General features: G+C 38.6%; 115 protein-coding genes and 2 pseudogenes (1 of these 117 running past the window's edge). 10 read left to right on the forward strand and 107 right to left on the reverse strand.

Annotated features, from left to right (window positions below):
* Positions 1-1,054, forward strand: a 1,054-nt coding sequence (gene istA / locus B9P78_RS00005) for an IS21 family transposase (RefSeq protein WP_094517554.1), incomplete at its 5' end; no start/stop codon positions are given.
* Entirely contained in the window at positions 1,044-1,781 is a 738-nt protein-coding gene (istB, locus tag B9P78_RS00010) for an IS21-like element helper ATPase IstB (RefSeq protein ID WP_003141336.1), read from the forward strand. The genes istA and istB, both read left to right, overlap by 11 nt.
* 45 nt (positions 1,782-1,826) lie before the next feature.
* Here the strand turns inward: istB and B9P78_RS00015 are convergent, their stop codons facing one another.
* The 16 genes and pseudogenes from B9P78_RS00015 to B9P78_RS00085 all read right to left on the reverse strand — a co-directional run bounded on the left by B9P78_RS00015 (position 1,827) and on the right by B9P78_RS00085 (position 21,509).
* Complete coding sequence (locus B9P78_RS00015; RefSeq protein WP_233487619.1) at positions 1,827-2,639, reverse strand: DUF262 domain-containing protein; 813 nt, start codon at positions 2,637-2,639, stop codon at positions 1,827-1,829.
* A gap of 751 nt (positions 2,640-3,390) precedes the next feature.
* Positions 3,391-4,254, reverse strand: a complete 864-nt coding sequence (locus B9P78_RS00020) for a pyridoxamine kinase (RefSeq protein ID WP_094517555.1) — start codon at positions 4,252-4,254, stop codon at positions 3,391-3,393.
* 65 nt (positions 4,255-4,319) lie between these two features.
* Positions 4,320-6,736: pseudogene (gene leuS / locus B9P78_RS00025) on the reverse strand (leucine--tRNA ligase).
* A 327-nt stretch (positions 6,737-7,063) separates the two neighbouring features.
* Positions 7,064-7,957 (reverse strand): shikimate dehydrogenase, encoded by an 894-nt coding sequence (locus B9P78_RS00030; protein WP_094517556.1) that lies wholly within the window; start codon positions 7,955-7,957, stop codon positions 7,064-7,066.
* Complete coding sequence (gene aroB, locus B9P78_RS00035) at positions 7,958-9,097, reverse strand: 3-dehydroquinate synthase (RefSeq protein ID WP_094517557.1); 1,140 nt, start codon at positions 9,095-9,097, stop codon at positions 7,958-7,960. It abuts the gene before it with no gap.
* Positions 9,098-9,152: 55 nt separating this feature from the next.
* The gene (aroF, locus tag B9P78_RS00040; RefSeq protein WP_094517558.1) at positions 9,153-10,058 is read right to left on the reverse strand and encodes a 3-deoxy-7-phosphoheptulonate synthase; all 906 of its coding nucleotides are present in this window, start codon (positions 10,056-10,058) and stop codon (positions 9,153-9,155) included.
* 180 nt (positions 10,059-10,238) lie between these two features.
* Positions 10,239-10,397 carry a hypothetical protein gene (locus tag B9P78_RS09765; protein ID WP_158520559.1) on the reverse strand — a complete coding sequence of 53 codons (159 nt, stop codon included), beginning with the start codon at positions 10,395-10,397 and terminating at the stop codon, positions 10,239-10,241.
* A gap of 42 nt (positions 10,398-10,439) precedes the next feature.
* The gene (locus tag B9P78_RS00045) at positions 10,440-11,132 is read right to left on the reverse strand and encodes a phosphoribosylaminoimidazolesuccinocarboxamide synthase (RefSeq protein ID WP_094517559.1); all 693 of its coding nucleotides are present in this window, start codon (positions 11,130-11,132) and stop codon (positions 10,440-10,442) included.
* Between the two features lie 18 nt (positions 11,133-11,150).
* A complete protein-coding gene (gene purK / locus B9P78_RS00050) occupies positions 11,151-12,293 on the reverse strand; it encodes a 5-(carboxyamino)imidazole ribonucleotide synthase (RefSeq protein ID WP_094517560.1) in 1,143 nt (380 codons plus the stop codon).
* A complete protein-coding gene (purE, locus tag B9P78_RS00055; protein WP_094517561.1) occupies positions 12,286-12,774 on the reverse strand; it encodes a 5-(carboxyamino)imidazole ribonucleotide mutase in 489 nt (162 codons plus the stop codon). The genes purK and purE overlap by 8 nt, the downstream gene beginning before the upstream one ends.
* Positions 12,774-14,057, reverse strand: coding sequence for a phosphoribosylamine--glycine ligase (purD, locus tag B9P78_RS00060; protein WP_094517562.1), 1,284 nt, complete (start codon positions 14,055-14,057; stop codon positions 12,774-12,776). The genes purE and purD overlap by 1 nt, the downstream gene beginning before the upstream one ends.
* 22 nt (positions 14,058-14,079) lie before the next feature.
* Positions 14,080-15,666 (reverse strand): bifunctional phosphoribosylaminoimidazolecarboxamide formyltransferase/IMP cyclohydrolase, encoded by a 1,587-nt coding sequence (gene purH, locus B9P78_RS00065; protein WP_094517563.1) that lies wholly within the window; start codon positions 15,664-15,666, stop codon positions 14,080-14,082.
* Between the two features lie 22 nt (positions 15,667-15,688).
* Positions 15,689-16,255: a phosphoribosylglycinamide formyltransferase gene (purN, locus tag B9P78_RS00070; RefSeq protein WP_094517564.1), complete on the reverse strand. Its 567-nt coding sequence runs from the start codon at positions 16,253-16,255 to the stop codon at positions 15,689-15,691.
* Entirely contained in the window at positions 16,255-17,292 is a 1,038-nt protein-coding gene (purM, locus tag B9P78_RS00075; RefSeq protein ID WP_094517565.1) for a phosphoribosylformylglycinamidine cyclo-ligase, read from the reverse strand. The genes purN and purM overlap by 1 nt, the downstream gene beginning before the upstream one ends.
* Positions 17,285-18,784 carry an amidophosphoribosyltransferase gene (gene purF / locus B9P78_RS00080; protein ID WP_094517669.1) on the reverse strand — a complete coding sequence of 500 codons (1,500 nt, stop codon included), beginning with the start codon at positions 18,782-18,784 and terminating at the stop codon, positions 17,285-17,287. The genes purM and purF overlap by 8 nt, the downstream gene beginning before the upstream one ends.
* A gap of 421 nt (positions 18,785-19,205) precedes the next feature.
* Entirely contained in the window at positions 19,206-21,509 is a 2,304-nt protein-coding gene (locus B9P78_RS00085) for a LysM peptidoglycan-binding domain-containing protein (RefSeq protein ID WP_094517566.1), read from the reverse strand.
* A gap of 193 nt (positions 21,510-21,702) precedes the next feature.
* On the opposite strand from B9P78_RS00085, the gene B9P78_RS00090 reads away from it, so the two are divergent.
* Together B9P78_RS00090 and B9P78_RS00095 are read left to right on the forward strand one after the other, a co-directional pair.
* Positions 21,703-22,266, forward strand: coding sequence for a class I SAM-dependent methyltransferase (locus B9P78_RS00090; RefSeq protein ID WP_094517567.1), 564 nt, complete (start codon positions 21,703-21,705; stop codon positions 22,264-22,266).
* A 3-nt stretch (positions 22,267-22,269) separates the two neighbouring features.
* The gene (locus B9P78_RS00095) at positions 22,270-22,998 is read left to right on the forward strand and encodes a hypothetical protein (RefSeq protein WP_094517568.1); all 729 of its coding nucleotides are present in this window, start codon (positions 22,270-22,272) and stop codon (positions 22,996-22,998) included.
* 697 nt (positions 22,999-23,695) lie between these two features.
* On the opposite strand, the gene cspD is transcribed toward B9P78_RS00095, so the two are convergent.
* The 59 genes and pseudogenes from cspD to B9P78_RS00390 all read right to left on the reverse strand — a co-directional run bounded on the left by cspD (position 23,696) and on the right by B9P78_RS00390 (position 69,147).
* On the reverse strand, positions 23,696-23,896 hold the full coding sequence (cspD, locus tag B9P78_RS00100) for a cold-shock protein CspD (RefSeq protein ID WP_094517569.1): 201 nt from the start codon (positions 23,894-23,896) through the stop codon (positions 23,696-23,698).
* A gap of 190 nt (positions 23,897-24,086) precedes the next feature.
* The gene (gene radC / locus B9P78_RS00105; protein ID WP_094517570.1) at positions 24,087-24,788 is read right to left on the reverse strand and encodes a DNA repair protein RadC; all 702 of its coding nucleotides are present in this window, start codon (positions 24,786-24,788) and stop codon (positions 24,087-24,089) included.
* A 116-nt stretch (positions 24,789-24,904) separates the two neighbouring features.
* Positions 24,905-26,581, reverse strand: coding sequence for a formate--tetrahydrofolate ligase (locus tag B9P78_RS00110; protein WP_094517571.1), 1,677 nt, complete (start codon positions 26,579-26,581; stop codon positions 24,905-24,907).
* Positions 26,582-26,805: 224 nt separating this feature from the next.
* Positions 26,806-27,450, reverse strand: coding sequence for an HAD family phosphatase (locus tag B9P78_RS00115; RefSeq protein ID WP_094517572.1), 645 nt, complete (start codon positions 27,448-27,450; stop codon positions 26,806-26,808).
* Positions 27,428-28,666 (reverse strand): folylpolyglutamate synthase/dihydrofolate synthase family protein, encoded by a 1,239-nt coding sequence (locus B9P78_RS00120; RefSeq protein WP_094517573.1) that lies wholly within the window; start codon positions 28,664-28,666, stop codon positions 27,428-27,430. The genes B9P78_RS00115 and B9P78_RS00120 overlap by 23 nt, the downstream gene beginning before the upstream one ends.
* A gap of 241 nt (positions 28,667-28,907) precedes the next feature.
* On the reverse strand, positions 28,908-31,547 hold the full coding sequence (locus B9P78_RS00125; protein WP_094517574.1) for a valine--tRNA ligase: 2,640 nt from the start codon (positions 31,545-31,547) through the stop codon (positions 28,908-28,910).
* Between the two features lie 801 nt (positions 31,548-32,348).
* The gene (locus B9P78_RS00130) at positions 32,349-32,747 is read right to left on the reverse strand and encodes a rhodanese-like domain-containing protein (protein ID WP_094517575.1); all 399 of its coding nucleotides are present in this window, start codon (positions 32,745-32,747) and stop codon (positions 32,349-32,351) included.
* 36 nt (positions 32,748-32,783) lie between these two features.
* Complete coding sequence (locus B9P78_RS00135) at positions 32,784-33,752, reverse strand: ROK family glucokinase (RefSeq protein ID WP_094517576.1); 969 nt, start codon at positions 33,750-33,752, stop codon at positions 32,784-32,786.
* Between the two features lie 97 nt (positions 33,753-33,849).
* A complete protein-coding gene (locus tag B9P78_RS00140) occupies positions 33,850-34,425 on the reverse strand; it encodes a 5-formyltetrahydrofolate cyclo-ligase (RefSeq protein ID WP_094517577.1) in 576 nt (191 codons plus the stop codon).
* A gap of 16 nt (positions 34,426-34,441) precedes the next feature.
* Positions 34,442-35,110, reverse strand: coding sequence for a rhomboid family intramembrane serine protease (locus tag B9P78_RS00145; RefSeq protein ID WP_094517578.1), 669 nt, complete (start codon positions 35,108-35,110; stop codon positions 34,442-34,444).
* 427 nt (positions 35,111-35,537) lie between these two features.
* Positions 35,538-36,416 carry an N-acetylmuramoyl-L-alanine amidase gene (locus B9P78_RS00150; protein WP_094517579.1) on the reverse strand — a complete coding sequence of 293 codons (879 nt, stop codon included), beginning with the start codon at positions 36,414-36,416 and terminating at the stop codon, positions 35,538-35,540.
* 240 nt (positions 36,417-36,656) lie between these two features.
* Positions 36,657-37,040 (reverse strand): hypothetical protein, encoded by a 384-nt coding sequence (locus B9P78_RS00155; RefSeq protein ID WP_094517580.1) that lies wholly within the window; start codon positions 37,038-37,040, stop codon positions 36,657-36,659.
* A gap of 60 nt (positions 37,041-37,100) precedes the next feature.
* The gene (locus tag B9P78_RS00160) at positions 37,101-37,412 is read right to left on the reverse strand and encodes a hypothetical protein (protein WP_094517581.1); all 312 of its coding nucleotides are present in this window, start codon (positions 37,410-37,412) and stop codon (positions 37,101-37,103) included.
* 134 nt (positions 37,413-37,546) lie between these two features.
* Entirely contained in the window at positions 37,547-39,517 is a 1,971-nt protein-coding gene (locus B9P78_RS00165; protein ID WP_094517582.1) for a hypothetical protein, read from the reverse strand.
* A 75-nt stretch (positions 39,518-39,592) separates the two neighbouring features.
* Positions 39,593-39,808 carry a hypothetical protein gene (locus B9P78_RS00170; RefSeq protein ID WP_094517583.1) on the reverse strand — a complete coding sequence of 72 codons (216 nt, stop codon included), beginning with the start codon at positions 39,806-39,808 and terminating at the stop codon, positions 39,593-39,595.
* 21 nt (positions 39,809-39,829) lie between these two features.
* Positions 39,830-41,689, reverse strand: a complete 1,860-nt coding sequence (locus B9P78_RS00175) for a phage tail spike protein (RefSeq protein WP_094517584.1) — start codon at positions 41,687-41,689, stop codon at positions 39,830-39,832.
* A complete protein-coding gene (locus tag B9P78_RS00180; RefSeq protein ID WP_094517585.1) occupies positions 41,690-42,658 on the reverse strand; it encodes a hypothetical protein in 969 nt (322 codons plus the stop codon).
* Complete coding sequence (locus B9P78_RS00185) at positions 42,658-44,928, reverse strand: hypothetical protein (RefSeq protein ID WP_094517586.1); 2,271 nt, start codon at positions 44,926-44,928, stop codon at positions 42,658-42,660. The genes B9P78_RS00180 and B9P78_RS00185 overlap by 1 nt, the downstream gene beginning before the upstream one ends.
* Positions 44,929-44,930: 2 nt before the next feature.
* Positions 44,931-45,239 (reverse strand): DUF5361 domain-containing protein, encoded by a 309-nt coding sequence (locus B9P78_RS00190; RefSeq protein ID WP_094517587.1) that lies wholly within the window; start codon positions 45,237-45,239, stop codon positions 44,931-44,933.
* 80 nt (positions 45,240-45,319) lie between these two features.
* Positions 45,320-45,580 (reverse strand): hypothetical protein, encoded by a 261-nt coding sequence (locus B9P78_RS00195; protein ID WP_094517588.1) that lies wholly within the window; start codon positions 45,578-45,580, stop codon positions 45,320-45,322.
* Between the two features lie 2 nt (positions 45,581-45,582).
* Positions 45,583-46,140, reverse strand: a complete 558-nt coding sequence (locus tag B9P78_RS00200; RefSeq protein WP_094517589.1) for a phage tail protein — start codon at positions 46,138-46,140, stop codon at positions 45,583-45,585.
* 16 nt (positions 46,141-46,156) lie between these two features.
* Positions 46,157-46,495: a hypothetical protein gene (locus B9P78_RS00205; protein WP_094517590.1), complete on the reverse strand. Its 339-nt coding sequence runs from the start codon at positions 46,493-46,495 to the stop codon at positions 46,157-46,159.
* Positions 46,496-46,723 (reverse strand): hypothetical protein, encoded by a 228-nt coding sequence (locus tag B9P78_RS00210; protein ID WP_369824283.1) that lies wholly within the window; start codon positions 46,721-46,723, stop codon positions 46,496-46,498. It lies immediately after the preceding gene.
* A gap of 1 nt (position 46,724) precedes the next feature.
* Positions 46,725-47,063 carry a hypothetical protein gene (locus B9P78_RS00215; RefSeq protein ID WP_094517592.1) on the reverse strand — a complete coding sequence of 113 codons (339 nt, stop codon included), beginning with the start codon at positions 47,061-47,063 and terminating at the stop codon, positions 46,725-46,727.
* Positions 47,005-47,445: a phage Gp19/Gp15/Gp42 family protein gene (locus B9P78_RS00220; RefSeq protein WP_094517593.1), complete on the reverse strand. Its 441-nt coding sequence runs from the start codon at positions 47,443-47,445 to the stop codon at positions 47,005-47,007. The genes B9P78_RS00215 and B9P78_RS00220 overlap by 59 nt, the downstream gene beginning before the upstream one ends.
* A gap of 8 nt (positions 47,446-47,453) precedes the next feature.
* Positions 47,454-47,741, reverse strand: coding sequence for a Rho termination factor N-terminal domain-containing protein (locus B9P78_RS00225; protein WP_094517594.1), 288 nt, complete (start codon positions 47,739-47,741; stop codon positions 47,454-47,456).
* Positions 47,741-48,625, reverse strand: a complete 885-nt coding sequence (locus B9P78_RS00230) for a phage major capsid protein (RefSeq protein ID WP_094517595.1) — start codon at positions 48,623-48,625, stop codon at positions 47,741-47,743. The genes B9P78_RS00225 and B9P78_RS00230 overlap by 1 nt, the downstream gene beginning before the upstream one ends.
* Positions 48,626-48,630: 5 nt before the next feature.
* Complete coding sequence (locus B9P78_RS00235) at positions 48,631-49,098, reverse strand: hypothetical protein (protein ID WP_094517596.1); 468 nt, start codon at positions 49,096-49,098, stop codon at positions 48,631-48,633.
* 132 nt (positions 49,099-49,230) lie between these two features.
* A pseudogene (locus B9P78_RS00240) lies at positions 49,231-50,639 on the reverse strand (terminase).
* 62 nt (positions 50,640-50,701) lie between these two features.
* Positions 50,702-51,397 (reverse strand): hypothetical protein, encoded by a 696-nt coding sequence (locus tag B9P78_RS09830; RefSeq protein ID WP_094517597.1) that lies wholly within the window; start codon positions 51,395-51,397, stop codon positions 50,702-50,704.
* Positions 51,303-52,619: a phage portal protein gene (locus B9P78_RS00250; RefSeq protein ID WP_094517598.1), complete on the reverse strand. Its 1,317-nt coding sequence runs from the start codon at positions 52,617-52,619 to the stop codon at positions 51,303-51,305. The genes B9P78_RS09830 and B9P78_RS00250 overlap by 95 nt, the downstream gene beginning before the upstream one ends.
* Before the next feature lie 102 nt (positions 52,620-52,721).
* Entirely contained in the window at positions 52,722-53,057 is a 336-nt protein-coding gene (locus tag B9P78_RS00255) for an HNH endonuclease (protein ID WP_094517599.1), read from the reverse strand.
* Positions 53,058-53,713: 656 nt separating this feature from the next.
* Entirely contained in the window at positions 53,714-54,124 is a 411-nt protein-coding gene (locus B9P78_RS00260) for a DUF722 domain-containing protein (protein ID WP_094517600.1), read from the reverse strand.
* An 11-nt stretch (positions 54,125-54,135) separates the two neighbouring features.
* Positions 54,136-54,351 (reverse strand): hypothetical protein, encoded by a 216-nt coding sequence (locus tag B9P78_RS00265; protein ID WP_094517601.1) that lies wholly within the window; start codon positions 54,349-54,351, stop codon positions 54,136-54,138.
* A 123-nt stretch (positions 54,352-54,474) separates the two neighbouring features.
* Positions 54,475-54,705, reverse strand: a complete 231-nt coding sequence (gene nrdH / locus B9P78_RS00270) for a glutaredoxin-like protein NrdH (protein WP_094517602.1) — start codon at positions 54,703-54,705, stop codon at positions 54,475-54,477.
* Between the two features lie 81 nt (positions 54,706-54,786).
* On the reverse strand, positions 54,787-55,245 hold the full coding sequence (locus B9P78_RS00275; RefSeq protein WP_094517603.1) for a DUF1642 domain-containing protein: 459 nt from the start codon (positions 55,243-55,245) through the stop codon (positions 54,787-54,789).
* Positions 55,246-55,256: 11 nt separating this feature from the next.
* The gene (locus B9P78_RS09835) at positions 55,257-55,787 is read right to left on the reverse strand and encodes a hypothetical protein (protein ID WP_199445708.1); all 531 of its coding nucleotides are present in this window, start codon (positions 55,785-55,787) and stop codon (positions 55,257-55,259) included.
* The gene (locus B9P78_RS00285; protein ID WP_094517604.1) at positions 55,784-56,722 is read right to left on the reverse strand and encodes a DNA cytosine methyltransferase; all 939 of its coding nucleotides are present in this window, start codon (positions 56,720-56,722) and stop codon (positions 55,784-55,786) included. Before B9P78_RS00285 ends, B9P78_RS09835 begins: the two co-directional genes overlap by 4 nt.
* Complete coding sequence (locus tag B9P78_RS00290; protein ID WP_094517605.1) at positions 56,719-57,060, reverse strand: hypothetical protein; 342 nt, start codon at positions 57,058-57,060, stop codon at positions 56,719-56,721. The genes B9P78_RS00285 and B9P78_RS00290 overlap by 4 nt, the downstream gene beginning before the upstream one ends.
* On the reverse strand, positions 57,061-57,264 hold the full coding sequence (locus B9P78_RS00295) for a hypothetical protein (protein WP_094517606.1): 204 nt from the start codon (positions 57,262-57,264) through the stop codon (positions 57,061-57,063).
* A gap of 141 nt (positions 57,265-57,405) precedes the next feature.
* Entirely contained in the window at positions 57,406-57,609 is a 204-nt protein-coding gene (locus tag B9P78_RS00300) for a hypothetical protein (protein WP_094517607.1), read from the reverse strand.
* 77 nt (positions 57,610-57,686) lie between these two features.
* Positions 57,687-58,184: a hypothetical protein gene (locus B9P78_RS00305; protein ID WP_094517608.1), complete on the reverse strand. Its 498-nt coding sequence runs from the start codon at positions 58,182-58,184 to the stop codon at positions 57,687-57,689.
* A 2-nt stretch (positions 58,185-58,186) separates the two neighbouring features.
* Complete coding sequence (locus tag B9P78_RS00310) at positions 58,187-58,660, reverse strand: hypothetical protein (protein WP_094517609.1); 474 nt, start codon at positions 58,658-58,660, stop codon at positions 58,187-58,189.
* Between the two features lie 2 nt (positions 58,661-58,662).
* A complete protein-coding gene (locus B9P78_RS00315) occupies positions 58,663-59,118 on the reverse strand; it encodes a hypothetical protein (protein ID WP_094517610.1) in 456 nt (151 codons plus the stop codon).
* A 2-nt stretch (positions 59,119-59,120) separates the two neighbouring features.
* A complete protein-coding gene (locus B9P78_RS00320) occupies positions 59,121-59,729 on the reverse strand; it encodes a DUF1642 domain-containing protein (RefSeq protein ID WP_094517611.1) in 609 nt (202 codons plus the stop codon).
* 397 nt (positions 59,730-60,126) lie between these two features.
* Positions 60,127-62,199, reverse strand: a complete 2,073-nt coding sequence (locus B9P78_RS00325) for a phage/plasmid primase, P4 family (protein WP_094517612.1) — start codon at positions 62,197-62,199, stop codon at positions 60,127-60,129.
* A 25-nt stretch (positions 62,200-62,224) separates the two neighbouring features.
* Positions 62,225-62,785 (reverse strand): hypothetical protein, encoded by a 561-nt coding sequence (locus tag B9P78_RS00330; protein ID WP_094517613.1) that lies wholly within the window; start codon positions 62,783-62,785, stop codon positions 62,225-62,227.
* Between the two features lie 20 nt (positions 62,786-62,805).
* Positions 62,806-63,681 carry an AAA family ATPase gene (locus B9P78_RS00335; protein ID WP_094517614.1) on the reverse strand — a complete coding sequence of 292 codons (876 nt, stop codon included), beginning with the start codon at positions 63,679-63,681 and terminating at the stop codon, positions 62,806-62,808.
* 16 nt (positions 63,682-63,697) lie between these two features.
* The gene (locus tag B9P78_RS00340) at positions 63,698-63,910 is read right to left on the reverse strand and encodes a hypothetical protein (protein ID WP_094517615.1); all 213 of its coding nucleotides are present in this window, start codon (positions 63,908-63,910) and stop codon (positions 63,698-63,700) included.
* A complete protein-coding gene (locus B9P78_RS00345; protein WP_094517616.1) occupies positions 63,910-64,839 on the reverse strand; it encodes a YqaJ viral recombinase family protein in 930 nt (309 codons plus the stop codon). The genes B9P78_RS00340 and B9P78_RS00345 overlap by 1 nt, the downstream gene beginning before the upstream one ends.
* Complete coding sequence (locus B9P78_RS00350) at positions 64,839-66,035, reverse strand: DEAD/DEAH box helicase (RefSeq protein ID WP_094517617.1); 1,197 nt, start codon at positions 66,033-66,035, stop codon at positions 64,839-64,841. The genes B9P78_RS00345 and B9P78_RS00350 overlap by 1 nt, the downstream gene beginning before the upstream one ends.
* Positions 66,025-66,312, reverse strand: coding sequence for a VRR-NUC domain-containing protein (locus tag B9P78_RS00355; RefSeq protein ID WP_369824285.1), 288 nt, complete (start codon positions 66,310-66,312; stop codon positions 66,025-66,027). Before B9P78_RS00355 ends, B9P78_RS00350 begins: the two co-directional genes overlap by 11 nt.
* Positions 66,313-66,333: 21 nt before the next feature.
* The gene (locus B9P78_RS00360; RefSeq protein ID WP_094517619.1) at positions 66,334-66,546 is read right to left on the reverse strand and encodes a hypothetical protein; all 213 of its coding nucleotides are present in this window, start codon (positions 66,544-66,546) and stop codon (positions 66,334-66,336) included.
* A complete protein-coding gene (locus B9P78_RS00365; RefSeq protein WP_158520561.1) occupies positions 66,506-66,955 on the reverse strand; it encodes a helix-turn-helix transcriptional regulator in 450 nt (149 codons plus the stop codon). Before B9P78_RS00365 ends, B9P78_RS00360 begins: the two co-directional genes overlap by 41 nt.
* Complete coding sequence (locus B9P78_RS00370) at positions 66,936-67,130, reverse strand: hypothetical protein (protein ID WP_094517621.1); 195 nt, start codon at positions 67,128-67,130, stop codon at positions 66,936-66,938. The genes B9P78_RS00365 and B9P78_RS00370 overlap by 20 nt, the downstream gene beginning before the upstream one ends.
* A 1-nt stretch (position 67,131) precedes the next feature.
* A complete protein-coding gene (locus B9P78_RS00375) occupies positions 67,132-67,701 on the reverse strand; it encodes an NUMOD4 domain-containing protein (protein WP_094517622.1) in 570 nt (189 codons plus the stop codon).
* A 170-nt stretch (positions 67,702-67,871) separates the two neighbouring features.
* Complete coding sequence (locus tag B9P78_RS09775) at positions 67,872-68,048, reverse strand: hypothetical protein (protein WP_158520562.1); 177 nt, start codon at positions 68,046-68,048, stop codon at positions 67,872-67,874.
* Between the two features lie 283 nt (positions 68,049-68,331).
* The gene (locus B9P78_RS00385) at positions 68,332-68,871 is read right to left on the reverse strand and encodes an HNH endonuclease signature motif containing protein (protein WP_094517624.1); all 540 of its coding nucleotides are present in this window, start codon (positions 68,869-68,871) and stop codon (positions 68,332-68,334) included.
* A gap of 3 nt (positions 68,872-68,874) precedes the next feature.
* Positions 68,875-69,147, reverse strand: coding sequence for a helix-turn-helix transcriptional regulator (locus B9P78_RS00390; protein WP_199445709.1), 273 nt, complete (start codon positions 69,145-69,147; stop codon positions 68,875-68,877).
* A 155-nt stretch (positions 69,148-69,302) separates the two neighbouring features.
* Between B9P78_RS00390 and B9P78_RS00395 the strand changes: the two genes are divergently transcribed.
* The 3 genes from B9P78_RS00395 (at position 69,303) to B9P78_RS00405 (ending at position 71,912) form a co-directional block, all read left to right on the forward strand.
* Positions 69,303-69,908: a LexA family transcriptional regulator gene (locus B9P78_RS00395; protein WP_094517625.1), complete on the forward strand. Its 606-nt coding sequence runs from the start codon at positions 69,303-69,305 to the stop codon at positions 69,906-69,908.
* Positions 69,909-69,988: 80 nt separating this feature from the next.
* On the forward strand, positions 69,989-70,642 hold the full coding sequence (locus B9P78_RS00400; protein WP_094517626.1) for a DUF4352 domain-containing protein: 654 nt from the start codon (positions 69,989-69,991) through the stop codon (positions 70,640-70,642).
* A 124-nt stretch (positions 70,643-70,766) separates the two neighbouring features.
* Positions 70,767-71,912, forward strand: coding sequence for a site-specific integrase (locus B9P78_RS00405; protein ID WP_094517627.1), 1,146 nt, complete (start codon positions 70,767-70,769; stop codon positions 71,910-71,912).
* Between the two features lie 83 nt (positions 71,913-71,995).
* Here B9P78_RS00405 and rpmG read toward each other — a convergent pair whose 3' ends face one another.
* Both rpmG and B9P78_RS00415 read right to left on the reverse strand, forming a co-directional pair.
* A complete protein-coding gene (gene rpmG / locus B9P78_RS00410; RefSeq protein ID WP_094517628.1) occupies positions 71,996-72,148 on the reverse strand; it encodes a 50S ribosomal protein L33 in 153 nt (50 codons plus the stop codon).
* A 161-nt stretch (positions 72,149-72,309) separates the two neighbouring features.
* Positions 72,310-74,511 carry a penicillin-binding protein 2 gene (locus B9P78_RS00415; RefSeq protein WP_233487620.1) on the reverse strand — a complete coding sequence of 734 codons (2,202 nt, stop codon included), beginning with the start codon at positions 74,509-74,511 and terminating at the stop codon, positions 72,310-72,312.
* Positions 74,512-74,659: 148 nt separating this feature from the next.
* Here B9P78_RS00415 and B9P78_RS00420 point away from each other — a divergent pair, with 148 nt between their 5' ends.
* The gene (locus tag B9P78_RS00420) at positions 74,660-77,422 is read left to right on the forward strand and encodes a YfhO family protein (protein WP_094517629.1); all 2,763 of its coding nucleotides are present in this window, start codon (positions 74,660-74,662) and stop codon (positions 77,420-77,422) included.
* Positions 77,423-77,969: 547 nt separating this feature from the next.
* Here the strand turns inward: B9P78_RS00420 and B9P78_RS00425 are convergent.
* Positions 77,970-78,575: a superoxide dismutase gene (locus B9P78_RS00425; RefSeq protein WP_094517630.1), complete on the reverse strand. Its 606-nt coding sequence runs from the start codon at positions 78,573-78,575 to the stop codon at positions 77,970-77,972.
* 231 nt (positions 78,576-78,806) lie between these two features.
* Here B9P78_RS00425 and B9P78_RS00430 point away from each other — a divergent pair, with 231 nt between their 5' ends.
* On the forward strand, positions 78,807-79,595 hold the full coding sequence (locus B9P78_RS00430) for a DUF1189 family protein (protein ID WP_094517631.1): 789 nt from the start codon (positions 78,807-78,809) through the stop codon (positions 79,593-79,595).
* A 683-nt stretch (positions 79,596-80,278) separates the two neighbouring features.
* On the opposite strand, the gene B9P78_RS00435 is transcribed toward B9P78_RS00430, so the two are convergent.
* Positions 80,279-81,631 carry a DEAD/DEAH box helicase gene (locus B9P78_RS00435; protein WP_094517632.1) on the reverse strand — a complete coding sequence of 451 codons (1,353 nt, stop codon included), beginning with the start codon at positions 81,629-81,631 and terminating at the stop codon, positions 80,279-80,281.
* Positions 81,632-81,826: 195 nt separating this feature from the next.
* Between B9P78_RS00435 and zwf the strand changes: the two genes are divergently transcribed.
* A complete protein-coding gene (gene zwf / locus B9P78_RS00440) occupies positions 81,827-83,293 on the forward strand; it encodes a glucose-6-phosphate dehydrogenase (RefSeq protein WP_233487621.1) in 1,467 nt (488 codons plus the stop codon).
* 237 nt (positions 83,294-83,530) lie between these two features.
* Here zwf and B9P78_RS00445 read toward each other — a convergent pair whose 3' ends face one another.
* The 28 genes from B9P78_RS00445 to B9P78_RS00585 all read right to left on the reverse strand — a co-directional run.
* On the reverse strand, positions 83,531-84,493 hold the full coding sequence (locus tag B9P78_RS00445; protein ID WP_094517634.1) for a bifunctional oligoribonuclease/PAP phosphatase NrnA: 963 nt from the start codon (positions 84,491-84,493) through the stop codon (positions 83,531-83,533).
* Positions 84,494-84,551: 58 nt separating this feature from the next.
* Positions 84,552-85,871: a DRTGG domain-containing protein gene (locus B9P78_RS00450; RefSeq protein WP_094517635.1), complete on the reverse strand. Its 1,320-nt coding sequence runs from the start codon at positions 85,869-85,871 to the stop codon at positions 84,552-84,554.
* A gap of 36 nt (positions 85,872-85,907) precedes the next feature.
* A complete protein-coding gene (gene dinB / locus B9P78_RS00455) occupies positions 85,908-87,122 on the reverse strand; it encodes a DNA polymerase IV (protein WP_199445710.1) in 1,215 nt (404 codons plus the stop codon).
* 44 nt (positions 87,123-87,166) lie between these two features.
* Positions 87,167-87,814, reverse strand: coding sequence for a metal-dependent transcriptional regulator (locus B9P78_RS00460; protein ID WP_094517637.1), 648 nt, complete (start codon positions 87,812-87,814; stop codon positions 87,167-87,169).
* 420 nt (positions 87,815-88,234) lie between these two features.
* Positions 88,235-89,836 carry a hypothetical protein gene (locus tag B9P78_RS00470; protein ID WP_199445711.1) on the reverse strand — a complete coding sequence of 534 codons (1,602 nt, stop codon included), beginning with the start codon at positions 89,834-89,836 and terminating at the stop codon, positions 88,235-88,237.
* Between the two features lie 172 nt (positions 89,837-90,008).
* Entirely contained in the window at positions 90,009-91,544 is a 1,536-nt protein-coding gene (locus B9P78_RS00475) for a hypothetical protein (RefSeq protein WP_094517640.1), read from the reverse strand.
* A 480-nt stretch (positions 91,545-92,024) separates the two neighbouring features.
* Positions 92,025-92,303, reverse strand: a complete 279-nt coding sequence (locus tag B9P78_RS00480; RefSeq protein WP_233487622.1) for a post-transcriptional regulator — start codon at positions 92,301-92,303, stop codon at positions 92,025-92,027.
* A 60-nt stretch (positions 92,304-92,363) separates the two neighbouring features.
* Positions 92,364-92,759, reverse strand: coding sequence for a preprotein translocase subunit YajC (gene yajC / locus B9P78_RS00485; protein ID WP_094517642.1), 396 nt, complete (start codon positions 92,757-92,759; stop codon positions 92,364-92,366).
* 172 nt (positions 92,760-92,931) lie between these two features.
* A complete protein-coding gene (gene tgt, locus B9P78_RS00490; protein WP_094517643.1) occupies positions 92,932-94,074 on the reverse strand; it encodes a tRNA guanosine(34) transglycosylase Tgt in 1,143 nt (380 codons plus the stop codon).
* Between the two features lie 265 nt (positions 94,075-94,339).
* Positions 94,340-95,089, reverse strand: a complete 750-nt coding sequence (locus tag B9P78_RS00495; RefSeq protein WP_233487623.1) for a sugar phosphate isomerase/epimerase — start codon at positions 95,087-95,089, stop codon at positions 94,340-94,342.
* A 106-nt stretch (positions 95,090-95,195) separates the two neighbouring features.
* A complete protein-coding gene (locus B9P78_RS00500; protein ID WP_094517644.1) occupies positions 95,196-95,900 on the reverse strand; it encodes a hypothetical protein in 705 nt (234 codons plus the stop codon).
* Positions 95,900-96,898, reverse strand: a complete 999-nt coding sequence (floA, locus tag B9P78_RS00505) for a flotillin-like protein FloA (protein ID WP_094517645.1) — start codon at positions 96,896-96,898, stop codon at positions 95,900-95,902. Before floA ends, B9P78_RS00500 begins: the two co-directional genes overlap by 1 nt.
* Positions 96,888-97,502: an NfeD family protein gene (locus B9P78_RS00510; protein ID WP_094517646.1), complete on the reverse strand. Its 615-nt coding sequence runs from the start codon at positions 97,500-97,502 to the stop codon at positions 96,888-96,890. Before B9P78_RS00510 ends, floA begins: the two co-directional genes overlap by 11 nt.
* Positions 97,503-97,968: 466 nt before the next feature.
* Positions 97,969-100,590: an ATP-dependent chaperone ClpB gene (clpB, locus tag B9P78_RS00515; RefSeq protein WP_094517647.1), complete on the reverse strand. Its 2,622-nt coding sequence runs from the start codon at positions 100,588-100,590 to the stop codon at positions 97,969-97,971.
* 147 nt (positions 100,591-100,737) lie between these two features.
* Complete coding sequence (locus tag B9P78_RS00520; RefSeq protein ID WP_094517648.1) at positions 100,738-101,208, reverse strand: hypothetical protein; 471 nt, start codon at positions 101,206-101,208, stop codon at positions 100,738-100,740.
* Positions 101,201-102,562, reverse strand: coding sequence for a Y-family DNA polymerase (locus B9P78_RS00525; RefSeq protein WP_094517649.1), 1,362 nt, complete (start codon positions 102,560-102,562; stop codon positions 101,201-101,203). The genes B9P78_RS00520 and B9P78_RS00525 overlap by 8 nt, the downstream gene beginning before the upstream one ends.
* 529 nt (positions 102,563-103,091) lie before the next feature.
* A complete protein-coding gene (locus tag B9P78_RS00530; RefSeq protein WP_199445712.1) occupies positions 103,092-104,855 on the reverse strand; it encodes an ABC transporter ATP-binding protein in 1,764 nt (587 codons plus the stop codon).
* Entirely contained in the window at positions 104,848-106,620 is a 1,773-nt protein-coding gene (locus B9P78_RS00535; protein ID WP_094517650.1) for an ABC transporter ATP-binding protein, read from the reverse strand. The genes B9P78_RS00530 and B9P78_RS00535 overlap by 8 nt, the downstream gene beginning before the upstream one ends.
* Positions 106,621-106,643: 23 nt before the next feature.
* On the reverse strand, positions 106,644-107,093 hold the full coding sequence (locus B9P78_RS00540; RefSeq protein ID WP_094517651.1) for a MarR family winged helix-turn-helix transcriptional regulator: 450 nt from the start codon (positions 107,091-107,093) through the stop codon (positions 106,644-106,646).
* Between the two features lie 343 nt (positions 107,094-107,436).
* Positions 107,437-107,910, reverse strand: coding sequence for a hypothetical protein (locus B9P78_RS00545; protein WP_094517652.1), 474 nt, complete (start codon positions 107,908-107,910; stop codon positions 107,437-107,439).
* Positions 107,911-107,972: 62 nt separating this feature from the next.
* On the reverse strand, positions 107,973-108,980 hold the full coding sequence (locus B9P78_RS00550; protein WP_094517653.1) for an alpha/beta hydrolase: 1,008 nt from the start codon (positions 108,978-108,980) through the stop codon (positions 107,973-107,975).
* Positions 108,981-109,088: 108 nt separating this feature from the next.
* Positions 109,089-110,090, reverse strand: a complete 1,002-nt coding sequence (locus tag B9P78_RS00555) for a Gfo/Idh/MocA family protein (protein ID WP_094517654.1) — start codon at positions 110,088-110,090, stop codon at positions 109,089-109,091.
* A gap of 218 nt (positions 110,091-110,308) precedes the next feature.
* Entirely contained in the window at positions 110,309-110,710 is a 402-nt protein-coding gene (locus B9P78_RS00560; protein WP_094517655.1) for a MerR family transcriptional regulator, read from the reverse strand.
* A gap of 584 nt (positions 110,711-111,294) precedes the next feature.
* Positions 111,295-112,209 (reverse strand): ROK family protein, encoded by a 915-nt coding sequence (locus B9P78_RS00565; RefSeq protein ID WP_094517656.1) that lies wholly within the window; start codon positions 112,207-112,209, stop codon positions 111,295-111,297.
* Positions 112,210-112,519: 310 nt separating this feature from the next.
* On the reverse strand, positions 112,520-113,365 hold the full coding sequence (locus B9P78_RS00570; RefSeq protein WP_094517657.1) for a class C sortase: 846 nt from the start codon (positions 113,363-113,365) through the stop codon (positions 112,520-112,522).
* A 3-nt stretch (positions 113,366-113,368) separates the two neighbouring features.
* Entirely contained in the window at positions 113,369-114,250 is an 882-nt protein-coding gene (locus tag B9P78_RS00575) for a class C sortase (RefSeq protein WP_094517658.1), read from the reverse strand.
* A complete protein-coding gene (locus B9P78_RS00580) occupies positions 114,240-115,106 on the reverse strand; it encodes a class C sortase (protein ID WP_158520563.1) in 867 nt (288 codons plus the stop codon). Before B9P78_RS00580 ends, B9P78_RS00575 begins: the two co-directional genes overlap by 11 nt.
* A gap of 102 nt (positions 115,107-115,208) precedes the next feature.
* Positions 115,209-115,343, reverse strand: the end of a protein-coding gene (locus tag B9P78_RS00585; protein ID WP_158520564.1) for a SpaH/EbpB family LPXTG-anchored major pilin. 1,296 nt of this gene lie beyond the right edge of the window; the window shows 135 of its 1,431 coding nt (coding positions 1,297-1,431); its start codon lies beyond the right edge, outside the window; the stop codon is at positions 115,209-115,211.

The following is a 115,343-nucleotide window of genomic DNA, read 5'->3' on the forward strand; positions in this document are numbered from 1 at the left end:
ACAAATCATAGATATTAAGTTAGAAGATCAATGTACCGCTAAAAGTATCTTCAAATTCATACAAAAGAAAGGGTTCGATGGGAGTTACAGTCTTGTTAGAGACTATTGCCGTGGAGTGAAAAAAGAACGGATACAGAAAGCAACGGTACGCGTCGAATATACGCCTGGTCTTTCAGCACAAATCGATTGGAAAGAAGAAATGCGACTGATAAGCAGTCAGGGAGAAGTCTTCCGCTTTAATATTTTCCTTTATATATTGCCCTACTCAAAGAAGAAATTTATTACGCTTACCTTTGATCGTAAACAAGATACATTGTTTGAGTGCATGAATGATGCCTTTTATAACACCGGTGGTGTTCCAGAAGAAATATGGTTCGATAATATGAAAACTGTCGTCGACCGGTCACGAACTCAATTCTCTCAGGTTCATTTAAACGATCGCTTCTATTCTTTTAGTAAAGATGCAGGGTTCAGAACAATGGTCTGTCGTCCTTTTCGCCCCCAAACAAAAGGCAGCGTAGAAGCTCTCGCCAGAACAATGGACCGGTTACGGGTTTACAATCATGAATTTTATGATTCGACAGACCTCATTCGAATCGTTGACGAACTTTGTGATGAATTAAATTCGGAAGTGTCTCAAGCAACGGACGAGATTCCTGATATACTTTGGAAAATTAATGAAAAAGAGCACCTCCATAAGCTAAAAGATGACTTGTTAAATCCTTATTTTGAAGACTCTATTCGCCGTAAAGTCACAAAGGAAGCAATGGTCATTTTCCGCAAATGTAGGTACTCTGTAGACCCTCGTTATATCGGAAAAGAAGTTGACTTGGATCTTTCCGAAAACGAAGAGTACGTGCACATTTATTATAACGGAGAACAGATTCGTTCGCACCCACTTACCACAAAAAGATTGAACTATAACCAAGAAGATTTGGTTCAGATACTTAAATCAGATGTCATGAGCCACAAAGAAGAAGATGACATCCAAGAACATATTAAACGAAGTTTAAAGCAATATGATTTACTGGAGGTGCCTTCGAATGAGCAGTAACTATCAAAAACTATTAAATAATCTAGAGGCCTTGAATTTAAAACATATGAGAGAATATGTGCCAAACTATATTGAAATTGCCAATCGAGATGAGCTTTCTGTAACAGAAGCTCTTCTAGAATTAACTAATCAAGAATTAGACTTTCAAACGAATCAGACTGTGGAACGTGTCATCCAGCGCGCACACTTTCCCAAACGGACATCACTTGAAGAATTTGATTTCAACTTTCAACCAAGCGTTAACAAAAAAGAGATTCTAGACTTGAAACATATGGCTTTTATGGAGAAAAAAGAAAACTTAGTTTTCATTGGAAACCCTGGTGTAGGGAAAACACACCTTGTCATTGCATTAGGCATTGAAGCATGTCATCAAGGCTACCGTACGCTGTTTATCAGTTGTCATGAATTACTTTTACGTCTTCGTTCTGCCTTTGAAAAAGGGACCGTCGATCGTGTTCTGAAACGATATGCCAAATATGATCTTTTGATCATTGATGAAATAGGTTATTTACCAATTCAAAAAGTTGAAGCTAACCTCTTCTTTCAACTATTAACGATGCGTTACGAAAAAAAATCAACAATGATTACGACAAATATTATCTTATCTCGATGGGGGGAGCTATTTCAGAATTCTGAAATAGCCGCCGCCATTCTTGATCGTCTGGTTCACCATGTTAAAGTCTTCAAGATTACTGGAAAATCATATCGTATGAAAGGGAAAATATAAATGGACTTCTAAATTAGACTGTCAAAAACCTACATTTTTATTCTGTCATAAACCTACAATTTTATACTGTCCTTGACAATAAATAAGATTTTTAGGTGCAAAATCGCCCGATAACGATGCTAAATAATACCTGAAGAAATCCTCCATGTCTTTTGAATCTGGAAATACTTGCTCAAGTATTTTCCAATAGTTATTGTATAAATGAGTTTGTTCTTTATTAGATTTGTCCATCATAATAAAATTACGAATAAGATCTGAAGCTGTTAATCTTTCACCAGTTGAGTTAATACTTTCAAATATTTGTTGAGCATTGTCACGTTCATCCAACTTTATATAAACGATAGAAAATCTTTTTATGGCATAAAGCACCCTATCAAAGCCAAACTCTTTTACAAACTTATCTAACTCTCTTTGTAAAAATAAAAAATTTTGAACTATATTACTATGACTTGCTTTATCAAGTTGCTCGTATTTACCATCCGCAATAAGCAAATATTCGTCACCATCAGAAACTGAAGGATATAAACGTTGTCTATATCTTGTTCCTTCTGGTTCACCGTAATTTTGTAAATAAGTATCATCAATTTCTCGTTTTCTAATATCATTCTCAGCTAAGGATTTCATTGCGTGAGCCATCAAAAACATGGTTACCAATCGCTGTTGACCATCAACTATGGATCGCTCAGTTTTATAATTTACGATATTTTCAAAATAAACGATAGTCCCTAAAAAATGTTGTTTTTGTAATGATTCATCCTTAACTAAAAGGTGTAAATCTTTCATGAGCTGCAACAATTGATTTTTAACTGTCCACGTATATTTACGTTGATATACAGGTATCACAAATTGCTTACCCATTGCTTACCCATTGCTTCCGGAATAAATTCATCTAATAATTTTCTTGGATTAGCTTCCATTGTTTTATCTCCTATTACTGAAAATATGTATTTTTATTATTATAACAGGATATTTGATCTTTAAGATTTTAATATATCAAAATCTATAGTCAAAACAAAAATAAAATTAATTAACTTGTCTACTCATGAGAAAGTAAACTAATGTAACCTTGTATTCTAATATTCACATAAAAATAGATAATTATTCCGCGGCCTAAGTTTTTTTGAATTAAGAGAACTGGAAGTGTACGTCCTTAGCGGTGAACAAGGATGAAATCGAGCCTTTGTCTCGATTTCAAAGCATAGAGACCTTGCCTCTCCTTGGTACCACGGTTTTAAGGTACGTACACTGTAAGGACAAAACACCATTTTTTGATATCTTATGTCCTTTGTATAAGAAACAAAAAAAGAGGCTGGACAAAGGCCTCTAAAAAGCGTACACAATTCTTAATAAGAGTTGTGTACGCCTTTTACTTTGAAAAAAATTTTATAAATTTTGATTGAAATATATCATTGGAACAGGTTAAAGGACTGAAAGTGTAGTTCCTTAGCCGTGAAAGAGGATGAAATCGAGACCTTGGCTCGATTTCAAATTGAAAGACCTTGGCTTTCAATGGTCCCACGGCTCACAAGGAACGTACACTGTAAGGACGAAAAATCTATGATTTTAATCTTTTGTCCCAGCCTCTTACATATTTAACTTAGTTGACTCATTAATTTTGATTTTGTTTCAACATACGTACATAGTTTGCTAGGTCGCCAATGAATAATTCAAATTGTAGACCATTTTGCATCACGTTTGGATCATCAAGCGATTTTTCAATGATACGAGGGATATAATCTACTGCTAATTGCGTAGCTTCTTGTACGCTCGCACCGTTTGCTTGCGCTCCAACAAAAATTGATCCGAAAATATCGCCTGTACCATGGAATTTACCGCCAATAAAAGCTGCTGATGCTAATCCTTGTTCACCCGTTTTGGCGTCAAAGTAGTAAGCACCCGTTTGACTTTCACCATCAAAACCTGCACCAGTTAAGACAACTGATGCATTAGTTTGTTGACGAACGATGCGTAAGAACTCATCGATTTTTTCTTGTGGCCATACACCTTCAGTATATTCTACGCCATACAAGAAGCTCGCTTCTGTTTGGTTTGGCATAATCACATCAGCCATGGCACAAAGTTTTGCCATTTCATCAGCGTAATCCTGGTCGAATCCGTAATAGAATTCGCCATTGTCTGCCATTACAGGGTCTAGATAGAACACTGCATCATCTTTTAATAATTTTGGTAATTCTTTTTCTAGGAATTTAATTTGACGGATTGATCCCAAGTATCCAACATAGGCAGCGTCAAATTGTAGGCCAAATGAATGCCAATGTCTCACGATTTTTTCCATTTCATCAGTTAGGTCTAGGAACGTGAAACCTTCAAAACCAGGGCCTGTATGTGTTGATAATAAAGCCGTTGGTAGAATTGTTCCCTGAAGTGCCATACCTGATAAAATTGGCAATGCAACGGTTGTTGAACATTTCCCGAAACCAGATGCATCGTGAATGATTAAGATATTTTTCATTTAAAGCCATCTCCCCTTAATTAAAATCTAATGATAATTATAAGTGTTTTTCCAAACGATGTCTATTAATTTGCCACAATGTTGACTAATTTGTCGACAACAGCGATTTCCTTTCGTACAGTTTTGCCTGCAATAGCTTCTTTTACTTTATCATTTGCATGTGCAAGTGCGATTAAATCTTCTTTAGATGCGCCGCGTGCAATGTTTGCTTTGGCTTTAATTTTACCATTAACTTGGATAACGATTTCTATTTCGTCATCTACCGTTTTTTCTGGGTCAAATGTTGGCCATGCAACGTAAGAAATACCTGGTTCATTACCCACGATTACCCACATTTCTTCAGCAATATGTGGCGCAATTGGTGCTAATAATTGGATGAAACCTTTCACGTATTCATAGTATAAGCTGTCTGCTTTATTGGCTTCATTTACGAATACCATCATTTGAGAGATTGCTGTATTAAAGTGTAAGTTATCAAAGTCTTCGGTAACTTTTTTCACTGTTTGGTGGTAAACCTTGTCTAATTCACCTGAGTTAAGTGTTGTGACACGGTCACGCATCTTACCGTTTTCATCTACAAATAGGCGCCATACGCGTTCTAGGAAGCGACGAGAACCTTCAAGGCCGTTTTCAGACCAAGCGATAGATGCATCTAATGGTCCCATAAACATTTCGTATAGGCGTAATGTATCAGCACCATATTGGTTAACAACATCATCCGGATTCACAACGTTTCCTTTAGATTTAGACATTTTTTCGTTACCTTCGCCTAAAATCATACCTTGGTTGTATAATTTTTGGAATGGTTCTTCATTAGGTACGATACCCAAGTCATATAGGAACATGTTCCAGAAACGAGCATACAATAAGTGAAGTACAGCATGTTCTGCCCCACCAATGTATAGATCAACATTATACCAGTAGTCTACTAGTTCTTTAGATGCGATTTCTTTGGTGTTCTTAGGATCGATATAACGTAAGAAGTACCAAGATGAACCAGCCCATTGTGGCATGGTGTTGGTTTCACGACGACCTTTCATACCGGTTTCAGGATCTGTTACGTATAACCAATCTTCAATGTTGGCTAATGGCGATTCACCAGTACCAGATGGTTTAATATTGTTTGTTTTTGGCAAACGTAATGGCAATTCTTCTTCAGGAACTGTTGTTGTAGTACCATCTTCCCAATGAATAATTGGAATTGGTTCACCCCAGTAACGTTGACGAGAGAATACCCAGTCACGTAACGGTAAGAAGTTGTACGTTCACCTTTACCTGTTTCCGTTAGAATAGCAATCGCTTTTTCAATGGCTTCTTCTTTGTCTAGACCATTTAGGTCACCAGAGTTGATGTGTGGACCGTCACCTGTGAAAGCTTCTACCGTTACATCGCCACCTTCAATAACAGGTTTAATGTCTAAACCAAATTGTTGTGCGAATTCATAGTCTCGTGTGTCATGAGCTGGAACAGCCATAACAGCACCGGTACCGTATGATGCTAATACATAGTCAGCAACCCAAATTGGGAATGCTTCCCCTGTTAATGGGTGGATACCGTAAGCACCAGTGAAGACACCTGTTTTTTCTTTTGCTAAATCTGTACGATCTAGGTCAGATTTACGAGATGCAGCTTCAATATAAGCTTCTACTTCTGCACGTTGTTCGTCAGTGACGATTTGTTTCACTAAATCATGTTCTGGGGCAAGTACAGCAAAAGTTAAGCCATAAATTGTGTCAGGACGCGTTGTGAAAGCCGCAAAAGATAAACCTTCGTGATCTTTCACATCAAAATTGATTTCAGCACCTTGTGAACGACCAATCCAGTTACGTTGCATTTCTACTACTGAGTTTGGCCAGTCTACGTTATCTAAACCATCTAGTAAACGGTCAGCATATGCCGTAATACGTAATACCCATTGTTTCATTGGTTTGCGGACTACTGGATAGCCACCACGTTCCGTCTTACCATCGATAATTTCTTCGTTCGCTAATACGGTACCTAAATCTTCAGACCAGTTTACTAGGATTTCATCTTCATAGGCTAAGCCTTTTTCATATAATTTAGTGAAGATCCATTGTGTCCATTTATAGAATTTTGGATCAGTAGTATTAATTTCACGGTCCCAATCATATGAGAAACCTAATGATTTAATTTGGCGTTTGAATGTAGCAATATTTTTTGCCGTAAATTCTGCCGGATCATTCCCTGTATCCAAAGCATATTGTTCTGCAGGTAAACCAAAGGCATCCCAGCCCATTGGATGTAACACGTTATAACCTTGTGCACGTTTGTAACGAGACATAATATCTGTCGCTGTATATCCTTCAGGGTGACCTACGTGTAAACCAGCACCTGATGGGTAAGGGAACATATCCATTGCGAAATATTTAGGTTTCGAAAAATCCTCAGAAGTTTTAAATTCCTTGTTTTCATCCCAATATTTTTGCCATTTTTTCTCAATCACTTTATGATTAAAAGCCATTTTTTTCTCTCCTTTAAAATAAAAAAATCCTATACACGTCAAAAACGCATATAGGACGAAATTTCTTTTCGTGGTACCACCTATGTTTGTACTCTTCATACCGATAACGTTGGCGGGACGTGGTGTTTTCTGCCAAAGCATACTCAACCATCTTTGATTCAGCCTAATTCGCAAGTCGTTCAAATATACTTCCACCAACCGTATACTCGCTAAATTGAACAGTGCTTGTTACTACCTCTGAAAAGATCAATTATCGTTATCATTCTAGCATTATATAAGGGCAATTGCAAACCTATTATCGGCAGTTTTCATAGCCTTTTCAAGCCCCTAGTGACCATGAATACGGCTTTGAATCGTCTCAAAAACTCGATCAACAGGCAAGTCTCGATGCGCAAATAGTTGATAGTTTAATTTGGCCTGGAAAACCAACATATCCAGTCCCCCTATCACCTGACAGTGACGTGACTTCGCCTGCTTCATAAACGTCGTTTCCAACTGTTCATAAATCACATCTATCACCACTGTACCTGCTTGTAGCCATTCTGCATTAGCCAAAATTGATTGATCCTTCGAACCTGACATGCCCACACTTGTTGATTGAATAACGATTTCCGCCTTGGTCACAGCTGCTTCGACTCCTGCACTATCCGCTAAATCTACTAAGTTGAGCGCTAAATCAGGATAATCACTGGTTAAGGCTTGCGCTACCTTTAATAAATGGTCTTTCTCTTGAATTTTACGGGCAATCACGGTGATATCTAGCATACCTTCCAAGACAGCTTGGGCAAGGATAATACGCGAGGTTGCGCCTGAACCAAAGATGACTAGACGTTTGCCAGCAAGTGCCACATCTCTATTCTTGACAGCCAACCAGAGACCAGCACCATCAGTGTTGTATCCAATCCATTTGCCGTCTTCGTTGGTGGTAATCATGTTTACAGCTTGGACATAGGCTGCTGCCTTATCCAGCGCATCAACAGTAGCCATGGCAGCCATTTTCCCAGGCATGGTTACATTAATCCCTTGAACACCTAAGGCTTTCAAGTGCTCGATACGGTCAATTGTTTCGGCTTCACTCGTTTCGAAAGCCAGATACACCATGTTGACGTCTTGGGCTTTGAAGGCGGTATTGTAAATAATGGGTGACAATGAATGGCTCAAGGGTTGCCCAATCACGGCTGCAAATTGGGTCCTTCCATTGATATCAGTAATACTATCCATCTATGCCACCTCATCATCACTATCAGTCACGAGGGGCAATTTGTCCGCTTTGAGGTCCTCAATGATGGCTGCTAAATAACTAGCATACTGATCAAATGGCATGGTTTCCAAACGACATTTACCAAATGAATCCGGGAATATTTCCGTTATTTCACCACCACGGCGCTTTTTATCGTTAGTCATGGATACGGTTAAATCCTCGTAATCGTATGCTTTCACCAAATGCATTTGATTTAACAGATGATATTGGTTTAGTAATTGATTGAAGCGTTCAGTTATGAATAAGGCCGTCAAGCCCTCTTTTTCTGCCATAATTTGCGTTAAAATCATACCTATGGCCACACCGCGTCCATGAGACACTTGGTAGTGGGAAGCTTGTTCCACCGCATGGCCAATTGTATGACCAAAATTTAACATCTGGCGTAAACCTAGATCATGTTCATCTTCCAACACTACATCCCGTTTAATTTCCACACAGCGTTTAACAATTTCACCTAGGTCAGCACTTAAAGCATTTAAAGGCTGTTCGCGATCCATCAATTGATTTAATAAATCACCGTCAAGAATCATGCCATATTTAATTAATTCCGCACAGCCATCTTCAAATATCGTTTCGCTTAAAGTTTGAAATGTGTCTAAATCACATAGCACACGTCGTGGTTGGTAGAAAGCGCCGACCAAATTTTTGCCTTGCGGTAAATCAATCGCCGTTTTCCCACCTACTGATGAATCGATTGCTGACAGTAAAGTCGTTGGCATTTGAATGTAATCAATACCGCGCAAATAAGTTGCTGCTGTAAACCCTACTAAGTCCCCAATCACGCCCCCACCTAGCGCGATAATGACATCTGAACGTGAATAATTCAACGTCGCCAAGTGACCTTGAAGGGCGATATAATTTTCAGCAGATTTTTGGGCTTCTCCAGCTGGCAGAACATAAGTATCTACGCCACTGGTAATCCCAACAATCGCTTCTTGTAAATTGCCAAGGTAGCCATAAGAAGCAACATTTTCATCTGTTACAATCAGTGCCTTCTTACCCTGAATCAAATCTTCTAAATGAGCAGCTGCATGTTTCAATAGGTCGTGGTCAATCATAACGTCGTATGGTGTTTCAACCTCTACTGTAACTTTTTCCAATTTATTCCCTCAATTCATCATCCGCGTTTCAGCAATTTTGTTTTCTAATCTTATTTTAAGCTAAATTCGCGTCACTTGCATTCAAATCTTTTAAGAAAGTATGTAAAGCTTGTACTTTACTTGTTAATGTTTTGTAAGCGTCCAAAGTTAATGATTGACGACCATCTGACCAAGCTTCATCCGGGTTTTGATGAATTTCGATAATCAAACCGTCACAACCAGCAGCTACAGCAGCCATCGCCATCGATTCAACCCATTCACGTTTACCCACAGCATGACTTGGATCAATCACAATCGGTAAATGCGTTTTGCTACGAAGAACTGGAATTGCTGATAAATCTAGTGTGTTACGTGTAGTCGTTTCGTAAGTGCGAATACCACGTTCACATAAAACGACATTAGGATTGCCTTGGGCCAAAATATATTCAGCCGCCATTAATAGATCTTCAATGCTAGCAGCCATCCCTCTTTTTAACAAAACAGGTTTATTCGTTTTGCCGACAGCTTTTAGTAAATCAAAATTTTGCATATTTCGTGCGCCAATTTGGTACATATCTATGCCATCGAATAAGTCGACTTGGTCCACAGCCATGACCTCAGTAACAACTGGTAAGTCATATTTCGCACCCACCCGTTCTAAAATTTCTAAACCTTCTTCACCTAAACCTTGGAATGCATATGGTGAAGTTCTTGGCTTGTAGGCGCCACCTCGAAGCATATTCGCACCAGCATCTTTCACGGCGGCAGCAACTTCATCTAATTTGTCCAAACCTTCGATTGAACATGGTCCCCCAATCATGGCAAAGTTTCCGGCACCAATTTTGATATTACCGACTGTAACAACTGATGGCGTTGCTTTGTATGATAAACTAGCGCGTTTGTAAGGTTCACTAATATTGGCTAGGATAGCATCTTCGTTGGTGGCGCTTGTTGTGGTAGTTTGAATTGTTTGTGTTGTCATTTTTGTTTGCTCCTTTGATTGGCTTGACTTGTTTCAGTTACTAGACGACGCATATAGGTGGTGCATGTTTTATGCAAGAAAAAAAGCCCTCTACAACAACACCACCGATGTGATATTTGTTGTAAAGGACTTTCCTAGGACACTAGACGCGCTAGTGACTAAAGAACTAAAATCATATCCTTATGAAGCTACAACAAAATCACCTTTACTTGAACCGAAAAAGTAAAAGTAAAAGTTAAAAAAGAAATAGAATTTTGTTGTAGTCATTGCTTGCATGATTGTAGTCCTCCTCTCGCTGTTTAATACACCAACTTTAACAATGTCACTCATTAAAGTCAAGGTTTTTTCTCATTTATTTTTAATAGGGATTATAAATCTTAATTATGCTTCTGGGAAGTAGTTGATTAAGTTTAATGGTAAAACGTATGTACCATTATCGAATACACGCATGTTTCCGCCAGAGATTTCATCGATTAAAATAACTTTACCAGTTACTGCATCGAAACCGAATTCTAGTTTGATATCAAATACTTCAAGACCGTGAGCTGCAATGTCGTCACGAACGAATGATGCGATTTCTTTCGTTGTAGCAACTAATTCTTCGTATTGATCGCCGTTCATGATGTCTAAGATTGCTAATGCATCTTTTGTAATGTATGGATCTTCACGGTCGTCATCTTTTAATGTTACTTCAACATATGTTGGTAATGCAGTTCCTTCAGTTACATAGTCACCGTAACGACGAACGAATGAACCTGTTGCTTTAAAACGAGTGATTACTTCAAGACCTTTACCAAATACTTTCGCTTTGCGAACAGTCATCGTGTTGTTTTCGATATCAGCGTCAACGAAATGAGTTGGGTAACCAGCTTCATTTAATTTGCTGTAGAAGTATTTAGTTAAACGTAAACCAACTTGGCCTACACCTTCAATAGATAAACCAACTTGGTTAGCACCTGGATCGAAGACACCGTCAACACCTGTAACATCGTCTTTAAATTTCAATACCAATTGGTTTTCTTCTGCACCTTGATAAATATCTTTAGTTTTACCGCTGTAGATTACTTCGTTCATTGAAAATACCTCCATTTTTTAATACATACGTTTCCAAGTTTTAAGTGTTTGTGAAATAGCTAATAAATCCGCTAAATCTGTAAAATTAGGATTGATAATGGTGAAATGCCCCATCTTCCGTTGCGTCTTGGCCTCACCCTTGTTGTAGATGTGGAAGATAGCATTTGGAAATTCTGCCATCCCCTCAGCTAAGCGGGGTAAATGTTGGCCTAAAATGTTAATCATAAGTGCTGGTTCCATCAAGCGAACATCAATCAATGGATGTCCGGTAATGGCTAAAATATGTTGATCAAATTGCGATACGTTGCACGCTTCAATGGTGTAATGCCCTGAATTGTGCGGACGTGGTGCAATTTCGTTGACCAAGATATCGCCAGCTCGACTGACGAAAAATTCAATCCCACAGACGCCGACTAAATTGCCAGCAGTCGCTATTTTACCCGCGATAGATTCAATCGTTGCGGTCATCACCGGGTCAAATGTTTGACCAACTAGTGATGAGAATAGGACACCGTGTTCATGTTGATTGATCGAAATGGGGAAATATTTGATGTTGCCTTGTAAATCGCGTGCCACCATAATGGACGCTTCATAGGCAAAATCGCAATAGACTTCTTGAATCAATGGTTGCTCAGCCAGTAAGTTTTGGATTGTCTCCGATTTCATGGTTAAATCGTGGTCTGAATCGACCTTGATTTGCCCCTTACCATCGTAGCCAAACCGCGTAGTTTTAAGGATAAAAGGATAGCCCATGTCTACATCGATATCATCGATGACTGTGATTTCCTTATATTGAGTGGTTGGGATTTCTTGTTCATTTAACCAAGTTTTTTCTTTGATACGTTCCTGACCGTTCAACAATAATTTTGTGCCCTGTGGAAGGTACGCTTGGGCGTCAATTTCTTGAAGTAGGTCGCCATCGATATTTTCAAATTCATAAGTAACAACGTCCACTGTTTGGACGAAATCTAATAATTTCTCTCGGTCATCGAATTGGCCAACTGTGTGGCCTTGTGCCACATCGAAGCCACATGATGTAGGGTTTGGATCATAGAAATATACTTGATAACCCATCTTCTGTGCGGATTGTCCCAACATCTTACCGAGTTGACCGGCCCCGATGATACCAATCTTGGCTCCGGGATATAAAGTGTTAACCATTGAGTGTCACATCGCTCTCTACTGCTGCCGCATGTTGTTGATCTATATAGGTTTTTAAGCGTTGGCCAATGTCCGCATGATGTAAGGACAAAATGCGTCCTGCCATGAGGGCTGCGTTTTTCGCTCCAGCCTCACCAATTGCCATTGTTGCAACGGGCACACCCGTGGGCATTTGGACGATTGAAAGGAGCGAATCCATACCTGATAAAGCTGAAGACTTCATCGGTACACCAATCACGGGCAAACTTGTTGCCGCAGCAATCATACCTGGTAAGTGAGCTGCCCCACCTGCCCCAGCAATAATAATTTGGTACCCATCGTCTGCCGCATTTTGCGCGAAGGTCAACATTTCTGTTGGCATCCGGTGGGCAGATACAACATGTTTATCGTAAGAAATACCTAGCTGATCTAATAAGATACAGGCTGCTTGCATCTGAGACCAATCCGAAATCGATCCCATCACAACTGCAACATCTGCCATCATACATCGCTCCTTTCTCTTAAATATCCGATATCGTTGCGGTAGAAAGTATCCGCAATAGCTAACGTATTCAATTGTCCGTATACATCTGCTCTCGCAGTTTCGATATCTTCGCCATGCCCTGTTACCATTAGTATCCGGCCACCATTGGCAATCAATTGACTTTGACCATCCTGACTAACACCTGCGTATAATACACGATTGGTATCAATGGTAGATACATCAAGTTTCATCCCTTTGATGTAATCTTTAGGATAGCCTGCTGCTGCAAGTACAACACCTAATTGAACACCATTTTTATATTGAATATCGATTGTTTCCTTATTCAAATGCGCTTCAACAATAGCTAGGAAATCTGTCTCAAGTAAAGGTAAGACCACTTGTGTTTCTGGATCTCCAAGACGTGTGTTAAATTCGATAACCTTAGGGCCATTTACAGTCCAGATTAGGCCGGTATATAGGATTCCGGTAAAAGGTGTGCCATTTTGCACCATTTGATCTGCCACAGGTTGCACAATAGCATCAATAATTTGTTGATTAATTGATGGTGTCATCCAGGAAACGGGGGCAAAAGAGCCCATGCCGCCTGTATTCGCTCCTTGATCACCATCACCGACAGGCTTGTAATCGCAAGCCGTGCCAAGTGTGATTACTTGGTCTTCATTAATCAATGAGAAATGAGAAAATTCGTTACCAACAAGAAATTCTTCTATTAATAAAGGTAAGCCTTTTTTGACCATGAAATCTTCTAAGATATCTTCTGCTTCTATCGTGCTTGTTGGAATAACGACACCCTTACCAGACATCAAACCATCTGCCTTAATCACAAACGGTAATTGCAATTGTTTAGCATAATCTAGGGCTTGAACAATGTCATGACTATCAAAGAATTGGTGTGCAGCGGTTTGGACACCAGCTTGGGCCATGATTTCCTTGGCAAATTGTTTAGAATTTTCTAGTTGGGCCGCAACTTTACTCGGACCAACAATGTCTAGGTCATGTAATTTAAAGTGGTCGACAATGCCCATTTCAAGTGGCACTTCTGGACCAACAAAGCTAATATCAATCGCCTTATCTAAAGCAAAGGCTACTAAGGTTTGAATATCATCTACAGTGATATCCACCGTTTCAATTGGGGCATGTAGGGTTAAGTGTTGATTATCCACTAACATACCTGGGTTACCAGGCGCTACATAGACCTGGCTTACTGCCTGGCTTTGTGCAAAGGCACGCGCTAGGGCATGTTCACGACCACCTGACCCTATGATTAAAATCTGTTTCATTGTCTGTGATCCTTTCCTTAAATTAGTGTCTGAAGTGACGGTTGCCAGTCATAACCATGGTCATATCGTTTGCATCACATACGACTACAGAATCTTCGTCATGGATAGAGCCACCAGGTTGGACGATTGCTTTAATACCGTGTTCATGTGCTAAAGTTGCTGTGTCATCCATTGGTAGGAAAGCATCAGAAGACATAACGTATGCACCTTTCAGTGCTGAATCTTTTTCTTCAGCTTGTTTAATCGCAATGCGGGCAGATCCCACACGATTCATTTGACCTGCACCTATACCTAATGTCATGTATTCATTATTAATAATGATGGCATTTGACTTCACGTGTTTGACAACTTTCATACCGAAGTTCATCGCATCTAATTGCGCCTGGTCTGGTTGACGTGTTGTGGCTACGGTCCATTGTTCAGGTAACGCCGTGATTTCTTCACGTGGTAATTCATCCGAAAGATCAGCATCTTGAACTAGTAAGCCACCAGTAATTGAAATAAATTCTTGATATGGTGCTACTTTTTCATCAAATGAAACGGTTAATAAACGTAAATTCTTTTTCTTTTCTAAACGAGCCAAAGCGTCTGCTTCAAAAGATGGTGCAATAATGATTTCAAGGAATATTTTTGCTAATTCATTAGCAAGCGCTAAGGTAACAGGACGGTTGACAACTACGATACCGCCGTAAATAGATACGTTATCTGCTTGGAAACATCTGTCGAAGGCTTCTTCAATAGTCGCGCCAACGGCAACACCACATGGGTTCATGTGTTTTACTGCTACAGCAACTGGTTCATCAAATTCTTGGGCAATTTTCAGGGCTGCATCTGCATCTTTTAAGTTGTTATAAGAAAGTTGCTTACCATGTAATTGTTTGGCTGCTGCAATCGAATTTGCAGCTGGGTTTAATGTCTTGTAGAAAGCTGCTTTTTGATGGCCGTTTTCACCATAACGTAAGCTTTCCTTGTCGATAAAGGTCATCGTTTTGTGAGCCCATTCATTGACTGGGAAATCTTGTTCGCCTGCATTAAAATCTTTCAAATAGTCTGCAATTAAGGTGTCATAATGACTCGTTAATTGGAAAACTTTACCCGCTAAATATTGGCGGAATGCAAAGCTTGTTTGGCCATCTTGGTCTAATTGGCTGATCAAGGTGTCGTAATCAGCTGGGTCAGTTACCACCGTTACTGATTGATAGTTTTTGGCAGCTGAACGTAACATTGATGGACCACCGATGTCGATATTTTCAATGGCATCCTGTAATGTCACATCATTTTGAGAAATCGTTTCTTTAAATGGGTATAAGTTTACGATGACGTAATCGATTGCTGCAATTTCATGTTCCTTCATTGTTGCTTGATGTTCTGCAGAATCACGTAAACCAAGTAAACCACCATGAATTTTAGGATGTAATGTCTTTACTCGGCCGTCTAACATTTCAGGAAAACCTGTATAAGAATCTACAGTTTGTACTGGAATGCCTGCTTCTTGAATTGCTTTGAAAGTGCCACCTGTTGATAGAAGTTGTACACCTTTTTCAACAAGTTTTCTAGCAACGGTTAAGATATTTGTCTTATCAGAGACTGATAATAATGCGTAAGTCATGTTTGCAATGGTCCTTTCTGTACTAATGGTTTTGAATCAGTTGTTCAATCACTTTGGGATATAACTCATGTTCAATCGCGTGAATATGATTTTCTAGGTCCTCTAACGTCCAATCTTCCTCAATTGTAAGGGATTCTTGAGCGATAATTTCACCAGTATCGATGCCTTCGTCTACAAAATGCACGGTAACACCTGTTTGGCTAACCTTTGCCTTGTAGGCATCTCCAATACCATCACGCCCCGGAAAAGCTGGTAGTAAGGCAGGATGGATGTTGATGATTCGGTTAGGAAAGGCGTCCAGTAGTGGTTGACCGACAATTCGCATAAAACCGGCGAGTACTACCAATTCAACACCTTGTTGATGCAAATAGTTTGCGATAGATTCTTCCCAAGTTTGACGATTGTTGTAAGCTTTGGGTTGCGCCAGCAAGTATGGAATACCTGCTTTTCTCGCTCGTTCGATTACATATGCATTGGGGTTATCGGTCACAATGCAGGCAATCTGACCTGAAATTTCTTGCTTACTAACAGCATCAATAATGGCTTGAACGTTTGTACCATTGCCTGATGCCATCAATCCTAATTTCATTACACACCTGACTTTCTAATGAGTTGGACATTAGCGTCTGATGCTTGACGTTCAGTCATTTGACCGATGATTAGTGCCCCATCGATACCCGCTAAGATTGCTTCAACTTCTGTGGCATCAACTGCTAATACCATACCAATCCCCATATTGAAGACGTTGTATAAATCCATTTGGTCAAGTTGACCAAGGCTTTGAATTTCCTTAAAAATACATGGTACTTGCCAAGCATCGAGATCGATTTGCGCTGACAGGTTGTCCCCATACATACGGGGTACATTTTCATAGAAACCACCACCCGTAATATGTGCAATCCCGTTAATTTTACCCGCTTCCACAAAAGGCATCACGTCTTGAACATAAATTTTTGTTGGTGTTAATAAGTGATCAATCAATGTTTTGCCATCGCGTAATACTGTATTAAAGGGTACTGAATTATCTTTGAAAAAGACTTTACGGACCAATGAATAGCCATTTGAATGGATACCTGATGAAGGTAATCCGATTAACACATCACCCGCTTTTACTCGTGAACCATCTAATAATTTATCTTGGTCAGCTACGCCGACACAAAAACCTGCTAAATCAAATTCTTCATTATGATATAAATCAGGCATTTCGGCTGTTTCACCACCGACTAAAGCTGCTCCAGCTTGAACACACCCTTCAGCTACACCAGCAACAATTTGCTCTATAGTAGCTGGTTGGTTGTGGCCAACTGCTAAATAATCCAGGAAGAAAAGTGGTTGTGCACCTTGCGCTAAGATATCATTGGCACACATTGCCACACAATCAATGCCGACAGTGTCGTATTTTTGTGCTTCTTGAGCAAGCAAAATTTTCGTGCCCACCCCGTCAGTACCTGATACTAAGACGGGATTTGAATATTTAGTCATGTCTAGTTTGAATAAAGCACCGAAGCTGCCCAACTGGTTCAATACTTCTGGACGTTGCGTACGTGCCACATGTTTTTTCATGCGTTCAACTGCTTCATAACCTTTTTCGATATCTACGCCAGATGCCTGGTAAGCATTACTCATCTACAAAAGTCCCTTCTAAAATTGCTTGTTGAATTGGTGTTAATGTGGCATCAAATTCCGCTCTAAAGTCGCCGATGTCATCCAAGTAACGGCCTGTATATGCATCTAATGAAAGACCACGATTTTCTGTATCATATGGTAAGTTTGTTGCTTCTAGTAAACCATCCACTGAAATGAAACCTAGTGAATCAGCATCAAACATATCTTTTAATTCAGCAATCGTATGATTTGCAGCTACTAATTCTGACGTATGCATTGTGTTGATACCGTAGTAGTTAGGGAAGCGAATTGCTGGGCTCGCAATACGAACATGAATTTCTTTTGCTCCGGCTTCACGTAAAATAGTGATTAAGTGACGGATTGTTGTACCACGAACAATTGAGTCATCAACAAGTACAATTGATTTGCCTCTAATGATGCTTTCAACAACTGATAATTTGGCTCTAACGCCTGCTTCTCGTAATTCTTGGGTTGGTTCGATAAAAGTACGGCCAGTATATTGGTGTTTAATTAAGCCGATTTCGTATGGTAGGTTGTGGCCTTCTGCATAACCAGATGCCGCAGATAATGAGGAGTTTGGCACACCGATAACCATTTCAGCGTTTGGTGCTGGATGTTCTTCAGCTAAACAGCGACCGGTATCTTTACGCATTTTATGAACGTTTACACCAGCGATGTCTGAATCTGGACGTGAGAAGTAAATGAATTCCATTGGTTCAATTGCTACGTGACAATCATCAAGATATTGAACGATTTCAAAACCTTCGTCGTTGATGATAACGTATTGCCCAGCTGATAATTCTTGCACAAATTTTGCGCCGATTGATTGTAATGCACATGTTTCACTCGCAAGTGTGTAAGCACCATTTTCAAATTGACCGATTACTAAAGGTCTAAAAGCATGGCGATCAACTGCACCGTATAAGGCGTCATCTGTTAGCAATACGAAGTTAAAGCCACCTTTTAGTGATTTCAAACCTTCTTCAAGTGCGCTTTGGAAATCATTTGATTGATTGCGACGGATTAAATGAATTAAAATTTCTGCTGCTGAGTTAGATGAAAATACTGCGCCGTCTTCTTCAAGCTTTTGACGTAATGTTACGCCTTCAGTGAAGTTACCTGTATGAGCGATCGCAATTGAACGATCATTAAAGTGGAATAAAAGTGGTTGAATATTTGAATCATCCGCTAAATCATCACTTGTTGCTGAACGAACTTGACCGATTGCATTAGTCCCAGTTAATTTTGCCAAGGTTTCTGGTTGATCGAAGACATAATTGATTAACCCATTACCTAAATGACCTTTGAAGACATTTTCCTGGCTTGTGACAATCCCAGCTGATGTTTGTCCACGATGTTGTAATGCATGTAAACCAAAATAAGTAACTTGGTTCGCTAATGGGTGACCCCATACACCAAATAAACCTCCTGATTCTACTACACTGTTAATACCAACATTTGATTTACTTACTTGAGATGCATTTTCTGTCATAACGTCCACTTTTTTCTTCACTCCTTAATATTTGTATATCATGGTAATAAAAATACACCAATCGAGAAGTGAAATCAAGTCTTTTCCGAATAATTTTAAATTTATATTTACGAATGTTCGTGTATAAAAACGGAATTTTGACATATCAAGCCTGATGATTGCTATTTGAGTATCCATTTACGAATTTATCATGAAAATTATTTTTGAACGTTTTTGCTAAAATATGCAATTTAATTTTGTAAAATTTCAACAATTCATCGCGTTCATCATTGCTTACTTCTGTCATGTCTCACAGTAGTTATTACGCAAAATGGATACTTTTGAAAAATAAAGCCAACAAAAAAAATACGCACCGTCGAAAGAGGGGGACTCTTTCAAGGATACGTATTTCTTATTTATTTCATGATCTATCTTAAATGATTTATTTTAATTTTAGAACTTGCCCAATGTATAAGTTGTTGTTTGATAAATCGTTAAGTTTCATCAAGGCATCTAGACTTAGACCGTTATTCTTAGCGATACGGTATAAAGTATCTCCAGAAGCAACTGTGTAAGTTTTAGTCGCTGAAGACGCACTAGTAGTTGCCTTAGCAGATGAGTTACTTGATGCATTAGATGATGCTTGGCTATTGCTTACAGCTGCCGTTTTCGCAGTGAAAACATCGCCAACAAAAATTGCGTCTGAACCGCCATTTTGCGCACGAACGTCTGCTACAGAAATACCTAAGGCGCGAGCCACTGTATATAAACCATCGCCTGCTTTAACTGTATACGATGATTTAGATGCTGGTGTTGCCGCAGTACTACTTGAAGCTTTTGTTGTAGTAGTAGCCGTGGTACTTGTAGCTACAGTTGCATTACTTGTAGTGAAAATATCGCCAACAAAAATTGCGTCTGAACCGCCATTTTGCGCACGAACGTCTGCTACAGAAATACCTAGAGCGCGAGCCACTGTATATAAGCCATCGCCAGCCTTAACTGTATAGCTTGTACCTGATTTAGCTGTTGATGTACTTGCAACTGGTGTTGTAGTTGTTGCCGTACTTGAAGTATTTGCTGTGAACACGTCACCCGCAAAGATTAAGTCTGATCCGCCATTTTGTGAACGGACGTCTGCCACAGAAATTCCTAGCGCACGAGCTACTGAGTACAAACCATCGCCAGCCTTAACTGTATAGCTTGTAGCTGATTTAGCTGTTGATGTACTTGCAGCTGGTGTTGTAGTTGTTGCCGTACTTGAACCATTTACTGTGAACACGTCACCCGCAAAGATTAAGTCTGATCCGCCATTTTGTGCACGGACTTCTGCCACAGATACACCTAGCGCACGGGCTACTGAGTATAAACCATCGCCTGCCTTAACAGTGTAGCTTGTAGCTGATTTAGCTGTTGATGTACTTGCAGCTGGTGTTGTTGTTGTTGCCGTACTTGAACCATTTGCTGTGAACACGTCACCCGCAAAGATTAAGTCTGATCCGCCATTTTGTGCACGGACTTCTGCCACAGATACACCTAATGCACGAGCTACTGAGTATAAACCATCGCCGGCTTTAACAGTATATGATTTAGTACTTGTTGGTGTTGTCGTTGGTGTTGTCGTTTCTGTTGGTGTGCTAGCTTCACTTGTTCCCTCAGCAGTAAACACGTCACCCGCAAAGATTAAGTCTGATCCGCCATTTTGTGCACGGACTTCTGCCACAGATACACCTAATGCACGAGCTACTGAATAAAGTCCGTCACCGGCTTGGACAGTATATGATTTAGTCGGTGTAGCTGTTTGATCCGCATTTTCTTCGGTAACATCTTCAACAATGTCCTCAATAATTTCTTCAGCCGCTTCATCACTTGTCACTGCTACAGAGAATACTTGACCTGGGAAAATTAGGTTAGACGTTAGGTTATATTGTGCCTTTAATTCAGCTAATGTGATCCCTAATTTACTTGCAACTGTATATAAACCGTCACCAGCTTGAACTGTGTATGATTTTTTAGCAGTTGATGCATTACCTTCTTCAACGATTGTTTCGTCGGTAGTATCACCCTCAATACCAGCTTCCACAGGGGTTGATGGGCCAGCAGTTGTATCATATTGAGCTAGATTATAGTTGGTAATTAAGCTATTTAATTTAGTACCATAACGAGTATCAGTAGCATAAGTACCTGTTAAGTAGCTTGTTGCATCTGAATAGCTAGTTGTGTTTGATTTCCAAGTTGGACTATAGAATTCAGAATTCCAGGTTAAACCGTTAACCATTTTATCCACGTAATCCGTTAAAGATTCACGGTATGAAGGATATTTACGGAATTCAGCGGTAATTTGATAGTAGTTACCACTTCCGTCATCTTCAAGTGTGTATACATTTACAGATTCACCGTTATAGTCTCCTTTAATACCAAACAAGTTGTAGTTAGGCGCTGAGGCTAAACCTGAGGCACCCCACCCAGATTCTAAGATTGCTTGTGCAATCATCACGGACGCATAAAGATCGTTTTCATGAGCTAATTCATATGCATCTGGAATGATGGCATCTAAAAATGCATTATTTGTTGATGCAAATGAAACTAACTTTTGCTCGCTGGCACTCACTGTTGGAATGTCTGCTTGCGCACTGTAGCTAGAAACAGCGAAGGCAGAACCTAATACTACGGCCCCGATTTTCACTGAATGTTTGGAAATTGAAGCGAAGTGTTTTCGCAAATTTTGTTTATTTTCCTCAATTACCAATGTTACTCCCCCTTAAAATAGATAGTCATGAAAAAAGTCGAACTTTCACAATCTAAAGTTTATCTAACATTTATATATTAAGAAAGCTTTAATTAATAATGATGTTATCTTTTAATATTTGTAACATAATTGTAAAGATGTTTACTTAAACACTACTGTACTTTATGATTAAATAAGTGAAGGATGTGAGTAAATGTTTCAAAATATAGTTACCTTAAGTCATCACATAATTAAGGAAAAAGTACACAAAGGCGCCCATGTTTTGGACGCTACAGTAGGTAAAGGCAATGACACCTTACTACTATCGCAATTGGTAAAAGACGAAGGTTCCGTCTATGGCTTTGATTTACAAGCCGACGCCATTGCAATAACACAAAAGAGATTAGAAACAGAATCAAAATATAAAAATATCAAGTTGTTTCACGCTGACCATAGCCAGATGGATAAATACTTACCTAAAGATCTTACACTTCAATTCGCTATTTTTAATTTAGGTTATCTGCCTTCGGGTGATAAGGAAATTATCACCAAAGCGGAGACGACTGCAAAGGCGATTGAGGCCACTCTTCCTCGCTTGAATAAAGATGGCGTCTTAGCCATTGCTTCTTATATTGGACACCCAGGAGGAATGGAAGAATTTCTTAAGGTTGAGCTTTTGGTCGAAAGTTTAGATCAAAAACGATATAATGTAGGTATGTTTCAATTTTTGAATCAAAAAAATAACCCACCACGGTTATTCGTTATTGAAAGGAGATAAATGATGCAAGCAATTAAATCTATTCATGCCACAAAAAACAATCATTTTCTACCGCAAATATTGTTTCAAGTCATCTTACTATGTTTACTTGCCGTACCTGCCTATTTGAATTTACAGTCAGTACATACAATCAAATGGCCAGCATTCTTAATTTTGACATTGTTCCAATTTTTGCTGACCCATGTGTATTTTTTATTCTCCAAACAAAAGAAATTAAGCTTGGTGAAAAATATTGTAGTACTCGCCATTTTTGAAGTGGCAATGATTATCATTATGCTCTTTAGCCCCTTTACCGTTTTGGTCAAAGGATTGCTATTTGTACAATGGATACTAATACACCTAGTCATTGGTACGCAAAACCTATTACCAATCTTGCCACCCTTATTTATTGCCATGGAATTAGTCATCATGCAAAATATTATGGAAATGGCAAATGCTAATGTCCTATTAACAGGTTTGGGCTTTATCCCTTTCTTATTCTATCTAGCGACATTTGCATGGCTAGCCAGCCTATTCATGGATCATCATTCAATTGGTGTTGAAATTGCTGGTAAAAAATCATCCACTCAAAAAGTACTGAGTATTTTGCGTATGGTGTCAGTTGTCATTTTGATTATTGCTATCGCTCTTAGCTTCGTGACAGACGCAATTATTTTAAACCAAGCAATTGCCCTAACAATCTCAAGTTTATCCTTATGTATCTATGGTCTCTACTTAAAACGTAAAATTTAATATAACTTCAAAAACCGCCGCAGTAAGTCTTGATCACTAGACTAATTGGGGCGATTCTTTATGATTTTAGATGCATGCAAGAAAATAGTGAAGGTGCTGAATTATAAAGAAGGATTGGCTGCTGTCAATCTTTTTTCATTTTACTTATTAATGCTTCAATTAATTGGATTTTCTAGGTGATGTTATAGGAATATATAGGTGTCGACGTGTCCAGGAATATTTTCATATGGCACTAGAGGGTCCAGTTCTTGGGGACCAGTTTATTTTTGCTAGAATTCATTTACTTCCCTAAATAGGTGAATAAACTCATGGGATTATGATTTATTTGGCGCGATAGATGAAAATATTGGGAAAAATTCACTTATTCTGTTAAATAAATGAATTCATCCAATATCGTTCATTTATTGCATGAAATAGATGAACGATTCACAGTAAAATTAATTTATAACCTCCAATAAGTTAAGAACTTAGCAAATTATTCACTTATTTAATCAAATAGTTCAATTATTACCAAAAACGAATCGATGGTAGGTTTGAAATAATTTCCCACCACTATTTGTAAAAGAATCAAAATATAATGATATTGCTACAATTTCATGCAAAACCCATCTAGTCCCATGCATGCAAAAAGACCAGTTAAGTTTGCACTTAACTGGTCCTTCGGGCTTTTAAACCCTAATTGTTAGTATAATTAAAATTATGCTTTAACAACGTTTGCTGCTTGAGGACCACGGTTACCATCTTCGATTTCGAATGATACTTCTTGGCCTTCTTCTAAAGATTTGAAACCGTCGCCTTGGATAGCTGTGAAATGTACGAATACATCGTCAGCACCGTCGCGTTCGATAAATCCAAAACCTTTTTCTGCGTTAAACCATTTAACTTTACCTGTTTCCATAATTGAAAATCCTCCTCGTGCACATGCACTTATTTCTTTAGTAATTCTTGCATGGCTCGAGTAAAACTTTTATGTGCTAAGCACGTTTAAAAATTGTATAACTTTTTACCTATCCAAAAATCCTTAAACTTATTATAGCACGGTTAAATTTTTAAAGCAATGCTTATTCATTATTATTTTTTTTATATAGCTAGAATATGCCCAGTTCCTGTAAACTCAGAAAATTATCATCACCTACAATAATATGATCTAGGACCTCAATCCCTATCAGGTCACCACTTTCAGCCAAACGTTTGGTAAATTCAATATCTGCTTGAGATGGTGAGGGATTTCCAGAAGGATGGTTGTGGGCAACGATAATTCTGGCTGCGGAGCACCGAACACCCTCTTTAAAGATCTCTCTAGGGTGTGCGACACTAGAATTTAAAGTTCCTATAAAAATAATTTTCTCCTTAATAATCTGATTTTTCGTATTTAAATAGAGTGCAAAAACATTTTCCTGTTGTAAATCCTTTAATTTTTCTATGCAATAATCACCCGCATCTTTGGTGGACATAATCACACCTTGTTTTTCTTGATTGGTTTGGTACAATCGCCGGCCAAATTCGATAGCTGCTTGGATTTCTACTGCCTTTGCCGGACCGACACCGGATACTTGAATTAAATCGTGGAAAGAAGCCGTTCGCAAATCGTATTGGGTACCAAACTGTTGCAAAATTTTCATGGCCAATTGAATCGCATTGAGCTTGCGGTTACCCGTCCGTAAAATAATAGCTAGCAGTTCGTAGGAAGTTAAAGATTGAGCGCCATGGGCAATTAAACGTTCTCGTGGCCGGATTTCTTCTGGTAACTCATGAATTGTTGTTTTCACTAATAATTGGTTTTCAGTCATTATTTCACACCCCTCTACTTAATTTATACGAATAAATCATTGAAAAGCGCCTAAGATAGTGACTGAAACAAAGAAGACATGACCAAAATGGTCATGTCTTCTATATAAGATTGAAATTAGAACAAGCCCACGATTTCGCCATCCGCTTTGATATCCATATCCAAAGCTGCTGGATGTTTCGGCAAACCAGGCATAGTCAATACGTCCCCAGTAAGCGCCACAATGAACCCTGCACCAATCTTTGGTACCAACTCACGTACAGTTACCGTAAAGCCTTCAGGACGACCTAAAGCCTTAGGATCATCGGATAATGAATATTGGGTCTTAGCCATACAAACTGGTAAATTACCCCAGCCATTACGTTCGAAGCGACGCATTTGATTGCGAGCTTTTTTAGAGAAAACGACATCGTCTCCACCATAAATTTTTTGCACGATAGCACGCGCTTTTTCTTCAATTGAAGTAGTGTCATATGCATATGTTGCTTGGAATTCTTGGTCTTTATTGTCGATTGCGGCTACGACTGCATCCGCTAAATCAACGCCACCTTTACCACCGTTCTCCCACACAGAAGATTTCACACAAGTAACGCCTAGTTCAGCACATTTATCAAAGACTACTTGTTCTTCTTCAGCTAAATCAGTGACGAACTCGTTTACAGCAACAACAACTGGCACTTGGAAGCCTTGCATTGTTTCAATATGTTTTTGTAAGTTTGCAAAGCCTTTTGCAACGGCTTCAGGATTGGCCCCATTGTTTAAATCTTTGACTGCAACACCACCGTGCATTTTTAATGAACGAATGGTTGCGACAACAACAACGGCATCCGGTGCTTTGCCTAATACAGGTACTTTGATGTCCATGAATTTTTCAGCACCTAAATCAGCACCAAACCCAGCTTCTGTCACGACATAATCCCCTAATTTCAAGGCAGCATGCGTTGCAACTACTGAGTTACAACCGTGCGCGATATTCGCAAAAGGACCACCATGCACGAAGGCTGGTGTATGTTCTAAAGTTTGTACCAAGTTAGGCGCAATGGCGTCTTTCATAATTAGGGTTAAAGCCCCTTCAACCCCTAAGTCAGCAACTGTGACAGGTTGACGGTTGGTATTTTCACCAATGACGATGCGGGCAAAACGTGCACGCATGTCTTCAAGGTCAGTGGATAAACATAAAATCGCCATGATTTCAGAAGCCACCGTAATATCAAAACCATCTTCACGAGGGTAGCCGTTCGCTACACCCCCTAAACCAACGATAACTTGACGTAGCGCGCGATCATTCAAGTCGAAAGCACGTTTCCAAGTGACACGACGCACATCAATATCTAATTCATTACCTTGGTGAATATGGTTATCAATAATTGCTGATAAGGTATTATTGGCTGTTGTAATTGCATGCATGTCACCTGTGAAATGTAGGTTAATATCTTCCATTGGGACAACTTGTGCGTAACCACCACCAGCTGCACCACCCTTAACACCCATTGTTGGGCCAAGAGATGGTTCTCTTAAGGCAATCATCGTCTTCTTACCGCGTAAAGTTAAGGCATCACCTAAACCAACAGTTGTCGTCGATTTCCCTTCACCCGCCGGCGTTGGATTGATGGCAGTCACTAAAATTAATTTACCATCTTCCTTATTTTCCAATGCTTTTAATGTCTTTGCAGGAATTTTTGCTTTGTATTTACCGTACAAGTCAATATCATCGGCATCGATACCAATGCGGTTGGCAATCTCTATAATTGGTAATTGTTCATTTTGTTGGGCAATTTGAATATCTGTTAACATAACAAGACCCTCTCTCTTCATCTATTTAGCAATGCTCATTGCAATGATTCTAACATATTTTTCAGCGCTTAAAATATATTTTGCGAATATTTTTGTAATTATCAAATATATTTAATGCATTTTTACTGTTTAAACGAACTTTTATGCGATTTTACTACGCTATTGTTCGCCTATATAAAAAGAACGCATTCACCCAAACCAGCAAACACGTTCTTCCTACTAAATTAATCTAAAAATGGCAAAGCGTCACCTAAGCGGCCAACTACTGCGACCACTCGTTCGTAAGTCAACTCATCCGGTGCTACTAAATCAGGCACCATAATCACGTCTAAACCAGCTTTATAGGCTGCATTCACGCCATGAATAGAGTCTTCTAAGACAATGGTCTCTTCTTTGTTTAAATGATAATCAGCAACGACCTTTAAATAAATTTCTGGATCTGGTTTCGCGTTGGTCACTTGGTCACCAGCAACAATCCCTTTAAAATATTTACGTATGCCAGTTGCTTCTAATAAATATTCAACAGTGTCCAAATTGGTAGATGATGCTACATAGCAATCTACCCCTCGAGCATCTAAAATATCTAAGACTTTCAATAGGTCATCTTTCATATCTGGCACTTGGTCTTTGATGACTTCTAAGTAGCGTTTATCTTCGCGGGCAAGTAGTTCTTTTGCCTTGTCCATATCGCCAATCATTTCCGCATACATTGCTAAGGTTTCTTTCTCGCCAACACCCACGTACTTAAGATAGTCTTTCATCTCGAATTCAATGCCCATCGCATTAAACCCTTCTTTATTTACTTGCGCGTAAACTTTCTCAGTGTCTAGCATTAAGCCATCCATATCAAAAATTACTGATGTTTTCATAAATATCCCCACTTTGTAGTTTTTCTCGAACTTCGCTAATAAAGTAGAAGGAACCGCAGAAAATGAATACGGCTTCAGGTTTATTATGTGCGACTTCCATATAGTAATCATACCAATTTTCTACAAAATGCGCATCTGTATCTTCTAAATAATCTTCGCGGCTACGCGCGTCATAATAATCAAAGCTCGTTACATGGAAATCAATCTCAGAGAAGGTCGCCACATAGTCTAACGATTCTTTGATATCTTTACGTGTTAAAGCTGCAAATAGCATGATCACTTCACGCTCGGCAAAAGATTTTTGAATTTCAGGTACCAGCACTTGAATCGCTGAAATATTGTGGGCACCATCGATATAAGTTTCTGGTAAGTCGACAACACGTTCTAAGCGTCCAGGGATTTTTGTTTCATGAATGGCTTCGATAGCGATGTTTTCATCAAAATGTAAATGATTCACTTCGGTAAAATGACGGAAGGCAGCCAGGGCTGTTTGTGCATTCCAAACTTGGTAGAAACCTAATTGTGGCACTTGAACCGCAACTTCTGATTTATAGGAAATTAATTGACCCTCGTTTTCATTTACTACTTTTTGGATAATATCAATGTACGCTTGATCCATTTCACCAATAATCGTACGGTCACCCTGGTGAATGATACCCGCTTTTTGTCGTGTAATTGCTGCTTCGTTTTTACCAAGACCTGGAATATGGTCACGACCAATTGAAGTGATCACACGAACAGCTGACGGTAATACATTTGTATAGTCAGTTTTACCACCAATACCCACTTCAACAATCATCAAATCAATATTTACTTTGCTTGCATGGACAAAATATGCAAGTGTTAAGACTTCAAAATAGGTCATTGCCGGAATGTGTAAATCCTCAACGTGCTGACGTACTTCATTCATTAATTCGATAAAAGCACGATCACTGACATCTTCTTGATTGTAGCGAATACGTTCGCTCAATTGAACTAAATGAGGAGAGGTAAATAAGAGTGTTGAATAGCCATGGTCACGAGCAATTTTTTCAATATAACGACATGTTGAGCCCTTACCATTTGTACCAGTGACATGAATGGCTGGTGCTTTTAATTCAGGATGGCCAAGGTTAGCTAACATATCTTTCAATCGTTGTATATCTTTGGGAGCACCCTCGGTGTATACGTTCATCCATTGCTCAATTTGTTCCATGTTTTGCATTAATACTTGCATGCTAAATGCCCTCCAAATTCAAAATAAAAAAGCCTACTCCTAAACTAGATACATCGTTGAGTAGTACGCTTCTTTGTGCAAGAAAACATCTTACCGAATGCTATTCTAGCATGGAAATGCTTTCTTGACTATATTATTTTTGTAAATACATTTGAATAAAATTTACCGATTCTTTACAATTTACTTGCAAAAAGGAGGATTCTAAGTCAGAATCCTCCTTTTAACCGAACTATTTCAAATGTTATTCGCCACGTAATTCGGCAATGCGTTCTTTGGTAGATGCCAATTTATCTTGGTAATCTGATCCTTTTTGACGTTCTTCATCAACAACAGCCGTTGGTGCATTGTTGACAAAGCGTTTATTTGATAATTTCTTCTCAACACGGTCAACTTCTGATTGCCATTTCTGTAATTCTTTTTCTAGACGTGCAATTTCTTCTTCAATGTCGATGAAACCAGCTAGCGGTAAGTAAATGTCCCCTCCGTCAAAGAATAAAGTAACAGCTTGATCAGGTGCTACAGCTTCTGTATCCACAGTCAATGTTTCAGGATTTGTGAAACGATTGATGAAAGCAACATTATCAGAAACAGCTTGTCCAATTTCTTGGTTACGCGGTTTAACGATAATGTCGATTGGTTTAGACAAGGCAACGTTTTGTTTGTTTCGTGCGTTACGGATGGCTTTAACCAATGAAATCACATAGTTCATATCGCTCGCTGCTTTTTCATTTGATAGACTTTCGTCGACTGTTGGATACGCCGATGTAACGATTGATGCTTCTTTATGTGGAATGTGTGCCCAAATCTCTTCAGTCACAAATGGCATAATTGGGTGCATCAAACGTAAGATGTTGTTTAATGTATAAGCTAGCACAGAACGTGTTGTCTTTTTCGCAGCTTCATCTTCAGATTGTAAAGTTTCCTTAGCCATTTCGATATACCAGTTACAGAATTCGTCCCAAATAAAGTGGTATAAAGCACGTCCAGCTTCACCAAACTCGAAGTTATCAAAGTTGCTTGTTACGGACGCAATTGTTTCATTCAAACGTGTCAAAATCCATTGATCTTTGATTTCAGTTACATTTGAAAGGTCAATTTCATCGTAAGTTAAATCATCAAGATTCATGATTGCATAGCGAGATGCATTCCAAATCTTGTTGATAAAGTTCCAAGCCGCTTCAAGTTTTTCTTCGTTATAACGAATATCTTGCCCAGGCGTTGAACCTGTTGTTAGGAACCAACGTAGCGCGTCAGCACCATATTGTTCAACAACATCCATAGGGTCAACACCATTACCTAATGATTTAGACATCTTACGGCCTTGGCTATCACGGATTAAACCATGAATTAGGACATTCTTGAATGGACGACGACCTGTAAATTCCAAACCTTGGAAGATCATTCGCGCAACCCAGAAGAAGATGATGTCATAACCTGTTACTAAGGTAGACGTTGGGTAGTAGCGTTTGAAGTCTTCAGATTCAGTATCTGGCCAACCCATAGTTGAAAATGGCCACAAAGCAGATGAGAACCATGTATCTAATACATCTGGGTCTTGCGTCCAATTTTCAGCATCTTCAGGTGCCTCTAAACCAACATACATTTCACCAGTTTGTTTATGATACCAAGCTGGAATTTGATGTCCCCACCATAATTGACGTGAGATAACCCAATCATGTGCATTCTCCATCCAAGTTTTAAAGGTATTTTCAAAACGTGGTGGGTAGAAGTCAACACGGTCCTCTGTATCTTGGTTAGCTAATGAATTGTCAGCTAACGGTCGCATTTTTACAAACCATTGCGTAGATAAACGAGGTTCAACTACTACACCCGTACGTTCAGAGTGACCAACTGAGTGGACCATTTCTTCAACACGAAGTAAGTTACCTAATTTATCTAGTTCTGCTACAACAGCTTTACGAGCTTCTTCACGTGTCATACCTTCGAAGCGACCAGCATTTTCGTTCATTGTGGCATCAGCGTTCATCACATTAATGCGTGGCAAATGATGACGGTTCCCAACAGCGAAGTCATTTGGATCATGGGCTGGCGTAATTTTTACAATACCTGTACCAAATTCACGTTCAACATAGTCGTCCGCAATAATTGGAATTTCACGACCTACAATTGGTAGGGTAACAGTCTTACCAACTAAGTGGGCGTAACGATCATCTTTAGGATGAACCGCGATGGCAGTATCCCCTAACATTGTTTCAGGACGTGTTGTGGCAATTTCAACAGAGCCACTACCATCAGTTAATGGGTATGATAGGTGGTAGAATGCACCTTGGTCATCAGAATAGATGACTTCCATATCTGATAGCGCAGTTTGTGCTTTTGGATCCCAGTTAATAATGTATTCACCGCGATAGATTAAACCTTTGTTGTATAGGTCAACAAAGACTTTACGAACAGCCTTGTTAAGCCCTTCATCTAAGGTAAATCGTTCACGCGAATAGTCCACAGAAATACCCATTTTCGCCCATTGCGCACGGATTGTTTCTGCATATTCTTCTTTCCAGTCCCAAACTTGGTCAACAAATTTTTCGCGACCTAAGTCATAGCGAGAAACGCCTTCTTCAGCTAATTTTGCTTCAACTTTTGCTTGCGTTGCAATACCCGCATGGTCCATACCTGGTAACCATAAAGTATCATAGCCTTGCATACGTTTTTGGCGGATAGCCATATCTTGTAACGTTACATCCCAAGCATGACCCAAGTGTAATTTACCAGTTACATTTGGTGGTGGAATAACGATGGAATAAGGTTCAACAGTCTTATCCCCATTTGGTTCAAAAACGCCAGCTTCTAGCCATTTGTCATAACGACCGGCTTCAACCGCGTTTGGTTGGTATTTGGTAGACATATTTGTCTCTTTCATGAAGCTTCCTACTTTCTGAATGAAATTTTTGGCAAAAGAAAAGCCCTGTACTACAGGTATCTAAACTAGATCATCCATAGTATAGGGCGCAAATTTACTTGCTCGGTACCACCTACATTTTTACTCAAGGCATGCCAAAAGTAGACCTTTCATCCATCCGGCAACCTATTGGACATGATAACGGTGTCGACCGACGTAAATTGGCTTCTGCCTGTGATGCAACATTTATTGGTTTGTTTACTTGCTCCCAGCACCGCAAGCTCTCTTCGAAACGCCACAACAAAACTCATCACTTTACTTATATTATTTGCACCAAATATCATAGCACGTCCGTCGCCTTAAATCAAGTTTGCACATTATGATAGCTTAGGTTTTCTTGTGTAATAGCTACTTACGGATCCCTCCAAGTAGGTATATGTATCCTTAATGTTCTGGCAAATTCGGCACTTGCCCTTATATAAAAAAGAGGATGGGACAAAGGATTAAAATCATAGATTTTTCGCCCTTACAGTGTACGTTCCTTGTGAGCCGTGGGGCCATTGAAAGCCAGGGTCTTTCAATTTGAAATCGAGCCAAGGTCTCGATTTCATCCTCTTTCACAGCTAAGCAACTACACTTTCAGTCCTTTAACCTGTGCCCATGATATATTTCAATCAAAATTTATAAGAATTTTTTCAAAGTAAAAGGCGTACACAACTCTTTTTAAGAATTGTGTACGCCTTTTTAGAGGCCTTTTGTCCCATCCTCACTTTTCTTGTTGCATTTTCACCGATTAAGCATTAAAAACTGTTGCTCAATTGATTAATTTGCTCTTTTTACCTTGCCAGTCCAATCACGCATGCCACCATCTAAGATATAAATATTTTCATATCCAGCTTCACGTAATTTTTTCGCTACTCGACCAGTTAAGTTATTCACATCTGCATAAAGGTAGATTGGTTGTGTTTTGTTGAAACCAGGTACGCCTTGTTGCAAAGTTGAATAAGGCACGTTACGTGCGCCAAGAATGTGCGCTGAGTTGTATTCATTGGCTTCACGAATATCCACTACTTGTGCTGAATGCATTGTTTGTTGGAAATCCTCTTGTGAGATTATCGTTGCGTTATTTTTACGTAATAGGTAGTTGTATAACCAGAAACCTCCCCATATTAATAACACAACAATCAAGATAATCCATGAAATCATTCCAAAATTAATCATTTACTATTTTTCCCTTCTTTACCAAATTACGATCAATTAAATATTTGCCATTACCAATGAAGCAGCGCCATAAACGCCAGCATCATTACCTAGTGTTGCTAATTTGATGTGCGTTGTTGCACCCACACCAGGATATACTGATGCATTAAAATGTTGGGTTACTTTATCCAAAAGGTATTGACCAGCATTTGCAACACCACCACCAATTAAGATGTATTTAGGGTTCGTTACAGCAGCAATTTGCCCTAAAGCACGTCCCAAGTGGCTCATGGTTTCGTCAACAACCGCTTCCGCAAATACATCCCCAGCTTGCGCAGCTTTGAAAATATCTTCTGATGTCACCTTATCACCGTTGAAGATTCGACCTTGGATGGCAGAACCCGTATCGTCCATCGCATATGCAAGTTCACCGGCAGTCCAAACAATCCCTGACGCTGAAGCGACAGTTTCTAAACAACCGTGTTTACCACATGTACATTTACGACCATCTTCTTTAGAGAACATATGACCAATTTCACCGGCAGCACCTTGACCCACTACTAATTGGTTGTTGACGATGACACCACCACCAACACCCGTACCTAATGTCACTAGAACAACGTCGCTCGCATGATCACCGGCACCCTTCCATTGTTCACCAAGCGCTGCAACATTGGCATCATTTTCAATAAAAATTGGCCAATCGGCGTTGAAGTAACTACGGATAGTATCAGCAACAGGTTGCTCATCAACCCAGTTTAGATTGTAAGCACCCGTAACGGTACCTTTTTCGCGGTTGACAACACCTGGAGAGCCCATACCAACACCTAAAATATCATCATTGGTCCAGTTATTTTCTTTCATCTTCGCATCAATTGCTTGGTTCAAGTCATGAATAATGTGTTGTCCTTCGTCTTTGTTATCCGTAGGTACTGACCATTGATCAATAATGTCACCTTCAGTTGAGACTACGGATAATTTAATTGACGTACCACCTAAGTCGATACCAAAAATTTTCTTTGTCATTATACTAACTCCCTTTTTAAATTGCATGTTTATTCTTATTTTATCAGACTTTCATCAAAAAGATTAGCCCCTTTTGAAAAAAATGTTACCGGTTGCATCATTGGATATCTTCAGCGCATAAAACATGCTTGACCGGGATATCAAAATCATCTTGGTCAAAACGTATTGCTTGGTCCATCATACCTGGCAAGGCCAGAGAAATGGTTTGACCCGGATAATCTGCTAAATAAATATCATAGTATCCCCCACCATGACCAATTCTAAAACCTTCTTTAGTGAAGAATAAACCAGGGACAATTATCAAATCTATCTCTTTTTTGTCGACAAATGTCGCTTCATCTGTAGGCTCTAAGATACCAAACTTAGTACGTGCCAATTGAGCTACCCCTTCAAACACGCCAAAAGTCATTTGACGTTTGGGTAAGGTTTTGGGGACAAGAACTTGTATGCCGGCTGTTATCGCATAGTCTATGATTGGCTTGGTATCGATTTCGCCAGGATGTGACATGGTGACTGCTATTGTGTGCGCAGATACAAAGGCTGGGTGGTTGAATAATTGCGCGTATAAATCAGCCTGCATGCGAATCCGGTCAGCTTGGGGCAAGGTTTGCCAATAGGCGAACACGTGGTCGCGAATAGCTTGCTTGCTTAGGGTTGTGGGTACTTTTTCCATTTAAATTACACGCCTCCTATGGCATAATCACGTTGGCTGTTCCTTGATTTAGAAGGATGAAGATGGCGATAATCAGATACACGGCAAGAGACCCGATGCGCTGCACTTTCCGGTCGTCGTGGCCTTCGCCCTTCATCAGGGTCATGGTGATGAGGAAACCACCTACAATACCACCTATATGGCCCCAAATGTCGATCCCAGATCCTAGGAAGCCGAAAACCAAGTTAATACCAATTAGGGTCATGTATTGAGAACCCAGACTTTGGATATAACGGTTCGATGGATATAGATTTCGCAAGGCCAAAAAGACAGCGAAGAGCCCAAATAAAGCTGTTGACGCTCCCGCTGAAACATTATCTGAGAATTGGTAAGAGAATAAATTTCCCATAATGCCTGCGGTCAAATAAATAACCAAATATTTCCAGTGACCTAGAATGTTTTCCACCATAGAACCTAAATAATACAAGGTAATTGTGTTAATCAATAAATGCATCCAGCCAATATGCAGGAAAATTGGCATAATCAAGCGCCAATACTCTCCCGCTGCAATCAGTGGGTTAAACTTCGCCCCGAACAAAATCAAGGTCAATGCCGACTCAGATCCACCCATCACTTGCATCGCAAGGAAGAGCACTACTTGAATCGCAATCAACCCATAAGTGACATATGGTTTCTTATTTGCCATCGTAAACTCCTTCAATCATATGAAAATTGCTGTTGCTTAAAATCATACCTTACATTATACCCTAGTCGCCGCCAATTAACAGTCACGACCATTTCCAAATAGTGTGGGTAAATGAAAAAGACCCACAACCTGTGTACACAAGCTGTGGGTCTCCAATAGTAAATACGTATTTATTATTTGTGTTGTTACCGAGTCAGTTGTCTAACTAAAGTTAATTATTTAACTTCACGGGTTAAATAATATCATTTACCACACGTCCCCACTAGTATAAAAACCGCTTAAAATAAGGCTTTTCAGACAAATTTTAGTCGTTAAAATTACAGTAAGTTTAGACTAGTAGAGACTTCCTGCTACTTTTCTGCTACTTTTTTCTAAAAATAGGAATAAAAAAACGGGGTAACCAAAACTGGCTACCCCTTTAATTTGATTATTTAATTGTGCCCCAAGCCTTGCCATACTTTCCATTCTTATATTCACGAATTGGAATGAAACCTGATTTGCCATTGTTCCGCAAGTATTCCAGCCATACATAACCATTGCCAACATGAACGGTGTGATACGTTAGGTTTTCACCTTTGCGGTATCGTGCAACAATATTTGCTTTAGTGGTCGGTGCATCTCGTGCGATGATTGTTTCATTCGGATAAAATACGCCTTTTTCAGCATACTTTTTGACGATACCTGTATTGGTGTTGGTTGATGTTTTTGAAGTCATTACGGTGGCTTTTTGTCCATCTAGCGAAGTGATTTTAGTTGTATCGCCTCCTGCAACCAAAACATCGTAATATTTTTTTACTTGCTCTTTAAACGATGACCACGAAACACCAACTGATTTGAAAAATGCGATTGGATCGGTGTGGTCTGTATCTTGCGGGTACATGCGACTAATGTCAGCATGACTATACACTTTGTCCAAAGGGATGCCATAATAAGCACACTGTACTGCTACCCAAAATGCTTCACGATCAATCGCTTGTAGTTTTTGTGCTTTTGTTAGTCGCTTATCTTCTGTAACCTCGATTTGCACCGCATATTTGTTAGCTGTACGACCAGCACCCCACGCTGGATAGTCGGTATTCGCAATTTCGATAATCTTGTTATGTCCTGCCCATGCGTGTGTGAACGCACTATCTTGGTTTCTAGCCATGTATGCAATCTCGCTTTCCAAGCTAGCGTTCGGGTTGCCACTTGAATGGACTACTACCCACGTTGGTTTACCTGCTGCAAATCTTCCAGCTTTACCATTCGGTACTTTGTAATCTTGAATAATTTCATACTTGAATTTTGCTGACTTTGGAATTGCCATTAAACTTCCTCCTCTTTAATTTGGCTTGCACTCATATCGTAAATTCCGCTTGCACTCGCACCGTATACAAGCCCATTAAAAGCCTGTGCGAATAAATCGCCACCATAATACGCACCGTATGCTAACCCAGCTAATAACCCGATAAAACAGCTAAAAAAGGTACGTACTTATTAGGTACGTACCCTTTCAATAGTTGAGTAATAATCATGGTTAGCGGAATAATAAATAAATTAAACTCCATTATTTTTCTTCCTCCATTTTGATGAAGCCATTCTTAACTTCCAACCGATAAATACGTTTATCGTGTTTGTCCATTTCCTCGTCTAATTCCCCGATTGCCTTAACATTGACATCAGCAATTTCATGTAGATCATCACTATCACGCCGTATGTCCTCGATAAGCTGTTTTAAGCTATCAAGTGTTTCAACTAGCGGCTTCTGGTTTTCTGATGTTTTCTGCAAAATACGCTCTTGAAATGCGTTCTGTTCTGCATTTTTTTCATCATCTTCTTTTTTTCGCCGTTTTTCCAATGGATTAAGTACAAAGTATTTAATAGCTGTGAAAATCGTGAGGATATAGCCTGCGTTTACTGCTATGCGTTCAATTACATATTGCCAATCCATTTACACGCTCCTTTCAAATAAAAATAAAAGCGCCCAACTTAATGAGCGCTAATTTGTTTATTATCCAACTGATCCATTTAGTGACACGTTAACAGCATTGGCTACCGACTGTTTGATATATACGATGTCGCCTGATTCTAATACAATGTTAAAAGGTAATACCTCATTAGTTCCCGCTGCGACTTCATATTCAAAAAGAATATCCACACCATTTAAAGTCATTGTGATTTTAGATGGCTCTGTTGAAGTATTTGTGAAAGTTGCTGATGTCAACATGCCAGTTTGGTGTTGGAGTGTAAAAGCTTGTAATTTATCCGTTTGAGGTGTGTCAAAGTAAAAACGTTTTGCTGATTGGTTGTAAAATGTTGTCATTGTGTATTTCTCCTTTATTTAAAAACTTGAGTGACGTTGAAATTTAGTAGTAAATTATACGTTTTTTTGTTTTTATCACGCTCCTTTCGGAGGGAACGAGGTTAATTGAATAACACCACCCTTATTATGAAATATTAAAGTACGCCAACCGGTAGATTTTTGGCTGTTATCTCAACCCATACTGAATTATAAGGTGAACTGGCCGTTGAAGAACGTACACAACGCCAAACCTTAGTATTGCCGTCTATGACTGGTGTTGTTGAAATTGCAACATCACCGGGTATTCCTCGTAGATAAGGGCTAATGGTAGGATCTATTTTCGTATATATCAATCTGTTGCCGATAAAAGTTTGATAGTACGAACTCTCAGATGAATTAGCAATATTCTGTCCATATATTCTTGAATTTTCGTCTGTTAAAACTGTGTTTAAGTGTCGTATAATAGCACCGGCTGACTCAATCTCTAAATATTTAATTGATTTATTAATTAAGATAGGATTGTCGATTACAATTTCATTACCCACATTATACTGATTGGAAATATGATAAAGTGCGGTGTTATAACAAGCATATCGGTTGTTTCTTGTATGTAAATTTTTGATTTGCGAGTGTATGCCCAACGAAAGCGTATCATCAAAGTGGCAATTTTCAATTATTACTGTTGTAACCGCGCTATATCTTGTATAAATACCAGTGGTAGGTACTTCTTTATAATTATCTCCTAAATAACCGAAGTGACAATCATCAAAAGTGGCAGTCCAAGACTTTCCAACAACACCTTTTGGGTCGTCCATCATGTAACTGTATATGTATAATGCCCTATCTTCTAAATTGCTGTTTTCTCTTGGCCTAGCTAAAAATTGGCAGTTCTTAAATTTAGCAGCACCACTTAGTAATAATCTATTATTGTTTGTTGTACTATTTTTTGAAACGAATCTGGAATTCGTAACGTTTAAAATACTGTTAAAACCAACACCTAAGTAACTAGTACCTCTATCTTTTGAAAGGATAACATTGTTAATATTACCATAACTGTCATTGGGTATTTCAAAATCAAAATCGGTGTCAATCGTTATATTGTTAAAATTCAATTCAACAGCGCGTGTACCACCGTATCCATTAGCGTCGACTTCAACATCAATGCCGTCAGGTAAAAGATTAGAAGATGATGAGAAATTATTTACATTAACTCTAGTATAACCACCAGTGATAACTAAACCACCTCTAAAACAATCATAAGACGAGCAATTATTTATTTGAGCGTCGACGTTCGTCCATAGGTGTATTCCATCACTCACATTATCAACAAAGTGGCAGTTATCTAATCTAATTTTAACTCTACCCTTTTTAGCAGTGTCTGCCCACGCTATTAGTAAACTAGCTTGTTCTTGCGCAAAAGATGGTGTGTCCCACATATCCCAACAACTTCCATCGAAAGTCAAATCACTGATATGTGTCATATCACTATCTACATCACCAGAATAGTCTTTCACTTCCGCAAGCCGCGTCCATTTCATTTCCCCAGTTGTCATGTTGTAAGGTGGTGCTGATAGATTAGGTTTTTTGAGGGTAGCGCCATTACCAATTAAAGTTAAACCAGTAGGAATATTAAGCATTCTGACATAATAAACACCACCATTTAATACTAATGGTTTTTTTACCGAATGAGCATAGTTCATAGCCCTTTGAAATCTTTCACTATCATCAATATCTGTTGGTCTTTTTTTGAACAATCCCATGTGGATTACATTTTGTTCAAATTTATTTAATCTATCATTCAAAGTGGCTTCACCGTTTCTAGCTGCTATGATTTCTGGCGCACTAACGACATCCTTATCCGTCATTTCTTGCTGAACCGAATTAAATTGAGCTTCAACGGTATCTTGTCGTCCTTTGGTTTCGTTTGAGATATCAACCGCTTCGTTAGCAATCAAACCTGCTATTTCTGCATTTCTAGCCTGTGCTTCACGAACTTCTTGACCATAAGTTTTAGTACGAACATCATCAGCGTGTTTACGGATAAGCGCTGGTACTTTCGATTGGTCATACTCAATTGGTCCTAAACCACTTGTATCCCTATCTCTATTTATATTGTTCCGATCCAAATGATATCGACTCCTTTTTTTGTATTAAAAAAGACACCCATGTAGTATTAGGTGTCCAATAGGTCATTTATTTTTTTACCCTTGCATGAAATCAGCATATATAATTCCATTCTGAATGTTTTCTAAATCTATCTCTATCGCTCTCCATACTTGTTTAGTGGTTTCTCCATCCAGATTATTCAAAGTCGTGGCAATGTCTTCCGCTTCTTCCTTGGTATCAGCTTTTACGATTGCACAACAGTACATGTCATAACCGCTATTTTCTCTGTTTGGAATAACTTTCCATAACATATAATCAACTCCTTTATTATATTAAACCGGTCTTGGTAGACTTGTTGTGTTGTCTCCTGTAATACCTAAATAAGCTTGTGGGTTAATAGTGTTACCACCACTGTGGAACACACCGTCAGGGCTTAACTCGTAATGCAAGTGAATTGCATAATCTCCACCAGTATTACCCATAGTACCTATTCGTTGACCAGCCTTAACGGTTTGACCAACACTTACAGATATGCTAGCCAAATGCATGTAATTAGACCAATAATCATCCGCTGTGTGTTCAATGTATATGGCGTTACCGATACCGCCAGACATAAATTCTGACTTACGTACAATACCATCAGTAGTAGCGTATATGCCATAGCCAGCGTTACCATTAGAACCAATATCCCAACCGCTATGTAAACTACCCCACCGTGGACCATATGACATGTCTGGCTGTGTAGCTCTAGTCCAGAAGTTGATTCCGGGTAGATTGTAATCAACTGGGAACACACGATTGTTAGCATATCCGCTGCTATCTGTTCCGCCACCTCCGCCACCGCCACTAGGTGGTGTTTGGTTAGCGACTAGGTCATTTACGACACCTACCAATTCGTTGTATCGCTCAATAAAACCATCTCGCCATTCGACAATCGCATCAATACGTTCTTTGTTGGTATTGATGTTGTTGGCATTTATCACAATGTTATCCTTGTTCGTTTTAATAGACTTATCTTGTCTATCTTGATAGATTTCAATGTCATCGAATTTACGTTCGTTTTGTCTATGCCGATAATCAGCAAGTCTTGCTCTGTCGTTTTGAAACTCGCTTAAATCTGTATACTTATCGCCAATTGTAACGTTTGATAACTGTGGCTCGTTAATATCAATGTTGATTTTAACCACACGCAATATTTCATTTTTGATTTGTAAAATGTCATCAGTCAAGACATAGCCATTACCAAGTTTAAAACCCTCAATGTCTAGCCCATTTAAGGATAAGTCCAATGCACTTACTGTGTACTGGTCTTTACTAAATTTCTGATTATCTAAATCTTCTTGTGCTAGTCTTTTCAGTTCTGCTGGGTCATCTACGTCATCATAGACTAACCATTTCATTAAACTACCAAAAGTGGTACGTCCTGAATCGTAAAGATACTCACTACCATTGTTCACTTCTTTTATTGTCAAACGGTTTAAAGTGTCGCCAATCTTAGCACCCAAAGGAACGTAAATTGTGCCGTAATCGCTAAAATCACTCGATTTCTCGTCTTTAAGCAAATTGTGTCCAGTATGAATTGGTGTAGCTGATATATGCCCGATATTATCTAACCAATCAAGGTATAAGTTTTCACCTTCACGTCTTAACTGCAATTCACCGCCATTATCACCAATCAAACGATTGACGATAATTTCAAAAGCGGAGTCTTCAGGAAACCACTCGAATGTTAGTTGGCGGTTAATTTGGCTGTAAGTTAAATTACCAGCTTGAATGACCTTTTCTTCGTCTGATTGAATCAAACGGTTGTAAACATCCAAGAAATATAAAAGGTGTTCTTTTAATGTTTTCTTCGCTCGCCCATTACCGATACCCACATCATGAAAGAAACCAAGTAGACCTTCGCACACAAACTCAAAGTAAGGCGCGCCGTTTTGGTCAGTACCTTTTGAAATATTAAAAATCCGACCCTCGAAGTCGTATTCTTGTGTTTTGGTATTGTATACCCTTATGTAGTCCTTGATTGGCATGATTTGTTCTGCCACACCTTGGTCATACATTTTAAAGGTGAAATTATCCACTTTGTTTATTTCTTTTGCAATTGTACCTTCGATTTTAAGTCCATCAGTGTAAGGGTCGTGTAGAACTATACCTTTATCTTGAAAACTTGTATGCCAAGTGCCTCGATACATCTACAACAACTCCTTCCTAAACTTGAAATCTACCTTGTAAGTACCATTTTGACCGTATAACCGAATCTTGTTTTCACCAGGATGCAATTTGAAACTAGATGAATTGGTCGGTTGGTTTAAAATGTTAAAATACTTGCCGTTATTATCGACTGCGGTCAACGCCTTACCAGTTTGAATAACTACTTCTGGTGCGACTGCATTCGTTCCAGCGTTGACAATTGTTAAATCATAATAACTGTTGTGCGCTTCAACAATATCTTGTTCTAATACCCAGTTGTTGATGCCCACAAGTTTGTACTCCCTAAGTGATGCCGATTTCTTTTCGATATTTCTAACTTGTGATACTTGATAAGTCTGACCCATTAAAATTGGCGAAATGTCAGCACCGCTCGAGAAATCAGTCGCCCAATCACCAATATGCACCCATTTACCAACTGCAACTGGTTTGAAGCTATTCCATGAGATTTTGAACTCGTGGGTTGTGTTTTGAGATACGTCAAAGTCAAAGTTGAATGTATCCCAAATATCATTGCCTTCAAATTCGTTCCCAATCTTAAATGGATAAGCAATGAATGAAATTGTTAATTCGCCATTTGCACCAATTTGCTTAAAGCTGGTGCCATTGACTACTTCTGCTAGAAAGTGGAATGTAGGGAATACATCATCTACTAGCCACGTTTGACCGACACCTTGCATCAGCCAGTTAGTCAGTCGCATTTCATAAATGTTTACTGTGTTCGGATCGTTAAAATTGATGTCAGCCACATTCAAAACGTATTTGATTACTCTTTGCCCATGCGTTTGGAAACCGTATAAAGCACTAAAATCAATTACATTGTTTGAGTGTGGAACTGTGTAAGTGATTTTCTTTTTATCTGGATAACCAATCTCTCGACTTTTAAGCGTGAAACCCCAGTCATAAAAGGTGTGCTTGCCGTTAAAGCTAAACCCTGAATCATATCTAACCATTAAAGCGCAAGCCCCCTCGCTCTATATCTTTGCCATTGACCACCAAGCTCTTGATGGTGACCTTCTGTTGTCTGTGCCACTACTTTTCCGTCCATTTCCAAAATAGAATTCACATAAATGGCATTCTCACTTAGACCGCTATCTAAAGCGGCATTTGAGTTAATATCCCATGTTCCGCTTGGTGTGTTTAAGTTCATTCCATTCACACCAGCTACTTCATTTTGAATTTCGCCAGCTACACCAGAGATGTTAGATTTAACAGTTTCGAAGTTGTCCATTAAGCTATCGTTAAAACCTTGCATGATAGCTTTACCTGCTGGAATCAATAGCTTACGGTCATAACTGATTGGCCCTTTATGTTCTTTTATCCAGTCTGCCATACCACTTACGAAGTTTTTAACACCTTCCCACGCACGTTTTAAACCACCTAGAAAACTATTCATGATGGCATTACCAGCATCAGCAAGGCTTAAATTTTTAAGTGAATTGAATACATCTTTAATTGAGTTGATAATGCTAGAAATTGACGCTTTAGCATTTCTAATTGAACTAACAATGGTACTCCAAGCCGATTTCAAGGTGTTCATCAGTGTGTTACCCACACTACCTAAACCGCTGAAACCACCTTTAAGAATGTTTATAGCGCCTGTAATAATATTTCTAGCTGTTGAGATCACATTTTGAATGTTCGTCCATGCGCTTGTCATCATGCCTTTTAAACCATTGGCTGAACTACCAAAGTTTGCGAATAGACCAATTGCGACCCCTACCCATTCAGCGATAAATTGCAAAACAGGAGATACAAATTTCAATGCTTGCACCAAGAAATCAATCACTGGCGTTAGCCACTCGATTGCAACTGCTAGCATGTCAAATAGACCAGTAACAGCCATCAATGCACCTTTAAGCACACCACTTAGGAATGCACCTAGAATCTGCAATACAGGCATCAACGCTTCAGCTAGTAATGATAATATTGGTTGTAATACGTTCCATAGATTTACGAAACTATCTACGAACATTGAAATAGCTGGTCCAGCCACGCTCATAAATGTTTCAAAGCCAGCTTGTAATGCTGGTAGGATAGCTTCAACAAATGTTGCTAAACCGCTAAAGTCCAATTGTGTGAAAGCATTTGCCACCATGTCAATAAGTGGTGTAATGGTTTCCCCAATACTTCCAATTAGCGCTGGTAGTTGACCAAATACCGTTTGTGTAGCTTCAGTTAATGGCGCAATGGCTGTTGTAAATTTCTCAACAATGCCACCAACACCGCCCTCGATGCCGATACCTAACATATTCATTAGGTCAGTACCACCTTGCATTAAAGCTGGTTCTAGTGCATCTAGTGCAGTTGTAAATAGTACAGGTAAATTAGATAAGATTTCCCACACCATTGGTGCTAGGTTGTCGACTAAGAAAGTCTTACCTGTATCAATAAGAGCTTTGATTGATGGAATTAAATCTTCGCCACCCAAAGCTAGATTCCCTAATACGTTTTGTGCTGCGGACTTCATCGCTGCGAAGGACCCAGCCACGGTTTTGCTAGCTTCTTCCGCTGTTGTTCCTGTAATTCCCATTTCTTCCTGAGTAGCATGGATTGCTTCTATTAGTTGATCGAAAGGAATGTCTTTTACATTTTCTGCGGTTGCTTCAAACGCACCACCTAGAACACCAGAATCATTGACCAATCGCGCCATTTCACTAGCGGTACCGCCGTAACCAAGTGATAAGTTGTCCAACATCGTATAATTATCACGACTAAACCCACGATAAGCGTCTTGTATCATGGAAATATCAGTACCCATCTTGTTCGCGTTGTCACTCATGTCAACAATAGCCTTATCAGCGTATTCGGCAGCCTTTGCAGTATCTCCGCCTAAACCTTGTAACAATGTAGCACTAAAGCTAGTGGCTTGTTCCATATATTGGTTAGCCGACACACCCGCCGTTTCGTATGCCTTTCTGGCATTCTTAATAACAACGTCCGCATTCTCTTTAAATAATGTTTCGATACCGCCAAGCGATTGTTCTAACTTAGCGCCTTCAGCCACACCACCAGCGATTGCACCAGCTATTGCTGAGCCGATTGCAGCACCACCAGCCACTGCGACTGTTTTCAAACTGCCCATAAGTGAACTACCTAGCGAATTACCTAGCGATTTACCACTAGATTTCACTTCTCCGCCCATGGCCTGCTCGATCATACCTTTAATGCCTTTTGCGGACGGTACTATCTGCACATACGCTTTACCTAATTCTGTTGCCATATTTAACCTCCTTCCTGAATTCTTAACGCAATTTCCTTGCGCCTGTTTTCAAAGTCCTCAACAGTCGTGAACGAATCTTCTTCTGTAACCTTTTGACCAGCAGTCACTAACTTGTACATACTTTGTGGTTTATTTTGGTTTTTCTGTCCGTCTTTGGTTTTAGACCAAACGATAAAGTTTAGATTATCCAAGATACCGACTTTAACCAGCAATTCATCAATGCTAGAAATACCATTTATCCCACGCTTTACCCTAGATTCAACAGGTAGCCCTGCTGTTAAGGTAGAAACGTGGGATAGTGGGTATTGCATATAGTTATGTACGTTGTAAAACTGTGCTAAGTCACAAATTAAATCGAATTCCCATTCCTTTAATACGCCTGCGAGGAATATTAGTTTTTTAATTCTTGAGAGGCTTTAAAGATATCGGCAATTTCTTTAGACATTTCTTCCGTTGATACGAAACCATCTTCATCGCGAACATGGTCTTTTAACTTTTCAGCAGCTTCATCACCGATCAACATTTTTGTTACTTTCGTAATTAAAAGTGGGTTTTCGTCAACGTCATTCAATATTTCTAACAATTCATAATTTTTTAAGGCTCTTTCGTCAATTTCAAACTCAAAGCCAGTTGTTGTTTTCCCTTTAATCATAATTATTCACCACTTGGTTTCTGTACATACTCGATATGAGAGTTACCGTTATCGTCATTAAACGCTTGAACAGTTGTTTCGTATCCAACAGCTTCAGTATCGTTGTATACAATTTCCCCTGTTTCTGTGATTTTAGCTTGTGGAATTACAATACGTTTTAACGCGTTTTGGAATAGCATATCCACGACTAATGAAACTGGTTTCAATTCTTTTGAGTTAGCATTGATTGTGATACCTGTTTCTAAGGTTCCTGTTACGTTTCCTTCGCCATAGTAGAATTTCAGCACATCAATGTTTAATGCTTCAATTAAAGTGAATGTAAATGTGTCTGATTTTTCAGTTTGAGATGTTAATACTACATCTCCACCCCATGCTTTGAGTGATTCGCTTTCACGAGTATCAGCATTGGTTAAACCGTCCTCTGAAATGTAACCCAAGTTTTTGAAAGATGCGTCTAATGCGCCAATTGCATCAGTTGGTAGTGCAGTTCCTAAAGATGCAACGCTAATTGCCCCACCTACTTTAGGTTTACCGTATGTTACGTTTTGTGCTTTTGCCATTTTATAAATCTCCCCTTTAATAATGATAGATATCAAATACTGCTTGATATCTTTGTTGTTTTCGTTCTAAATCTGTGAAATTATAGTCAGCATTTAAACTGACTTTTGAAATCTCGTTCAATTCTTCCATGTTTCGCATGACCTTTTTCAAGTCATCATTCAATACCATTGCTTCATACTTAGATTTTCCGTAACTTTGAAGTGCCACCGTTGAATTTGGTAGCCGTTCACTTTCCCCACCGCTAGTGCGATCAATTAGCACGAATCGTCTTGGTGGGTTATCTGGATAATCAAAAAAAGACGGCGCATCTAAATGCTCGTCTAAGTATTGTTTGATAATTACTTCGATTAGCATTTAACGCACCGCCTTTAATAGTGAATTGTTTTTTGAGTTATCTTTAACCGCTGCATAAGTTTTAGTACGAACAGACGCATTTACACGAGTTTTACCAACATGCGTATCCGCTTCATAACCACTAGGTAGTCGTTTGACCGCTTCGTTGGCTTTCTCGCGAACAATACTTTCCATTTCCGCCGATTTAAGCAAGGCTTGTACACCTTTTGAATTTAATGTAAATCGCATATCACCCAAAGGCTTCCACCGTCACTTTCTTATTCCATTCAAGTGGAATCATGCTTTCGATACCCTCAATAGTCGCACCAAATGTTCGCCACCGTTTACCGAAGAACAACACTTCCGCATCTTCCCAGTTGTGTGTGTCGCCTTTTGGAATACCTAGTGTGTATACTGCGTGTTTTCCATGCAATTCTAGGTTGCTTACAATATCATCTTGTGATGTCGGTGAAACAATAACATTGTCGACTACTGTTTCGACTTCTTGTGTGATTGGCTCTCTTAATGGATCATAGCCAGTAATCGTTTTGGTAATCAAAGTAACTGGGATGCCATGTATCTTCGCCATACAGGTGCCGACCCCCAATCTTTTGACGTTTCAAGCCTAAACGCTTTAATTCGTCTTTTTTGATGAACAAACCACCACCAGGACTTAGGAACGTACCCGACCACGAATAGCCCAATGCTGATTGGCTTTCTTGTGTCATTGGCTCTTTGTCCGTCGGTGTCATTAAAGTTCGTGCTAGCACGTCTACTGTGACTGATTTCAACACATTTGCGTACGCCATGTTGTCGTTAGATTTTTGGTCTAAGTCAACGCCAGCCTTGTCAGCTTCGACACGCAAGGTATCAGATATTACAGGTAGCAGTGCAGTGGCTCGTGTGATTTCTTCATTTGTTAGCGGTCGCCATAGTTTGATAATATCGTCTGTTGTTGCAAAATTTTGCATGTTACCACCTACATTTCAAATGCTTTAGCGATTTCTTCGATAATTTCCGTTTTCTTAGTTGCTGATAATTCGATGTCATTGTCAGTTGCGTAAGATTTCAACTCATCAACCGTCATTTTAGTTAAATCAAAATCATCTGTTTCAACAGTTTCTTCTTTTGGTTTAATTTCAACTTCTGGTTTAACTTTAGGTGTTGGTTTTGTTTTTTCAACCTCACCGATTGCCACCCAATTGCCACCAGAAATTGGCGCAGTCAAATCAATGACCACGCCTGTTTTGGTGTTCTTAAATTTCATTATGCACCAGCTCCAGTGATTTTAGCGAATGAATCAGCCGATAAGATACCCCAGCCTAAGTAAGTTTCAGCACGTAAGTACACTTCGTTATGACCAGCTAAGTCACGGCCAGAGTTATCTGGGTCACCGTAAGGAATTACAGTCAACGGAATTTGTTTTGTGATACCGTATTTGAACATTGTGCGGAAGTCACCAACTACACCTTCTAGGTCAGAGTTGATAGATACGTTTTTAGATAATTCAACAGGTAATGCGCCTAATGTGCCAGGGTTACCACCGAATTTAAATTCTGGATACATTGCAACACCAACGCCGTTTTCGATTTTAGCTAATGATGATCCGAATAGAGTAGATAAAGCTGCACCAGTTACTTCACCGTCAGCGCCAACTACAGCTTGAACTGCATCTTCTAAGTTGTCATCAGCTTTCGCTGCATCAAATGTAACTGCTTGTGTAACCTTGTCAGCAAAGTTGTTAGTACCGATAATTGTTGACTTAGTACCTGTACGTGGGTTAGTACCTGAAAACGCCATGATGTCTAAACCTTTAGCTAACTTTTTAGCATAACCTTCGTTAAAGTTTTGCAAAATAGCTAATTGTTTTTCTTCTGAAGCGTACATAAATTCATCAGTCACGCGGGCACCGTATTCAACTTTTAAAGGCACAACTGTGATTGGTTCTACCTTAATACCACCGTGAGATTTTGCGCCACCTTCAGCAACGATGTCGATTTCATTTTCAAAATCGAATGTAAAGTATTCGTTACCGTTAAAGCCGATTGCATCTTGGTTAGTTAATTTAGCTAATACTGATTCGCCTTTTACCTTGTTGATTAAGTCCGTTACCGCTTGTGGGTTAAATAAAGTTTCTTGTTTTTGTACCATTTATATTACTCTCCTTTTAAACTTCTTAAAGTTTCTCGTAAGCCATTAGTTTCATCAGTAGGTGCTTCATACGTTTTTGTAGGTTGAGCTGGTTTAACTGATTTAAAAGCACTCGCTAAGTTTTCAGCCGACTGTCGAATTGTATCTTCGTCACTACCAGTGATATTGTTAAATACTGATGACGGTAGATCATACTCACGAGCGATATTAGATTTTAAATCTTTCAATTTAAATTGCTCATTATCTGCAGTTAATGAGTTAATTTGCTCGCTTGCTTTCGTGTAATCTTCTGTCAGACTGTTTACTTGCTTTTCATACTCTGAAAGTTGTGACTGTGTTTGCTCCAAGTTAGATTTTAATTCTTCATAATCTTGTGGTTTAGCAGTGTTCACTTCTTCCATGTTCTTGTCTAAAATAGCTTTTAAAATACCATCATCTTCAATACCTAATTCACGTAAGAAATCTCGTTTCATTGTTATTCCCCTTTCGCCTTTGTTACGCAGTTGGCTTCTGCACAGGTTTTGCCATTTACGCATGACTGCAAGTAAACAGTTTTATGACGTGTTTAGGTCAAAATTAAAACCACTAGCCGATTCGCTAATGGTTTAATACCTAACTTTCTGTTTAACTTTCGTCTTGCTTTCAATACAACTCCAATAAGCCAAAATCATACTGTCCATCAGTGCGATGTCATAATCTTCAAATTGGCTCTTATAACCAAAACCGCCATTACTACCGATTGGACGTTTTTCAGAGTTTGAAACAATTTGCACCAATGATGGTTGCCCTTTGTGTTTGATAGCTCGTGAGTTAACCGCACGTTCAAATGATGCGTTCGCCACAATTACTTCTCTAACTTTTGGTAGCAGCGGTTTGGGCTTAATTCTGGCCGATTTCATTTCAGCTTCAAGGATAGCTTGTCCACCGGCACCGTCAACAACTACCGCCTCAACATTCGCACGATTGATGAAATTCAATATCCACCCATTACCATTTCTTGTTGATTGGCAGTCTATTGCTTCAACGAACACATCGCCGTCATCCGTTTTAACTGCTATACTCATCGCCACATTGACACCATCGTTGCCGTACTTGATACCTACAAATAAATTGGAAGTTAATTCTGGTAATTCATCCACCAACATAGATTGCCATTCTTCTTCTGTGATTGCCGATTTAACGTTATAAGACACCCAATACCCTAACCGTTGGATATTGTGATCTAACTCATCAGCACCAAGCTCTGCTTCAATTTTACGCTCGTTTAAGTGATAGCCCATTGACGGGTTAGTCATATACCATGCGTCTACGTCATGAATATCGTGCAATTCAGGAACAGACCATTCCGCCCATCCCGAATACTTGTTACCACCGTCTAGTGTAGTTTGGCGGTAGTCAGTAAACACCGTACCTGATGATAGTGGCGTTGGTGGTGTTCCACACATGATGGTTTGTGGGTTCATGCTATCCGTTACCGTGTATTTCAAAGCCGATTCTTGGTCTTCGGTGTACTCTTGAGCCTCATCTATGACTAGTAAGTCGAAACCCTCACCCAAACCACCGGTGGATGTTCTCGTCCTAAATTGGATAATTCCACCAGTTTCAAAAAGTTCAATGCGTTCCTGGCCTTTAGCCCTAATGGAGTTAAAATCTTCACCATCGACTAATCCCATCGCTTCAATATAACTTTTCACTTTCTCAAAACTTGAGTGTGATGTTGAAATTCGGTGGGCAGTGTGCAAAATGCGTAAACCTTGAAACAGTGACCAAATTTCCTTTAGGTACACAACTTCCGTTTTACCATTACGCCTTGGAATTGCGTATCCGAATTTTTGGTGGGCCCAGTAGCCTCATCGTCAATCGCCATGAGTGGTTTTAATAGTTCAATCTGCCACTCGTACGCTTCATGTTTACTTTTACGATATAAGTCTGTTGCTTGTTCAAACAGTGTTTCATCATAATCACAATAAAAACTTACGGTAGGTACTTGCCTACCAAACTTTTTCTCAGCCATTACTACTCCTTTCTAAGAGCACCACGCTAACCCTTTCGGTGGGAGATATTGGATCACCGCCTTTACTTAGGACCAGGAACGATTTGGGCTTTTCCTTTCTTAGGATAATAAGTAATTACACATTTATCGTTTTGATGTCTGCGCCACACGTCCTGAGGCACATTCGGATAATCGTATTCACCTTGTAGGTTCCGACACCACTTGCATGCGTTTGCCTCAGCAATACGCACCACTTTAGCTTTTAAACCAGCGTTGCTGTGAAATTCAACGTTTTTCTTAATTGTGTCGTCTACTACCGCTTGTGTGAAATTGACAACAGGCTCTTTTAATATCCAAGCCACGTCATCGTAATTCAGCTCGTTTGCTAATCTTTGAATGATGCCTTCGATGCGTTCTGTTTGAATATCCGCACGTTGCCCCTTAATTCCGATGCCCGCAAGTTCATTTAATGTTTCTTGTACTGCGACTGCGTTATCCGCCACAATCTCATAATTGTTTTCCAACATAGGCACGATCACCTTTTGGCCGATATTGTAATAAAGGCGACCGTTTGGCAAAACGTCTGATGACAAATGTTCCGCAAATGCTTCAGCTAGTAAATCACCGGTAACGATTGAAAACTCGTTGGCATCAACGTAAGTAGCTAAACCGTCATTAGTCTTTTTAAGTAAGTTCTGTGCTTTCTGGCTTGTTCCAAACTTCTTCCGAAATGTCGCTTGTATCTTCTCCAGTAGTTCTACCGATATATCGACTGCCAACTTGTTCATCTCCTTCAATACCCAGTAAGTCTTTTAGGTTATTTACGCTAAAGTAATTTGGCACCGCTTGGTTAATCTTGATAATACCGTCACCAGCAGTTGATAACGCTGATAAGTCCGGCTCGAAGATTGGCTCCCACTTAGCTTTAGTTTCTGTAAATTGGTTACGTTTATAAGTTACACCATCACGCAAACAAGCTGACAAGAAACCAACATTCAAAAAACCACTACCGAAATTCCGTTGCGCTTTTCTAGCGGTAATTCGTAATGTTTCGTGGCTCGCTTTGATTGCTTCGGCTGATGATGGATTATCTGTGACGAAACCTAAGTCGTCCATAGTTAAACCAGTTTCACCAGCGAAACCACTAGCAGCGATTCTCAACTGTTCCATGAACGGCTGCATTGATGGTGTGTTGAATTGTCCAAGGGTTGGCTTGTCGCCGTCCTCATCTTTTGTAATTTCAAGCATTGCTGAAATAGATGCTTTCCACCCGTCCAATGGCTCTGCATCTTCTGATGTACCAACTGCATATTTTTGTGGGAATGAGTAAAATTCCGCTGTTACGTCTGAACGTTCTAGTGTTCGCTTAGCGTATGATTGCCAGTAAATAGCACCCCTAGTGATACGAGAACGACCAAACGGCCTAACTGCATCAGGTCTATGAATGATTGGCACTAGTAATGGTGCGGGCGCTGTGTGCGGATATTCAACCGCATCGCCATCTGTAATGATTGTGGTTTTAAACGCTTCAAAGTATGCTTCTACTTTAGCGTTGCCGTAAATATCACGTTCTAATACCGCGTAACCTTCTTTAAGCAAGCCAGTGATTGGATCAATGATTCCAGTTGCGTTGCTCGCTTCGATAACTTGAAGTTTTGGATATTCTTCGTCATCAATGATATACACAAATGAACACGATGCGATAAGTGCCGATAAGATAGCTGAATCGAATAGTGTATCAGGGTTGTTCATTTGGAAGATTTTGTTGATATTGAAGTTGTCGTTATCAAAATCTCTGAATGATAAACGGTCTGCCAAAGCATCCACCGCTTTTGAAGTCCACCCCACAGTTGATTGAAATCTGTTTCTAATCTGTAGTGGCATCGTGAAGCTTGTATGTGGCTCTTTGTATTTCATGTCATAATATCGGTATCTAGCATCTACACGTATCTTGTGGTCAGCTAGTTTCTTTCGTAAATAATCTAAACTTTCTTTTCCCAATTCATCACTCCTTTCGATATTGTATCCCCCGAGAAAAAATGTTCAGTACGGCATGAAGTCCTGAACCAAGGGGGTAGTAGGGTAGTAAGCCCCCTAAAGCTCTTACACGCCAAATACAAGCCAATCACGAGATTGTGGTAAGTTTCTGTTCCCTATTACCTTGCTTGCCTTTGCCATTGTTTCTTCGTTCTTAAATAATTTATCTGACTTCTGTCTGTTGCATGTTGAGTGCGTCAGTTGCAAGTTATTGATCGCACTTGGATGACCACCTTTAGAAACAGGAATGATATGGTCAATCGCTGGAGCCATTGGGTTTGGTGGTTTCAATGTGACATCCACTGGATACCCACACAATCCACAAATGTTTTGTGTCTTTAATATCCGCTTTCGATTCCGTTCGTATGCTGCTCTATGAGTACCGGTCTTATCTAAACGCATAGGGGTGGGTCTCCTTTCTAGTGGGTGGGTGTTGATGTTATTTTTATTACTCAAAACTACATAATATGAACAGAATAGCCGACTTACAAGACCTTCACTCCAAAGGGCTATGCGACACTTCCTATTGTACATTTTATGCAGTTTTCAATAAGCAAGGGAAGTCAGTTGATGATTAAATGTATGATTTATTTGAGCTGACTGTGCCTTGCTAATGTTCTAGGCTAGGATTTGCACCTAGCAACGATAATGATATTGTCCGCCTTTACAGCGTAGTCGCAACCATTTATCTTTTAAGTTAGTTGTGTTTATCTCAATAATCGCCCTAACTTAATATCGTCTACCTATTTCGCCACTAGAACTATATACTCGTCTTCATATAGAAAACCGAGGTGTTACCAATTTCCCCGTGCTGGGAATGATACTAGATAGCCTTGCAACTATCATGGTGGCTCGCTCCACTTAGTACCTGTTATATATCCACAGGAGGAACCTGCGTTTGCTTCAACATATTTCCGTATGATAAAGACTTTCCACTAAGGAGGTGGCTATGTGATATCTTGTTCTTACAAGAAAACATGTCTGCTATTACAAGTCGAATATCACAATATCAATATATATTATATTTAAGGGGCAAAAGTAACATGTTTAGTAACATTTCACATAATGCCTAACTTATTACCGATATTATTAACCAATTTCTCCCTAATCCTTAAGCACTGCATTTTGGAATAGCCAGACTCTAAAGCTACTCCATCCCACGTTAACGTTTGCGGTCTATCGAAATATCGTTTCTTAATTACACGCTGTTCGTCAATCCTTAATTCAAACAAACAATTCTTGATTACAAGCTGTTGCTCTTCCAACGCTCTCAATCGTTTATCCCGCTCTAGCGATATTACATAGCGTTCTGGAAACCCTGTATCATCATGACTAGAACTACCCCCTATATTTTCGTCTAGCTCTCTACGTGGATACATAAGCTCCTCACGTCTTAATTTGATCTCACGCTCATAGTCTGGATAGTCATATAGCAATTGTTCAATATATTTAAATGTTGCATTTGCCACTCAATCACTCCCTATCTGAATCGATTCGTTTTATTTTTCCTTTGTCGGTTATCAAAATCTTTTCTCATTTCAGCCATTTTCTTAGCGTGTTCATCGTGATACTTTTTGCTCTTCTTATATTCCTTAAAAAGAAAAACTCCAAATGATAGTGCTATAATCATATAGATAACTACTAATACAGACCCACCTACCAATATCCACGTTAAAATATTATTGGTTAATTCCATACCATTTCCTCCGTCTGTTCCGCTCTCTAGCTTGTTGGTATTCTTCAAACAGTGATAATAATTGTGTCAGTCTACTCATCTAGTCCCACACTTTCCACAATATTGGCAAGTTGTCAATTTTTCCTATTTATTGGCAATTGCTTTAATCTCATCAGGTTTAAAACCAGACCACGTTTTGAAATCTGTCACAACGATTGGTGCTTGCATGTATCCTAAAGATTTGGCTTGGTCGTAATATGTTTGGTTCACATCAATGTTACGTTCTTCAAATTCGATGTTCAACTCATCGAACAAACGTTTGGTAAAGTTACATTGCACGCAGTTGTCTTTTGAGTAAATAATTGGTTTATTCATAATTTAATCCCGTCCTTTTTATTTAAAACTAAGCAAATCACTGTTTACCTTCCTTGGTTGTTACAATCGCGTCATAGGTCATTATTCTGACACTACTTCAAAATCAGCATTGGTGTCGTTGATACCTAAGTCGTTCCATTCTTCTTTTGTCATCTTATATTTATAGAAGCTCTCCATATATTCAAAATCTCCGTATTCATCAACGCGTAGGTCATCGTCTTGTAAATTCCAGTACGATCTATCCCATTTATTATGAATTAATTCCCAACCTTTAATTTTAGCGTAGTAAAGTGGTTCTTGGTCTACTTCATATCCAAATTGAATAGCGTTAATAACGTTCGTAAAGTTTTCTGAAATATAAGTGAATTGGTCTTTATCAAAAAAACCATTATCTCGACGGTAATCATCATACCTACTGTAGTGATTGACTGAAAACATAACTTTGAGGATAAAGGTCTCCTTATCTCCAGCATATTTCATACTTCTACACCATTCATCAAACCATTGTGGTACTACTGGTTTATCAATTTCAATTTTCATTGTTAGTCCTCCTACTTTCTGTTTTCTCCACCATTTTCGTAAGTTGCCAATAAATCAGCAATTTTAGTTGGTTTTTTATCAGACCACCCAACCTCTGGGAAACTGTGATCATTAATCTTTTCAGCACGGTTGATCCCGATGGTGTGTGCATACCACGTCGTTTTTCTTTTCATCGGTGGGAACTTATATACGTATATATCACCATCAAAATCTCTAGCTAGGTAATTGAACCCATGTTCCAAGAAACCTTTCAACAAGAAGGTATTTTCATATTCTTCGCTTTTGTAAGTTATCGTGCCGTCTTTAGTGATGCTTTCTTCATCCCCACCAGCATGTTCAATCTCTTTCTCTTTCAATATTTCTAAGGTGTAAATTGCTTTCCCTAAATCTTCCACACGATCAACCTTATTCCGTCTTAAATACTTTTCAGCATGCGACTGCATAATCGCTCTGTATTGTTCAAAGGGATAGGTTAGATACCACTCTTCGAATAAGTCAATTTCTCCTGTTCGGTAGTGCTCTGGTTTAATGTTGTCTGTCATGCTAATTCCTCCTGCCCGAGTTTTAACAACTCTTTAAATATTGCTTCAAGAACGTCCACCACAATGCTATTCCCTGATTGGTGGTACAATGTACCGTTTAAGTAATTTTTACGTCTTGGGTGTGCTTTTTCTGCGTTATCAAAATCTTCATCGCTGAAGCCCATCAATCGCCAGCATTCACGTTCAGTTAACAAGCGATACTGCCCATTCCCAATGTCGATAACACCACTATTTGGACACCTCATTTGTTTAGTTGTAATTGTCCAAACATAATCTTTCACAGGCTTTAAACTTCTTGTTCCTGTCGCATTGATTTTAGCCAACATGCTTGGTTGAGTGATTGTGTATCTATCGTCAACTTCTTTCTCTAAAAATTCACTAACATCTCGCATCTTTTTAAATTCTAAATTATCGAAATTAAAGTATTCTCCACCTAAAATGCTAACTGTGAATATACGTTCTCTAGCTTGTGGAATACCAAAGTCTCTCGCGTCTAAAACTTCAAAACTGTTGGTGTATCCTAACGCTTCCATATCACGTAAGTAGTGATTAAATGCGGGTATCATCTTCTTCGATAAAACATTCTTTACGTTTTCCCAAATAACCACTTTTGGTTTCCAAATGCCTAGATTTTCAATGATTTTAATCGTTGAAAATAGTAAACTTGATCTTGTGCCATCTTCAATGTTCCCACCATATTGTTTACCAGCGATACTAAAGTCTTGGCAAGGACTACCATGCACCAAGATGTCAGGTTTTAAGTTATATCCAACTACTGATTCCGGCTTGTATCTATTGTCAAACATTGCATTATAGCTTCGTACTGCTTTCTCGTTCCATTCAACATAATCAATTGATTTGTGTTCCACGCCTAGGTTTACTAGTGCTTTTCTAGCCGCTCCTATACCGCCGAATAATTCTAATATTTTAATCATTTTCCGTTTTTTCCACCCTTTGAGTAAGTTTCCAATAATTCGGAAATATTAGTTGGTTCACCATCCAGCTCCTTTAAAATGTCGTTGCATAAACTTAATTTTCCTTGGGCTTCACGGTTGTTAGGCCTTTTATTCAAGCTAATTTCAGCACTCGCTGCACGTCTCTTTACATAGTTGTAAATCTCTGACAATTTTCTTTTCGTGGTTTCTAATTCAGCTTCAAGTGCGCGCACATCTACATTTTCTAGATATTCGTACTCATCACGCAAAGCTAACATTTCTTCCATTTCGACACGGATTACAGCATTTCTTAATTTTCGTGTTTCGTGCAAGGACATCTAACTCACCACCTCCGCTATATAACATTCCTTAATATCTTCAGCCTTGATAACCATTTCAGTTACGTGATTATTCTTATGTTCTGTCACGATAATATTTTCAGAATTATTTCTCAATTGTCGTGTCACATCTTCAAACGCTTGTTCGCCGTTAATATGAATATGACCAGACTCTCCTTTAATAACAGTTACCGTTTTGTACATTTATCTCGCTCCTTTGCCTGTTGCTGTTCAAAAATTGATTCGAATAAGTTGATTACTAGAATCCACACAAAGCTGCCAATTACGATCATTCCTGTGAGACCTGTTAGGATGATGATTAGGGATAATAGGTAGGTCATTCGGTTATCTCCATTGTTTTTGTTTGAAATCTAATTCGACTGGTGAAAGTTGAATACCATATTTTTCTTTCATAACAACGACTTCATTTCTAATTTCGTCTAACACTTGTTGGTCTTGCTTTCTTTCGGTGTCAGAAGTATAGGTTTTGTTTTGGGTATACGATTCTAAAGCGTGTTTAATAATTTGGGCTTTCTTGTAATACTTCATTCGTCTACCTCCAATTCAGCAATACGATCTAATAACGTTTGCTTTTCGTTTTTTTTCAATGTTAGATGTCCACATAGTTAGTCCTCCTTGGCTAAAGAAAGTCTAGCCTCGTAAAATTCTTCCTCTGTAATTTCTTCTAATTGATTAGCATATTCTCTTTCAGTCCATGGTGCGTTTGATTCAAAGTACACTATCCAGTCATCGTTTTGGAATTGGTTTTGCTTTTGACTTCTGCTATTTCTTAGGAAACCATAAGCGAATAAGATTGTCCTGATATCCATGTAATCATCTAACCCAAGCTCTTTTAGTTTCCCTTCGTATGCAGCGTTCAAAACTTTACCTGCTTTGTTGCTCAGTTTCACTTCGCCATTTTGTTTAAACAACTTTTTGTTTTCATCTTTTAATAAGCTGACATCCACCCTTAATTTAGGTGACATGTATATGTCTTTTAACTCTGGTTCTCCTAAAATTTCACTAACAAAGTCAATCATGGTATCCCAGTCTTTGTTCTGCTGCTCGTTCTTTTTAAGTGCTTTATGAAAATCGCTGTTTTCAATTGTTTTAAAATATTTCATAGTTAGTCCTCCACTCCGAAAATGTATTTCTTGATACGTTCTTCACCGACTGTTGAAATAGCTTGTTGGGCTTTTTCTTCGCTTTCAAAGTAGATACCGCCTTGTGTTTGTTTCTTGTACCAATATGCAGTGCTAACATTTTCGTTATCTGTCAGAATAATATTGCGGTTAGGTTTACCGTATTTAAAAGGTCTACTATACTTCCGTAACTCCGCTTCGACTTTTAGTTTTTCCACTGCAAATTCTGCTTGGTCTTTTGTGCGGAAAATGTTACCAATCTTTTGGCGGTTTATATCAAGATAATGTTTTTTGTAAAATGCACTGAACATACCGCCCTCGTCATCTATAAACCAGTACAAGTCACCATCTTGTGGAAACTCCTGTTCCTGCTGCACTTCCGCTTTCAATGCTTTAAGCCTCTCGTTAAATTCTGCTTCTAAAGCCTCAATTCTTTCTATTCTTTCTTGGATGTTCATAGTTAGTCCTCCACTCCGAAAATGTATTTCTTGATACGTTCTTCACCGACTGTTGAAATAGCTTGTTGGGCTTTTTCTTCGCTTTCAAAGTAGATACCGCCTTGTGAGCGACAAACATTTTTATACACAACCTCAATGTAATTATTGTCAGTATAGAAGAAAATATAATAGTTAAATTTCCCATTTTCAAACGGTCTACTGTACTTCCGAAGTTCAGCTTCGACTTTTAGTTTTTCAACTGCAAATTCAGCTTGTTCTTCGGTACGGAATACGTTGCCGATTGACAATCGACCTTGGTCATACTCGCTGTTATACCATTTCATACTCAATACCTCTGCATCATCATCAATATACCAACAATCATCGTATTTCTGTGGAAACTCCTGCTCCTTTTTAGATAGTTCTTCCAATTCAGCGATACGTTGTTTCAACGCTTTTAGTTCTTCCTGTAAATTCATTGTTAGTCCTCCACCGCAAACGCCCATAGTCGTTCGTCTAAGTTTTTGATTTCTTTTTCTGTGAATTGTTGTTTTACATCGTCGTGTTTGCCTGAAAACCAAACATAATGTCCGGCAGAAAAAGTTAAGTATCGTTGTGTTGTGGGCTCATAAATCCGATACAGTTTTTCGTCTTCCTCAACTTCATATCCGTTTACGATTGCACTTAGTAATTTCTTTTGACTTCCCTTGCCGTGATTAACCCAATTTTCGACTTTCAGGTCTAAATCATCAGCTTGCCAATAGCCATACAAAACGCTAATAGCCTCAAAGACACCTGTAGCAGTAACCTTCTCTTCAATCCACTTTGCAACATATGCTGGCACTTTTACCTTCTCGCTAGCAAAACTCCCTTGCTCGTATCCTGCACGTTCGCCGTCTTCGTAGATACTGTCGATTATGGATTGTGGGATATCATCAGCAGTTAACTCATCACGCTTGACATAATCACTTTCTAATAGCTCTTTTGCTTCATCGCTGTTAATAAGCACAGCGGACGGAATCCCACGATCACTACGGCTGATTTCTTCTAAGCGGTTGATTAAGTCGTCTAGGAATTTGTTTTTAGTCATTGTTTTTCCTCCTAAAATTAAAGTGTCCTACTTTGTGTCCAAGTAGTGTCCTACTTTGTGTACCACTTTTATAAAAAGCAGCCTTGATATATCAACAAGTGTCCTAGTTGTCCTACTTTTTAGGTGTCATACTTTTATATTTATATATATTTATTTATTTAATAATTAATTTTCTTTTTTTATTAAAATAAAAGAAAAAAGTAGTACAAGTAGTACATACCCTTATGTATCAAGGGTTTTAAAAAACTAAAGTAGGACAGAAAGTAGGACACTTTTCTAAAAAGTAGGACAGAAAGTAGGACACTTTTCTACCCTTCTTCTTTTACGTAATACCAAAATCGTTTACCAAATTTTTGAATTTTTTTATGCTCATATCCAAGTTCTTTCAATCTTTGCGTTAGCTAGTTTTACTAAATGGCTTCACGCCAATTCCACCGCAAAAATCTTTGTAATCTCTATAAATGCCATTATCTGGAACATTTGGGTCAATACCCACCTCATCTTCAAAAGCTAGAATAGAATCAGATTCTAAAATATAACTTTTCACGTTCGCGTCAATTGTTTCAGAAGTTGATATTTGCCCACCGTTATTTTTGATTCTAGTCAATCCAGCAAGTGCTAGGTTTAATAAATACTGCTTAGCGCCTTCTGTACTCAACTTCTCATCTATACTAAAATCAGCTTCTTTTACGACATTGTCACAAGGGATAATAATCAAACGTCTTGCAATCCCACCTGACTTGTCTTTGAAAGTTGGCATGTCGTTGGCCGTGAAGATTAATGTTGCTTTGTTCTTCATTCGGTATGGTGTAGCGTAAATTGGTCTAACTGTTAAAGTATTTCCTGAAGCCAATATTTTAAAATTTGAGCTGCTCTCTAAATAGTTTGCATCAATATCATCACCGATATTTACTAGGTTGCCTTCAAGCTCTACTACAGATGTCGGATCGTTAAAGTTTTCTAAACTGATGTTTGTACCTAAATCACCCACAAAACTATTCAGCATTTCCAAGAATGTAGACTTGCCATTCGCACCCTTCTCGCCAATAAAAAAGAAAACTTTGTGTGGAAATCCTTTTGACATTAGGATGTGACCCATCATATCTTCTACTACAGTTCTTAAATCCTTTCTGTCACAAGTTAAGAAGTCCAAGAAGTTATCTACATCTGCGTCATGTGCAGCAGGTTCATGTTCAACATCTAAATAATATGGCGTGAAAGTATCTACACTTCCTTCAAGTACTCGCTCACCTTCAATGTGGAAATTATTCTTTAACTGAATTGGAAAGTACTCTTCTTCAATTAGTTCAGCACGTTTCATAAATTGGTTCATTAACTCATTATCTTGCGAATGCTTTAATTCAATATATTGATCAATAGCTCTAAGTAACTTGTTATTGTCACTCAACCAATGATTACCATCTTTAAAATATAAGTTGTTGTTAAAAAGTTTAATATCCAATCGCTCTACTAAATATTTAGATGTAGCGATGATGTCTGACTTATCCAAAGTCGCTACATTGTTCTTACCCATGAATTTTTGGGAAAAAGTATAGTTTGTGTGAAATTCGTGTAAAGGTGTTTTAAGCGCTTCTTTTAATTTAACTTGATTATTCTTAGCCCACTCTTCGTTTCCTAGTGCTAACTTTTCACTAAACAAGTAAGCATCTGGGTACGATATTTCACCCAACAACGCTGCTCTCGCAATAACCCAAATCGCAGACAAGGCGTGTTCATAATCTTGTAAATTTTCTTTATCTTCATCTAAATAACGATCAAAAGCTTCTACTGCTTCTTCGTGCTTGATTGGTGCAACTTTCTTAGCTATGGCAGGTGTTTCTTTCTTCACTTCTTCTTTTTTGAACGTCACTTGACTCGTGTCCAACACATTATCGAAATTTATTTCAATGTACTCAGTGCCACCAAAGAATAATCTTGAGCTATCTTTATTGGCTTTATCGGCATTTGGAAACTTATCCATCAGCCATCTGTACATCATTTCAACTTGTTTGTTGTTTGTCATCGGCTTGTCTAAGAAAAATACTAATCTGAACCTATGCCAATCATCCGTGTGACTAAAAGTGCTATATAAGAAACTTGCGTTTTTTTGAACAAATTTATTTTGAAAAATTTCAGCAACGCTAGAATAGTTGCTACCTTCAGTTTTAAATTTTTTGGCTTTACCCTTTTCATCTTTAATTAGGTTTCCATTATCATCAAATCTTGTTTCACTGTTATCAAAATCTAAAGCAACAATTTGCTGGCTAGCCATGTTTTCTTTTTTACGTTCGCCATTCATCATTGCTAGAACCATTGTTTGCCCATTCGCACCCACCATTTCAGCCAACTCCTGTGGTGTCACAGAAGTTGCGAAATCTGAAATAGTATTGTTAATTTGAGGTACTTGCGCAGGTTCTGGCTTTCTTTTAAATGGTCTGTTATGTACCAGTAAGTTGTATGTCTGTGCCATTAATTACCCTGCTTTCTAGAATTATTTAGAACGGAATGTCTTCGTCCGATACCTCAATTTGATTACCAGCGCCAAAAGGATCGTCAGCATATTTTGCGAACACGTAGTTAGTGTAAGTTTTTGTTTTCGCTTTATTTTGAGATTTTGATACCTCTAAAATAAATTGACTACCTTTTGCTTCTTGGTCGTTAAATGCTTGACCCAATGAAATCATATCTTCCCAGTCGTCTTCCTCAAGTGTTACACCAGTCGCAAACGCTAATTGAGAGATATATTTGATATTGGTTGTTAATAAGTTAGGGTATTTTTCATAAAGTTTGTATGGATTACCTTTTTCATCTTTTGCTACAAAATCAGGATCTAAGTTAATATTGATAAATTCGTGTTGCCCTACGTTGTCGCCTGCAATCACTTCGCAATCTAGTGCGATACATTCATAACCGCTATCGTATACGTGGAATTTAATCGAATTAAGTACTACATCGAATTCACCTTCAGGAAGACCTTGTGCTTCTTGTTGCGATGCGTTGTCTGTTTGAGGGTTGAAGTTTTCTAAAGTTTGGTTTGCTAAATCTTTTAATGACATATTTTTTATCTCCTTTTAAATTAAACTTGTGGACGTGGACGGTTACGGACAACACCTTGTGTGTTATTTGTCGGTGCAGGCGCGTTGATTGGTTCTGGTGTTGGTTCAGGTTCTTTTGTCGCCTCAGGTGCTACCTCAACAACTTTTTCTTCGATTTCTTGGTCTAATTTCTTAACAATTTCATCTTGTTTCGCTTTATCAACTTTGCGTGTTTTTTCAAAAGCATTTGTAACTGTGTCTAGAATAGTTAAGATGCGTTGGTCAGCAATCTGATCGCGTTGGTAGTTTTTACGTTTTTCTTTTGCAATTCGAATATAGTTTTTACCGACTTTTTTAGCTTGAATCATGTAGTCGCAATTTCCATTAACAATATTGACGTGCTTTGTTTTCAGTGAAGGAATTTCATAAGTTACGTTATTCTCTTCTCGTGTAGAAATACGGCTAACATATACAACATTGATAGGTAGTGCTTTTAACTCAATCACCAGTTGTTGGAAGATATTGCTAAAGGCTGCATAACCTTTTCCATATCCAATATCACCGATTGTTTCAACACCCTCACGGTCACAGATATATTGCTCAATCATGACAACAATGTCATCAATTACATCTAGTACTACTGTTTCATAAGTGTGTTTTGTTGTTTGCAACTCGGTAATAATTTCATCAAATTGGTCAACTACAGAACGCTCAATCTTTCCAGACTTGCCTCGAATGTTACGAAGTTGAACGCTTGGATATGGATTTGCAGAAGCATTACCGTCTGTATCTAGAAACAATGGATTAGGAAACTCACTTGCTAGATATGATTTTCCGTTCATGGTTGCACCGTAAATGAAGAAATTCTTAGGTGTATCAACTGTTTTTTGTGGTTTGTTTGGTGGTAAAATACTCATTTAAATAATTCCTTTCTTAAAAGCCGTTTTCCAATACAGATTTACTATTTGTAAATTCTTCTTCAATTGTTACTTCGTAATATTTGCCATAGTCTTTATGATTCTTGGTTTCAATTTGGCTCTTAATTACTTCGCCTTTTGTTTCGTTTTTTACAGTTTCAACCAAGTTGTTAGCTTCAACTTCTTGGCTAGCGAAATATTTATTAACGGTCTTTAGATTTACTTTCATTATTTAACCTCCTTGGGTTCTGAAATCTTTACGTATCCTTTTTTCTCGGACTCAACAACATACGCTGCATACAAATCAGGATGCTCTTCTTTAAATTTCTTGCTATCAAAACGGCTTTGCTTACTTGGCAACACTCGAGTGATCATGATAAAAGGTGCTTCGATTTTTTTGATATCATCTTGTGTCATAACTTCATACAGCTTTTCTTTAATTTCTTTCTCACGTTCCTCAAACGCCTTAACCTGCGCTTTCCTTTCTAATAATTGAGGCGCTATCGATTTCAATTCCATTAATTGTGCTTCTAGCTCACTTCCAAATGAGAAATATTCTGTTTCGGTCATCTCTGGATTGTCTTTCAAGAATTCACATCTAATCCAAAATGTTTCGATTGCAGACTGAATTTTATTAATCAACTCATCATCACGCTCAATTTCTTTGATGACTAAACGGCTTGCATCAAATTCAGTATCAAAATCAGAAGGTCTTTCATATAGTGCCAACCAACCTGCATCGCAACCGATTTGAGCCATGTAAAGTTGCATTTGCACTTCGTAAACTCGTTGGTCGTAGTTTTTACCGTGCGTTTTTATTTCTAGTAAAATATTAAATTCTTTATCAATGCCATCAACATTGCTGCGAATTGCTTTTTCTTCGTCAATATATGTATCAACTACGAAGTTCATATTATTTTTGGCATTAATGTACTCTCTTATCTGTGGTTCTAGTTGGTTACCAAAGACAATATAAGGATTACTTACATACTCACGTTTTTTTAGTCCAGTTTTTTCAAGTGCTAACTCGTACTGGTTCTTATATTTACTAAGCCCTAAAATTACTGGCACGTCTGAACCACCAACATAAATGTTTCGGTTCTCAGTGACATTTGTGTCTTGCTTTTGAAGTCCGAAACCTTTAAATTCTTCTGTCATCATTTCACTCCCAACTTTGTTTCAAGATAAAGTTTTTTGTCAAAGTCTTGTTTGTTGGCCAAAGCACCCCAAACATTTTCTTCAATTGTTTCACTGGTACTGAATTTAAAAACAGTTACTTTTTTATTTTGTCCATTTCTATGAGTACGCCCTAAAGACTGAGCATAATCTTGAAAGCTGAATGTAGGCGTGTAATAAACTACGATATTCGCATACTGCAGTTCTATCCCAGCGCTACCTGCCATGTATTGCACCAAAGTCACACTGTTCTTAAGTTCGCCCCAATCAATCTTGTGTGGGATTTGTTGACGTTTCCCATTCACTTCGAAAACTGTTTTATCTTTTGCGATTTCTTTGATTGCATCAAGTTCTGAATTGTAATTGTAGAAGATTACGATATTGTTATCCGTGCCTTCAAAAAGCATTTGCAGATAAGCTAACTTCTCATCTGTATTTGCGTGTTCTCTAAGTCCGTGTGTTAGACTCGATGGATTGTCATACGCTTTGTCATTTAACACACGATCTTTAGCGATAATCTTGTATTCTTTTGATGCTTTGAATTTGATTGTTCTAAAGATAATTGGTGGCAGGTCTAGCACATCATCTTTCTTGATACTTACAGCAATTGACTTGTACCAGCTAAGTAACTTTCCTTGATCTTTATAATCAATAACTTGGTTAATCATTCTTTGGCCAAAAAACTTCTGTTCCCAAATTCCGTACTGTTTATTGAATTGGGTTTTGTTTTGAACAAATCCAAACATTATAAAGTAATTGATCATGTCTCCAATATCATTGCTCGCAGGTGTACCACTTAATAGAAGGAAGTTACTCGACAACTTCGTCAATTGATACGCTGCTTTCCCGCGCTGGCTGGTAGGATTCTTGACATAGTGGCATTCATCAAACACAACATAGTAGCTTTTGTATAACTTCCAATTCTTTGAAAGAACACCATAACTCAACATTTTGTAATCAATTTCAATGCCATAAGTTTTTGAAACTAAGTCTATCTCTGTATCCCAACCACCTTCTTTAATCTTTGCAGGTGGTGCAACTATCAATAGTGGTTCACCTTTGTTAAATTTTAAATAGTGATGAATAGCCATCATTGTCTTACCTGTACCCACATCACTCGCTATCAAGAAATTAGGTTTCGAATTATCAACAATTTTCTTTTGAAAGTCATATAACATTGAATCTTGATAATTCTGATTTGACTTCGTCAATTGACTTGGCAACAAAGGCAACACCTCCAGCATTCTGTATTTTTTTGATTTGAAATTTCTGTAGTTCCGAAACAACTCCACCACTTGGTTTCTTGACCTCTATAGCTACAAAGTACCCATTAACACAAGCTAATATGTCAGGTGTCCCTGCAGGTACTGAACCACCCAAAGTCTTAATCCAATAAGCACCTAAATTGTCTAGATACCGCTTTATTTGTGTTTCTACTCGTTTTTCTGGAAGCATTATATGTTATAATCTCCTTAACTAAAGTTTTACTTTTTCAGACTCTGTTGACGCAGGGTCTTTTTCTATGTCTTGAATCACAATGTTGTATCGTTTGCCGTTGTAGATTGCAAAATGACTTTTGAAATCTTCATATCCAAAGCTATCTACAACTACTTCATCGGAACCTTGATATTTAGTGCCAGTTAAGATTTTAAAAGCCTGTAGGATGCGTTCCTGTTCCTTTATGTTCAATGTTTCCACCACCTTCCAATAATTCTTCTATAGTAATGTCAAACCCTTTCGCAATCTTTAAGACTGTTTCTTCAGCGACAAAACTTCCTTCGCCGTTTAAAATTTTAGTAAGCCCTGAGCTTGATACACCGCTCAATTGATGTAGGTGGTATTTCGTCATATCGTGCGCTCTGAGCAGTTCTGCGAGTCGTATCGATAAATCACACTCGATACCCGAATCTTCTATTTCAAAGGCTACTCTCGTACCCCACGGGCGTTTGCCATCCGCTACATATCTGCTAGCTCTAGTCATCCAAGTAAATTGCCTTTGATCAATTTCTAATCTTTCTAAAAGTTCTCTTTTGGTTCCTAAGTCGATGAAATTATCGCCTGCGTAAACTGCGTACTCTCTAAAGAATCTCTGCTTCATAACTTTCACTGCCGTAATCTTTATAGAATTCGGGGTCATATTTGACCGTTTCGATGGCGTCTTCGGCGCTACGTGCTGGTACGGTGTGTGTTGTAGTTACATAGACTTTGTAATCGAGATCACGTTCTTCATCTGGATAAAACTGCTGTTCATTTTTGTCGTAATAAAAGTCCATATTACAAACTCCCTCCTCTCAGCCATGACCAAGCTTTGTCGTGTTTGATACGGTAAATGGTTGAAGTGTGTACACTATATTTTTCAGCCAATTCCTTAACTGTTACACCTTCATTTAACAAATCTCTAATGTCTAACACATTCTCATTAGAAAGTTTATTAGTTGGGTTTTTCGTTCCTTTTGGAACTTCCCAAAGACCTTTTTTTATAGCGTGTTCCATGTTTTCTTTAGAAGTTACCCATTCTAAATTTTTTAAGTCGTTATTGTGCTTATTCCCATCAATATGATTTACCTGTGGCTTATTATTAATATTTGGTATAAAAGCTTTAGCTACTAATCTATGAATCTTGTTCTTTTTTCTTTTATCGTTTTTACATAAACTAACCCATAAATATCCATTATAATTTTGGTGCGGTTTTAGTATTTTACCTTCTCTGAATCTAACAAGTCCGTTCTTGCATGTTTCTGTTCTGTCATTAGATTTCACTCGACCATAACTACTTATTTGGTATAGATTTTCATATCCTTCAATTGGTTTCCAAATCTCGTCAAAATCGTATGTTCCTTCCATTGTTTCACCACCTTCAACTGTAATTCCTCGCCTTTATTTCAAAGAATCTTCTTACCATCACTTCTTCAACTTCCGCATGCTTAACTAACAAACTTGCATCTTTTAAACGTTCTAAATTCCCAGTCTGAATATACTTTTCTAATTTCACCTTCGCTTGCTCTGCGTACTGCTTACTCGTCAATCTCATAATCGTCGGCTCTAAACATTTTCCAGAATCCTAAGATTGCGATTAACAACCAACCTAAAGCCCAAAAGATATCTTTATCGAATTCGGTTGTCATCAGTATCATCAGTGCTGCGATTGCTGTGATGATTGACCAGCCTGCGATTTTCGTGTCTTGTGTCATGTTGTCATCTCCTGTATTTGTTTTCTTCTTTCCACACTAAGAATTTTAGGAAAGTGTCATAGTTTACTAATGTAATACTATGTCCAGGCTTTAAAACACCTTTTTGAAATTGTGGAAGGTTTTCCATTTCTGTTGTGTATTTTTTGATCGTCGCAAGTGATAAACCGACGAATAATTCTGTAAGTGATATTTGTCTGTACCAGATACCTGTGTCTACTTTTTCTTTAATTTCTATTTGCAATTTGATCACCAACTTCAATTAAAGGTAGGATATTTTCATCTTTTAACAATTCGCCCACCGTTTTCCTTGTTTGATTTTATAAATAGCCGACTTAGATACACCAAACTTATTTGCAAGTGTTTCTACTTTTTTGGTACTTTTTCTAATTGTAAGAACGTTTTCTTTTGTGAGTTTAGCCATTGTATTCTTTTCTCCCACTTGATCTTTTGGTTCCCTTAGACCTGTTTCGAAAGCGTGTATAGCATTTTCGCTAGTAGTAACCCACTCTAAGTTATTGACACAGTTATTTGTTTTATCCCCATCGATATGATTAACTTCAGGCTTGTTGTGAGGGTTTGGAATAAATGTTTCAGCAACTAGTCGGTGAACAGCTACCCCTGTCTGGACTCCACCCTTCAATAATCCAACGTATAAATATCCTTTTCCTCGCACTTGAGGCTTTAACACCTTCATTTTTCTTAGTTTGCCAGCTCTATCTAAATATGAAGGACTCACGACCGTTCCTGCTGTTGATACACAATAATAATTATCGTATTGTTCTTTGTTATTAATGACTTTGAAACCTAATTCTAGTTCGTTCATTTTTTATACCTCCTCTAAACTTTTCTCTTTAGGAAATCCCGTTTTATGCAACTTTTTTTCGAAAAAAATTTCGGCACCTTCTTGCGGAGTCATCTCTAACACCGTGTATAAAGCTTGAATAGTTGGATAAGATGGACCATGAGTACCATTAGCTACATTACTAATGGTGGATTGATTTAGCGTTATCCCCTTATCTTTAGCTTCTTTTTCAAGTGATTTATAAGTGTGCCCTTTAGATCTAATAAGGCCTTTCAATTTATCTCCATTCACTAACATGTCATTACCTCCTTTCTTTAACTTGATTTAAGTATATCCCGTTTTATGCAACTTTGCAAGCATAAAATGCAACTTTTATATTTTTTTGTCAAAGTTTTGTTGCACAAAAAGAAACCCTACTATATAATAGAAGATATACAGGAGGTGAGAAAAAAATGAGTTTTGGAGAGAGATTACAGCACGCCAGAGAAATAAGTGGACTAACATTAGATGAAGTGGCTAGAAAAGTAGGTAAGTCAAAAAGTACTGTACAGAGATATGAAAGCGGACAAGTTAGCAAATTAGACAATGAGATAATAGGTAACTTGGCTGATGCTGTTAATGTATCGCCTATATATTTAATGGGGTGGACAAATGTCGCCGAATTACCTATAACAGTCACTAGAATTCCTTTGCTTGGAACAATAGCACTTGGTGACCCAATCACCGCTGAACAGAATGTGGATGAATATAAACAACGTATATCTGAAGATTTACCAAAAGGAGATTTATTTTATCTTAAATGTAAGGGAGATTCAATGAGCCCTCTTATACAAGATGGTGCTTTAGCATTATGTCGAGTACAAGATGATGTTGAAAATGGTGAAATCGCTGCTGTTTTAGTCAACGGTGACACGGAAGCTACCTTAAAAAGAGTTAAGAAGATTGGTAGCGAAATATTATTACAACCTGAAAATAATGATTACGAACCTATCATCATAAATAAAAACAACCCAGCTCGTATTATTGGCAAGGTTGTCGAAGTAAGTTTTAAATTATAGTTTAAAGCCCTACCAGTCAGTTAGATTGGTAGGACGTTTATTGGTTAAATAAAATATATCATATATTGGAGGATTTTAATATGAAGAAATTACTTTTATTGGGTATGTCAGCATTTGTTTTGGTAGCTTGTGGAAACGGTTCAAGTGAAACCGCTGCAAATACTGAATCAAGCGAAGCGCAACCATCTACCGAGCAAATAGACTCAACTAAAAATGACTCATCAAAAGAAGAAGGGGCAACTGATAGCAATCAAGGAAAACGTTCTAACCCTTACACGCTCGCTGATACATTTGAAATGGATGTACAATATTCTGATCCCGATTCTGATGATTACACACCAATTGATGGCCGTATTAAAATCACTTTCAACAATGTAATAACTGGACAAGAAGCTCAAGACTTCCTAACGTCTGAAAATGAGTTTAATGACCAAGCACCAGAAGGGTTCCAATGGTTGGTGTTTGATACAAGTGTAGAATTACTTGAAGGTTCAGAAGACGTACCTTTTAATCTTTTCTTAACTGAACAAATCTACGACGCTGACGGTTCAAGTGTGGATAATTCAGAACATATGGCATTCAGCAACAATCAATTAAGTGACCAATCAATCTTCCCTGGAGCTACTGCTCAAGGTAATATCGTGTTACTAGTACCAGAAGATACAACTGGCGCGCTAATGGAAATGTCTTATCTAGGTGGCGGCGACACAGTCTATATTGATTTATCAGAGTAAGAATAAAAAACACCCCACTCTCTACTTTGGCCGGTCGAAGAGTGAGGCAATCTGAAGTTTAACAAAATGCACTATGTGTGCTTTTTGTGTACCTATATTTTAGCACGAAAGGAGTTGAAAATCCATGTGGATGGAAGAATTGGAAAACGGGAAATTTAAATACACAGAATCATATACAGACCCTTACACCGAAAAACGCAAGTATAAGTCCGTCACTTTGACAAGTAAGTCCAAACAAGCTGAAAGAAAGGCTAGGCAGATACTTGACGATAAAATTGTCACTGTTTTAAATACTAAAAAAGGCACATCTATGCCTTTGAATCAACTCATGGCAGAATGGTACCCACTGCACCTTAAAACGCTTAGAAATGGTAGTATTCGAACACACAACGCAATTAAATCTAAAATAGAAGAAACTATTGATATGGATATTTTAGTCAATAATCTAGATAGTAGATATTTGCAAAACTGGGTTAATGGTTTGGAAAATTATTCTTATGGGTATACTAAATCCGTAAAAAATATGCTAGGTCAATTGCTGAAGTACGCAGTGGATATGTCGATAATCGAATACTCACCGATGGAAAACGTAAAACTTGTGAAGCAACCTCAAACGCTAGATGATCTAAATAAGATTGGTGCTAAGTATTTTGAAAAAGAACAAGCGGAAGCAATCATCAGCTACTTAAATCAGCATAAGAAAACTGGTAGACTTTCAAGACTTGCTGAGTTTATGTATCTAACCGGTTGCCGAATTGGTGAAGCGATTATCTTAAAAGAATCGGACTTTGATTTTAATCGAAAAACCGTTAAGCTGCACGGTACAATTGATACTAATAACGGGTATAAACACGCAACCAAAGGCTTGCCAAAGACATCAAAATCTTATCGTGAGATTGGTCTAACAGATAGATGTGTGGATTTAGTCAAACAAAGAATTATGGAAATGAAATTAGATAGCCTTGAAAGTGGCAATCAAGACGGCTATATTTTTTCAACGGCAAGCGGAACACCAATCCAAGTGACATCCTTCAATAATTCACTAAAACGCGCAGGCGCTAAATTAGGATATCCAAATAGCGAAAGTTTCTCATCTCATTATTTTAGACATACCCACGTATCACTACTTGCTGAAAATAACGTACCTTTGAAAGCTATCATGGAGCGTGTGGGACACTCTGACAGCAAGATGACTACTGAGATATATACCCACGTAACCAAGAAAATGGAATCGAATATCACGGATAAGCTAGAAAACTTAGGCTTGTAACTGCTACTTTTATGCTACTTTAACAGAAGAATTAAAATAAAAAACCGCTAAAACCTTAGAGGCTCAACGGTTTGAATACGTAGTTATTTAACTTCACGGAACAAGCAAACTTTACGTAATTTTGGACTATATTTTTTTACTTCTAAACGGTCTGGATTGTTACGACGGTTTTTTTCTGTTAAGTAAACACGTTCACCTTTTAGTTCAGTGTTTTCTAAAATAATATTCACACGCATGCGATACCCCTCCAATACAATAAAATTATTAACTGATATACAGTAACCATACTTGAGTATTGTATCATAATCTATATACATATGCCAAGTATTTTTTACCTTACTCGTAAATACAATAAATCAGAAGGCTGGAAGAAAATATCAGCCTTCTGATTCATGACTTAATCTGCTATCGCTTGTTGATATTCATCAATATTATAGTACAAACCTAATACAGCAGGCGCAATTGCTTGTGCTGAGGTAGCAATACCCGGTTTTGTATTTGGAATAACGATGGAAACGGCTATTTCTGGATTATCATAAGGCGCCCAACCTGCCCAAGTAGAATTTTCATAAACATCATCTATTGTGGCTGTACCTGATTTACCAGCTACTTCAATTGGGAATCCGTTGAAAATATTGTAACCCAAACCTTCGCTTGTATTCACAACTGACCAAATACCTTCGCGAACTTCTTGTAATTCTTCATCTGTTAGTGACACATGATTTAATACTGTCGGTTCATATTCATACACCACAGCACCCTCAGTTGTATCTTCAGCAGGCGCTAAGACTTTATCCAAGACGTGCATCGCATAACGTGTACCACCATTGGCCATGGTTGAAATGTATTGGTTCAATTGGATTGGTGTATAGGTATCAAACTGACCAAAAGCCAAGTCAAGTGCATTACCAGGCTGAGCAGTTTTCCCACCATTAATACCAGTTGATTCATTTTCCAAATCAATACCAGTTGAAACCCCTAAACCGAATTCAGCAAAGTGAGACCGGATTTGTTTATAAATAGCATCTGTATCAAGACCAGCTAAGTCCATATTTGGTTCATAGTAGTTGATACCACCTAAGGCCATGGCAATCTTAATCATATAGATGTTTGAAGACAAGGCTAAGGCTTGTTTATCTGTCAACTCTCTTGGTGCTGAATCATTATTCGATGTAAACCACCAAGAACCTTTTACTGGTGTTCCAGAGAAGTATAGTGGTTCATCGGTTTTCACATTATCAGAACCTACTTCGAGTAAACCTGTCGCATATCCAGTTGCAATCGTTGCCCCTTTGACAACAGACCCTGAAATAAATGAAGAGTTGATCGTACCAAGGGCATCATCAATAATTTCGCCGTCATCTGTTTTTCGTTTTCCAACCAAGGCGTATACTTCACCCGTTTGAGGATCCGAAGCAACAATATAAATTTGATTGTTGGCTGGATCACTTGCAGATTCAAGATATTGGGTTGCATATTCTTCAAGCTCTGCTTGATATTCAGAATCAATGGATAGTTGAATGGTATTACCCATCTCACCTTCATAAGTTTGTTCTGTTCGAAGAATATCCCCATCTTGGCTGACTTCTGTTTCATAAGTCGTTTTCGAACCACGCAATAAATCTTCATATTCTAATTCTAAATATGAGGTCCCTACACGGTCATTCAAGGCATAGCCTTTAGCCAAGTAGTAAGATTGTAAATCACTAGGAATACCCTCTTCAGTACTTGTCACACCACCTAATAATGAACGTAGCAGTGAATCAAGTGGATAAGTTCGTTTCCAATCCATCGTCACATTCACACCTGGTAATTCTTTGGCATGTTCTGCAACCACTGCCGTTTCTTCAGTTGTCACTTCTTCATTTTTAATAAAGACAGTGGATAAGGCAGATGCTGCATTCATTTTGGCAAAGATAACAGCTGCTTCTTTTTGTTGATTCGATAATCCATTGATATCTTCATCCGTTACATATGATAACTGAATACTATAAATCTCATCATCCGCAGCGGCTAATTCTTCTTCCGTCAATCGATCATTGATTAAATCAGTGTTGGCAGCGACAAAGTAATCTTGTAAATCGCGCTCAGACACATCTTCAATCGATACCGCAATATAATTTGCTAATGCATTGGCTGTAGCTACCATATCTTCACCCGACACTTGTTGGCCGCGCGTATAAGAAATAGCTTGTAATGGTTCGTTATCCACCATTACCACGCCATTGGCATCGATAATAAGCCCACGTGGTACCGATTCCTCAACTATCGTTGTTTCTGTCGCATTGACTAAATCAGAGAACATATCCCCTTGAACCAATTGCAGATAACCTAATCGTAAAATTAATACCGCAAATAAGACAAAGATGGCAATCATCATCACATTTAATCGGCTTAAAAAGGGACCCCAAATGGGTGCGCGTCTTTTTGGTTGATTATCGTCATACCCCGACTTTTCTATCTTTTCTTCAGTTTTTTTGTGAAGTTTTTGTTTGTTTTGATCATGTTGACCCAACTTATCACCTACTTTCAATAAAACACTTACTGTTGCCAAAAATTCCCAATAATTTTGGACAATGTAATCTATTATATTATACACAAAAACCCCTGTATACATGTATGGAAATTATTAAGATTCTTTTGAAAATGCATACATACATTTAGTTTTTGTAAATTTGTGCTTTGGTAAGCCGCCACGAATTATAAATATGATATGCTAATAGCAATTCAAAAAAGGAGTACGTGTCATGACGCAACTATTTCAAGCACTACAAAAAATATGTCAAAAACACCCACTCAAATCAGCAATGATTGGCTTATTCTTAGCCGTCTTTGTCTTGATGGGCACCTTCTTTGCCGTGGGATTACAAATTGCGCCCTTTGGCAACGGCACCATACTAACTGTCGATTTGGGCCAACAATATGTTGATTTTTACCAATACTACCGCGACGTCTTTTATGGGAATTGGGACCAACTATTCTATTCCTTCACCAAAGCTACCGGTGGTGAGATGGTCGGCACCTGGTCATACTACCTCATGTCGCCCTATCTCCTATTACTCTTAATCTTTCCGCAATCTTGGTTATCCTTTGCCGTAGCCCTGATTGTCGTCCTAAAATTAGCTACTGGCGCTGCTGCCTTCCAGTACATGTTAGGTAGACTATATAATGAAGTGACCTGGCAATCACTCACCTTTTCCTTTGCTTATGCCTTCATCGGCTACCTATCCGCCAACCAATTAAACGTCATGTGGTTAGACGGTGTCATTTTCCTGCCCTTCCTTATCTGGGGATTAGAGAAAATCATGCGGGGTCAAGCAGGTTGGACCTATGCCTTTTGGTTAGCTACCATTTTAATTTCCAACTATTATATCGGCTATATGATCTGTATCTTCGTCGTCCTATTTTATGCTTATCGATTCGTTGCACATAGCAAAAAGGACTTACATGAACCAGAAATGGCCGCAACTTTAAACGATAGTTTAGCTACACCAAGTCAGTTTGCGCCCAGCTATTTCACCACAATCAAACGCTATCTGACAACTACCACCGCTAAATTTGCAGGTTGGTCTCTGGCTGGGGGTGGTTTATCCGCCTTTCTATTGTTGCCAACATTTTATGCTTTGGCGACATCCAAAGGTGCACAATCGTCACCAGCACTCGAATTAAAAGCCGATTATCCCATCTATGATATTGTTTCTAAATTTGTGCTCGGTCCCTTTAATTTCGATCAGATGCCGGACGGCTTACCAAATGTATTTATCGGTAGCCTCCCATTAATCATGGCCATCCTTTTCTTCTTTTATAAGAAAATTGCACTAAGTGAACGATTAGCAGCCTTGGCAGTGACTGTGATTTTATTACTATCAATGAATATATCGGCCTTTAATCTAGTTTGGCATGGTTTCCAATATCCCATCTGGTACCCATACCGTTTTTCATTCGTATTTTCATTTTTCCTATTGTATATAGGCTATCAGGTATACAGACTAAAACCAACTTTATCAATGAAAGCAGCCCTCTCACTGCTACTTGTATTTGCCACTGCGTGCGGCTATCTCTTATACCGAATCGATGAGTTCGATTATATTTCAGCCACAACTGTCATTATTACCTTTATCCTATTTGTCGGCATTGCGGCGCTACTGATTATGGCTGCTGACTTCGATAAATTGATATATGCGCTCTTGTTGGTGATTACAGCCAGTGAAGTATTTGCCAATTCAGTCATCACAATTGCTAGCATTTCCTACTTGAAAGAGGACGATTTTGCTACTTACATTAGTGAAACAAAGCCCTTAGTGTCGTCCTATAGCCCTCGCGAAAATGAATTCTATCGTATGACCAAGACCTTCCAGCGTACCAAAAATGATGCCATGCAATTGGGTTACTACGACTTGAATCATTTCAACTCGACGTTGGAACGAAACACCACACAGTTGTTCAAGCAACTTGGTTTTCCGATGAGTGATGGTTTCACAAACTATACGACGGGTACCCTATTAACAGATGCCTTATTTGGGGTAAAATACTACTTTTCACTCACACCATTTGCATCTGACCAAGGGAATTTGTCCGACCGTGTGACGTCACACCGCGCTGACCTCGGCCTATATGATGTGGCTGAAGTTACTAATCAAATGTTGGTTTATGAAAATCCCAACGCCCTATCTCTAGGCTATATGGTGGATCAAGCCATTACTGAGGTTGATGCGTCCGATGTCAACCCCATTTACCTGCAAGATGAATTGCTGAATGTTTTATTGGGGCAAGGGCCTACAGATGGCGTATCGCTCGATCAATTTGAGATTGCTAATTTCGCCAGTATTGATCTCTTCCATGTGACTTCTCAAGATGAATCTATGGTCAATACGGCCTATACCCGCGATGATTCAGGGGAGGATTCCTTCATTGATATTCACATTAATATGAAGTCCAACCAGTCCTACTATATTACCGTGCCGTCTTATTTGGATGATGAGGAAGTAAAATACTTCCTTGATGGTGAGGAGCTAGATTACGATACTTCTTATCAATCCATCCAAGTATTCAATATTGCGAGTGATGACCAAAATACCGAGAAAATATTTACGATTCAATTGTTAGATGATGACACAACACTGTCTGATGTCAACCTCTATACCCTTGATCCGGCAACGATTAAAACCATGTCTACAAACCTTTCAGCAGGCAATTTACAACTAGACAGCTTTGATAATACAAGTTTCTCGGGAAGCGTAACGGTTGATGATCCAAGTAAATACTTGATGTTAACCATTCCATACGCTAAAGGTTGGCATGCAAGTATCAACGGCGAACCAGTTGACACTGTTGAACTACTTGATGGTGGCTTTATGGGTATTCAATTCCCTGAGGCTGGAACTTATGACGTTTCCTTTTACTATCTACCAGAAGGACTTGTACTAGGCACTATCATTACTATAGCCACAGGTGCTGTCCTAATTGTTATCTATATCTATGGTAAAAAGAAAAAATCAGCTAACGCATAAAAACAATTAATATGATAAAGGGGTTGGAACAAAAGGCCTCTAAAAAGGCGTACACAATTCTTAAAAAGACTTGTGTACGCCTTTTACTTTGAAAAAATTCTTATAAATTTTGATTGAAATATATCAGAGAAAGCATTGTCCCGTACTTGTTTAGAAAACAGCGATTCTCGAATGGGACTGTCATTCGAGAATTTTTTGGTTTTTATATCGAATAAATGGCTATGGTATAAAAAAAAGATTATTTTATTGAATAGAACCCCCATTCTAGATAGCTTTTATGCCTTGTACTGAATGAACCGTCATTCAGTAAGAAACATCATTTTTTTATCGAATGAAATTTCATTCGATACAATTTCGCGTTTTTGTCTCGAACCGCGCATTATTCAGGAATGATATCGTTCACGATACAGCAAACGAGGTTGGCATCAATTTGTCCTAACCTCCGTCTCTTTTTTTAATAGTCAACTATAGAGTTGATATCACTTAGTTAAATAAAAAAGAAGGTGAGCGTCATGCCCACCTTCTATTAGCTTACACTGAAAGATGATTATTTAGCAGCGTCAAAACGTTCTGCTACAACATCCCAGTTAACGATATTCCAGAATGCAGCGATGTAGTCTGGACGTACGTTTTTATATTTCAAGTAGTATGCATGTTCCCATACATCGATACCTAATAATGGCGTTTGACCTTCCATTAATGGTGAATCTTGGTTTGGTGTTGAAGTGATAGCAACTTCACCGTTGTCAGCAACTAGCCATGCCCAACCTGAACCAAAACGACCAGTAGCAGCAGTTTTGAATGCTTCTTGGAATTCAGCAAATGAACCGAATTTAGCATCGATAGCTTCTTTTAATGCGCCTGTAGGTTCTCCACCTGCATTAGCAGCAAATTGTTCCCAGAATAAAGTATGGTTAGCGTGTCCACCAACATTGTTACGAACAGCAGTTTTTTTGTCTTCTGGAACTGAATCAAAGTTTGCTAAAATTTCTTCAGCAGATTTGTCAGCTAATTCAGTACCTTCTAATGCAGCGTTAGCATTAGTCACGTAAGTGTTATGATGTTTGTCATGATGTAAGTGCATTGTTTCTTCATCAAAGTAAGGTTCTAGAGCATCATAAGCGTATGGTAATTCTGGTAATTCAAAAGCCATTAAAAATTCCTCCTTAGAAATTAAGTTTTTTGTTGTAAGTTCATCATATCAATCCTTGTGTTAAATATCAAAAAATATTGCTTATTAAATTCTCATTTTTTAATAAATTGCTTACAGCTTGAACACCCAGGCATATTTTTACATTAAACTTTGTTATAATAGAAGTTAGTATGAGAAATCACCATTTCTCCACAAAACGACTCCTTCGAGTTTACAGAAAAGAGCGAATGTATGAAAGAAACCAACCTACTCGTCATCTTATATGATGCCATCGTAAATTATCCAAAAACCATCCGTGTCATCGCCTACTCTTATAAGCGCATGTTCGCCTATACCTTGCTGTTGGTCTCCCTAGCCTCCATCCCAAACTTCTTGGACACTCTTCAAGTATTTGACCTATTAGCAAGCAATGGGCAATCAGTAGCCAATCAAATTCCAGCCTATGAAATAGCAGATGGCAAAATGACAGCATCCGGCACAGAGCCATTCATATTCAAAACGGATTTAATGACCTATGCTTATGACCCTGACAACCAAATAACAACTGATCAAGTCACGTCTGGTAACGGCAGTCTAATAACCTTAGAAAACAACACCGACAACGTTACACTGACTATCATGGGACAAGCCATGGCCTTTACCTACGATCAATTGGCTGATTCAGCGAGCAGCGAAGGCTTAAAAGAAATCGTAATCGCCATGTCGACATTAAGCCTAGCTTACTATCCACTTGTATTCATCATGGTAGTACTAGGAAATCTATTCAATATTTTACTAGCAGCAATCATGATTGCCATCATTATTGGTTTACTTCCAGATGCCATTCGCTTACGTTTGAAATTTAAAATGCGTCTACATCTAGCAATCGTAGCCATCACCATGCCCCTAATCGTGATAACAGTATGTAATTTATTTGGCCTATATGCCATTTACCAATTAGAATTGATGTACCTCTTCGCCTTAGTGCGCATCTGGCAACTACTGAAAAAAGTACAAGTCATCAAAATACCAAAAGATTAAACATCAAAGAGGCTGGGACAAAAAATTAAAATCATAGATTTTTGTCCTTACAGTGTACGTTCCTTGTGAGCCGTGGGACCATTGAAAGCCAAGGTCTTTCAATTTGAAATCGAGCCAAGGTCTCGATTTCATACCCTTTCACGGCTAAGGAACTACACTTTCAGTCCTTTAACCTGTTCCCATGATATATTTCAATCAAAAATAATAAGAATTTTTTCAAAGTAAAAGGCGTACACAAGTCTTATTAAGAATTGTGTATGCCTTTTTAGAGCCTTTTGTCCCATCCTCTTTTTTTATTGGATGGGGCGTTGATAGGATGGGTTGGCATTTTTCATTTATTTTCTTTCGATAATTGAAAAATTTACTTTATGATTCACTTATTCTGCCATATAAGTGAAAAGCGATAAAATCATTCATTTATTTGGATGAATAAATGAATAAATCACCTGAAAATTCATCTATTTACTACATATAAGTAAAAAACAGGCTGGGGCAAGTTAGCTCCCAGCCTGTTTCTGACGTGCACTTCAAATCTAAGCGATTTTTGGCGCAGTCTATTAAAATCTGTTTCAAAAACCAGATTTGACTGCGTTTCAGAAAATTCGTTCAATCCCAAAGTACGGGCTTGAATTTCATTTTCTTCCAACGGTTCAAATCTAAACGGTTTTTGGCGCAGTCTAATTTTAATAATCGACTTTGTTTTCTTCTTTGTTGCGTTTACGTTGGTCACGACGTTTGATTCGTTGATCTTTCATACGTGTGTCTTTATTGTGTTTCGCAATTTGACGACTTAATTTCTTTTTGTAGCCAGGTTTTACCTTACTACGTTTGGTACGTTCAATCATACCGGCAACAGCGTTATCCACTTCAGGTGCTCTTTGACGTGCAGAACGAGCATCGTGGTCTTTACCATCGATCATTTGGTGATTTTTGATGTCCTTAAATTCGAACTTGATACCTTTATTTTCCAACCATTCAATATCTTTCAATTCTTCTGGAATATAGAAAGTAATCGCTGTACCTGGTTTACCTTGACGGCCAGTACGACCAACACGGTGAATAAAGAATTCCAATTCATTCGGTACTTCGTAGTTGATGACATGAGAAACGCCATCAATATCAATCCCACGAGCCGCTAAGTCAGTAGCCACTACATATTGGAAATCTAAGTTTTGCACTTGTTTCATCACACGGCGACGTTCACGCGCTGGTAAATCCCCATGAATGTGACCAACATTCAAACCTTGAGATTTCAAGTATTTGTAAATTTCTTCAACTGTTTCTTTGGTATTCGCAAAGATTAATGCTAAATATGGTTGCCCAATTGTTAGCGTATCGAATAACAAGGCTTTACGGTCGCGACCTTTCACAGGTACCAATAAGTTTTCGATTGTATCTGAAATCTTGTTTTTCGCTTCAATTGTTGACCAATCTGGATTAGACATATATTTCATCAAGAATGGTTTTAATTTTGGTGGTAAAGTTGCTGAGAAAACATACATTTTTAAGTTTTTCGGCATACGACCAGCAATTTGGTCAACCACATTAAGGAAACCTAAATCCAACGTCATATCGGCTTCATCTACAACGAAATCGCGTACTTGATGCACTGAGATTTTATTGTTGTCGACTAAGTCTAGTAAACGTCCAGGGGTACCCACAACAATTTGCGGCATGTTTGATTCCAAACGGCTTGCTTGTTTTTGCGTATCCGTACCACCAAAAGCACGTTCAATATGAATTTCATCCGGTGAGAATGAAATAATTTGACGGGCTGCTTGATATAGCTGCTCAGCCAATTCACGACTTGGCGCTGTAATCACCAATTGTGTGTGGTGCTCTGGCGTAATTTTGTTCAATAATGGTAATAGGAATGCATGTGATTTACCAGAACCTGTTTGGCTTTGGGCAATCACGTCACGCCCTGCTTGAATTTTAGGAATAACACTGGCTTGAATAGGTGACGGCTCTGTAAAGTTTAAATCTGCAAGAGCCTCATAAATAAAGGGTTTAAAATCATATTGTGTAAAAGACATCGTCTCCCACCTTTCTCGCTTGCGCATCAACGCAAGAATTGTTCTTTTTGCTCATCCTAACTAGTATACCATTTTTCTTGTGAAATCTATAATAATAGCTGTATTAAAAATTCCTAAGAAAATCAAGTACATATCCTTGTGAAAGCATCGAACATTCGTATATAATAAATGAGAACTATGAAAGGATGTAGCATAATGACTAATAAACAAGTTGGTGGGCTTATCGTTATGTTTGGCGCTGCTGGAGACTTAGCGCGTCGTAAACTTTACCCATCTTTATTCCGCTTATATCAACGCCAATTACTATCTGAAAACTTTGCCCTATTAGGTAACTCACGTCGTGAATGGTCTGACGACTATTTCCGCGAGATTGTTTTAGATTCGATTAGTGATCAAAAAGCTGACGAAACCACTGTAAATAATTTTATTCAACATTTCTTCTACGTATCACATGATGCAACCAAAGCCGAAGATTATGATAACTTAAAGACTTCAATGGATAAATTAGCTGAAGAATTCAATACTGGTGGCAAGAATCTTTATTACCTTTCAACTGCCCCATCCATCTTCCCTGATATTACCAAAGGTCTAAAAGATGCTGGCATCGTAACCGATGGTGGTACCCACCGTGTAATCCTTGAAAAACCATTTGGTACTGACTTAGCATCAGCTGGTGAATTAAACAAGGCCTTAGAAATATCTTTCGATGAAAAAGATATTTACCGAATTGACCACTATCTTGGTAAAGAAATGGTACAAAACATCCTTACAACACGTTACTTCAACCCTGTAGTTGAAGCCATGTTAAATAGCCAATATGTCTCAAACATCCAAATTACCCTAGCTGAAGATATGCCAGTTGGTACTCGTGGTGGTTATTATGACAAATCTGGTGCCATTCGTGACATGTTCCAAAACCACATTTTACAAGTAGCAACATTGTTAGGTATGGAATTGCCTGAAAACTTGGATCAAGATGCTGTACATGCAAGTAAATTAGCCTTCATGAAGGAGATTGCTTCTTTCACACCAGAACAAACCGATAAACAAATGGTGCGTGCACAATACACTGCAAGTTCTGATGGTGAATTCATCAACTACTTAGATGAAAATGAAGTGGCCAAGGATTCAGTTACTGAAACCTACCTTGCTGGTTACTTCCAAGTCAATAATGACCGTTGGGGTAATGTGCCGTTCTACTTCAAAACGGGTAAAGCTTTGGCTGATAAACACACCACTGTTGAAATCATCTTGAATGAAAAAGTAAATGAAGCTGATATTGCAAAACCATGCAATCCAGATCAAACACGCATTACTTTCAGTATTCAACCTGAAACCGGCATTGCCTTCCATTTGAATCAAAAATTACCAGGTGAAGCCCTAGCGCCAAATCTTGTAACCATCAATTCAGATGTGGATGAATTAATTGCCGCCTATGTACCAGATGCATACGAAAAATTAATTTACGATGCTCTTATCGGCGACCAAACCAACTTCTCAACTTGGAACGAACTTGCTGAACAATGGCGTATCGTTGATTCAATTATCGAAAACTGGAAAAACGACGGCATCACAAGTTTACCAACCTATGAAGGTAAATCACGTGGCCCTAAAGAAGCCGACGAGCTCTTACGCCAAAACGGCCATTGCTGGGTTCAATAATACGCATATACTTTAAAAAGACGGTGCCTCGGCATCGTCTTTTTTTATAGGTGATTTTTGTCTTACCTGTGTTAATAAGTCACGATTCCCCCTAGATGTGACTTATCTGACAAAAATAAGTCACATCATTTGGGACAATCCAGCCCTTGCAATTTGCAACCATTTGCTCACAAAAAAGCCTGCGCATCCACTAGTTTTCTAGTCAATACTCAGGCTTATTTTGTCATTCAATCAATTTTAGTCATAAAAGTGTTCGCGACGGTATGCGATAGCAACTTCGCCTAATTGGGCTAGTAATTCATCTTTTTCGGCTTCAGAATAAACGTTGGCACCTGAAGCTTTCTCATGACCACCACCATCATGTTGGGCAGCAATGTGGTTGATTGCTGGACCCTTAGAGCGGATGCGGGCCCGAATTTTACCATCTGGTTGCTCAATAAAGTTGACCCAGGTGATGACGCCTTCGATGGTACCAGGGATTTGAACGACTTGATAGGTTTCATTAGCGGTTAAGTCTAATGATTGTAATAAGTCTTGTGAAATATACACAGAGTTCACTGTACCTTGAGCTGATAATTTCATATTTTGTAAGACATAGGCTTGCAAACGTGCTTGCGAAATGGATTGTGTATTGGATTCTTGCATCAAGTCAGATGCGGGGAAGTCATAACGCAATAATTCACCTGCAATTGCCATAGTAGTTGGTGTGGTGTTGTCATATAGGAAACGACCGGTATCACCAACAATACCTAGGAAGAAACATTTAGCTGCTTCATCATTCATTTGTAAGGCATTGTCTTCGTCTAAGACGATAGAAGCCCATAATTCTGACGTAGAAGAAATTTCAGGTTTCACAATCATATAGTCCCCGTATGGATCCTCATTTGGATGATGGTCAATTTTAACTAAAGTTGCACCCTTTTTGTAGCGTTGATCATCGATACGTGGGCGGTTAGCTGAATCGTTCACGATAACTAAAGCATTTTTATATTTATCATCATTGATGTCATCCATATCCCCGAATTCTGCAAGGGAATCATCGTCTAATCCGACTGCATAGATTTCCTTGCCTGGATAAGTTTCTTCCAGCACGGCCTTTAAGCCCATTTGTGAGCCTAGGGCATCTGGATCCGGGCGAACGTGACGGTGGATAATAATGACATCATGTTCAACGATTGCAGCTAATATTTTATCTAACATATTGACCTCTTTCTAAGTCCTAAAAATTTCATTTGTATGATTGTTGGTATTACATTTATTAATTGGTTAGTGATTTCACACTAGCCAGTGCCTTGGTCATAATTTGTTTACCGTGGTAAATGGTCACATCTATTTCCATAGATCGACGGGATACATCTAAGAATTCCAGTACAATATCAATGGTACTTTGTAGCGGCACTAATTTCAAATTATATACTGTAACCTTGTCCACGACAATGGCTTTGTCTTGCGTTTTCTTCACAAATTGTTTGATGGCTAGCTGAACAATGGCACTTTGTAGGGCATTGGACATGGCACCAAAATCATTTGTTAGAGAAACGTCGCTCAAGAAACGGTAGCGTGCCTTGGTAAAATCATCTTGCGCGTCTACAAATTTTAATTTGTCCGCAAGCAACATCTCGATGCGGTTTTCACTTTGCTCCGTTTGTTGCGTGTATTGCAGGGTGCGTAAGACATCTTGTCGTGACAAAATCCCTTGTAAGTATTCATCTTCATCAACAACTGGCAAAATTTCAAGTCCATCCCAAATCATCATGTGCGTAATGCTGGCTACTGACATTGGTTTCTTGGCAGAAATTGGCGTAGCTGTCATCGCTTTGGATAATTGTGTTTCTGGATCAAAGTCCAAAATGTCCTTGGCAGTAATAATCCCTGCAAGTTTTCCATCTGGTTCACATACTGGAAAACGGGTATGACCAGAGTCTTCAGATAACTGGCGGTAGGCGGTAATAGTATCCGTGGTATATAGGAACTGCGTTTGATTTAACGGGATATAAATATCTTCAACGAGTAGGATATCTTTTTGCATTGAACGCTCTATCATGGCCTTATTAATCAAGGTAGCCGTTGCGTAGGTATCGAAGGTCACACTTAATAGTGGTACTTCGCGCGCATTGGCTAGGTCCACGATGTCATTGCTCGGCTTGAAACCACCTGAAATCAGTACGGCGATATCATTTTCCAAGGCGATACGTTGGATTTCCTCTCGGTTCCCAACGATCATCAAGGCGTTTGGTTCGATATAACGACGCATACCATCTGCTTCCATGGCACCGATAATAAATTTGCGGACTTCATGGTCAAGCCCCGTCGCTCCACCAAGTACCTGGCAGTCGGTTACTTTGATAATTTCCTCAATCGTCAGATGTTGCATGCGGCGATTTTCATTTTCTTCCACCCGCACTGTGCCGACGCGTTCTTTGGTTGCCACCAGATGTAGGTTTTCAGCCGCCTTAATGGCACGATAGGCAGTTCCCTCAGAAACCTTTAAATTACGGGCAATACTACGCACCGAAATTCTGGCATCAATTGGTAAATTTTTAATATATTGGATAATTTGCTCATGTTTGGTAGCCATTTGCTTCGCTCCTCAGTTTATTGTCGGTCAATCAAACTAAAAAGCTTCTGGCTCTGTTTGATTGTCTTGATTCGGTTCTTGGTTCTTGCGGTTGTCATCCACTGCACCAGGAGAACCTTTTTCTTTCTGATCTTCAAATAGATTTAAGCGGATATTTTCAAAAGTAATTTCAGTTAAATCGGACAAGGTGATGCCAAGTAGACGCACACCTTTTGACACATCCCCATACTCTTGCCATAAATCCGCTGCATAAAAATAAATATCCGCTGTATCAACAATGGAATCCACCAAGGACCGCTGCCTTGTAACCGTAGTAAAGTCCGCATCACGAAACTTCAAGGTCACTACCTTACCGTGCACACCCTTATCCTTCATGGCTTTGCTGACACTTCCTGCCAGCTTGCGCAAGGTTTCCTCGACTTCATTGTCGTGGTAGAGAAATGGGTAAAAAGTACGCTCCTTACCAATGGATTTGCGTACCCTTGACACTTTGACAGGGCGGTTATCTACCCCACGTACACGTTCATATAAAGCTAAGCCGGCCTTGCCGAAATATTGAATGCACTCATCTTGTGACAAATTCTTCAGGTCTGCACCCGTGTAAATGCCCAAATCATGCATTTTTTCCGCCGATCTCGTCCCAACCCCATAATAGTCTTCAATAGGCAATTGCTCTAGGAAGGGAATCGCGCGTTTGGGGGTAATGATAGTCATGCCAAATGGTTTTTGATAGTCCGAAGCGAGTTTAGCGATAAACTTGTTATATGATACGCCGATGGAACAAGTTAAATTTAGCTCCTGATAGATGGCAGTCTGGATTTCCTTGGCGACATCCATCGCATAAGCGAGTCCCATCTTATTTTTGGTGACATCAAGGAAGGCCTCATCAATGGATAAGGGCTCGATGATATCGGTATAACGTTTGAAAATTGCGCGAACCTGTTGCGATACCTCACGATATTTTTCATAGTTACCGGAAACAAAAATCCCCTGCGGACACAGACGATATGCCTCCGCAGCCGACATGGCAGAATGAACACCAAATTTTCTGGCTTCATATGAGGCCGTCGAAACCACACCTTTCCCCGAATTTTCCTTGGGGTGGCGGGCGATTATGACTGGTTTCCCGCGATATTCCGGGTTATCTCGTTGCTCGATTGAGGCGAAAAAAGCGTCCATATCAACATGTAATATTTTCCGCGATCCATCTATTACTGGATCATCAAAAGACAATATCCCAATTGTACGCACGTTCATCCCTCCTTCTGATCATTACCCGGTTGAAGGTGAAAAAATTAGTCCTTCTCTACAAAAACATTTACGGTTGCTTTAGGGTTCAACACAACATTTTCCCCTTTACGCCCAATCGTATATGAATTATCGAAGTTTTCAATTTCTTCTACAGTATATTTTTTGTCTAATTTGATTTCTAACTTGTCTAGATAAGTTAGAAGATCACGGTCATCTGTAACACGTTTAATCTTGAATTTATCACCTACAGCTAAATCTGCCAAAGGCGTTGTTGCTTCAGGTGCTGCTTTACCATCCTTATCAGGAATTGCACCACCATGTGGACAATATGTTGGATTACCTAAAAATGCATCTAGGCTGTCAACAAATAATTCTGAACCAGCATGTTCCAACTGTTCAGCCTCTTCGTGGACTTGATCCCAGTCATAGCCAAGTTTTTCATACAAGAACATTTCCCAAATACGGTGACGTCTCACTAGTGATGCACCCATTTTGGTACCTTCTTCAGTTAATTGTACACCTTGATAGGGAATGTAAGTAACCCATCCCTCATCCTGTAACTTGCTGATCATTTCAGTAACTGACGCCGCTGAAATATTCAATGCCTCACTAATCGCCTTGTTCCCAACACGTTCAGCTTGACCACCAAACTCAAAAATAACTTTCATGTAATCTTCTCTACTTTTAGACATGACTATCACCTTTCCACTCTCTATTTCTAACCTTATTATACCTTAAATTTAGGCAAAAAAGGAAAAAGGCACACTTTTTTATAGATATACCTAAAAAAATTTTAAACCAATTTGAGAGAAAAATATTAATATTATTTTTCACTAACCTTATACAAAAAGATCCCGAAACAAAAGTATAAAATTTTCGATTTTCGTCCTTACAGTGTAAGTTCCTTGTGAGCCGTGGCACCAGCGAAAGCCAAGGTATTTCGCTTTGAAATCGAGCCAAAGTCTCGATTTCATGCTGTTTCACGGCTAAGGAACTACACTTACAGTCCTCTTAGCTTATATATTTTTTTGAATAGATCAAAAAACGAGAACACATCTTTAAAAGAAATGTTCTCGTCATTTTATGGCCATTTATCCCATGATCTTATAATTTTATATCTGCGCGTATAGTCTACTCCATTCCATATCCAAGTCTTTAGTCATAGATTCTACATCTAAAGCACCTTTCATATACATAGCACGTACCTCAATTAACGCTTTAAAAGAAAATTGACCCCATGCAATTAAGTTAATATGTAACATAAAAGTTAATGTTTCTCCTTTTGAACGAAGAAAAGCATCACCAGCATCCACTAAACATAACGCACCATATCCAATTAATAACATTCGTCTAAGTTCAGGTTTGTTTCCAAAAGGAAGTGATTCAGACCAATCTCGTTTGTGATAGAATTTGCTCTTCATTGCCCAAAGTGCTCGTATAAATAATTCATTAATTACTACAGGTATTGCAGTAGCGGCTGAAAATCTTGCATCGTAGCCTTTCTCGTATACTTGGGTCATCAATTGGGAAAACGATTTTTGATCCCCATTTACATTAAAAGAACCGTAATCAAATAGCAAAAATAGTTCATAAAATCCTGGAGCTACTCCAGCGCCAATTCTTCCATTGCTATGACCTCTGGTACCGCTTGAACCTGCAATATCAGACATTATATGACCTAGCCAATTACAAAAACCACAGAATATTTTTCCTACAAAAGTATCTCCTTGTAATTGAAATTGTTCGGTTCCACCTTTACGGGTGGCACGTTGTAATTTCCCATCAATAATTAGAGATGTTTTACCCGTAAATTGATCTAAAATAGAAAAAAATAATCCTATAAAATCTGGTGAATGTGCTAACGATAGCAAATGATGATTATTTGGTCGTAATTTGTTTTTAATACCATCAACTCCTACCAAATCTGATAAATCACTAGCGTATCTAGCATCATAAACAACTTTATAACGTTCTTCTAAATAACCTATTGCACTAGCAATTCCATCGATAGATTTTTGGGAGTTTTTCTTAAATTTTATCCCGTTCTTTTTGTCAATTTGATGAATTTTTTTTGCAAACTTTACTACTAAATTATCAGTCGCTTGATTTGTTAAATTTCCTAATTTGCTACTACCTGGCATTCCTACAAAAAAACTGTCAATTAAACCTGAAGCAACGCCAGAAAACCCAGCGATAAAGTAATCTAACTTATCTAGGGTTACATTTACGTCTATAGTATAATCATCTTTAATAGTTTTTCGAATACTTTCCCTTTGATCGAGTGTTAATAATTCTTCGAAAGGATCCTTAGTTAAATCTATATTATGACTATATCCGTAATTTTCTATATCCGAAATACATGTATCCCAATTTGTTTCTGAACTACCTTGGATAGATTTGATCTCTGATAAAATTGTTATTTCCTCATGCGTAGTATCGTCAACCTCCAAATTATCCAATAATAAATCTACCTCTTCGGAATTTAATAATATGTCGGTATTACTTAAATTGATTTCATTAATTAAGTTATCTGCTTCGTTTAACAATCCATCAAGAACAGCTGCATTTTCAGTGTTATCTTCTTCAAGTTGTTTTAAAAATGCTTCTACCTCTTGAATTCTTTTGGCCACTTCATTAATCTGGTTGTTTTGTACAATTAAAGCTTTGCCTGACTCCTTTAAAACATCTTTTTTTTGATTATCACCTTTCATCAAAATTTACCATTCTTTCCTACAAATTATGATTGCTCCAACATTTCGTTAAAGAATTTTTTTGCATACCCTTTTGTAGTAGCAAATGCAGCATCTTGTATTTTGTTATACCCGATTTTATCAAAAATCTTTACCAAATTATCCAATTGAGTATTTGTTAACGTTTCTTTTAACACTAATTGTATTTTTTCTTGTTCATTATCATCAAAATAATTTTTTCTTCATAGCAAGTTTCCACAATCTCACCTAATTCTTTTAAAGTTGGGGCTGAGGTCAATTCTTTTAAGCGAATAACATCTAAAGTGCGTGGTAACTTAGCTATCATTTGTTCTCTTGTAGCCAGTGTTAAATTCTCAGAAGAGATTTTTGCAGCATTTGTTATGCTTTTTAACAGTGTTGTTAATTTTTCGATTTTAGCATTATTATTCTCCATATTTCGAATGGCAATCATTAAAGAATTGGAGATTTCATTTATATCTTCTATGATATAATTTATAGTTTGCTGTTGATTTTTAATAATTTCTTGGAGCATAAATTCTCTTTGCTTGTTATTCTCTAAATCTGAAATACCCGTTAATTTTTTAACACCTTTATAAGACCCAACACCCAACAATATGGCAATACCTATTCCTGAAACCATACCTGAAAAACCTAACAAACCACCCATACCTAAAGTTGCCAATCCTGAAGTTAGTCCTGCAGCACTCATTCCTACAACTGATCCAGAAAAATATATTGCAGCTAATGGTACACCTACAGCTACAGCATTTGCAGATAAGTCTTTAAGTGATTTTTCAATTTCGGTATCATTACTTCTTTTATTTAAGATATCTTTATCTCTTTGAATAGATTCTAGAAAAATCTCAACTTGCTGATCACTAATTTGAAGCAACCTTTCTAAATTCAGAATAAATTCGTTATCTTTCCATAATTTTGGGTCGTTATTTTTGCTAAAAATATATAGTACGTCTTTCATAAGCGATTGCTTCGTTACAGAAATGCTGCTACTTTCTACTAACGACTCTAACTCATTTATAAGTAATTCATTTTCTACTTTATCGCCCTCATCAAACATATATTGTCTAATTGTTAATCGTGCATCTTTGTCCATTTTGTTTCTAGCCATTAATGCCATGATTTCTGAATATTCTAATGAGTCAATTTTTCCGTCGTTGATAAACGCAAAATTGCAAATAATTTTTACATAGTTTACTTGTGTTTCAGAGCTTAAATCTGATAATGGAATTCGTTGGTTTGTTATCTTATAGTCATCTTCAGATTCTGCTATATTTACTATTCCATTTAACAATTCAGCAATCTCGACATAATTTACTTCACGCATAAAACCTGTGATTTTTTTTATTGTTTTATCCTTTAATGTGATTGCTACAGCTTCTGTTTTCGTAATTTTTCCGTTATCTTTTACTGTTTCTTCAATAATTCTTTCAGCAGATTCAATATCCTTGTATTCAATTTTTATAGCATTTTCCAAGAGTGTTTTAGAATAAAAACTATTACCCAGAAAAACACATCCTTCTTTGCCATTTTTAAAGATCGAAGAGTCAACAACTGCTAATACATAGTTTGGATCAACGTTATCTGATATTGATTGTACAGCATTGTTTAATTTTTTTTCTGGGATTTCAGGAGCAATATATACTGTTTCACTTAATTTAGAAACATTATCTTTAATAAAATTTTCGACACTCATACAGTTTCTCCTTCGTACTTATAAATACGCTTTTTCTTCGTAAACTAACAAATCCAGTAACCGGTTTCAATATAACTAATTTCACATAGTATATCAAAATTTTATAAATATAAATAGACACTTTATTAATATAATTTATTCAAAATACGAGTATGTATATATTAGCCGCAGGCAGAAGTTTAAGTCCTTTAGCCGTGAAAAAAGGATGAAATCGAGACCTTGGCTGGATTTCAAGACTGGAGACCTTGGCTCCAGTCGGTCCCACGGCTTTTAAAGGACTATACACGATAGCCACAGGCTCCAGTTACACCAATTACGAACATAAAATAAATAACACCCCAACATTTAGCTGTCAGTCCAACAGACATCCTCAACAACACAGTCAAAGACACACCCATATTCATCCGAAGGATAGCAACTCCCATTTTCCCAAAACAAAAAAAGCCCGGGACACAAGATTCCAGGCAATCAACAACATTATTATAATAAATCTTTGATATTCATTTCCTCTAAAGGCGGAACATCATAAACCGTTGCTTGTAACTTTGCATAGTCAAAGTAATCATTCGCATGCAGCTGTTGCACACGTTTGATGCGGTCAGAAAACTTCTTAGGTGCTTCCCGTTTCCATGCAAACTCTCTATAATATTCCTCAATGTCCTGCCATTCGATCCCATTATACCCTTGCTTCTTGAGACTGTGAGATTTTGATAGAAACCATGGTCGAAGACAGAGGAACTCGAATTTCGAAACTTTCATATTGGCCTCCGTAACGAAAGGTTCAATCATTTTGATGTCTAGTCAAAAATCGACCGACAATTATTTTTGATCGTCCTCTGCTTGGTCACCTATATGAGTAGTATCAGTATCTTCTACTAAAGTAGATTCAGCATGTGCTTGCTCTTCAGCCGCATCGCTAATGATATCATTCAATGCAGCAGTATCCATTGGGTCAGCTTTGCTTGTACGCGCAATTGCACGACGGTCAAAGATCAAGAAAACACCTTCACAGTTTAAGGTAATGGTATTTTTCACTTCGTCGATTTCAGCAATCACACCATGTAAACCACCGATAGTAACCGCAGTATCACCTACAGCCATACTAGCCATCATATCTTGTGCTGCTTTTTGACGTTTTTGTTGTGGACGGATTAACATAAAATACATCAACCCAACTAAAACGATAATATATAAAACTGTTCCTAAACCTGGCATTGAATATAAACCTCCTGAAATTCTTTAATTTGTAATTTTCATAACTTTTTAATTGTAGCACTATCCTACCATAAAACCGACCATTTGTGCATAAAATACGGGTTGGAAATATGGAAAATTGTAGCCACTTTCACATCCGCTCAAAGCTTTTGTGAAAAGGACGGCCTATCGCCTAGAAATTAGACTTTTTGACTTCACCGTAATAACGTAAGAAGAATTCATCTCTAAAGTCTAACAGGCGGTCTTCACGGATAGCTTCCTTGATTTGCTCCATCAAGTTGATCAAGAAATGCAAGTTATGAATAGATGTCAAACGAAGACCGAATGTCTCGTTTGTCTTCATCAAGTGACGAATATATGCTCTTGAATAGTTACGACAAGTGTAGCAATCGCACTCTGGATCAAGTGGTGTAAAGTCACGCGCATATTGTGCATTCTTAATGACAACACGACCTTGGCTAGTCATTGTAGTACCATTACGCGCAATACGTGTTGGTAATACACAGTCAAACATGTCGACACCACGGATAACACCCTCAATCAAGGCATCCGGACTACCCACACCCATCAAGTAACGCGGTTTATTTTCCGGCATTACAGGTGTTAAATAATCCAACACTTCATACATATCTTCCTTAGATTCACCAACAGATAACCCACCAATAGAGTAACCAGGGAAATCTAATGAAATCATGTCTTTGGCATGTTTTAAACGTAAATCCTTGTACCCAGCACCTTGTAAAATACCAAATAAAGCTTGGTCATTCGAACGTTCATGCGCCTTCAAACCACGTTCAGCCCAGCGTGTTGTACGGTTGATTGAATTTTTCACATAATCATAATCATGGTTGAAATCTGGACACTCATCAAAAGACATGATGATATCCGCACCTAAATTATTCTCAATTTGAATCGCCTTTTCAGGAGACAAGAACAACTTCTTCCCATCTAAATGAGATTTAAAAGTTACCCCTTCCTCTTCAATCTTACGCGTATCCGCCAATGAGAAAACTTGGAATCCACCTGAATCCGTTAAAATTGGCTTGTCCCAGTTCATAAACTTATGCAAACCACCGGCTTCTTTGACCAAATCATCCCCTGGACGTAACCATAGATGATAGGTATTCGATAAAATGATTTGCGCGTTCATATCAGTTAACTCTTCTGGAGATACAGACTTAACTGTTGCTAGCGTACCTACTGGCATAAACACAGGTGTTTCAATCGAACCATGTGGGGTTTCAACTGTACCCAAACGTGCCGCAGTATGCTTTTCTTTCTTGTGTAACGTAAAATTCAATGCACTACTCGTCATTGCAGAACCTTCCTTCTAGTAATAATAGTCGACAATAGCATAGCAACGCCTTGATTCATGTCAAAGCTAGCGCTTGCCATCATCTTTTAGATGTATGCGACATCAGTCGGCATACTTGAATATCCGAAACTGACTTCCTCAGCTTCCGTAACTTGCTTCATTGTATAAATAAATATTGACAACTCAACAATGTTACCACGCTTCAAAGGTGCAAGCAAGTGGGAAAGCAAAAGGATACGCGTCAAGGCGCATTAAACGCTCTAATCTAAACTGGCTTCAATATTACGCAAATCAGTTTTGACTTTTCGGCTACCTCATCTACATCACTCGCTAAGTATTGGCACTCAACTGCAACCGGAATCTCTACATCAATAGCTTTTAGAATGCTGGTAATATCTACATCCCCAACCGATAATCCTGCTAATGAAGCTCGTGTCGCTTCTTCCACTTGTTTCAAATGTACATAGTGAATATACGGTAAAACTTTTTGAACGGCTTGAACAGGATCTTCATGGAAAAATAGGAAATTCCCCACATCAAAGCACATACCTACATGGTCGTTCGCATATTTTTCAAGGAAGCCTTTGAAATAATCACTCGAACCTGTTTCAGGGGTATTGTCATTTTCTAAAACAATTGACAGGCCCGTTTGTGCAATTTTTTCATTCACTATAAGCATGTCGTCTGCTACACTTGCTGGGTCATATGCCCCTAAGTTAATTTTCAATTGAACAGCACCCACTGCTTGCGGCAATGTGAAAAATTCATCTAGTTTGGCATTTAATTTTCCCGCTTCAAATAAAGCTGCCGGTATTGATAGAAATACCTGCATACCAAGGACTTGGCTAGTGGTTTTGAGGTCACGTAATTCTTGATCACTACCATCAAAGTACTCACTCCGAAGTTCTACAGTTTTAAAGCCTATTTCTTGAATGGATTGGAGCATGTCAAGTTGACCAAAGTTATCGTTTTTTACTAAGTCTGCATATGCAATTGTATTTAATACCCAGTTCATATACACTCATCCTATCTGTCTGTTGATTGCGATAAAAGGAGCCCAGGTGTATGTCTCCTAGGCTCCAATTGTAGTTTCTTGCTATTTTGTTGCTAAGTTGCTTAACCTAACCGCGTTTTGCCAAGGGTTTATCTAATATTTCCTTCAATAGTATACCGCGTTTGATTTCACTTTTGTTGGTTAAGCCTAATTTGGCAGCTGTTGATTTGGCTTTGAGATTGGTTGATGCAGTCATTTCAAAAGGTTTGTCGCCTTCGTCCATGTGCGCAAATAATTTGTCCAATTCTTTGTTCAACTGTTGGGACTCTTTCTCAAATGTAGCATCCATTTCCTCTAGGGCACTAGATAAATCACGGTCAACCCTATCCATTTCACGGTCAAAGTAGCCTTCATCGCTCGTACCGATTTCAAACGGCAACCCTTCTAAAGACGCTCCTTCCATAGAAGAGATACTATCTTCATACGTCTCACCTTCACCAAAGGCAGACACGCGAACAGCATCCTTAGCTTTGATTTGATCAGTTTGTTGTAAGCGTTCCGGCCGATTACTCTTGGCCGCATTGCGCGGTGTGCTAGTACGTTCGTTAGCCTTTTCTTCTTCAACAATGGTTTTTAATTCATCAATCATTTGGTTAAAAGGATTGATGCTCCGTTTACGACTAGTCGCCACTGTTTTGGATGACGACTGACTACGGTTTTGTTTATTCGCTTGATTCAATTCTTTCATGCGTTGTTCAGTACGTTTCTTATTGGCCTCGCTAATAAAGGATAAGATAATACTAATGATAAAAATGCCGAGAATGACCTGCATTATTGCTCACCTGTCTTTGTATCGGATTCTCCTTCAGATAGGCTTTCGCGCATTTTTGTATCCGCTTGAATATTTTGCATATTGTAGTAATCCATTACCCCAATTTTCCCTGTTCTAAAGGCTTCCGCAATAGCTTGAGGGATTAAGGATTGCGCTTCAACCACTTTGGCGCGCATTTCTTGGGTCTTGGCAATATTTTCTTGCTCTTGGGCTACCGCCATTGCACGACGTTCTTCAGCTTTGGCTTGGGCAATTCGTTTATCCGCCTCTGCTTGTTCCGCTTGTAATTTGGCACCAATGTTACGGCCAACATCTACATCCGCGATATCAATGGATAGAATTTCAAAAGCTGTACCTGAATCAAGCCCCTTACGTAAAATCGTTTGCGAGATGGCATCCGGATTTTCAAGGACGATTGAGTGGGTCGCTGAAGACCCTACCGTTGTCACAATCCCCTCACCTACACGTGCGATGATAGTTGATTCACCAGCACCCCCAACAAGGCGTTCAATGTTTGCTCTTACAGTTACCTTGGCCTTGGCACGCACTTCAATCCCGTTCATAGCCACGGCCGCAACGATTGGTGTTTCAATGACCTTAGGATTTACGGACATTTTTACAGCCTCAAACACATCACGACCAGCTAAGTCGATTGCAGCAGCTTGTTCGAATTCCAAATCAATATTGGCACGTTGGGCTGCAATCAAAGCATCTACGACCATATTAATATCCCCACCCGCTAGATAATGGGCTTCTAAATCATTTAAATTAATGGTTAAACCGGCTTTCGTCGCCTTAATTAAAGGCTTGACGATATTAATTGGATTTACCCGACGTAGGCGCATACCGACTAAATCGCCAATGCCCACTTGCACACCTGAAAAGTATGCGGTAACCCATAGTCCAACTGGCACAAATGTGAAGAATAAAACCAAGAAAATGATGATCACAAAGGCCAAGAGTAAAATACCGATAAGTCCTGAATAGCTAGTGTCCATGTTTACTCCTCCTTACGAAAAGTTGATTATTGCGAATAGCGACGACCGTAACCGATTCCTCAGCGCTAATAATTTCATTATCACTGACAACCTCTAAAATTTGACCATCTGGAAAAGTAGCCTTTCCGGTGGGCCGTAACGGTGTAATCGTCACTGCAGATTGTCCCATATAAACTTGCATATTCATGGTCTGAGACTGAAAACCACGTTCTTTGTTGAGCGCCGAGTGTAACACAATTTTCTCATTGAAAGGCATCCGGTAACCCAACTTGACCAAAACATAGAATGTAACAATACCAACTAAAGCACCGATTACAATATCAATCAAGCTAGCAGCAAAACTACCATTCTGCCCTACCATACCACCTGCACCAAATAAAATCCCTAAAACACCCAATATCCCATAAGTTGGCAGGAAAATCTCCGCTATCACAAGGATAGTACCTACCGCAAACATGAATAAGGATAGCCATGAACCCGTTTCTGAAAGTGAAAAGTAACCCAAGAAGGCTGCGACACTCACAATACCACCGATCATATAGCGACGTGTCATCAACCCAGCAATAATAGCCAGAATACCAATTGAAAAAATAACTGTTTCCAACAATGCCACCTCCGTTTCTCTAGGTCTATTTTAACACACCAAGAAAATGCTTACACTTCTAACGATTAATTTATTTGTTATATCATTTTATGACGGACGCTACGGATAACAGGCTTATTTCGTTTGGCGTTTATTTTTTATATTTTTCCGAAAAGGATACTACCTGGGTCAATACAATCGCCTTGTCGATTGAATACGGTACTATTTGCGTGTATAGCATCACTTGTTGCTTAAAATGATACTATTCGGGTATATAGCACCACTTTCTGAGTAAATGCGATTCTATTTTGATAAATATAATCCGCCCTGCTTTCAATACGATTCTATTGAGACAAAAAGAATCATATCCTGGTTGAAGCGGATGTGATGCACTAACCCCTCTACAAAAATGAAATCAAAAAAGCGAGCAATATCCCATTTAAGGAATTGCTCGCTTGTTCTGTTCGTTAAGCTTGTTAAGCTCTGATTACGCTTCAACCATGTCAGTGACATCAAATTTGATTTCATTATTGTCATCAAGTGTGATGTTTACATGTTGTTGTTTGTTCATTTTTCCTGCGATGATGGCACGTGCTACTGGTGTTTCAACGCGGTTCGTTATGAATCGACGTAATGGACGTGCACCAAATTGTGGATCGTAAGCAGTGTCACCGATCCATTGAACTAATTCATCGCTGAATGTCACTTCGATTTCTTGGCTAGCTAATCGATCAGCTAATTGTGCCAACATCTTACGAACGATACCACCCATATCAGCTTGTGATAACGGTCTGAATAAGATGGTGTCATCGATACGGTTCAAGAATTCTGGTCTGAAGTGCATTCTCAATGCATTTTGCACTGCTTCGCGCGCTTCATCATCGATTTGACCATTTTCATCGGTACCATCTAATAAGGCATCTGAACCTAAGTTACTTGTCATGATAATGATGGTGTTTTTAAAGTCTACAATACGACCTTGAGAGTCAGTTAGACGTCCATCATCTAAGATTTGTAACAAGATGTTGAATACATCTGGGTGGGCTTTTTCAACTTCATCTAATAAGACCACTGTGTATGGGTTACGACGTACAGCTTCAGTCAATTGACCGCCTTCTTCATAACCAATATAACCAGGTGCTGCCCCGATTAAACGAGTGACATTGATTTTATCCATATATTCACTCATATCTAAACGAACCATGTTGTTTTCAGAGTCAAACATAGCTTCAGCTAAGGCTTTGGCTAATTCGGTCTTACCAACACCTGTAGGTCCTAAGAATAGGAAGGAACCTAGTGGACGGTTAGGGTCTTGAATACCAGCTCGTGAACGTAATACAGCGTTTGTTACACTTTCCACGGCTTCATCTTGACCGACAACACGCATATGTAAAGTATCATCTAAGTGGAGTAATTTTTCTCGTTCAGTTTCCACTAATTTGGTTACTGGAATACCCGTTACACGTGATACAACCGCTGCGATTGAATCTTCTGTAACTGATTCTTCTACCAATCGTTGGGAGGCATTGTCTGCATGTTCATGGTAGGCTTTTTCCATCTCAGCAAGTTCATGTTCCAATTGAGGGATAACTGCATGTTGTAATTTTGCTGCTTCTTCTAAATTGTAGTCATTTTCCGCTACTTCTAAGGCATGTTTTGCATCGTCAATTGCTTGACGTTTTGCGTTGATATCTGACATGCCACCTTTTTCCACTTGCCATTGCATGGTCAATTGATTTGTTTTTTCACGGACTTCCGCTAACTCTTCTTGAAGTTCAGTCAATCGACGCTTGCTTGCTTCATCTTTTTCTTCAGATAAGGCTTTTTCTTCAATTTCTAATTGAATCAAACGACGACGTTCTTGGTCTAATTCGGTTGGCAATGAGTTCATTTGAACACGAATTTCGGCACTAGCTTCATCGATTAAGTCTAAGGCTTTATCTGGTAAGAATCGGTCTGTGATATATCGGTCCGACAATTCGGCAGCAGCTACTAAGGCTTGGTCATGAATGGTTACTTGATGGTGTAATTCATAACGTTCTTTTAACCCACGTAGGATAGAAATGGTGTCGTCAACGGTTGGTTCTTTGACCAATACACGTTGGAATCGACGTTCTAACGCTTTGTCTTTTTCCATATATTGACGGTATTCATCTAGGGTAGTTGCCCCGATTAAATGCAATTCGCCACGTGCCAACATTGGTTTCAACAAGTTACCGGCATCCATAGAGCCCTCGGTTTTACCAGCACCCACGATATTATGGATTTCATCAATGAAGAGAATAATACGACCGTCAGCCTTCTTCACTTCATTCAATACTGATTTCAACCGCTCTTCGAACTCACCGCGGTATTTGGCACCTGAAATTAAGGAACCCATATCTAATGAATAGATTGTCTTGTCTTGTAGGTTATCCGGTACATCTTTACGGACGATACGTTGTGCCAATCCTTCAACAATAGCGGTCTTACCAACACCTGGTTCACCAATTAACACGGGGTTATTTTTTGATTTACGAGATAGGATACGGATAACATCACGAATTTCTTCGTCCCGTCCGATAATCGGATCCATTTTACCTGCGCGTACTTGTTCAACAAGGTCTACACCATATTTTTCTAACGCTTCATAATTTTCTTCTGCTTGTTTTGACGTCACACGATCACCTTTTCTTAGGTCAGCGATTTTTTCGACAACGTCTTTTTCTTTAATATTGTGGGCTTTGAACCATTTTGCTAATTCAGTATACGAAAGGTCAAAGATTGCTGCTAAAACCATTTCTGTTGCTAAAAATTCATCGCCATTTTTTTCGGCACGTTGTTGTGCTTTTTGAATTAATTCACCAAATCCACGAGATACGCCTTGTCCATATTGAACATTGCCACCTTCTACGACTGGAATTGCGTCTAATTCTTTATTTAATTCTACTGTTAAATCTGCCATTGGAACGTTTAAATCTTCATAAAAGTCATAAGCAAAGTTACCAGGTTGCACTAACGCTGTAAACATATGGGGAATCCCAATTTCTTGATGTTTACGTGTAATTGCAATTTGTTGTGCATTTGCAATGGCCTCTTGTAGGGTTGTAGTCATTTCCATATTTGCCATAACTCATCTCTCCTTTTTACTTTATGTATATATTATAACAGTTTGGTCAGGATTAGTCAAACAATCTTTTTAACTTTTACCTTATTTTTTAACGGCCTAAAACTTACTACATCAAGCTTACGCCTACTTGCATCAAAAGTAAAAAATTTACAGGTCAATGTTTGACCATTTTACTTCTTTGACCAATTGGATATGCCGTACATCTTCCCACAAGACTTTTTTGCTGCCAATCATAAAATAAAAATAATTTGCTTCGCCATGAAACCAGCCATTGATTTGATCTAGATAGCGGCCAAAATCATCCTTTAATGATAATTGAATCGATACGGGATAATGTTTGAGCCATGCTTCCTGCAAGACGGCATCTATTTGACTTCTGGACATTTCCGGTAGAGGTAGCGAAACCTTAGCTGCATCTTTATGATTTTCATGAATGCCTTTCACTAATTCATCCATGGCATAGGCCGTCGCCCATTTCAAACCAAAAGGCCGGTCTTCATATTCATTATAGGGAATAAAATGTTTACGCGTACGCGGATGAAGGGTTCGCTTATAAGCAGAGATTCGCTGATGGTCTTTGACGACAGCAGCTTCCCAAGGTTCAATACGTTTAGCCATGGCCCTCACCTTCAATTCCGGACATACCACCTGCATGCCCACCTACCAAACTAGATCGTTCAATGGCTCTACCACCAGTTTGAAGGGACGATGCATATACAACACTCTTGAAGCCATATTTCTTGCGGATGCGATCCACAATATGTTCTACCTTGATCTGGTCTACCTGTTCATCAGCTGGTTGAAATAAGTCTAGTTGAACCGCTTGATTGTACACCAAATTACCACTATATAAGGAAATATGGCGGACAATTTGATGGTCGTACAAGCGCGACAACAAATACAAGGCAACTTGGCTAATCACCTTACTTTGATTGGTTGCCGTTACTTTCATTTGTTTGTGCACACCCCTTTTGCCATTTTCATCGACATAATCCATGGAATAACCAATACCTAACCCAATCACTTGCGCTTGCGCACCTGCACGTCTAAGTCTGGTGCCAATTTGATCAGCCATTTCCTTGACGACAATTTCAATTTCGTCACGGTTGGTATAGTCTCTGGGCAATACTTGACTATTGCCTATGGATTTGTCTTTGGTAGCATAAGGGGTCCCTAGAAAAGACCGGTCTATCCCCCATGCGTGGGCATATAATTGGGCGCCAATTACCCCAAGTTTATCTTTTAGCACTGGATAGGAGGTGTGTGCTAGGTCATGGACGGTATTAATGCCCATCCCCTTTAATTTCCGTGCTGTGCGGTGGCCAATTCCCCACACTTCCGTGATATCCGATATTTGCCATAAAGTTGTGGGAATATCTTCATACCGCCATTCAGCAATCATATCAGACGTTTTTTTGGCACCTACATCAAGAGCAACTTTGGCTAAAAAGGGATTATCCCCTATACCAATCGTCGTGTAGATACCCGTTTCTGCAAAGACGTCTTTCTGGATTTTTTGTGCCATTTCATAGGCGCTACTGACCTTAAAGAGTTTCATAGAATCTGTCACGTCCAAAAAACTTTCATCAACACTATAGACATGGTGGTTGGCTTCGTCTACATACCGCTTGTATATTTTATTGATTTCTTGATTTTTTTCCATATATACCCGCATCCGGGGTTGCGCAATAACTAAATCTTTAGGGTATGGATAGGGCAAATCTCTAGCCCTTGTTACGTTGGATATATTGTAGGCTTTTTTTGCCGCTGGTGAACTAGCCAAAATTAATCCAGATCCCCGACTTTGACCGCCTGTATCATCATAATATGACATGACTACAAGCTTATCCGTTAAGGGATCCAATTTCCGTTCAACAGCCTCCACTGAGGCATAAAATGACTTGCAGTCAATACACAAAATATCCCTGCTTGGTTCCTTGGTATAATCGAATGTTAGATTGTTCGCAAACATATTTAGCCCTCCTTTATTCGGCCAATCACTATTTGCGTCCGGAAAACCGAACGTGTGTTCTAAATAATAATAGAACGTATGTTCGATAAATTCAAGTCTTTTTTTATGAGAATGATACTGATAGCATTGAAAATCCCGAGGCATCGCGTCTCGGGCTTCATTATTATCATTAATTTTTGTTTTGCAATTACAGAATAACGCCGTATTCTCTACTCGACCACCTAGACTGACAAAAAACACCTTCTACCTTAGACCGAAACCCTAATTTTCAGGTATAATAAAAGTACTATTACACCTAAAGGAGGCAGTCATGTATACACGCATATTCGCTGTAATTCTACTGGTACTCGGTCTGATTAACGGCTACTTACTACTTTTTAAATATCCAAAAGATTTTCAATCAAGCAAAGTGATTCATAGTTTCCTAACTGTATGCATCCTGCTCGCGGGTATGTTCTTCCTCATCTACAGTTTTACATAAAAAATCCTGAGACTTTTGACGGTCCCAGGATTTTTTGTAAGAGGTAGATTATTTTGCGAATTGGCTGTTATATAAGTTTGCGTAGAAACCACCTTGCGCCATCAAAGCATCGTGGTTCCCTTGTTCGATAATGTTACCATGATCCATAACGAGGATGATGTCAGCATTACGGATGGTAGATAAACGGTGGGCGATGACGAATGACGTACGACCTTCCATCAATTTATCCATGGCATCTTGTAGTAAGACTTCCGTTCTGGTATCAACAGATGAAGTCGCTTCATCAAGAATCAACAACGGTGCATCTTTCAATAAGGCGCGGGCAATTGTGAACAATTGTTTTTGCCCAACTGATAGGGTTACAGAATCATCCAAGTAAGTATCATACCCCTTAGGCAAGGTATTGATAAAGTGGTCAATACCAACTGCTTTGGCTGCCGATTCCATCATTTCATCGGTGATATGATCTTGGTTGAAAATCAAGTTTTCGCAGATAGTTCCTTCGAACAACCATGTATCTTGCAATACCATTGAGAATTGATCATGGACAGCTGAACGAGATAATTGACTGATTGGATGACCATCGATGTAAATTTCACCATTATTAATTGGATAGAATTTCATCAACAGGTTGACGATAGTTGTTTTACCAGCACCTGTAGGACCAACGATGGCAATCTTTTGACCAGATTTTGCTTCTAATGAGAAGTCATTGATAATCGTTTGACCTGGTTCATAACCAAAATTCACATGGTCAAATGTTACATCACCGTGAACATTTGAAATAGATTGTTCTAAGTCGCTATCATCCGCCATTTCGTCTTCATCCAAGAATTCAAATACACGCGTTAAGGCTGCACCTGCTGATTGGAATGAAGCGAAGGCTTGAGATAATTGGCCTAATGGTTGGGTAAAAATACGTACATAAATCATGAATGAAACAACGACACCGAAAGAAATGTCACCATTTAATGTCATAATTGATCCCACGATTGATACAGCCACGTAACCAAAGTTACCAATGAAGATCATCAATGGTTGCATAATACCTGAGAAGAATTGTGCATGCCAAACGCTGTCATATAAGGCATCGTTGGCTTCATTAAATTGTGCATTCACTTGATGCGAAGCATTAATCGTCGTTAAGACACTTTGACCTGAATATGCTTCTTCAGCAATTGCGTTAACATTGGCCAAGTTACGTTGTTGTGAAACGAAATAACCTTGTGAACTCTTCAAGATTAATACAATACCGATGAAACCAATCGCTACTGATGCAAGTGCAACGAAACTCAAGGTAACATTATTGTAGAACATCATCACTAATGTCCCAATCAATAGCGTTACTGAAGGGATAAATGATGATAGGGTTTGATTCAATGATTGACTCACTGTATCCAAGTCATTGGTTACACGACTTAACGTATCACCATGACTATGGGTATCAAAATATTGTAACGCCAAACGGTCAATCTTATCTGATACTAAACGGCGCAACTTCTTAGAGAAGTTTTGCACTGCAGTAACCATTAAATAAGATTGGATATAGGTGAAGATTGCACCAATACCATATATGATTGCCAAGGAAATGGCAATTTTTGAAACTTCAGATAAATCAATACCTTCTGGCGAAGTTAATCCGGCTGTAATAACATCCGTCATTTCACCTAAGCGGTCTGGTCCAATAATTGAAGCCATAGAGCCAAGCATGGCCAAAACTGTTGCAATAATAATTGTCCAGCGATATTCACGACCATATTTTAGGATACTTTGCATCATAGAAGGTTTATTTGCATCTTTATTCTTAGTCATTTGCTAATTCCTCCTCTGATAATTGTGAATAAGCAATTTCTTTATATACTTCATTGTTAGCTAATAATTCTTTATGTGTACCATGACCCACGATTTCACCACGTTCAAGCACGATGATTTGATCAGCATCCATGATTGTAGAGATACGTTGTGCCACGATAATTTTCGTTGTATCAGCCATTTGTTCTGCTAGGATACCACGCAATTTCTTATCTGTTTGATAGTCCAACGCAGAGAATGAATCGTCAAAAATTAACACTTCTGGTTGACGCGCGATTACACGTGCAATACCAAGACGTTGTTTTTGACCACCAGAGAAGTTGCTACCACCTTGGGCAACTTTTGTCTCTAATTGATCAGATTCGCCTTCAACGAAGTCTTTAGCTTGCGCAATTTCTAAGGCTTTCCAGATTGCATCATCAGAAAGATCAGCATCTTGATGTTGGTTACTTTCCCCAAGATTCATATTTGAACGAATGGTACCAGAGAATAAGACTGGTTTTTGTGGGATATACCCAACAATGTTATTCAAGCTAGCATGGTCGAAGTCTTTGACATTTTTACCATCTACTAAAACTTGACCTTCAGATACGTCATATAAACGCGGAATCATTTGAATTAATGTTGATTTACCAGAACCTGTTGCCCCAATAATGGCTAAGGTTTCCCCTTTATTCAATTTGAATGAAATATCTTTCAAGGCTGGTTTGGCATCATCACCATATTTAAAGGTCACATCTTTAAATTCAATTGTGCCTTTTTCATCTGGTTGAACAGAATCATCTACAAAATTGATGCCTGGATCCATGTCCAATACTTCATTGATACGTCTTGCAGATACGAGTGCACGCGGTAAGATCATGAAAATCATCACCATTAATAAGAAACCAATAATAACTTGCATCGCATATGATGTAAAAACAATCATTTGTGAGAATAAGTTTACTTGCGCCATACCTTGCGCTGCGTCAGCAATCAAGTAAGCCCCAGTCCAGTAAACTGCTAGTGTCAAGCCGTTAGATACAAGGCTCATCCCTGGTTGCATAATCCCCATAACACGCCCTACAAAGATATTCGTATTGGTTAGATTATCATTGGCTTCCGCAAATTGGTGGTTTTGATAATCTTCGGCATTGTATGCACGGATAACACGTAAACCAGTTAGGTTTTCACGCGTGATACCATTGATATCATCGATCATTGTTTGAATTTTTTGGAAACGAGGTACCGCATAGAACATAACAATGGCAATCATCAACAATAGAATGCCTACAGCGACTGCAGTTGTTAATGTCCATTCCCATTTTTGGCTAGAAATTTTTGTGATGGCCCAGATAGACATGATTGGACCACGCAAGATAACTTGTAGACCCATCGCAATCAACATTTGAATTTGCGTTAAGTCATTAGTTGTACGTGTCACTAAACTTGGCACAGAGAATTGATTAATTTCGTGTGCAGAATAATCCATCACCTTATGGAAAATTTCGCCACGAACACGGGCAGTTAAGCCTGCTGCAATTTTAGCGACAAAATACCCAACAACAATTGATGTGGCAAACGAAGCTAGTGATAAGCCCACCATTTTTAGACCTGGCTCTAAAATATCTGCCGTCTCAGTGTCTGGCATTTGTAATAATTTTGTGATTTCCGACATATAATCCGGAATCTCTAATTCTAGAAAAACTTGTAGAAAAATGAGTGCTAAACTCAAAATTGCTAACAGTTTTTCTTTTGTATTCATCTTTGCTAATATTTTCAGCAATAAAATTACCTCCTATTTTGCAGTTAAAACTGCACGTTTTTATGTAAATGGTGAAGTGTAGCTTTTAACTGCGCCACTTCTTCTTCCGAAAGGCCAGCTGTTAATGCATCCTCCACTTGGACGAATAACTCATGAACCTTTTGAAACGCTGCATACCCTTCTTCAGTGACAATCAACCGTTTGTAGCGACCATCTTTTTCAGATTTTTCAGTCGTCACGTAGCCATTTTTAATTAATCGGCCAATTAATTCAGATGAGGATGATTTACGAATATTCATCATTTTTTCAAGGTCTTTGCTAAAGACTTCATCTTCCTTAGAGGCTTTAATAATATAACCAAGGGCCATTGATTGCGGTCCTTTCATATCTCCCAAATCGTGCTCACTAAGTTGTTCTCCTACATATCGGTGAATCGATATCATGAGTTCTCTTAGCAATCTACCAACTTCCATTGGCTGATCCTCTGTATGCATTTTGACACCTTCTCTTTATAAAATTAATAGTTCGCACGCTAACTATTATAACAGGGTTTATTTCAATTTCAAATAAATATGTACCGAAAAAGTTTGACTTTTCAATGAATACGTTCTCAAAAGAAAATGATGAGATTGGGAAAGAAGCTTGCCGCTTAGCTATTTTTGGATTTATTCGACTTTTCCGGTCTAACATGATAAATGATTTCTAATGTTTGACCTATTCCCCTTAGATAAGTCACTGCTATCCCAAAGAAGATCGTCTATATCCAGATTCTATGCAACAAAAAAATCCACGAACCGATACATTCGGCTCGTGGATGATACATCATATATTGTTGGATTATTCTGCTTTTGGAGGTGTTTGTAACACTTGTACTTTTCTACCGTTAATTTTTTCTTCTAATTCAGGGTAAACTAGACGTGCTGTTGCAGAACCAAATACCATCAATTCATATAATAATTGAGGATCTTCAGTCGTTCTAGACAATAGACGAATATAAATTTCACCGTCACCAGTTAGAATTAAGGTATAGTAACCTGCACGTTTCAAGTTGATTTCGTTGATAACAGCCAAAGCTTTCGTTTGATTGTTGAAATCTTCTACTTGGACCAATTTACGATAAGTAATTTGGAATTCAGTAACAGGTGAACCAGCTTTAAATTCACGCGCAACCACGTTAAATGGAATGGTTTTGTCTTGGGCAATACGATAAGCACCTGAGAAGACAACTTGGTCTTCGTTGAATTTATTTTTCTTTACAGGAACTTTCTTTTCTTTAAACATATTCTCTAAAATTGGTTCAATTGATGGCATGTTATTCCTCCGTAATCTGAAAATTTACTATACTCTCATTGTATCATAAGAAAAATAGAAACCTATACCTCAGCAGCCACTTTTTCAATAAATTTTACCATATCCACCAAAGCCAAATCCGCCTCTGGAATTGGATAAATCGGGAAAATGTGGGCCATGTGTGGGTAAATATTAAAGTCAATTGGTAGCGACTCAGCCTCCGCCCGCTCCTTCAACAAAGCCGCATACGACATCGTCATATCCCGGGTCCCAATAATCACTTGAACTGGCGGTAACCCTTTGAAAGACCCAAACCAGGGCGAAATCAGTGGATCTATCGGCTCAAAAGGTTGCGCAAATGTCTCCGTTTCAAGCGCCAGTAATTTTGGCTGTAAAAAGGGCTCGTACTCAACTTGATCAAACTCTACTAGTACATTTTGCAAGGTCCCATCAAGAATAGGCGCAATCAAAATCGCCGACTGCGGCAATGGCAATTGATAATCCCGCAGTTGTTGCATGAAGGCGACTGCTAAAGCCCCACCCGTCGAATCCCCCACAATCGTAATCTGGCTGGGGTCAACACCTTTTTCGCGAATCAAATATAAGTAACGTGATAATATCATTTTGTGGGCCTCAACGATATGATGTGTCGGGCCTTTGGGAAACATGGGCATGACGACTTTGCCTGAGATGAGGTTGGCTAGTTTGCTGGCCATATGGAAATGAAAAATGCTTGGTCGAAGCCAGTAGCCCCCACCTGTTAAATAGAAAATAATGCGTTCATTGCATGAATTGGATTCATGTGTGTCATTTTTTTCCACGAAAAAAGTATCCGTGAAATCATCTAAATAATCAAAGCCTAAATTTCGCTTGCCCCAGGTTAATTCAGACGGAACAACGTTTGCTTGATAGGCTAAACGATACAGTCGGTCGTAATTTGATTTCTGGCCGGGTAACACGGCACTCATGACACTCAAGGTATCTTCCACCATTTGGGCTTGATAGGAAATATTTGCCTTACGCGCCCGCACTAACTGACTAGCCACAACACCTAAAAGTACGCCACCAACCATCTTATCCCAAGTTCTCACTACTATCGCTCCTTTACGAGTCATTCTTCAATTCATGATAACATGTTCCAAGTAAAAGAAAAAAGGAAACCCATATCAAAATGAATTTCCCTCTATAGCAAAGACTATTTAAAAGATTTTTTGGTCAGAGAAAGGACCCGTCGCTAACCCTGCACTCTGAATCGCACGATCCACTACGTCCATGACCGTCAAACTATGTGCCAAATGTTCCTCAGCATAGGTCGTGTCATCCTTGTCAATCCAAGACGCAATCGTTGAAAATTCAGCGTATAGCTTATGCGGATGAACGTTCAATGCATAGTGTGCAGTCGTTCCGTCGTTCAACATGAAATCGAAGGATTCAATACGCCCTGTAGACCCGTTCACCACGATTGTTCCCTTTGTTCCTTGAATAACCGAACGATTGGGTTTGTTACTAGCTTTCGATGCCGTACAAACTGCCTTAGCATTTTCATATCCTAAAACGAGTACGCCTGAAGTATCTATACCCTTTTCTAGATTAGGAAAGTAGTCAACTTCATTAGGGCATCCCATTAGCCCCAACACAAAGTGAATATTGTAGATATTTAAATCCATCAAGGCACCACCACCCGATTTTGCATCAAAGGCTGGTAGGACATTGCCCGCAAGCAAAGCATCATAACGTGACGAATACTTACAGAAGCTACACTCGATTAATTTAATTTCCCCTAATTGTGGTAATAATTCAATTATTTTTTCATAGTTTGCTAGGAATTGGTTGGGAATTGCTTCGGCCAAGACTAAATCATAGTCTAAAGCTAATTGTTCCAGATCGAGTAATTCTTTATGAGACATGGTAAAAGGTTTTTCACAAATGACGTGTTTGCCATGTTGGAGGGCATCTTTCACGAAATCATAATGTAAATTATTGATTACCGCAACATATACTGTATCAATATCTGCTTCTTCAAGGAATTGGATATAGTTTGAATAGACTTCCTCAATTCCATAAGATGCTTGAAGTTCCTTTGCAATATGTGCACTTCTAGGTGTAGAGTTGATTGCTGTGACCTCAATATGCTCTAATTCGGCCACTAAAGGTAAAAATTCAGCAACAACCTTTCCGGTTCCGGCAATTCCTAATTTCATAAAATTCTCCTCCATAAGACATTCAAAGACTAGTTTCATAGTAAGATCTGTCGCTATTTTCATTGATGAAGCCAATTATATACTGCTAAAAATTCAATTACTATTTCATTAACTACAACTTTTGGAAAAATATTGACATTGGCAACCAAAAAAAACCATTATATCAACATTTCCATTAAAACTGCTTACCCTTGATAGCAATTTTATATCACAATTCCCTAAGATTCTTGCGAAACTTGTTCCCCTTCACGTAGTGACGTTTCAATCGGTTGCAAGTGTTCTTCATAGTTGGCTAATTTATAAGCCAAACGATCTCTTGTATCCATTAATGCGTCAATTTTTTCTGTTAATTCATCCATTTGTTGGCGAATCAATTCTTTACGCTGTGGAATCGTATGCTCACCCTCCCGGAATAAGCTAACATAGTTAGTCATAGATTCAATCGATAGGCCTGCGTGACGCATATGGCGTGCATAATTAATCCATCGAATATCTTCCTCGTCAAAATTTCGAATACCAGTTTCTGTTCTTTGAATTGGATGAATCAGTCCAACCCGTTCATAATAACGAATCGTATCTGCAGAAACACCAGTCAATTCACTCGCTTTTTTAATATTCATTTTGACCTCCTTAAAACATCACAGCATCCAAAAGTTGGACACTACTCTAAGTTTTTACAATCATACCTTTTTAGCCCACAAAAACAAAGGCAAATGCACAGAAATTCGCATTTTTCAACTCATAAGTAATCAAAATACAATAAAATTGATAATTATTGTGTTAAAAAATAGGATGTGAGGGCCGACGCTCAGAAAGCTACCGGTGGAAGATTAGTGCCGACGATGACGGTAGTCATCGGCAAACTAATCTGAAGTGGGCAGAGGGTTGCTTTTTCGAACTCGACTTCACAGGATGTGAGCGCGCGTTCAACTAGCTAGCAAAAATAAAAAATCTTCGATTTTCGTCCTTGCAGTGTGCGTTCCTTATAGCCGTGGGACCATCTGGAGCCAAGGTCTCCAGATTTGAAATCGAGCCAAGGTCTTGATTTCATCCTCTTTCACGGCATCGGAACTACACTTTCAGTCCTCAAATTTTTGAATATAATCATATTGTTTATTATTTCTTTTAGAGGCAATCTCGCCAACAAAAAAAGGCAGCTTCAAAGTGCTTATGTGAACACTTTAAAACTGCCTCGTTATTTGAATTATTTTGTTTGATTGCCTGCATCGATGTTTAATAATAATTGGTATAAGGCACCACGTAAGTTGGATTCGCTGCGGAATTCACATGGTAAGATATCAATTTTAGCGAGCATATCGCCAAACACACCTAAGCGTTCGCGAACGCTGTAATATTGCTTGATAATATTTTCGATTAGGACATTTTGTTGGCTAATACCACCACCGATAACCACAGTTGAAATATCAACTACGGCTTGCAATGTAATGATCAGGTTCGCCAATTTTTCACAGTAGCTATCGAATAAAGTGATTAATTCTTCGTTACTGCCTTCGTTGATGGCCGCGAAAACACTTATACCGTCATTTTCATCTTCTAAATCTAAAATTCGACTTGCGGCTTTCACAAATTCAACCGCTGAATGTGAATAGCCGGTCATATCCTCATGATTGCTTAAGGTACGGTTTGAAATGATAAAGCTCAACTCACCTGCTTGGAAATGGCTACCTTGATACAGTTTACCATCAAGGATGAGCCCGCCACCTACACCGGTACCCAAGATTAAGGCTGCCCCGTTGGTTACACCCTTCAAATTTCCTTGCCAAAGTTCAGCTAAGGCTGCTGCTTTCCCATCATTGACAAGTTCACAAGTAATACCAAAACGCTCTTCAAGCTTCGCTTTTAAAGGTAATTCATGTAAAAATTGTAAGGATCCACCATAATAGACCACACCTTCATCCGAATCAACCTTACCAGGTAAACTAACCCCAATACCCTGAATTTCAGATTTCACAGGCTCAACCAAGTCATAAATTTGTACCAGAAAATCATCCAAATTTTGTGGTGTTGGCACCTTATCCGCACGAAGCAAATTACCAGAGTGATCAATAATACCGTACTTGATATACGTCCCACCCACATCAATCGTTAAGTAATCCATATTTTTCCTCAATTCTAAATTTAGTATTCAATCGTACCCTTATTCTAACTGTTTTTGGTATAGAATGGGCAGATTAAATTTTGCTTTTTTATTGGTCACATGGTTATGCCAACACTTTTGTCAAAATTATAAATTCATCGCAATATAGATAAAAAGGATTGCAAGAATTATGCTGATTAAAATCACGAAACTTCAACCTCCTCAACTACTAGTTAAGCGATCTACTCCATTTCTTTCCATTATATCACCGGACAACAAAAAAATCCCAACCATGGAATAGCCCATGATTGGAATAGTTGATTCGTTTTGTTTATTTACGGTTTATACGCCAAATAACGATGCTGATGATAATGATGACTAGCAAGATCAAGGCGATATAGTGCCAATATGGTTGAATGGTGTGCCACATTTTTTCCCAAATTGAGTCTTCTGCTACAATTTCAGCTTCTTCTGGTGCTGGGATACGATGCCCACGTACTAATAATCGATGTGAATTAATCATATATGGTGTACAGGTCAACAAGGTGACGTAGTCTTCACCTTCTTCAATTCTTACTGCGTCTATATCTGTTGGTTCAACAACTTTGATTTGATCGACTTCATAATATAACTGACCTGCCATGGTTTCTACATAGAATATATCTCCTTCGACCATTTTATCTAAATCGGTAAAAAGTCTTGCTTCCGGCAAACCACGATGTGCAGTTAATACACTGTGGGTATTCTCACCACCAACAGGCAGCGACGTCCCCTCTAAATGACCGACACCTTTTTGTAGGACTTGCTCACTTGACCCAGCATATATTGGCAACTCCACATTAATTTTGGGAATATTGACAATCCCAATTTGTTCATGCACCTCTAACATTTCTGCATAACTTGATATACCTTGTTCTCTTTCCTCTTCACTATATGGATCTTGCCAGTTTAAATTTGGGTCAAGCGCCTCATTATATGCCTCCGCCAATTTGACACGTTCATCAATCTCATTGTCGATATCGATTTCATCTAGTGAATTTCTATAATCCTCAGTTACCGATGTTATCTGCGCATCATAATAAAGTTGTGAAGCCAAAGGATATAACATAATAGCCATGCCAAAAAATAAACCTAACATCAAAATTACATTACTTTTTTTATTTAACTGTTTTCGCATACCTTACCTCTTTGTGTCCCGAATAAAAATCCAGTAAATCATGAAAGAACCCGTAATTAAAATGACAAGAATTGACCCGTATCGTTGCACAAACAATTCAATATGTTGGATGATTGATGATTGATCAAGCTTTGGATTTTTTTCATCTTCTGGATTTTTTTCTTCTATAGAAGAATTATCTTGTGCTTCTTGTCCCTCTCGTTCTTCCGTTGGGTTCTCGATGCGACGTGCATAGACTAAATATCGGTCCACACTATCCGGTAGAAAAATACATGTTAATAGGGTCAAAGTGTCTTGCCCAGGAATAATAGCTAGTGCACTAACCTGGTCAGGTTTAATAATGGCCGTATCATAAACCTCATATGTTAGCTTCTCATGACGATTCTGTATTTGAATTAAGTCACCTGTAACGAGTTGATCAATATCAGAAAAATAGATTTTTCCCGCAAGTCCGTTATGTCCTGCAATCACCGCATTAGTATTGATGCCACCAACTGGATAACTCGTACCAGTGACACGAGCCAATCCTTGATACAGATTTTCATCTGAAGCCCCATCATAAATAGGGTAATACAAATCAATGGCTGGTATAGACATAGTTCCTAATACATTTGTATCAGAAAAATCGACTTGATTTTCTGGGCTATCATCCTTAAACGTTACATTTGCTTGCTCAATTTCATCTAATTCACTTATCGCATTTTCATTATATGAAACTTGTTCTGCATATAGATTATCCGAGTCACTTGCATCACTGAAACTATCCTCAATTGATTCAACTTCTTGCCTGTATATATAATCGTAGTAACTTTTTGATATATAGGGATAGCTAAAGATACTGAGCCCCAGAATAAAAATGATTAATCCTACACTCTTACTTTTCATTTTTTAACACTCTTATTTTTCTTTTTATCACTACTACTATAATAAAAACAATAAAGTATAAAATAAACCAACGATAATCCGTAATAATATTCAGCCATTGTTCTAACATTGAAGGTTGAATATCTTCAATAGCTTCAACTGGCATCTCAGTCCGTTCTCCCGTAACTAGGAGTCTATGTGTATTAATCATATAGGGTGTACAAGTAAGTAGTGTGACTAAATCCTTGTTTTCTTGAATCGCTAAAGTACCAATCTCGCTCGGATCAATTACTTGAATATTTGTAACTTTATAAGCTAATTTACCTGCGATAGTTTCTACATAAAACAAATCGCCCATTTCCATTTTATCTAAATCAGTAAACAACTTATTTTCAGGTAACCCCCGATGAGCTGTAATCACGCTATGTGTATTTAACCCACCAATTGGCAAAGAAGTTCCTTCTAAATGTCCGGCGCCTTTTTGAAGCACGGATTCATTTGTTCCGGCATAAATGGGCAACGATACATCTATATCAGGAATATTCACGACACCAATTTTTTCGTTTACTTCAATCATTCGTGCATAGGCTGCCACGCCTTCTTCTTTTTCTTCATTTGAATAAGGATCGCCCACGGGTGCCATGACATTGGAGACAATAGCACTGTTATAGGCATAACCTAAATCTAGTTTTTCTTGAACTTTTTCATCAGATAAATCCTTAACTCCTTCTTGGAATGAAGCTACCTCTTCATTGCCCCGATAGTTATAGTAAATACGGGATACAAGGGGATACATCAGGATGGAAAAACCTATGAAAAAAATCAAAATAATAAACACTGGTGATTTCTTTTTCGTATGTTGATTTGTCTTTGACATTTTCCGCCCCTTTCTATAATCAAGATACATATGAAAAGGAGTTAAGCCCATTCATTAGGTCTTAACTCCTTGGCTAATTCAACGTTGCATTAAGTTAACAAATTATGCTTGATTCGTTTTTTTGTAGTAAACAACTGCAAAAATCATTAAAGCTAAACCAACAACAGTGAATAGAATTGTACCCATACCACCTGTTTGTGGGATAGTGATTGCTTTGTTGACGATTGTTGCCACTTC

The organism is Aerococcus sp. 1KP-2016, from assembly GCF_002252085.1.
GTDB lineage: Bacteria > Bacillota > Bacilli > Lactobacillales > Aerococcaceae > Aerococcus.

Bases quoted from the DNA above. Each gene is read 5' to 3' on its own strand.
- istB (WP_003141336.1), top strand. From the start codon at position 1,044: ATGAGCAGTAACTATCAAAAACTATTAAATAATCTAGAGGCCTTGAAT.
- B9P78_RS00015 (WP_233487619.1), bottom strand. From the start codon at position 2,639: ATGGGTAAGCAATTTGTGATACCTGTATATCAACGTAAATATACGTGG.
- B9P78_RS00020 (WP_094517555.1), bottom strand. From the start codon at position 4,254: ATGAAAAATATCTTAATCATTCACGATGCATCTGGTTTCGGGAAATGT.
- B9P78_RS00030 (WP_094517556.1), bottom strand. From the start codon at position 7,957: ATGGATAGTATTACTGATATCAATGGAAGGACCCAATTTGCAGCCGTG.
- aroF (WP_094517558.1), bottom strand. From the start codon at position 10,058: ATGACAACACAAACAATTCAAACTACCACAACAAGCGCCACCAACGAA.
- B9P78_RS00045 (WP_094517559.1), bottom strand. From the start codon at position 11,132: ATGAACGAAGTAATCTACAGCGGTAAAACTAAAGATATTTATCAAGGT.
- purK (WP_094517560.1), bottom strand. From the start codon at position 12,293: ATGGTTAACACTTTATATCCCGGAGCCAAGATTGGTATCATCGGGGCC.
- purE (WP_094517561.1), bottom strand. From the start codon at position 12,774: ATGGCAGATGTTGCAGTTGTGATGGGATCGATTTCGGATTGGTCTCAG.
- purD (WP_094517562.1), bottom strand. From the start codon at position 14,057: ATGAAACAGATTTTAATCATAGGGTCAGGTGGTCGTGAACATGCCCTA.
- purH (WP_094517563.1), bottom strand. From the start codon at position 15,666: ATGACTTACGCATTATTATCAGTCTCTGATAAGACAAATATCTTAACC.
- purN (WP_094517564.1), bottom strand. From the start codon at position 16,255: ATGAAATTAGGATTGATGGCATCAGGCAATGGTACAAACGTTCAAGCC.
- purM (WP_094517565.1), bottom strand. From the start codon at position 17,292: ATGAGTAATGCTTACCAGGCATCTGGCGTAGATATCGAAAAAGGTTAT.
- purF (WP_094517669.1), bottom strand. From the start codon at position 18,784: ATGACAGAAAATGCATCTCAAGTAAGTAAATCAAATGTTGGTATTAAC.
- B9P78_RS00090 (WP_094517567.1), top strand. From the start codon at position 21,703: ATGTTTCAAAATATAGTTACCTTAAGTCATCACATAATTAAGGAAAAA.
- B9P78_RS00095 (WP_094517568.1), top strand. From the start codon at position 22,270: ATGCAAGCAATTAAATCTATTCATGCCACAAAAAACAATCATTTTCTA.
- cspD (WP_094517569.1), bottom strand. From the start codon at position 23,896: ATGGAAACAGGTAAAGTTAAATGGTTTAACGCAGAAAAAGGTTTTGGA.
- radC (WP_094517570.1), bottom strand. From the start codon at position 24,788: ATGACTGAAAACCAATTATTAGTGAAAACAACAATTCATGAGTTACCA.
- B9P78_RS00110 (WP_094517571.1), bottom strand. From the start codon at position 26,581: ATGTTAACAGATATTCAAATTGCCCAACAAAATGAACAATTACCAATT.
- B9P78_RS00115 (WP_094517572.1), bottom strand. From the start codon at position 27,450: ATGAAAACATCAGTAATTTTTGATATGGATGGCTTAATGCTAGACACT.
- B9P78_RS00120 (WP_094517573.1), bottom strand. From the start codon at position 28,666: ATGCAAGTATTAATGCAAAACATGGAACAAATTGAGCAATGGATGAAC.
- B9P78_RS00125 (WP_094517574.1), bottom strand. From the start codon at position 31,547: ATGAAAGAGACAAATATGTCTACCAAATACCAACCAAACGCGGTTGAA.
- B9P78_RS00130 (WP_094517575.1), bottom strand. From the start codon at position 32,747: ATGATTAATTTTGGAATGATTTCATGGATTATCTTGATTGTTGTGTTA.
- B9P78_RS00135 (WP_094517576.1), bottom strand. From the start codon at position 33,752: ATGACAAAGAAAATTTTTGGTATCGACTTAGGTGGTACGTCAATTAAA.
- B9P78_RS00140 (WP_094517577.1), bottom strand. From the start codon at position 34,425: ATGGAAAAAGTACCCACAACCCTAAGCAAGCAAGCTATTCGCGACCAC.
- B9P78_RS00145 (WP_094517578.1), bottom strand. From the start codon at position 35,110: ATGGCAAATAAGAAACCATATGTCACTTATGGGTTGATTGCGATTCAA.
- B9P78_RS00150 (WP_094517579.1), bottom strand. From the start codon at position 36,416: ATGGCAATTCCAAAGTCAGCAAAATTCAAGTATGAAATTATTCAAGAT.
- B9P78_RS00155 (WP_094517580.1), bottom strand. From the start codon at position 37,040: ATGGATTGGCAATATGTAATTGAACGCATAGCAGTAAACGCAGGCTAT.
- B9P78_RS00160 (WP_094517581.1), bottom strand. From the start codon at position 37,412: ATGACAACATTTTACAACCAATCAGCAAAACGTTTTTACTTTGACACA.
- B9P78_RS00170 (WP_094517583.1), bottom strand. From the start codon at position 39,808: ATGTTATGGAAAGTTATTCCAAACAGAGAAAATAGCGGTTATGACATG.
- B9P78_RS00175 (WP_094517584.1), bottom strand. From the start codon at position 41,689: ATGTATCGAGGCACTTGGCATACAAGTTTTCAAGATAAAGGTATAGTT.
- B9P78_RS00180 (WP_094517585.1), bottom strand. From the start codon at position 42,658: ATGGTTAGATATGATTCAGGGTTTAGCTTTAACGGCAAGCACACCTTT.
- B9P78_RS00185 (WP_094517586.1), bottom strand. From the start codon at position 44,928: ATGGCAACAGAATTAGGTAAAGCGTATGTGCAGATAGTACCGTCCGCA.
- B9P78_RS00190 (WP_094517587.1), bottom strand. From the start codon at position 45,239: ATGCAATACCCACTATCCCACGTTTCTACCTTAACAGCAGGGCTACCT.
- B9P78_RS00195 (WP_094517588.1), bottom strand. From the start codon at position 45,580: ATGATTAAAGGGAAAACAACAACTGGCTTTGAGTTTGAAATTGACGAA.
- B9P78_RS00200 (WP_094517589.1), bottom strand. From the start codon at position 46,140: ATGGCAAAAGCACAAAACGTAACATACGGTAAACCTAAAGTAGGTGGG.
- B9P78_RS00205 (WP_094517590.1), bottom strand. From the start codon at position 46,495: ATGCTAATCGAAGTAATTATCAAACAATACTTAGACGAGCATTTAGAT.
- B9P78_RS00210 (WP_369824283.1), bottom strand. From the start codon at position 46,723: ATGCGATTTACATTAAATTCAAAAGGTGTACAAGCCTTGCTTAAATCG.
- B9P78_RS00215 (WP_094517592.1), bottom strand. From the start codon at position 47,063: ATGGCGAAGATACATGGCATCCCAGTTACTTTGATTACCAAAACGATT.
- B9P78_RS00220 (WP_094517593.1), bottom strand. From the start codon at position 47,445: ATGCAAAATTTTGCAACAACAGACGATATTATCAAACTATGGCGACCG.
- B9P78_RS00225 (WP_094517594.1), bottom strand. From the start codon at position 47,741: ATGAAATTTAAGAACACCAAAACAGGCGTGGTCATTGATTTGACTGCG.
- B9P78_RS00230 (WP_094517595.1), bottom strand. From the start codon at position 48,625: ATGGTACAAAAACAAGAAACTTTATTTAACCCACAAGCGGTAACGGAC.
- B9P78_RS00235 (WP_094517596.1), bottom strand. From the start codon at position 49,098: ATGAAACGAGATTTCTTACGTGAATTAGGTATTGAAGATGATGGTATT.
- B9P78_RS00255 (WP_094517599.1), bottom strand. From the start codon at position 53,057: ATGCGTTTAGATAAGACCGGTACTCATAGAGCAGCATACGAACGGAAT.
- B9P78_RS00265 (WP_094517601.1), bottom strand. From the start codon at position 54,351: ATGGAATTAACCAATAATATTTTAACGTGGATATTGGTAGGTGGGTCT.
- nrdH (WP_094517602.1), bottom strand. From the start codon at position 54,705: ATGAATAAACCAATTATTTACTCAAAAGACAACTGCGTGCAATGTAAC.
- B9P78_RS00275 (WP_094517603.1), bottom strand. From the start codon at position 55,245: ATGAAAATTGAAATTGATAAACCAGTAGTACCACAATGGTTTGATGAA.
- B9P78_RS09835 (WP_199445708.1), bottom strand. From the start codon at position 55,787: ATGACAGACAACATTAAACCAGAGCACTACCGAACAGGAGAAATTGAC.
- B9P78_RS00285 (WP_094517604.1), bottom strand. From the start codon at position 56,722: ATGATTAAAATATTAGAATTATTCGGCGGTATAGGAGCGGCTAGAAAA.
- B9P78_RS00290 (WP_094517605.1), bottom strand. From the start codon at position 57,060: ATGTCCTTGCACGAAACACGAAAATTAAGAAATGCTGTAATCCGTGTC.
- B9P78_RS00295 (WP_094517606.1), bottom strand. From the start codon at position 57,264: ATGTACAAAACGGTAACTGTTATTAAAGGAGAGTCTGGTCATATTCAT.
- B9P78_RS00300 (WP_094517607.1), bottom strand. From the start codon at position 57,609: ATGAAGTATTACAAGAAAGCCCAAATTATTAAACACGCTTTAGAATCG.
- B9P78_RS00305 (WP_094517608.1), bottom strand. From the start codon at position 58,184: ATGAAATATTTTAAAACAATTGAAAACAGCGATTTTCATAAAGCACTT.
- B9P78_RS00310 (WP_094517609.1), bottom strand. From the start codon at position 58,660: ATGAACATCCAAGAAAGAATAGAAAGAATTGAGGCTTTAGAAGCAGAA.
- B9P78_RS00315 (WP_094517610.1), bottom strand. From the start codon at position 59,118: ATGAATTTACAGGAAGAACTAAAAGCGTTGAAACAACGTATCGCTGAA.
- B9P78_RS00320 (WP_094517611.1), bottom strand. From the start codon at position 59,729: ATGACTAAAAACAAATTCCTAGACGACTTAATCAACCGCTTAGAAGAA.
- B9P78_RS00325 (WP_094517612.1), bottom strand. From the start codon at position 62,199: ATGGCACAGACATACAACTTACTGGTACATAACAGACCATTTAAAAGA.
- B9P78_RS00330 (WP_094517613.1), bottom strand. From the start codon at position 62,785: ATGTCATTAAAAGATTTAGCAAACCAAACTTTAGAAAACTTCAACCCT.
- B9P78_RS00335 (WP_094517614.1), bottom strand. From the start codon at position 63,681: ATGAGTATTTTACCACCAAACAAACCACAAAAAACAGTTGATACACCT.
- B9P78_RS00340 (WP_094517615.1), bottom strand. From the start codon at position 63,910: ATGAAAGTAAATCTAAAGACCGTTAATAAATATTTCGCTAGCCAAGAA.
- B9P78_RS00345 (WP_094517616.1), bottom strand. From the start codon at position 64,839: ATGACAGAAGAATTTAAAGGTTTCGGACTTCAAAAGCAAGACACAAAT.
- B9P78_RS00350 (WP_094517617.1), bottom strand. From the start codon at position 66,035: ATGTTATATGACTTTCAAAAGAAAATTGTTGATAATTCGAAACCTAAT.
- B9P78_RS00355 (WP_369824285.1), bottom strand. From the start codon at position 66,312: ATGCTTCCAGAAAAACGAGTAGAAACACAAATAAAGCGGTATCTAGAC.
- B9P78_RS00365 (WP_158520561.1), bottom strand. From the start codon at position 66,955: ATGAAGCAGAGATTCTTTAGAGAGTACGCAGTTTACGCAGGCGATAAT.
- B9P78_RS00370 (WP_094517621.1), bottom strand. From the start codon at position 67,130: ATGGACTTTTATTACGACAAAAATGAACAGCAGTTTTATCCAGATGAA.
- B9P78_RS00375 (WP_094517622.1), bottom strand. From the start codon at position 67,701: ATGGAAGGAACATACGATTTTGACGAGATTTGGAAACCAATTGAAGGA.
- B9P78_RS09775 (WP_158520562.1), bottom strand. From the start codon at position 68,048: ATGACACAAGACACGAAAATCGCAGGCTGGTCAATCATCACAGCAATC.
- B9P78_RS00385 (WP_094517624.1), bottom strand. From the start codon at position 68,871: ATGAACGAACTAGAATTAGGTTTCAAAGTCATTAATAACAAAGAACAA.
- B9P78_RS00390 (WP_199445709.1), bottom strand. From the start codon at position 69,147: ATGTTAGTGAATGGAGATAAATTGAAAGGCCTTATTAGATCTAAAGGG.
- B9P78_RS00395 (WP_094517625.1), top strand. From the start codon at position 69,303: ATGAGTTTTGGAGAGAGATTACAGCACGCCAGAGAAATAAGTGGACTA.
- B9P78_RS00400 (WP_094517626.1), top strand. From the start codon at position 69,989: ATGAAGAAATTACTTTTATTGGGTATGTCAGCATTTGTTTTGGTAGCT.
- B9P78_RS00405 (WP_094517627.1), top strand. From the start codon at position 70,767: ATGTGGATGGAAGAATTGGAAAACGGGAAATTTAAATACACAGAATCA.
- rpmG (WP_094517628.1), bottom strand. From the start codon at position 72,148: ATGCGTGTGAATATTATTTTAGAAAACACTGAACTAAAAGGTGAACGT.
- B9P78_RS00420 (WP_094517629.1), top strand. From the start codon at position 74,660: ATGACGCAACTATTTCAAGCACTACAAAAAATATGTCAAAAACACCCA.
- B9P78_RS00425 (WP_094517630.1), bottom strand. From the start codon at position 78,575: ATGGCTTTTGAATTACCAGAATTACCATACGCTTATGATGCTCTAGAA.
- B9P78_RS00430 (WP_094517631.1), top strand. From the start codon at position 78,807: ATGAAAGAAACCAACCTACTCGTCATCTTATATGATGCCATCGTAAAT.
- B9P78_RS00435 (WP_094517632.1), bottom strand. From the start codon at position 81,631: ATGTCTTTTACACAATATGATTTTAAACCCTTTATTTATGAGGCTCTT.
- zwf (WP_233487621.1), top strand. From the start codon at position 81,827: ATGACTAATAAACAAGTTGGTGGGCTTATCGTTATGTTTGGCGCTGCT.
- B9P78_RS00445 (WP_094517634.1), bottom strand. From the start codon at position 84,493: ATGTTAGATAAAATATTAGCTGCAATCGTTGAACATGATGTCATTATT.
- B9P78_RS00450 (WP_094517635.1), bottom strand. From the start codon at position 85,871: ATGGCTACCAAACATGAGCAAATTATCCAATATATTAAAAATTTACCA.
- B9P78_RS00460 (WP_094517637.1), bottom strand. From the start codon at position 87,814: ATGTCTAAAAGTAGAGAAGATTACATGAAAGTTATTTTTGAGTTTGGT.
- B9P78_RS00475 (WP_094517640.1), bottom strand. From the start codon at position 91,544: ATGAGTGTCGAAAATTTTATTAAAGATAATGTTTCTAAATTAAGTGAA.
- B9P78_RS00480 (WP_233487622.1), bottom strand. From the start codon at position 92,303: ATGAAAGTTTCGAAATTCGAGTTCCTCTGTCTTCGACCATGGTTTCTA.
- yajC (WP_094517642.1), bottom strand. From the start codon at position 92,759: ATGCCAGGTTTAGGAACAGTTTTATATATTATCGTTTTAGTTGGGTTG.
- tgt (WP_094517643.1), bottom strand. From the start codon at position 94,074: ATGACGAGTAGTGCATTGAATTTTACGTTACACAAGAAAGAAAAGCAT.
- B9P78_RS00495 (WP_233487623.1), bottom strand. From the start codon at position 95,089: ATGAACTGGGTATTAAATACAATTGCATATGCAGACTTAGTAAAAAAC.
- B9P78_RS00500 (WP_094517644.1), bottom strand. From the start codon at position 95,900: ATGCAGGTCATTCTCGGCATTTTTATCATTAGTATTATCTTATCCTTT.
- floA (WP_094517645.1), bottom strand. From the start codon at position 96,898: ATGGACACTAGCTATTCAGGACTTATCGGTATTTTACTCTTGGCCTTT.
- clpB (WP_094517647.1), bottom strand. From the start codon at position 100,590: ATGGCAAATATGGAAATGACTACAACCCTACAAGAGGCCATTGCAAAT.
- B9P78_RS00520 (WP_094517648.1), bottom strand. From the start codon at position 101,208: ATGGCTAAACGTATTGAACCTTGGGAAGCTGCTGTCGTCAAAGACCAT.
- B9P78_RS00525 (WP_094517649.1), bottom strand. From the start codon at position 102,562: ATGTTTGCGAACAATCTAACATTCGATTATACCAAGGAACCAAGCAGG.
- B9P78_RS00530 (WP_199445712.1), bottom strand. From the start codon at position 104,855: ATGACTAAGAATAAAGATGCAAATAAACCTTCTATGATGCAAAGTATC.
- B9P78_RS00540 (WP_094517651.1), bottom strand. From the start codon at position 107,093: ATGCATACAGAGGATCAGCCAATGGAAGTTGGTAGATTGCTAAGAGAA.
- B9P78_RS00545 (WP_094517652.1), bottom strand. From the start codon at position 107,910: ATGCCATCAATTGAACCAATTTTAGAGAATATGTTTAAAGAAAAGAAA.
- B9P78_RS00555 (WP_094517654.1), bottom strand. From the start codon at position 110,090: ATGAAATTAGGAATTGCCGGAACCGGAAAGGTTGTTGCTGAATTTTTA.
- B9P78_RS00560 (WP_094517655.1), bottom strand. From the start codon at position 110,710: ATGAATATTAAAAAAGCGAGTGAATTGACTGGTGTTTCTGCAGATACG.
- B9P78_RS00565 (WP_094517656.1), bottom strand. From the start codon at position 112,209: ATGGATTACTTAACGATTGATGTGGGTGGGACGTATATCAAGTACGGT.
- B9P78_RS00570 (WP_094517657.1), bottom strand. From the start codon at position 113,365: ATGCGAAAACAGTTAAATAAAAAAAGTAATGTAATTTTGATGTTAGGT.
- B9P78_RS00575 (WP_094517658.1), bottom strand. From the start codon at position 114,250: ATGAAAAGTAAGAGTGTAGGATTAATCATTTTTATTCTGGGGCTCAGT.
- B9P78_RS00580 (WP_158520563.1), bottom strand. From the start codon at position 115,106: ATGTCAAAGACAAATCAACATACGAAAAAGAAATCACCAGTGTTTATT.